The sequence below is a fragment of the Vagococcus bubulae genome, from assembly GCF_003950315.1.
GTDB lineage: Bacteria > Bacillota > Bacilli > Lactobacillales > Vagococcaceae > Vagococcus > Vagococcus bubulae.
The window spans coordinates 115,344-230,686 of record NZ_NGJT01000001.1 but is presented as its reverse complement, the minus strand read 5'-3'; the positions used below and the strand labels follow the sequence as shown (position 1 = coordinate 230,686).

The 115,343-nt window shown below is 33.8% G+C and carries 96 protein-coding genes (2 of these 96 cut by a window edge); 58 read left to right on the top strand and 38 right to left on the bottom strand.

Annotated elements, in window-relative coordinates; all coding sequences use genetic code 11:
* From CBF36_RS01015 to CBF36_RS00910, 22 genes are all read left to right on the top strand, one after another.
* A protein-coding gene (locus tag CBF36_RS01015; protein WP_125955822.1) for an amino acid ABC transporter permease crosses the window boundary here: on the top strand, positions 1–621 show its 3' portion. The gene continues 24 nt to the left of window position 1, outside the view; only the last 621 of its 645 coding nucleotides appear in the window; its start codon lies off the left edge, out of view; the stop codon is at positions 619–621.
* 16 nt (positions 622–637) lie between these two features.
* Positions 638–1,291 carry an amino acid ABC transporter permease gene (locus CBF36_RS01010; protein ID WP_125955821.1) on the top strand — a complete coding sequence of 218 codons (654 nt, stop codon included), beginning with the start codon at positions 638–640 and terminating at the stop codon, positions 1,289–1,291.
* Between the two features lie 106 nt (positions 1,292–1,397).
* The gene (locus CBF36_RS01005; RefSeq protein WP_125955819.1) at positions 1,398–2,297 is read left to right on the top strand and encodes a deoxyribonuclease IV; all 900 of its coding nucleotides are present in this window, start codon (positions 1,398–1,400) and stop codon (positions 2,295–2,297) included.
* A gap of 90 nt (positions 2,298–2,387) precedes the next feature.
* Entirely contained in the window at positions 2,388–2,618 is a 231-nt protein-coding gene (locus tag CBF36_RS01000) for a YneF family protein (protein WP_071456925.1), read from the top strand.
* Between the two features lie 89 nt (positions 2,619–2,707).
* On the top strand, positions 2,708–4,459 hold the full coding sequence (locus CBF36_RS00995) for an ABC transporter ATP-binding protein (RefSeq protein ID WP_125955817.1): 1,752 nt from the start codon (positions 2,708–2,710) through the stop codon (positions 4,457–4,459).
* Entirely contained in the window at positions 4,459–6,240 is a 1,782-nt protein-coding gene (locus CBF36_RS00990) for an ABC transporter ATP-binding protein (protein ID WP_125955815.1), read from the top strand. The genes CBF36_RS00995 and CBF36_RS00990 overlap by 1 nt, the downstream gene beginning before the upstream one ends.
* Before the next feature lie 177 nt (positions 6,241–6,417).
* A complete protein-coding gene (locus CBF36_RS00985) occupies positions 6,418–7,950 on the top strand; it encodes an ABC transporter permease (RefSeq protein ID WP_125955814.1) in 1,533 nt (510 codons plus the stop codon).
* Positions 7,951–7,966: 16 nt separating this feature from the next.
* Complete coding sequence (locus tag CBF36_RS00980) at positions 7,967–8,641, top strand: ABC transporter ATP-binding protein (RefSeq protein ID WP_125955812.1); 675 nt, start codon at positions 7,967–7,969, stop codon at positions 8,639–8,641.
* Complete coding sequence (locus tag CBF36_RS00975; protein ID WP_125955810.1) at positions 8,634–10,073, top strand: PASTA domain-containing protein; 1,440 nt, start codon at positions 8,634–8,636, stop codon at positions 10,071–10,073. Before CBF36_RS00980 ends, CBF36_RS00975 begins: the two co-directional genes overlap by 8 nt.
* A 117-nt stretch (positions 10,074–10,190) precedes the next feature.
* Positions 10,191–12,512: a cation-translocating P-type ATPase gene (locus CBF36_RS00970; RefSeq protein ID WP_125955809.1), complete on the top strand. Its 2,322-nt coding sequence runs from the start codon at positions 10,191–10,193 to the stop codon at positions 12,510–12,512.
* Between the two features lie 124 nt (positions 12,513–12,636).
* Positions 12,637–14,475, top strand: coding sequence for a DNA primase (gene dnaG, locus CBF36_RS00965; RefSeq protein WP_125955807.1), 1,839 nt, complete (start codon positions 12,637–12,639; stop codon positions 14,473–14,475).
* Positions 14,476–14,502: 27 nt separating this feature from the next.
* Positions 14,503–15,621 carry an RNA polymerase sigma factor RpoD gene (rpoD, locus tag CBF36_RS00960; RefSeq protein WP_125955885.1) on the top strand — a complete coding sequence of 373 codons (1,119 nt, stop codon included), beginning with the start codon at positions 14,503–14,505 and terminating at the stop codon, positions 15,619–15,621.
* Between the two features lie 164 nt (positions 15,622–15,785).
* The gene (locus tag CBF36_RS00955) at positions 15,786–16,796 is read left to right on the top strand and encodes a DUF1002 domain-containing protein (protein WP_125955806.1); all 1,011 of its coding nucleotides are present in this window, start codon (positions 15,786–15,788) and stop codon (positions 16,794–16,796) included.
* Between the two features lie 148 nt (positions 16,797–16,944).
* On the top strand, positions 16,945–18,099 hold the full coding sequence (locus tag CBF36_RS00950; protein WP_125955804.1) for an efflux RND transporter periplasmic adaptor subunit: 1,155 nt from the start codon (positions 16,945–16,947) through the stop codon (positions 18,097–18,099).
* Entirely contained in the window at positions 18,099–18,806 is a 708-nt protein-coding gene (locus CBF36_RS00945; RefSeq protein WP_125955802.1) for an ABC transporter ATP-binding protein, read from the top strand. The genes CBF36_RS00950 and CBF36_RS00945 overlap by 1 nt, the downstream gene beginning before the upstream one ends.
* Positions 18,799–20,019 carry an ABC transporter permease gene (locus tag CBF36_RS00940; RefSeq protein ID WP_125955801.1) on the top strand — a complete coding sequence of 407 codons (1,221 nt, stop codon included), beginning with the start codon at positions 18,799–18,801 and terminating at the stop codon, positions 20,017–20,019. The genes CBF36_RS00945 and CBF36_RS00940 overlap by 8 nt, the downstream gene beginning before the upstream one ends.
* A gap of 195 nt (positions 20,020–20,214) precedes the next feature.
* A complete protein-coding gene (locus tag CBF36_RS00935) occupies positions 20,215–21,651 on the top strand; it encodes an NCS2 family permease (protein WP_125955799.1) in 1,437 nt (478 codons plus the stop codon).
* A gap of 205 nt (positions 21,652–21,856) precedes the next feature.
* A complete protein-coding gene (gene cdaA / locus CBF36_RS00930) occupies positions 21,857–22,756 on the top strand; it encodes a diadenylate cyclase CdaA (protein WP_125955797.1) in 900 nt (299 codons plus the stop codon).
* A complete protein-coding gene (locus CBF36_RS00925) occupies positions 22,746–23,729 on the top strand; it encodes a CdaR family protein (protein ID WP_125955796.1) in 984 nt (327 codons plus the stop codon). The genes cdaA and CBF36_RS00925 overlap by 11 nt, the downstream gene beginning before the upstream one ends.
* A gap of 41 nt (positions 23,730–23,770) precedes the next feature.
* The gene (gene glmM / locus CBF36_RS00920) at positions 23,771–25,126 is read left to right on the top strand and encodes a phosphoglucosamine mutase (RefSeq protein ID WP_125955794.1); all 1,356 of its coding nucleotides are present in this window, start codon (positions 23,771–23,773) and stop codon (positions 25,124–25,126) included.
* Between the two features lie 343 nt (positions 25,127–25,469).
* Entirely contained in the window at positions 25,470–27,278 is a 1,809-nt protein-coding gene (glmS, locus tag CBF36_RS00915; RefSeq protein WP_125955792.1) for a glutamine--fructose-6-phosphate transaminase (isomerizing), read from the top strand.
* Positions 27,279–27,425: 147 nt separating this feature from the next.
* Positions 27,426–27,911, top strand: coding sequence for a hypothetical protein (locus CBF36_RS00910; RefSeq protein ID WP_125955791.1), 486 nt, complete (start codon positions 27,426–27,428; stop codon positions 27,909–27,911).
* A gap of 174 nt (positions 27,912–28,085) precedes the next feature.
* On the opposite strand, the gene CBF36_RS00905 is transcribed toward CBF36_RS00910, so the two are convergent.
* Positions 28,086–30,185 (bottom strand): Na+/H+ antiporter, encoded by a 2,100-nt coding sequence (locus tag CBF36_RS00905; RefSeq protein ID WP_125955789.1) that lies wholly within the window; start codon positions 30,183–30,185, stop codon positions 28,086–28,088.
* 184 nt (positions 30,186–30,369) lie between these two features.
* Here CBF36_RS00905 and CBF36_RS00900 point away from each other — a divergent pair, with 184 nt between their 5' ends.
* The gene (locus tag CBF36_RS00900; protein WP_125955788.1) at positions 30,370–31,122 is read left to right on the top strand and encodes an ABC transporter ATP-binding protein; all 753 of its coding nucleotides are present in this window, start codon (positions 30,370–30,372) and stop codon (positions 31,120–31,122) included.
* Positions 31,112–32,986: an FtsX-like permease family protein gene (locus CBF36_RS00895; protein ID WP_125955786.1), complete on the top strand. Its 1,875-nt coding sequence runs from the start codon at positions 31,112–31,114 to the stop codon at positions 32,984–32,986. Before CBF36_RS00900 ends, CBF36_RS00895 begins: the two co-directional genes overlap by 11 nt.
* Before the next feature lie 29 nt (positions 32,987–33,015).
* On the opposite strand, the gene proC is transcribed toward CBF36_RS00895, so the two are convergent.
* Complete coding sequence (gene proC, locus CBF36_RS00890; RefSeq protein WP_125955784.1) at positions 33,016–33,801, bottom strand: pyrroline-5-carboxylate reductase; 786 nt, start codon at positions 33,799–33,801, stop codon at positions 33,016–33,018.
* Positions 33,802–33,933: 132 nt separating this feature from the next.
* Between proC and CBF36_RS00885 the strand changes: the two genes are divergently transcribed.
* The 3 genes from CBF36_RS00885 (at position 33,934) to thrS (ending at position 38,559) form a co-directional block, all read left to right on the top strand.
* Positions 33,934–34,686, top strand: coding sequence for an ABC transporter ATP-binding protein (locus tag CBF36_RS00885; protein ID WP_125955783.1), 753 nt, complete (start codon positions 33,934–33,936; stop codon positions 34,684–34,686).
* Positions 34,679–36,307 carry a hypothetical protein gene (locus CBF36_RS00880; protein WP_125955781.1) on the top strand — a complete coding sequence of 543 codons (1,629 nt, stop codon included), beginning with the start codon at positions 34,679–34,681 and terminating at the stop codon, positions 36,305–36,307. Before CBF36_RS00885 ends, CBF36_RS00880 begins: the two co-directional genes overlap by 8 nt.
* A 317-nt stretch (positions 36,308–36,624) precedes the next feature.
* On the top strand, positions 36,625–38,559 hold the full coding sequence (thrS, locus tag CBF36_RS00875; RefSeq protein WP_125955780.1) for a threonine--tRNA ligase: 1,935 nt from the start codon (positions 36,625–36,627) through the stop codon (positions 38,557–38,559).
* Positions 38,560–38,596: 37 nt separating this feature from the next.
* Here the strand turns inward: thrS and CBF36_RS00870 are convergent, their stop codons facing one another.
* Positions 38,597–39,730, bottom strand: coding sequence for a trans-sulfuration enzyme family protein (locus CBF36_RS00870; protein WP_125955778.1), 1,134 nt, complete (start codon positions 39,728–39,730; stop codon positions 38,597–38,599).
* Positions 39,731–39,953: 223 nt separating this feature from the next.
* On the opposite strand from CBF36_RS00870, the gene CBF36_RS00865 reads away from it, so the two are divergent.
* From CBF36_RS00865 to CBF36_RS00790, 16 genes are all read left to right on the top strand, one after another.
* Complete coding sequence (locus CBF36_RS00865; RefSeq protein WP_125955777.1) at positions 39,954–40,313, top strand: Rid family detoxifying hydrolase; 360 nt, start codon at positions 39,954–39,956, stop codon at positions 40,311–40,313.
* A 74-nt stretch (positions 40,314–40,387) separates the two neighbouring features.
* Entirely contained in the window at positions 40,388–41,806 is a 1,419-nt protein-coding gene (locus CBF36_RS00860) for a cation:dicarboxylate symporter family transporter (RefSeq protein WP_125955775.1), read from the top strand.
* Positions 41,807–41,924: 118 nt separating this feature from the next.
* Positions 41,925–42,830 (top strand): RluA family pseudouridine synthase, encoded by a 906-nt coding sequence (locus tag CBF36_RS00855; protein WP_125955773.1) that lies wholly within the window; start codon positions 41,925–41,927, stop codon positions 42,828–42,830.
* Between the two features lie 198 nt (positions 42,831–43,028).
* Positions 43,029–43,568 carry a bifunctional pyr operon transcriptional regulator/uracil phosphoribosyltransferase PyrR gene (gene pyrR / locus CBF36_RS00850; RefSeq protein WP_125955771.1) on the top strand — a complete coding sequence of 180 codons (540 nt, stop codon included), beginning with the start codon at positions 43,029–43,031 and terminating at the stop codon, positions 43,566–43,568.
* Positions 43,569–43,704: 136 nt separating this feature from the next.
* On the top strand, positions 43,705–44,997 hold the full coding sequence (locus tag CBF36_RS00845; RefSeq protein ID WP_125955769.1) for a solute carrier family 23 protein: 1,293 nt from the start codon (positions 43,705–43,707) through the stop codon (positions 44,995–44,997).
* A gap of 15 nt (positions 44,998–45,012) precedes the next feature.
* Positions 45,013–45,939, top strand: coding sequence for an aspartate carbamoyltransferase catalytic subunit (locus CBF36_RS00840; RefSeq protein WP_125955767.1), 927 nt, complete (start codon positions 45,013–45,015; stop codon positions 45,937–45,939).
* A 10-nt stretch (positions 45,940–45,949) separates the two neighbouring features.
* On the top strand, positions 45,950–47,233 hold the full coding sequence (locus tag CBF36_RS00835) for a dihydroorotase (protein ID WP_125955765.1): 1,284 nt from the start codon (positions 45,950–45,952) through the stop codon (positions 47,231–47,233).
* A 5-nt stretch (positions 47,234–47,238) separates the two neighbouring features.
* On the top strand, positions 47,239–48,321 hold the full coding sequence (locus tag CBF36_RS00830) for a carbamoyl phosphate synthase small subunit (protein WP_125955764.1): 1,083 nt from the start codon (positions 47,239–47,241) through the stop codon (positions 48,319–48,321).
* On the top strand, positions 48,314–51,493 hold the full coding sequence (carB, locus tag CBF36_RS00825; RefSeq protein ID WP_125955762.1) for a carbamoyl-phosphate synthase large subunit: 3,180 nt from the start codon (positions 48,314–48,316) through the stop codon (positions 51,491–51,493). The genes CBF36_RS00830 and carB overlap by 8 nt, the downstream gene beginning before the upstream one ends.
* A 15-nt stretch (positions 51,494–51,508) precedes the next feature.
* Entirely contained in the window at positions 51,509–52,288 is a 780-nt protein-coding gene (locus tag CBF36_RS00820) for a dihydroorotate dehydrogenase electron transfer subunit (RefSeq protein WP_125955760.1), read from the top strand.
* Entirely contained in the window at positions 52,285–53,205 is a 921-nt protein-coding gene (locus CBF36_RS00815; protein WP_125955758.1) for a dihydroorotate dehydrogenase, read from the top strand. Before CBF36_RS00820 ends, CBF36_RS00815 begins: the two co-directional genes overlap by 4 nt.
* Positions 53,202–53,924, top strand: coding sequence for an orotidine-5'-phosphate decarboxylase (pyrF, locus tag CBF36_RS00810; protein WP_125955757.1), 723 nt, complete (start codon positions 53,202–53,204; stop codon positions 53,922–53,924). Before CBF36_RS00815 ends, pyrF begins: the two co-directional genes overlap by 4 nt.
* Positions 53,924–54,544, top strand: a complete 621-nt coding sequence (pyrE, locus tag CBF36_RS00805; protein ID WP_416340686.1) for an orotate phosphoribosyltransferase — start codon at positions 53,924–53,926, stop codon at positions 54,542–54,544. The genes pyrF and pyrE overlap by 1 nt, the downstream gene beginning before the upstream one ends.
* 104 nt (positions 54,545–54,648) lie before the next feature.
* On the top strand, positions 54,649–55,056 hold the full coding sequence (locus CBF36_RS00800; RefSeq protein WP_125955753.1) for a phosphate-starvation-inducible PsiE family protein: 408 nt from the start codon (positions 54,649–54,651) through the stop codon (positions 55,054–55,056).
* Between the two features lie 22 nt (positions 55,057–55,078).
* The gene (locus CBF36_RS00795; protein WP_125955751.1) at positions 55,079–55,705 is read left to right on the top strand and encodes a YfbR-like 5'-deoxynucleotidase; all 627 of its coding nucleotides are present in this window, start codon (positions 55,079–55,081) and stop codon (positions 55,703–55,705) included.
* Positions 55,706–55,815: 110 nt separating this feature from the next.
* Positions 55,816–56,103: a helix-turn-helix domain-containing protein gene (locus tag CBF36_RS00790; RefSeq protein WP_125955750.1), complete on the top strand. Its 288-nt coding sequence runs from the start codon at positions 55,816–55,818 to the stop codon at positions 56,101–56,103.
* 119 nt (positions 56,104–56,222) lie between these two features.
* Here the strand turns inward: CBF36_RS00790 and CBF36_RS00785 are convergent, their stop codons facing one another.
* From CBF36_RS00785 to CBF36_RS00775, 3 genes are all read right to left on the bottom strand, one after another.
* Entirely contained in the window at positions 56,223–57,449 is a 1,227-nt protein-coding gene (locus tag CBF36_RS00785) for a sialidase family protein (protein WP_125955748.1), read from the bottom strand.
* A 3-nt stretch (positions 57,450–57,452) separates the two neighbouring features.
* Positions 57,453–59,153, bottom strand: a complete 1,701-nt coding sequence (locus tag CBF36_RS00780; RefSeq protein WP_125955747.1) for an NFACT RNA binding domain-containing protein — start codon at positions 59,151–59,153, stop codon at positions 57,453–57,455.
* A 73-nt stretch (positions 59,154–59,226) separates the two neighbouring features.
* Complete coding sequence (locus CBF36_RS00775; protein WP_125955745.1) at positions 59,227–60,774, bottom strand: cell division site-positioning protein MapZ family protein; 1,548 nt, start codon at positions 60,772–60,774, stop codon at positions 59,227–59,229.
* 175 nt (positions 60,775–60,949) lie between these two features.
* On the opposite strand from CBF36_RS00775, the gene CBF36_RS00770 reads away from it, so the two are divergent.
* From CBF36_RS00770 to CBF36_RS00745, 6 genes are all read left to right on the top strand, one after another.
* Positions 60,950–61,615 carry a hypothetical protein gene (locus tag CBF36_RS00770; protein ID WP_125955743.1) on the top strand — a complete coding sequence of 222 codons (666 nt, stop codon included), beginning with the start codon at positions 60,950–60,952 and terminating at the stop codon, positions 61,613–61,615.
* A gap of 323 nt (positions 61,616–61,938) precedes the next feature.
* Positions 61,939–62,928: a tryptophan ABC transporter substrate-binding protein gene (trpX, locus tag CBF36_RS00765; protein WP_125955741.1), complete on the top strand. Its 990-nt coding sequence runs from the start codon at positions 61,939–61,941 to the stop codon at positions 62,926–62,928.
* A 19-nt stretch (positions 62,929–62,947) separates the two neighbouring features.
* Positions 62,948–63,931 (top strand): tryptophan ABC transporter substrate-binding protein, encoded by a 984-nt coding sequence (gene trpX, locus CBF36_RS00760; RefSeq protein WP_125955739.1) that lies wholly within the window; start codon positions 62,948–62,950, stop codon positions 63,929–63,931.
* Positions 63,928–64,809 (top strand): ABC transporter permease, encoded by an 882-nt coding sequence (locus tag CBF36_RS00755; protein ID WP_125955737.1) that lies wholly within the window; start codon positions 63,928–63,930, stop codon positions 64,807–64,809. Before trpX (CBF36_RS00760) ends, CBF36_RS00755 begins: the two co-directional genes overlap by 4 nt.
* Entirely contained in the window at positions 64,802–65,551 is a 750-nt protein-coding gene (locus tag CBF36_RS00750; RefSeq protein ID WP_125955736.1) for an ABC transporter ATP-binding protein, read from the top strand. Before CBF36_RS00755 ends, CBF36_RS00750 begins: the two co-directional genes overlap by 8 nt.
* A 115-nt stretch (positions 65,552–65,666) precedes the next feature.
* Complete coding sequence (locus tag CBF36_RS00745) at positions 65,667–66,200, top strand: 3'-5' exonuclease (RefSeq protein ID WP_165865347.1); 534 nt, start codon at positions 65,667–65,669, stop codon at positions 66,198–66,200.
* 21 nt (positions 66,201–66,221) lie between these two features.
* On the opposite strand, the gene CBF36_RS00740 is transcribed toward CBF36_RS00745, so the two are convergent.
* Positions 66,222–66,662, bottom strand: coding sequence for a hypothetical protein (locus CBF36_RS00740; RefSeq protein WP_125955732.1), 441 nt, complete (start codon positions 66,660–66,662; stop codon positions 66,222–66,224).
* A gap of 223 nt (positions 66,663–66,885) precedes the next feature.
* Between CBF36_RS00740 and CBF36_RS00735 the strand changes: the two genes are divergently transcribed.
* Together CBF36_RS00735 and CBF36_RS00730 are read left to right on the top strand one after the other, a co-directional pair.
* On the top strand, positions 66,886–68,400 hold the full coding sequence (locus CBF36_RS00735) for a UDP-N-acetylmuramoyl-L-alanyl-D-glutamate--L-lysine ligase (protein WP_125955731.1): 1,515 nt from the start codon (positions 66,886–66,888) through the stop codon (positions 68,398–68,400).
* Positions 68,401–68,596: 196 nt separating this feature from the next.
* Positions 68,597–70,186, top strand: a complete 1,590-nt coding sequence (locus CBF36_RS00730) for a bifunctional aspartate transaminase/aspartate 4-decarboxylase (protein WP_125955729.1) — start codon at positions 68,597–68,599, stop codon at positions 70,184–70,186.
* A 36-nt stretch (positions 70,187–70,222) separates the two neighbouring features.
* Here CBF36_RS00730 and CBF36_RS00725 read toward each other — a convergent pair whose 3' ends face one another.
* The 12 genes from CBF36_RS00725 to CBF36_RS00670 form a co-directional block, all read right to left on the bottom strand.
* Positions 70,223–71,398: a DUF998 domain-containing protein gene (locus CBF36_RS00725; RefSeq protein ID WP_125955727.1), complete on the bottom strand. Its 1,176-nt coding sequence runs from the start codon at positions 71,396–71,398 to the stop codon at positions 70,223–70,225.
* A gap of 119 nt (positions 71,399–71,517) precedes the next feature.
* The gene (gene xerS / locus CBF36_RS00720; RefSeq protein ID WP_125955725.1) at positions 71,518–72,597 is read right to left on the bottom strand and encodes a tyrosine recombinase XerS; all 1,080 of its coding nucleotides are present in this window, start codon (positions 72,595–72,597) and stop codon (positions 71,518–71,520) included.
* A 655-nt stretch (positions 72,598–73,252) separates the two neighbouring features.
* Positions 73,253–74,035: an ABC transporter ATP-binding protein gene (locus tag CBF36_RS00715; protein ID WP_125955724.1), complete on the bottom strand. Its 783-nt coding sequence runs from the start codon at positions 74,033–74,035 to the stop codon at positions 73,253–73,255.
* A 1-nt stretch (position 74,036) separates the two neighbouring features.
* Entirely contained in the window at positions 74,037–74,864 is an 828-nt protein-coding gene (gene pheA, locus CBF36_RS00710) for a prephenate dehydratase (protein WP_125955722.1), read from the bottom strand.
* Positions 74,865–75,368 (bottom strand): shikimate kinase, encoded by a 504-nt coding sequence (locus tag CBF36_RS00705; RefSeq protein ID WP_125955720.1) that lies wholly within the window; start codon positions 75,366–75,368, stop codon positions 74,865–74,867.
* The gene (aroA, locus tag CBF36_RS00700; protein WP_125955719.1) at positions 75,365–76,651 is read right to left on the bottom strand and encodes a 3-phosphoshikimate 1-carboxyvinyltransferase; all 1,287 of its coding nucleotides are present in this window, start codon (positions 76,649–76,651) and stop codon (positions 75,365–75,367) included. Before aroA ends, CBF36_RS00705 begins: the two co-directional genes overlap by 4 nt.
* Before the next feature lie 15 nt (positions 76,652–76,666).
* Positions 76,667–77,758 (bottom strand): prephenate dehydrogenase, encoded by a 1,092-nt coding sequence (locus CBF36_RS00695; RefSeq protein WP_125955717.1) that lies wholly within the window; start codon positions 77,756–77,758, stop codon positions 76,667–76,669.
* A gap of 17 nt (positions 77,759–77,775) precedes the next feature.
* Positions 77,776–78,942 (bottom strand): chorismate synthase, encoded by a 1,167-nt coding sequence (aroC, locus tag CBF36_RS00690; RefSeq protein WP_125955715.1) that lies wholly within the window; start codon positions 78,940–78,942, stop codon positions 77,776–77,778.
* On the bottom strand, positions 78,942–80,009 hold the full coding sequence (gene aroB, locus CBF36_RS00685; RefSeq protein ID WP_125955713.1) for a 3-dehydroquinate synthase: 1,068 nt from the start codon (positions 80,007–80,009) through the stop codon (positions 78,942–78,944). Before aroB ends, aroC begins: the two co-directional genes overlap by 1 nt.
* 18 nt (positions 80,010–80,027) lie before the next feature.
* The gene (gene aroF, locus CBF36_RS00680) at positions 80,028–81,047 is read right to left on the bottom strand and encodes a 3-deoxy-7-phosphoheptulonate synthase (protein WP_125955884.1); all 1,020 of its coding nucleotides are present in this window, start codon (positions 81,045–81,047) and stop codon (positions 80,028–80,030) included.
* 17 nt (positions 81,048–81,064) lie between these two features.
* Positions 81,065–81,931 carry a shikimate dehydrogenase gene (aroE, locus tag CBF36_RS00675; protein ID WP_125955712.1) on the bottom strand — a complete coding sequence of 289 codons (867 nt, stop codon included), beginning with the start codon at positions 81,929–81,931 and terminating at the stop codon, positions 81,065–81,067.
* A 398-nt stretch (positions 81,932–82,329) separates the two neighbouring features.
* On the bottom strand, positions 82,330–82,854 hold the full coding sequence (locus CBF36_RS00670) for a GNAT family N-acetyltransferase (protein WP_125955710.1): 525 nt from the start codon (positions 82,852–82,854) through the stop codon (positions 82,330–82,332).
* Between the two features lie 262 nt (positions 82,855–83,116).
* Here CBF36_RS00670 and CBF36_RS00665 point away from each other — a divergent pair, with 262 nt between their 5' ends.
* A complete protein-coding gene (locus tag CBF36_RS00665) occupies positions 83,117–83,671 on the top strand; it encodes a tyrosine-type recombinase/integrase (RefSeq protein ID WP_125955709.1) in 555 nt (184 codons plus the stop codon).
* A 154-nt stretch (positions 83,672–83,825) separates the two neighbouring features.
* Here CBF36_RS00665 and CBF36_RS00660 read toward each other — a convergent pair whose 3' ends face one another.
* From CBF36_RS00660 to CBF36_RS00650, 3 genes are all read right to left on the bottom strand, one after another.
* Positions 83,826–84,209: a VOC family protein gene (locus tag CBF36_RS00660; protein WP_125955707.1), complete on the bottom strand. Its 384-nt coding sequence runs from the start codon at positions 84,207–84,209 to the stop codon at positions 83,826–83,828.
* Positions 84,210–84,285: 76 nt separating this feature from the next.
* A complete protein-coding gene (locus CBF36_RS00655; protein ID WP_125955706.1) occupies positions 84,286–85,272 on the bottom strand; it encodes a choloylglycine hydrolase family protein in 987 nt (328 codons plus the stop codon).
* A 222-nt stretch (positions 85,273–85,494) separates the two neighbouring features.
* Positions 85,495–89,937, bottom strand: coding sequence for a 5'-nucleotidase C-terminal domain-containing protein (locus CBF36_RS00650; RefSeq protein ID WP_125955704.1), 4,443 nt, complete (start codon positions 89,935–89,937; stop codon positions 85,495–85,497).
* A gap of 174 nt (positions 89,938–90,111) precedes the next feature.
* On the opposite strand from CBF36_RS00650, the gene CBF36_RS00645 reads away from it, so the two are divergent.
* Complete coding sequence (locus tag CBF36_RS00645; protein WP_125955703.1) at positions 90,112–90,489, top strand: PH domain-containing protein; 378 nt, start codon at positions 90,112–90,114, stop codon at positions 90,487–90,489.
* Between the two features lie 126 nt (positions 90,490–90,615).
* Positions 90,616–92,595 (top strand): elongation factor G, encoded by a 1,980-nt coding sequence (locus CBF36_RS00640; RefSeq protein ID WP_243637946.1) that lies wholly within the window; start codon positions 90,616–90,618, stop codon positions 92,593–92,595.
* 151 nt (positions 92,596–92,746) lie between these two features.
* Here the strand turns inward: CBF36_RS00640 and CBF36_RS00635 are convergent, their stop codons facing one another.
* Both CBF36_RS00635 and CBF36_RS00630 read right to left on the bottom strand, forming a co-directional pair.
* Complete coding sequence (locus CBF36_RS00635) at positions 92,747–93,586, bottom strand: D-alanyl-D-alanine carboxypeptidase family protein (protein WP_165865346.1); 840 nt, start codon at positions 93,584–93,586, stop codon at positions 92,747–92,749.
* A 92-nt stretch (positions 93,587–93,678) separates the two neighbouring features.
* Positions 93,679–94,086, bottom strand: a complete 408-nt coding sequence (locus CBF36_RS00630) for a DUF1129 domain-containing protein (protein ID WP_125955699.1) — start codon at positions 94,084–94,086, stop codon at positions 93,679–93,681.
* Positions 94,087–94,240: 154 nt separating this feature from the next.
* Between CBF36_RS00630 and CBF36_RS00625 the strand changes: the two genes are divergently transcribed.
* Both CBF36_RS00625 and CBF36_RS00620 read left to right on the top strand, forming a co-directional pair.
* Positions 94,241–94,747 carry a hypothetical protein gene (locus CBF36_RS00625; RefSeq protein ID WP_125955698.1) on the top strand — a complete coding sequence of 169 codons (507 nt, stop codon included), beginning with the start codon at positions 94,241–94,243 and terminating at the stop codon, positions 94,745–94,747.
* A gap of 216 nt (positions 94,748–94,963) precedes the next feature.
* A complete protein-coding gene (locus tag CBF36_RS00620) occupies positions 94,964–95,428 on the top strand; it encodes a hypothetical protein (protein WP_125955696.1) in 465 nt (154 codons plus the stop codon).
* Between the two features lie 200 nt (positions 95,429–95,628).
* On the opposite strand, the gene lepA is transcribed toward CBF36_RS00620, so the two are convergent.
* Positions 95,629–97,467 carry a translation elongation factor 4 gene (gene lepA, locus CBF36_RS00615; protein WP_125955694.1) on the bottom strand — a complete coding sequence of 613 codons (1,839 nt, stop codon included), beginning with the start codon at positions 97,465–97,467 and terminating at the stop codon, positions 95,629–95,631.
* Between the two features lie 121 nt (positions 97,468–97,588).
* On the opposite strand from lepA, the gene CBF36_RS00610 reads away from it, so the two are divergent.
* Entirely contained in the window at positions 97,589–98,812 is a 1,224-nt protein-coding gene (locus tag CBF36_RS00610; RefSeq protein WP_125955693.1) for a GNAT family N-acetyltransferase, read from the top strand.
* A gap of 202 nt (positions 98,813–99,014) precedes the next feature.
* Here the strand turns inward: CBF36_RS00610 and CBF36_RS00605 are convergent, their stop codons facing one another.
* From CBF36_RS00605 to CBF36_RS00560, 10 genes are all read right to left on the bottom strand, one after another.
* Positions 99,015–99,680, bottom strand: a complete 666-nt coding sequence (locus CBF36_RS00605) for a leucine-rich repeat domain-containing protein (protein WP_125955691.1) — start codon at positions 99,678–99,680, stop codon at positions 99,015–99,017.
* 295 nt (positions 99,681–99,975) lie between these two features.
* Positions 99,976–100,371: a DUF805 domain-containing protein gene (locus CBF36_RS00600; RefSeq protein ID WP_125955690.1), complete on the bottom strand. Its 396-nt coding sequence runs from the start codon at positions 100,369–100,371 to the stop codon at positions 99,976–99,978.
* A 65-nt stretch (positions 100,372–100,436) separates the two neighbouring features.
* Complete coding sequence (locus CBF36_RS00595; protein ID WP_125955688.1) at positions 100,437–101,903, bottom strand: carboxylesterase/lipase family protein; 1,467 nt, start codon at positions 101,901–101,903, stop codon at positions 100,437–100,439.
* A gap of 235 nt (positions 101,904–102,138) precedes the next feature.
* Positions 102,139–103,008 (bottom strand): L-serine ammonia-lyase, iron-sulfur-dependent, subunit alpha, encoded by an 870-nt coding sequence (gene sdaAA / locus CBF36_RS00590; protein ID WP_125955687.1) that lies wholly within the window; start codon positions 103,006–103,008, stop codon positions 102,139–102,141.
* A gap of 13 nt (positions 103,009–103,021) precedes the next feature.
* Entirely contained in the window at positions 103,022–103,681 is a 660-nt protein-coding gene (sdaAB, locus tag CBF36_RS00585) for an L-serine ammonia-lyase, iron-sulfur-dependent subunit beta (protein ID WP_125955685.1), read from the bottom strand.
* An 18-nt stretch (positions 103,682–103,699) separates the two neighbouring features.
* The gene (locus tag CBF36_RS00580; protein WP_125955684.1) at positions 103,700–105,127 is read right to left on the bottom strand and encodes a M20 family metallopeptidase; all 1,428 of its coding nucleotides are present in this window, start codon (positions 105,125–105,127) and stop codon (positions 103,700–103,702) included.
* The gene (locus CBF36_RS00575) at positions 105,124–106,320 is read right to left on the bottom strand and encodes an MFS transporter (protein ID WP_125955682.1); all 1,197 of its coding nucleotides are present in this window, start codon (positions 106,318–106,320) and stop codon (positions 105,124–105,126) included. Before CBF36_RS00575 ends, CBF36_RS00580 begins: the two co-directional genes overlap by 4 nt.
* Before the next feature lie 145 nt (positions 106,321–106,465).
* Positions 106,466–108,769: a helix-turn-helix transcriptional regulator gene (locus tag CBF36_RS00570; protein ID WP_125955680.1), complete on the bottom strand. Its 2,304-nt coding sequence runs from the start codon at positions 108,767–108,769 to the stop codon at positions 106,466–106,468.
* Positions 108,770–108,862: 93 nt separating this feature from the next.
* On the bottom strand, positions 108,863–109,396 hold the full coding sequence (locus tag CBF36_RS00565) for a PTS sugar transporter subunit IIABC family protein (RefSeq protein ID WP_125955678.1): 534 nt from the start codon (positions 109,394–109,396) through the stop codon (positions 108,863–108,865).
* 33 nt (positions 109,397–109,429) lie between these two features.
* A complete protein-coding gene (locus CBF36_RS00560) occupies positions 109,430–109,759 on the bottom strand; it encodes an aminotransferase class I/II-fold pyridoxal phosphate-dependent enzyme (RefSeq protein ID WP_276330744.1) in 330 nt (109 codons plus the stop codon).
* 207 nt (positions 109,760–109,966) lie between these two features.
* On the opposite strand from CBF36_RS00560, the gene CBF36_RS00555 reads away from it, so the two are divergent.
* Positions 109,967–110,287 carry a DsrE family protein gene (locus CBF36_RS00555; protein WP_125955675.1) on the top strand — a complete coding sequence of 107 codons (321 nt, stop codon included), beginning with the start codon at positions 109,967–109,969 and terminating at the stop codon, positions 110,285–110,287.
* A gap of 189 nt (positions 110,288–110,476) precedes the next feature.
* Here CBF36_RS00555 and CBF36_RS00550 read toward each other — a convergent pair whose 3' ends face one another.
* The 3 genes from CBF36_RS00550 to CBF36_RS00540 all read right to left on the bottom strand — a co-directional run.
* Positions 110,477–111,439 carry a restriction endonuclease gene (locus tag CBF36_RS00550; RefSeq protein WP_125955674.1) on the bottom strand — a complete coding sequence of 321 codons (963 nt, stop codon included), beginning with the start codon at positions 111,437–111,439 and terminating at the stop codon, positions 110,477–110,479.
* Positions 111,440–111,635: 196 nt separating this feature from the next.
* Positions 111,636–114,515, bottom strand: a complete 2,880-nt coding sequence (locus CBF36_RS00545; RefSeq protein ID WP_165865345.1) for a Cna B-type domain-containing protein — start codon at positions 114,513–114,515, stop codon at positions 111,636–111,638.
* Positions 114,516–114,718: 203 nt separating this feature from the next.
* Positions 114,719–115,343: the final stretch of a glycoside hydrolase family 1 protein gene (locus CBF36_RS00540; RefSeq protein ID WP_125955670.1), read on the bottom strand. It continues 794 nt past the right edge of the window; the window shows 625 of its 1,419 coding nt (coding positions 795–1,419); the start codon falls outside the window, past its right edge — the gene reads right to left on this strand; its stop codon occupies positions 114,719–114,721.

Genomic DNA, 115,343 nt, shown 5'->3' with positions numbered 1-115,343 from the left:
CATCAAGATATTCTGGCTGGTTTAAAAGTTACTTTGACAGCTAGTATCATTGCTTTGATATGTAGTTTGATTATTGGAACTATCATGGCAATGCTACAAGTATCGACAAAAAAATGGGTTAAGAAAATTGGAAATATCTACGTTAACTTTTTTCGAAATATTCCTTTATTAATTGTAGTGATGTTCTTTTTTGTCGTGTTACCACTTTATGGTATCAAATTTGATGGGATTACATCAGGTACTATTGGGTTGACATTATATACCTCTGCATTTATTGCTGATACAGTGAGATCAGGAATTGAAGCAGTATCTAAAGGACAAAAAGAAGCGGGGATGTCATCAGGTTTAAATTATTTGCAAATTATGTATTATATCATCTTACCTCAAGCATTTAAAATAGCGTTACCTTCACTTGGTAATCAATTTATCAATTTAGTGAAAAATTCATCTATATTGGCCATGGTGACAGGAGCGGATTTGATGTATACTGGTGATTTAATTGCCAGTACAACATTTAATACATTAGGAACCTATACGTTAATTGGTTTAATCTATTTACTGATGACCATGCCGTTATCTTATTTGATGAGATATATAGAAACACGTATGGCAACAAACTAAGAAAGGAGTTGTTTTGATGAATTTTGCTCAAGCATTAACATTACCTAATTTACGATTTGTTTTTGATGGGTTATTAGTAACGGTTGAAGTGGCTGTTATATCGATTATTTTGAGTTTTATTATTGGCGGGATTCTAGGAGTAGTTCGTTTTTTAAGAATTCCTTTTTTGTCAAAAATTGTTGGTTTAATTATTGATATTATTAGAAACTTACCATTACTTTTAATTATCTTCTTTACTTATTTTGCCCTTCCTCAAATTGGCATCCAATTTAGTATCTTCTGGTCAGCAGTTGTCGCATTAACGATTTTTGAATCGGCTATGCTTTCAGAAATTATTCGTGGAGGGATAGAAGCAGTTCCTAAAGGACAAATGGAAGCAGGACGTTCTACAGGGCTAAACACAATTCAAACGATGTATTATATTGTGTTACCTCAAGGGATTAAATTGATGGTGCCACCTTTAGTGAGTCAGTTTGTTTCTTTGATTCGTGATACATCTTTAGCTGTGGTTATTTCTTTACCTGAGTTGACACATAATTCAAAAATTATTTATGCTCAATACCCAAGTACCGTATTGGTGATGTTTATTATTATGACAGTTTGCTATTTTGCTATTTGTTACTCACTATCAAGTTTTGCTAAACGTTTTGAATTAAACTATCAAAAGTAATCGGACCTTTGTGTTCGGTTATTTTTTTAAGCAATTATCTTGTGAAGCTTAAAATAAAACGCTACAATTTGTATGGTTAAGTTAATAGGAAATGAGGAATTTTTTTATGTTATTAGGATCTCATGTCAGTATGAGTGGAAAAGATATGTTATTAGGTTCGGCAAAACAATCAGTGGAGTATGGTGCGTCAACGTTTATGATTTATACTGGAGCCCCACAAAACACTCGTAGAAAACCCATTGAGGAGTTAAATATTGAGTTGGGTCAAAAATATATGATTGAAAATCAATTAGATGTGAATAAAATTGTGGTTCATGCACCATATATTATCAATCTAGGTAATACAACGAAACCACAAAATTTTGGGTTTGCGGTTGATTTTTTAAGACAAGAAATTGAACGCGTGTCAGCAATCGGGGCAACGCAAATCACGATGCATCCAGGGGCACACGTTGGAGCAGGTGTAGATGCTGGGATTAATCAAATTATTAAAGGGCTAAATGAAGTGTTAACATCTGATCAAGTACCACAAATAGCCTTAGAAACAATGGCTGGGAAAGGAACGGAAATTGGTCGGACTTTTGAAGAAATTGCTCGTATTATTGATGGCGTGACTCATAACGATAAACTATCCGTGACACTTGATACATGTCATATTAATGATGCTGGCTATAATGTTCGAGAAGATTTTGATGGGGTATTAGAAGAATTTGATAAAATCATTGGTTTGGACAGATTAAAAGTAATTCATGTCAATGATTCAAAAAATGATCAAGGCTCACATAAAGACCGTCATGCTAATATTGGGTTTGGGACAATTGGGTTTGATGCACTAAATTATGTGGTTCATCACGACCAATTAAAAGAGTTACCAAAAATTTTAGAAACACCTTTTGTAGGTGAAGATAAAAAAACAGCCAAAGCGCCATACTATCATGAGATTAAAATGTTGAAAAAAGGAGAATTTAATCCTAATTTGTTAATAGATATTGAAAATAATGCCTAAATTTGTTAAAAGAGTCTTTTCATTGACGTTATTTTCTAGTACAATTGATTATTGTGGAGTAGATTAATTGGAGGAAGGAGCGTCGAAAAGATGAATACTGGATTAGCTATTTTATTCATTATTATTGCCCTAATTTTAGGAGCAGTCGGTGGATTCTTTTTAGCAAAGAAAACATTTGAAGATCAATTACAGAAAAATCCTCCCGTTAATGAGGATATGTTGCGTATGATGATGTCACAGATGGGTCAAAAACCGTCAGAGAAGAAAATACGTCAAATGATGCAAAACATGACAGCTCAAAACAACAAGAAGAAAAAATAGGTTGTTTTGTTTTGGAGTGAATAAAAAACATAAAAAAAACGGGTGCTTTTTCGCACCTGTTTTTTTTATGGAAAAAAGGAGTGAATAACTTGAGCGTTTTTAAAAAATTAGCTTGGTTTTTCAAAGAGGAAAAGAAAAACTATATTATTGGAGTAGGTGCCTTAATCTTAGTAGCCATTATTCAATTATTACCACCAAGAGTGATAGGGATTGTTGTGGACTCTATTGCAGATAAAACATTAACAAAGCAGAAACTATTATTTTGGGTTGGGTTATTAGTTGTTGCGGCTATTGTGGTTTATTTATTACGTTATGTATGGCGGACGCATATTTGGGGTGGTGCCGCAAGACTTGAAAAGAGAATGAGAAAACGTTTGTTTCATCATTTTACTCAAATGGATCAAACGTTCTATCAAAGACACCGTACTGGAGATTTGATGGCTCATGCAACAAATGATTTGAATGCTATCCAAAATGTAGCAGGTGGTGGGATTTTAACGTTTGCTGATGCTTTTATCACGGGTGCTATCACTGTTGTTGCAATGATTATATTTATTGATTGGCGATTAACGTTATTAGCGTTACTACCATTTCCTTTACTTGCTATTTTATCAAGTAAACTTGGAGATAAATTACACGAATCATTTAAAGAGTCACAAGACGCTTTTTCAAGATTAAATGATAAAACACAGGAAACAATTACGGGAATTAAAGTTATTAAGACATTTGGACAAGAGCAAGAAGAAATAGAAGATTTTAAAGAAAAAGTAGAGTATTCCATTAAAAAAAGCAATCGTGTCAATTTCTTAGATGCGTTATTTGATCCACTTATTACCTTAATAATTGGATTGAGTTATATCATTTCGATTTCATTAGGTGGTTACTTAGTTAAAACTGGTAGTATTTCAATTGGGCAACTTATCTCATTCTTTAATTACATCGGGATGTTGGTTTGGCCGATGTTCGCAATCGGTCGTTTTTTTAATATTTTACAACGAGGTAATGCCAGTTATGACCGAGTAAATGAGTTGTTAAGTGAAAAATCTGCCATTATAGAAATGAAAACAGGGATTCAAACACCGGCTAAAGGGGATATTCATTACCAAGTAGAATCATTTAGTTATTCAGATGATGAGACTAAAGCGTTAGAAAACATTGATTTTACACTACACGAAGGTGATACTCTAGGCATCGTTGGAAAAACAGGTGCAGGAAAAACCACATTGTTAAAATTATTGATGCGAGAATATGATAATTATAAAGGTGAGATTGTATTTGGTGAAAATAAAATCCAACATTACACATTAGATGCACTACTTCACTCAATTGGCTATGTTCCACAAGATCATTTTCTTTTTTCAATGACCGTAAGAGATAATATTCGATTTGGTCGTCCGAAAGCTTCACAAGAATTAGTGGAGAAAATAGCCAAACAAGCAGCTGTGCATGAGGATATTTTAGGATTTAGTAAAGGTTATGACACAATGGTTGGAGAACGTGGCGTGTCCTTATCAGGAGGACAAAAACAACGAATCTCTATTGCTAGGGCCTTGTTAACTGAACCGGAATTACTTATCTTAGATGATGCGTTGTCTGCTGTTGATGCAAAAACTGAAGAATTGATTTTATCAAGTTTAAAAGAAACAAGACAAAATAAAACAACGATTATTACAACCCATCGCTTAAGTAGTGTGAAACATGCCAAAGAAATTATTGTCATCGATGAAGGAAGAATTATTGAGCGTGGCTCACACAGTGAATTAATCGCATTAAACGGTTGGTATAAAAAGATGTACGATCACCAACAACTCGAACAAAAAATAGAAGGGGGGATAAATTAATGGAAGAACAACAATCAGCTTGGTCGAAATCATTTACAATGAAAGAGCAAAAAAATATTGTGAAACGACTGATTACATTTGCCAAACCTTTTAGAAAATACTTTTATGGCTCTTTGATATTTTCAGTGTTGCTTGCCGTAGTAAATATTATTCTACCTAAAATTTTACAGATTTTTATGGATAAACATTTAACTGATGCGAATGTCCAAACAAAAGTGATTTTATATTTTGCTGGATTATACGGTCTAGGTACGTTGTTTAAAGCAATTGTTTGGTTTGGACAGTGGATTTTATATTACAAAGGATCGCTTCAAACTTATCAGTCCATTCGAGTAAAATTATTTTCAAAACTTCAAACAATGGGGATGAGATACTTTGATCAAACGCCTGCAGGCTCCATTGTCTCAAGAGTAACAAACGACACAGAAACGTTATTTGATTTTTGGTTAGTGTTTTTAATGGTGCTATCAGCATTATTTGGCATCATGGCATCATTTATTGCGATGGCAACGATTAATGTGCAATTGATGTTTGCCTGTTTAATCTTTTTCCCGATATTACTGGTGATTATTTGGTATTATCAAAAATTTAGTTCAAAAATTTATCGCAGTATGCGTGAGAGATTAAGTCAATTAAATACTAAATTAAACGAATCAATTTCTGGGATGCAAATTGTACAATATTTCAGACAAGAGGAACGTTTAGAAGAGGAATTTGAAGAAAATAATAATGAATACTTAAAGACGAAGTATGCCATGATTCGTACCAATTCATTGTTACTTGCACCAATCATTAACTTATTATTTGCCTTGGCAACAGCCATGATTTTAGGTTTTTTTGGATTTAAATCATTTAATTCGTTAGTAGAAGTTGGGATGATTTATGCTTTCATTTCATATGTTCAGCAATTTTTCAATCCTATGACACAAATGATGGACTTTTTAAGTACATTTCAAGATGGATTAGTTGCCGGCAGTCGAATTATTGGGATATTAGACCATGAAGAATTAGTGCCACAACAAAATGACGGAGCTAACGCTACTATAACAAATGCTAAAATTGAATTTAAAAATGTTAGTTTTTCATATGATGGAAAGCATAATGTGTTAAATCATATTAGTTTTGTGGCTAATCCAGGAGAAACAGTTGCTCTAGTGGGGCATACAGGTAGTGGGAAAAGTTCCATTATTAATGTCTTGATGCGTTTTTATGAATTTTATGATGGGGATATTTTGATTGATGACGTCAACATTAAAGATTATCCAATAGAAGAATTACGTGAAAAAATGGGACTAGTACTACAAGATGCGTTCATGTTTTACGGTGATATCTCTAGTAACATTCGTTTACTTAATCAAAGTATTACAGATGAACAGATTATTGATGCTGCGAAATTTGTTCAAGCAGATAAATTTATTGAAACATTACCGAAAAAATACCATGCACCAGTTTTGGAAGGTGGGTCAAGTTTTTCTTCTGGTCAAAGACAGTTGATTTCTTTTGCTCGAACAATTGTAACGGATCCTAAAATATTAGTGCTTGATGAGGCAACAGCTAATATTGATACTGAAACAGAAACACTCATTCAGGAAGGATTGGAAAAAATGCGTAAAGGTCGTACAACGATTGCAATCGCGCATAGATTATCAACGATTAAAGATGCTAATTTAATATTAGTTTTAGAAAAAGGGCACATTGTAGAAAAAGGAACACATGATGAGTTGATACAAGAAGAAGGATTATACTATGATATGTATCGTTTGCAAAATAATCAAATATAATCTGAAGAGAGAAAGCTAGAAAACTGGCTTTCTTTTTTTTAGGCACTTTTATAAGAAACAGTACCATTATTAATTTAGAACAAAATATTTTATATGAATATATGAAAATTTGATGAATTTTATAATAAAGGATGATAAAATGAGTGATAAGACAATTGTAGTAAAGGAAGTGAAAAAATGAATTTTTTCAAAAGAGCTTTACTTAGTATTCAACGAAGAAAGAGTAAATCATTGATCTTATTTTTAGTTATTTTTATTTTAGGTAATTTAATGGCAGGAGCGATTGCTATACAACAAGCAACTCAACATGTCGAAACCGAAATTAAAACGCGACTTGGAGCTAATGCAACCGTATCCTTTAATCAAGAAAAGCTACAAAAATTAAGCGAAGAAGGAACAGATATTGACATAAAAGAACCTGATATCAAAGTATATAAAGAACTTGGTAAACTAGATCAAGTAAAATTTTATGATTATTCTGTTATTGACTACATCACAACTGAAAAATTAAAAAATGTGGTATCAAAAGATGATGACAGCATATTAGACATCAATGGTATCCATTATTTCACTGTTAAAGGGGCTAGTCGTCCTGAATTAATAGACGTTCAGATGAAAAAAATTAGTCTGATTGAAGGAAACACATTTAGCCAAGAGGAAATCGAAAAAGGATTACCTGTAGCAGTAATTTCTGAAAAGGTAGCAACGGAGAATAATTTACACGTAGGAGATAGTTTTGTGATGGATCGAGTCATTGAGCATTATGGAACTGGTAATGTAGATGTTGAAAACATTGAGCGTAAATCCAAAGAGTATTCTGCAACAGTGGTAGGAATTTTTACTGTGAATCAAGTAGAAAAAAAAGAAAATTCTTCCAAAAATTCTAAACAAATAGAACAAGAACAAAATCAACAGATTGATTATTATGATAAATTGAATGTTATCTATTTTCCTAATGATTATATTGAAAAGACACAAAAAGAAATGTTAGAGTTTAATTATGATAATTTTCCTGATAATTTTTCAGATGAAAATAGTGACATACCAGATAAAGAGACCGTATTAAAAGATTTTTCATTTAAAAATATTCAAGCAACATATGTACTAAATAAACCAGAAGAAGTAGAAGATTTTAAGTTGTTAGGTAATCAGATTTTAAAAGATAATAAATTAGATTATTATAAGATAGAAGCAAGTTCAGATCAGTTCGATTCTATTGCGGGTCCTATCAAAGGTATGGCGAACATATCAAAAATTGTGTTGATAGTTTCAGTTATGGCGTCAGTTTTTATCATAACATTAGTCATTATTTTGTTTTTAAGAGATAGGAAGCATGAATTAGGTATTTACCTATCATTAGGAGAAAAAAGAAATCGTGTGGTTGGTCAAATTGTGACAGAAGTTTTATTAGTTGCTATAATAGCTATGACATTATCAGTGTTCTCTGGCAATGTATTAGCCAAAAACTTTTCGGAATCTTTAATGACTACTCAGCAAATTGACAATACTGAGGACGAGATGATGATATTTGGTAGTCCTGTGGTTGATTTTCAAATCACTGAAGATGATGTGATAGATGCTTATGACATTAAATTAACCCCATCTTATATTGTATTGTTTTATTTAATCGGATTGATTGTTGTATTGTTATCAACGATTGTTCCATTAGTCTACATTATGCGGCTAAATCCTAAAAAAATAATGATGTAAAAAAGGGGGGATAGGAGTGTCTATACTAAAAGCAAGTAAACTAGGTTATTATTATCAAGATGGTGATATACGACGTTTTATTTTAAAAAACACGAATATTTCCTTTGAAAGAGGACGATTTTATACCATTGTTGGCCAGTCAGGAAGTGGAAAAACAACACTTTTATCATTGTTAGCAGGGTTAGATACTCCACAAGAAGGCCGAGTGTTTTATGAGAAAAAAAACATTGAAAAAATTGGCTATGATGAGTATCGTAGAGATTATATTAGTATTATATTTCAACATTATAATTTAATCCCTTATCTTACAGCTGTTGAAAATGTCATGGTACCGATGTCGATTACAGATAATGAGATACCAGATAATCAAGAAGAAGTGGCGATTAATTTATTAGATTATATAGGGGTGTCAAAAGAGAAATCTAAACGCCTTGTGACGCAGTTGTCTGGTGGGGAACAGCAACGTGTTGCCATAGCAAGAGCACTTGCAACTAATGTGGATATTATATTAGCTGACGAGCCGACAGGTAATTTAGATGAAGAGATGGAGCAAGAGATTGTAGAAATATTTAAAATGCTAGCTCACAAACATAATAAATGCGTGATTGTTGTGACACACTCACCAGAGATAGCATTGCAATCGGATGAGTCCTACCTTCTGAGAAAAGGGGTTTTAAGAAAGAATGTCTGATTTTTTATCAAATTTTGATAATGACAATTATCAAGATACACTAAATAATAAGCAAAAAAATAAAGAAACATTTGAGTCAGATGAGTTTGATGCGCTAGATGAGGCTTATCGAAACGATGATGTCCCTCAACGTGATACAGATACACCTAGACGAAAGAAAAAACGTAAAAGAAAGCGAAAGACATCACCATCACCAACGGAAAAAAAAGTGACTCCACCAGAAATATTGGAACCATTTGATGAGACAACAGAAATTGATTATGACTATAAAAATCGGCAACAAAAAAGAAAAATGACAATAGCGGTAGGGGCACTCACAACGTGTTTGATTTTTTATTTTATCTATTATCAAGTAACGCGTGTGACAGTTCCTGATTTTAAAGATAAAACCATTGTAGATGTAAAAAAATGGGCGGATGACAATCGAATTAAGACTGAAGCGACACAAGCCTATTCAAATAAAGTCGATGCCAATGGAATTATCACACAATCTGTTGCACCAAAGAAAAAGATAAAAAAAGGATCTAATATGACCTTTAAAGTGAGTGAAGGAGCAAATCCAAAAGAAAAAATTGAGTTGCCAGAATTTGAAAAAATGACTAAAACTGAAGTGGAACAATGGATTGCTGAAAAAAAAGCTGATAATGTCTCAATTATTGATGAATACAATGATAAAATTGAAAAAGGTAAATTCATTAAGTTAGAGTTTACGGATAAAGAAGTCAATAAAGAAAATTATTTGAGACAAGATATTGCCAATGTCTATTTTTCTAAAGGAAAAGAAGTATTCGAAAAAAATATTTCTGTACCAGACTTCAATAAGAAAGCTAAAACAGAGGTAGAAGAGTGGGCTAAGAAAAATGAAATAGACATGGAGTACAAAGAAGTCGATTCAGATAAAGTAGAATCTGGGTTGATTGTATCGCAGTCTGTAGAACCTAAAGCTAAAATTGCAAAGCACGATAAAATGAGTGTGTCTGTATCTGTAGGAAAAGCAGTCACAGTCCCAAATTTTGCTGAGTACTCTACTGAGGATGCTAGTAGTCTATCTGGTGGATTACAAGTTATGACAAAAGAAATGTTTTCTGATACCGTTCCGTATGGTCAATTAATTTCTCAATCAGTTGAACCAGGGAAAAAATTAACAAGTGAAGGTGAAAAAATTGTTAATGTGGTCTATTCTGCTGGAAAACCATATATTAAATCTTATTTTGGGCAACTTGAAGGAGATATTCCTAAGTTGATTTATGATAATTTCAATTCAAAAGGGGCATCTGTCACATATGAGGTTTATTATGTGGACTCAGAAAATGAAAAAGGACAAATTGTTTCGATGAATGTTTATAATCAATACATACCAATGAATAGTCATTTAGTCTTTGGTATTAGCAATGGTGCCTATGCGCCATTACCAACTATTTCTAATAATTAATGAATAAACTCCTAAGCTTTTCTAGTTAGGAGTTTAATTATTTGTTAAAAGACTTTAAACTTGATAAGAATATCTATATAATAATGGAAGAAATAATGAAAAGAGAGAGTAAGTATAATGAAAATGAATGAAAAAGGATTGACTCAAGAGGAAGTTAATCAGCGTATTAGTCAGGGACAAGTTAATGACTATGTTTCTGATACATCAAAAAGTAACAAAGACATTATTTATGATAATGTTTTTACCTTGTTTAATTTATTAAATGTTGTGATTGCTATTTGTTTAGCTTTAGTTGGGGCTTATAGCAATATGTTTTTTATGGCAATTATTATTTTGAATGTGGTCATTGGGGTATCACAAGAAATTCGAGCAAAAAATCTTGTGTCACAATTATCTATTGTGAATGAAGAAAATGTCGAAGTTTTTCGCGACAATCAAAAAGTAGGAATTCCCACAACAGAGTTAGTTTTAGATGATGTGGTTATCTTATCTGCAGGTCAACAAGTTCCTTCTGATATGGAGATTCTGTCAGGAAATGTTGAGGTGAATGAATCGTTATTAACTGGTGAAGCGGATTTAATCAAAAAATCGGCTGCAAGCCAACTTATGTCAGGGAGTTATGTAACAAGTGGTCAATGTGTGGCTAAAGTCGTTCATGTTGGAAAAGATAATTATGCCATCAAAATTGCTGAAGAAGCTAAAATTCATAAACCAGTCACTTCTGAATTAGTTGAATCCATTCGAAAAGTAGCGAAATTTACCAGTTATATTATCATTCCTTTGGGTGTGATTTTGTTTTTAGAAGCGTACTTTTTAAGACAAAGTGATTTGAAATTATCTGTGGTTTCATCTGCTGCTGCACTACTAGGTATGTTGCCAAAAGGGATGGTTTTATTAATTAGCATCGCCTTAGCAACAGGTGTAGTCAAATTAACAAAGAAAAAAGTATTGGTTCAAGACATGCACTCGATTGAAACGCTAGCTCATGTCGATGTACTTTGTTTAGATAAAACAGGAACAATCACACAAGGTAAAATGATTGTGTCAGAAGTAGTTGATGTCAATCAATCATTAACAGAATTGAACACAACAAACATAATGGAAAACTATATCAATGCAACAGATGATAATAATTTGACCATGCAAGCCTTGCGTTCTTATTATCAAACCTCAAGCAATTTAAACGTATTAGATGCTTTACCGTTTTCTTCGGATAGAAAATGGGGAGCAGTATTATTTGAAGGCGTTGGGTGTGTTTATCTTGGCGCGCCAGAACGCTTGGTTTCAGAAGATAATTTACCAAAAGAAGTTTATCAAGCACAAGAACAAGGCAGTCGTGTTCTACTTATAGGTGTTGATCAAACAGCCACTCAGCTAACTGATACAGTAGGAAATGTTGAGGTGTTATCAGTCTTAATTATTGAAGATGCTATTCGAGAAAATGCAGAACAAACATTGGCTTATTTAGATAGTGAAGGGGTTGCGTTAAAAGTTATTTCTGGTGATAATCCTGTCACTGTATCAAATGTAGCAAGACGTGCAGGATTAAATCACTATGAACAGTACATTGATTTGTCAACGATTGAAACGGAAGAAGAAGTAAAAGCTATTGTGGATGACTATACAGTATTTGGCCGTGTGAGTCCGCAACAGAAGAAATGGTTAGTCGAAGCCCTAAGACAAAAAGATCATATTGTCGCAATGACCGGTGATGGCGTCAATGATATTTTAGCTATGAAAGAAGCGGATTGTAGTATTGCCATGGCTGAAGGGGATAATGCGACACGTCAAATGGCTAATTTAGTTTTATTAAATTCTGATTTTACCACCTTGCCAGATGTGTTGTTTGAAGGGCGACGAGTTGTTAACAATGTGACAAAAGTTGCAAGTATTTTCTTTATTAAAACCATTTATTCGTTCTTGTTATCTATACTATGTATGATTTCAGCAGTTGGTTTCCCATTTATTCCGATTCAAATTACGTTACTTGATTTAGCGATTGAAGGTTACCCAACGTTCTTCTTGTCATTTGAATCCGATAAACGCAAGATTACGACAAAATTTTTACCAACTGCCCTACGACGAGCGTTACCAAATGCATTACTTGTAGTGATTAATATGTTAGTGATCTATTTTGTTTCTCCAAAATTAGGCATTACAGGAATCGATCAAACAACATTAATGTATTACATGTTGATTGCTGTTAGTGCTATGGCTGTGATTAAAGCGTGTTTACCGTTTAATCCACTGAGATTGTTTTTAGCTGTCACAACCACTGTGGGAACGTTTGTAGCAGCAATGCTATTTAAGTCGCTATTAGAAATTACTTGGTTAAACGCCACAACATTACCTGTTTTTGTTGTACTTGTTATCTGTTCAATTATAGGTAAGTTAATTTTAGATAAATTGATTACTGGGAAAATGGGTTCTTTTAACTAAGCACAAATTGTTGCAAACCAAATGATTTATGTTATAATTTATTATGAAAAGTTATGTCATGGTCGCGCTGAATTCAGTGCGACTTTTCTGACTTAATTATGTAAAAAGGGGATGACTCATAAGCATGTCACAATTAATCCCTCAAGAATTAATTGATACAGTTAGACAAGAAACAAATATTGTTGAGGTCGTTGAAAACTATGTTCAATTAAAAAAATCTGGTAAAAATTATTTAGGGTTGTGCCCATTTCACAATGAAAAAACCCCATCGTTTACCGTAGCAGAGGATAAACAAATTTTTTATTGTTTTGGATGTGGCAAGGGTGGAAATGTTTTTACCTTTATTCAAGAAGTAGAAGGGTTATCATTTCCCGAGGCAGTTGGAAAACTAGCCGAACCGCTAAATTTATCCTTACCAACGACCACATTTTCTACGGTGCAGCAAACGCCTAAAAATAGTATGCATCAGAAATTAATTGAGATGCACGAACATGCTAAAAGCTTTTTTCACCATATTTTGGTAAATACAGAAGTTGGTAAAGATGCTATGGCTTACTTGGAGAAACGAGGTATCTCTCGAGAATATATTGATGAGTTTGAATTAGGCTTTGCTCCTGACAATCGAGACATTTTATTAAAAGTCATGCAAAAAGAATTTAAAGACGGTCTTTTTGATGAGTCAGGTTTATTCGTCGAAAGAGATGATGGCACGTTTATGGACCGATTTTTTAATCGTGTCATGTTTCCGATAAAAGATTCTAAAGGCAAAACAATTGGTTTTTCAGGTAGGCAAATGCCATCGATTCAATCTGATACGGATAAAAAACAACCCAAATACCTTAATAGTCCTGAAACTGAGATATTTAATAAGCGAGAAGTAATTTATAATTTTCATCTTGCTAGACCTCATATTCGGAAAACAAATGAAGTGTATTTATTTGAAGGGTTTATGGACGTTATCGCGTCATACATGTCTGGTGTAAAAAATGCTGTAGCTACTATGGGAACAAGTTTAACAGAACAACAGATTCACCGATTAGAGCGTGTGTGTGAAGATGTGACGATTTGTTATGATGGTGATTCAGCTGGTATCAATGCGACAAATCGAGCTGTTGAATTATTAACTCAAAATACAGCGTTAGGTGTTCAGGTAGTGAGTTTACCTAACAAACTTGATCCAGACGATTATCGAATGGTATATGGAACGGAATCTTTAGAAAAAGAATTGCTACATCATAAGCAAACAGTATTCCAGTTTAAACGTGTTTATTTGATGCAAGATTTCAATTTGGAGAATGAATCAGACATCTTAACTTATTTGGAGCTTGTGTTAAAAGAATTAGCTATGATACCATCAGTGATTGAAAAAGATTTTGCTTTAACACAATTATCAGAAGAATTTAACCTTTCTAAGGAAACGTTACAACTTCAGTTAAATCAGTTAATTCAAGACAATAAACAGCAAGCTTTTAAACAGGTAATACCTAGAAGACCAGAAGTGGTGATTCCTAAAACACAAGAGCTTAGAAAAATAGATGTGGTTGAAAAAGCAGAAATGTTACTCATATTTCGGATTTTAAAAGAAAAGGCAACATTTCAGAAAATCAATAATCAATCAGATTTTTCGTTTGTTCATGATGCGTATCAGGAGTTATTTCAACATATAACAAGTTTTTATGAATTGTATGGCCGAGTTGAATTGGCAGATTTTATTAATTACTTAAAAGAAGAAAACTTACGTAATTTACTCATCACTATTACCATGCAAAATTTTAGTGAACAAAGTAATGAGCGAGAGATTAATGATTGTTTACAAGTCATAGAAAAAGCGAGTATTCAATCTAAAATAAAGGCTTTAAAAAAGAAGCAACAAGAAGTCAAACAGATAGGTGATTCTATCAAAGAAATGGAAGTAACATTAGAAATTATCCAATTGCAAAAAGAATTGAGTAATTGGGGATAATATAAGGGGGAGTCCATAGTGTCAAAAATGGTAAAAGATGAAGCATACAAAAAAGAAGTAACCAAATTCATCAAGGTAAACAAAGTAAAAGGTTCGGTGTTTTATGATGAATTAACTAACAAATTAGCTACTCCTTATGAATTAGATGCTGATGACATGGATGAATTGATTGAAAAAGTTGAGGACGCAGGAATTAGCGTTGTTGATGAAAAAGGCGAACCAAGTGAACATAGTTTGCGTATTGCTAAGAAAAATCAAGAATCTAAAAAAGCAAAAGAAAAAGAACCAGAAGAAGATTTGATTGCGCCAGCTGGTGTAAAAATTAATGACCCAGTTCGTATGTATTTAAAAGAAATCGGTCGTGTGTCACTTCTTACAGCGGACGAGGAAGTGGCTTTAGCTCTACGTATTAAAGAGGGCGACCCTGAAGCAAAACAAGAATTAGCCGAAGCTAACTTACGTTTAGTTGTTAGTATTGCAAAACGTTACGTTGGCCGTGGTATGCAATTTCTTGATTTAATCCAAGAAGGTAACATGGGATTGATGAAAGCCGTAGAAAAATTTGACCATGAAAAAGGATTTAAGTTTTCTACTTATGCGACTTGGTGGATTCGTCAAGCTATTACACGTGCGATTGCCGACCAAGCAAGAACCATTCGTATTCCGGTTCATATGGTGGAAACAATTAATAAATTAATTCGTATCCAACGTCAATTATTACAAGATTTAGGACGCGAACCGACACCAGAAGAAATTGGGGCAGAGATGGACTTACCACCTGAAAAAGTACGTGAAATCTTAAAAATTGCTCAAGAGCCAGTGTCACTTGAAACACCAATTGGGGAAGAAGATGACTCTCACTTAGGCGATTTCATTGAAGACCAAGAAGCCACTAGTCCTGCAGAGCACGCAGCTTATGAATTATTAAAAGAACAATTGGAAAGTGTATTAGATACATTAACAGATAGAGAAGAAAACGTTTTGCGTCTACGTTTTGGTTTAGATGATGGCCGTACTCGTACTTTAGAAGAAGTAGGGAAAGTATTTGGTGTGACGCGTGAAAGAATTCGTCAGATTGAAGCGAAAGCGTTAAGAAAATTACGCCATCCATCACGTTCTAAACAATTAAAAGACTTTTTAGAATAAAATCAATCAGGCACTAGTTAACCGCTAGTGCTTTTATTTTGAATTTCTTTCTTAAAAAGAATGTTAAATAATCCTTAAAAAAGTTATTTCATTCTAAAGTTGGATGGAATTTTAATTAATTTATGATACATTTGTAATGAATTAAAAAACGAAAAGGTGATTTTATGAATAAATTAAAAAAAATAGTATTAGGTTTATCTTTATTTTCAGCAGTAGGACTTTCAACATCTGTTTTAGCAGCAGAAAAAGCTAAAGATGAAGGATGGGATATTCCTAATATAGCCTTAGGTAATGGGTTAACAGATTCAGAAAAGCAACAAACACGTGACATTTTAACTAAAGATTTAAATAAAGTATCTACGTTGAGTGGTACAAACACAACGAATATTAATGAATATGTAGTGGATGGCAATGATTTAGTAAAATATGTGACAGATGTTCCTGAATTTACTAGTTCATCAAAAGCCTATTCAAGTGCATTGATTGCTCGTACAAAAAGTGGTTCAGGTGTTACTGTGGATATTGTGACACCGGATAAAATTACAGCAAGGACCGAAGCGATGTATCGCTCAGCAGCTATTACAAGTGGGGTATATGATGCGTATATTCGTATTGCAAGTGTGCGACCAATGGATGGTAGTGGTGCTCTAGCAGGTATTTATAAAATTTATGACGAAGTAGATCCTGCGACAGACCAGACAGCACAAAAAGAGCGTGATGAAAAACGTGAAGTTGCACAAGATCAAATGCAAGTGGTATCTGCTATCGATCAACAAAATCAAGATAATAAAGATTATTCATCAGAAAATTTGTTAGTCATGTTAGCAGATATTCAAATGGAATTACAAAAAATCAATAAGAAACTAAGTGAGATGTCTGATGAGCAAAAGAAACAAGAAGTAACTAATGTTGTGGATGAACAAATAGAAAAAAATGGGTTACAAGACGCTATTACACCTGAATTAAAAACACAAGTAGTTAATAATATGGTGAACTTTACCAATACAAGTGCTATTACAGATACTGAATTAACTAGTCAATTATCTGGTTTTAAAAAAGACTTAGTAAAAAATGGAAAAGAATTCAAAGATAATTTGCTATCTGATGAAAACGTAGCAAAAGCAAAAGGATTTTGGCAAAAAGTAAAAGACTTTTTCTCTAATCTTTTTAAATAGCAACATTAAGACTATTTAGCGTGAAAACGTTAGATAGTCTTTTTTTATGGTGATATTAATTATTTTTTCTGCAATAGGACCACCGACTGATTTATACTGTTTATTTTTTATGTATACTATGGTTATTAACTAAAAAGGAGTTAGTCGAATGTCAAAAAAGAAAAAGGTTGTTATTGGGAGTGTTATTGGATTAGTTATTATTGGAGTTATAGGATTTAAAGTATTTTCTTCTAAAGGCACACCTGTAGAAACAGCTAATGAACCAAACGTTGAGTTCTTTACGGTTGAAAATGTCGAACAGGTTTTTATCAATGGGGTTGTGACGCCAGTTATGTCAAAAGAATTTACGAAGGATACAACACTTGGGAAACTAGGTGATTTAAATGTAAAAAATGGAGATAATGTGACAAAAGATACAGTACTTTATCAGTATTTAGATGAAACAACAGATTCTCAAATTAGAGAACTTAAATTTCAAATTGAATCCACACAAGCAGAGCGTGATAAAGCAGCTAGACAAATGCAATTAGAATTAAATGAATTAAATAATACACCAACAAGTGACTCTGGTGAAGCACAACAAGCACCAGTATCAAAAGAAAGTGTTGAATTAAAATATGATTTAAGTAGTTATGACATTAAAATGAATCAACTGCAAACTCAAATTAATGAATTAAGTGAAAAGCAAGTGAATAAAGTAGTGGCACCATTTGATGGTCAAGTGATTATTCCTCAAGATCAAAATCGCGATAGTGCGATTTTAACGTTATCATCAACAGATTTTTACGTTGAGGGTAGTGTGAACGAAAAAGATTTAGAAAAAGTAAAAGAAAAACAACAAGCAGACGTCAGAACAGTTGCGGATAATAAGTTATACAAAGGTGAAGTGACCTATGTATCAAATATTCCAAATACACAGCAAGCTTCAGAAGGTGGTGCTGCTACAAATAGTAATTCACTGTCAAATTATACAGTGAAATTAAGCTTGAAAGATGCAAAAGAAATTCGTAAAGGATTCCATGTTCAAGCATCCATAAAGTTAAATGATAAAAAAATTGAAATTCCAAAAGAAGCCATTAAAGTTGATGATAAAACAAAAGAAGTTTATGTTTTAGTTGATGATTTTGGGACAATTGCCAAACGAGTTGTTGAAACAACAGACCAAGGCGCATCAAAAGACAAGGTTATCATCAATAGTGGTTTAGAAGGGTTAGATCGTGTGATTGTTTCTTCTGATACGCCACTAACAGTAGGTGAACCAACTCCTGGAGGTGACGTTTCCGCTGAAGGAGGGGATAAATAATGACTCATCAAGAGCAAGTGTTAGTTGAGTTAAATGATATCAATAAATATTATCCTGTTGGGAAATCTCAACTTCACGTATTAAAAGATTTAAATTTAACCATCAATCAAGGTGAATTTATTATGATTATGGGAAAGTCTGGTAGTGGAAAAACAACTTTAATGAATATTATTGGGTTTTTAGATCAACTATCAGATGGGGAGTATATCTTTGATGGCAAAGATGCCTCAAAATTAACTGAAAATCAAAAATCAACTCTTAGAAATGAATACATTGGATTTATTTTTCAACAATTCTTTTTAATCCAGTCATTAAATGTGGTGCAAAATGTTGAATTGCCTATGGTTTATGGAGGGAAAATAAAAGAAAAAAAACGTCGGAAAATCGCTTCAGAGTATTTACAGATGGTTGGATTAGAGGGAAAAGAATTTTCTAAAACAACAGAATTATCTGGAGGACAACAACAGCGTGTGGCAATTGCTAGAGCATTGGTGAATAATCCATTGCTTATTATGGCAGACGAGCCAACAGGAGCGCTAGATAGTGAAACAAGTAAAGATATTATGACGATTTTATCTAATTTAAATAAAGAAGGAAAAACAATTGTCATGGTAACCCATGATCCCGACATGAGAAAATATGCCACACGTGTGGTTTATATGAAAGACGGATTATTCCTTTCTGAGGAGGAATTTATCAATGGTTAAAAATCTATTTTTAAGCACATTTTTAAGTTTACGTGCACATAAATTACGTGTCTTTCTAACGATGGTCGGTATTATCATTGGGATTACAGCAGTTGTGACAGTATCTGCGATTGGTGAAGGCATGAAACAAAGTAGTTTAAAAGTACTTGATTCTACTGATGCTAATGTCATTCGTTTGATTTATAAAGTGGACTATAGTGATGAAAACGTTAGCTTTCAAGATGAAGAGCCATTTGCATTTAATCGTCTAGATTTAAAGTTACTACGTAGTTTAGACAGTGTTGAAACCATTGCAGCTGATTATGGGTATGGTTATGGTGCAACGGAATCTGTTTCAAGTCAATTAAGTTATTTTGATACTGGTGGAGGCACTGAGATTATTGCCACTAGTAAAACGGATATCCCAGTAGGTTTTGGGAGTGGGTTTACAAAAGATCAATTAGAATCAAATAGCATCGTGATTACTTATGATACCATGCAATCCAGTTTAGGAATTAGAAAGCCTCAGGATATCATTGGTCGAGCAATTGATGTCGATGGCATTAAGTTTGTTGTCATTGGTGTGAAAGATAAAATTGAAGATGGCGCAATGATTATGGATGATTCGGTATTTTATAGTGAAGTTCCTAAAAAAGCCTTTAATGAATTATCAAAAAATAAACCCATCAACGCGATTAAATTAAAGATGAAAGAATCTGGAGACAGACAAGCAGTGATCGATCAAGCAAACACTTTATTAAAAGAGCAACACCCTGATTTAGTTGGAGCATTTGAGGAAGATCGCTCTAACGAGCAAGCTCGTCAGCAAATTGAAGCCATGCTTCAAGCGGTAGTGACAGGATTATTATTTATTACAGCTATTTCACTTTTAGTTGGTGGGATTGGCGTGATGAATATTATGTATGTTTCTGTTTCTGAACGTAAGAGAGAAATTGGGATTAGACGAGCAATTGGGGCGAAGCCAATCACTATTTTATTACAATTTTTATTAGAAGCCGCTTTTATTACACTAATTGGTGGCGTCATTGGTATCTTCTTTGGTTGGGGATTGGCGACACTTATTTCAACTTTTGCAGATGGTATTACAGCGATTGTTAGTCCAGGAATGGCAATTCTATCGGCTTCCATATCAGCCGCAATTGGGTTAATCTTTGGGGTTATCCCAGCGATTAATGCTGCGAAATTAGATCCTATTAAAGCTATCTATCAATAAATAACGCACTTAATTTGTGATAAGCCAGCAAATTAAGTGTTTTTTTGTATTATTTTACATAAAACACGAACAATGATAAGAAAAAAACTTTTTAATATCAATAAATGGTTGCTATTTTTAAAATTCCACTTTATAATCAAGTTTGTTAAAGGCATTAACGAACAAATTATATTATGGAAGGTGTAATGTTAGGAAATGGAAAAGTTTTTTAAATTAAAAGAAAATAATACAACTGTTTCAACAGAAATTATGGCAGGAGTCACAACATTTTTCGCAATGAGTTATATCTTATTTGTGAATCCAACTATCTTGTCATTATCAGGAATGCCATTTCAAGCAGTTTTTTTAGCAACTATTATCGCATCCGTAATTGGAACGCTGATTATGGGATTGTTTGCAAATGTACCATATGCTCAGGCTCCAGGGATGGGATTAAATGCTTTTTTCACTTTTACAGTTGTGATGGGATTAGGTTATTCATGGGAACAAGGGTTAGCAATGGTTTTCTTATGTGGTATTATCAATATTATTATTACAATTACAAAATTAAGAAAATTAATTATTCAATCAATTCCTGAAAGTTTACAACATGCGATTGGTGGAGGAATCGGGATTTTTATCGCTTATGTAGGGATTAAGAATGCAGGATTTTTACAGTTTACTTCTGATGAAAGTGCGATTGTATCGTCTGTTGTAGATGGTGATAAAGCAACAAATGTTGTTTCAAATGGCGGAATTGTTCCAGCTTTAGCAAACTTTAATAATCCAGCCATTGTTTTGGCTTTAATCGGCTTAATTATTACAACGATTCTTGTAATAAAAAATGTTAAAGGTGCTATCTTAATCGGAATTGTGACAACAACGATTATCTCTATTCCAATGGGTGTAGTTGATTTAAGTGCGATTAATTTTCAACAAAATTCATTAGGAAATTCGATTAAAGAATTAGGAACAACATTTGGTGCAGCGTTTGGACCAAACGGAATGCCATCGTTGTTTTCAGATGCTTCTAAAATTCCGCAAGTGTTATTGACCGTTTTAGCGTTTAGTTTATCTGATATATTTGATACTATTGGAACATTTATTGGGACAGGTCGTCGTACAGGAATTTTTTCTAAGGAAGAAGAAGATTCTGTTATGACAAGTCGAGGTATTCATTCAAAAATGGATAAGGCATTGTTTGCTGACGCTATTGCTACAACAGCAGGTGCTGTAGTCGGAACAAGTAATGTCACGACTTATGTTGAGAGTGCAGCAGGAATTGGAGCTGGTGGTAGAACTGGTTTAACATCAGTCGTTGTTGCTGCGATGTTCTTATTGAGTAGCTTTTTATCTCCAGTGGTAGGTGCTGTACCAACACAGGCTACTGCACCAGCGTTAATTTTAGTTGGTGTTATGATGATGGCGTCATTTAAGGAAATTGAGTGGACTAACTTGGAAGACGCTATACCAGCATTTTTCACTTCAATTTTTATGGGGTTAGCTTATAGTATTTCGTATGGTATTGCAGCAGGTTTCATCTTTTTCGTGTTAATAAAAGTAGTAAAAGGAAAAGTAAAAGAAATTTCGCCAGTTTTATGGATAGTGACTGGACTATTTATTATTAACTTTATTGTTTTAGCAACACTATAGAAAGTCTAAACGTATCTGATTAGTTATCATCAGATGCGTTTTTTTATGTTCAAAAAAATTTTAGTAATTCGTTAAAAAAATACTTTCAAGGTTTTCAGATTATAAACCTATGTTATAATAAGAAAAGTATTATAAACCAAGTGTTTAGGGGGTATCGTTAGACAACAAGAAGTAGAATTTTAAAAAATGAAAGGGGAGGAGCAAGATGATATTAACTGGAGCGAGCTTGTTCAGACCTGATATTTGGCAAAACTTACTCAATAAGTATTTTACTTTGAGTGTGTTGGTTCATATAGTAGATATATTAGTTGTTTGGTATGTCGTTTACAAATTGTTAATGTTGTTAAATGATACAAAAGCCATTCAAGTATTTAAAGGGATTGCAGTTATCATCATTGTTAGAATTGTCAGTGATTTTTTAGGACTCAATACAGTGTCTTGGCTAATGAATCAAGTGATTACATACGGGGTGGTTGCGGCAATTGTCATTTTTCAACCAGAAGTTAGAAGAGGTTTGGAACATCTTGGTCGAGGGGCAGCATTAACTCATTCAAGTAGACAAAAAAATATGCAACAGTCCTTTATCACAGCGTTAGATGAATCTTTGCAGTATATGTCGAAACGTAAAATTGGTGCACTCATTACGATACAACGAAATGATAACTTAATTGATATTATTGAAAGTGGTATACCACTTGATGCAGATATTTCCAGTCAGTTACTTATTAATATTTTTATTCCAAATACGCCACTTCATGATGGGGCAGTTATTATTAAGGATAATAAAATAGCGTCAGCTTCAAGTTACTTGCCATTGTCTGAAAGTAATAAAATTCCTAAAGAGTTTGGGACAAGACATCGGGCGGCGATTGGTGTAAGTGAAACATCAGATGCGTTGACTTTAGTTGTGTCTGAAGAAACAGGAGAAGTGAGTATCACACATAATAAAACGTTTTTACCTGGACTTCAACGTGAAGCATATTTAGAAGTCTTGAAACAAGAGTTATCTGACTCCGTTGAAGATGACAGTCAATCAGGCATCGCATTGTTTATTGATGATATAAAAAAAGGCTTTAAAAAAGGAGGCAAAAAGGATGAAAAATGATAGTAAATCGCCTTGGTTTATTCGGATTTTATCTCTCTTTTTTGCTATTCTATTATATTATAATGCGAATTCATTTGTTATTTCGAATAAACCAGTCACAAACACGATGTCAGAATTACAAGCAACAGCTGAAAATGTACCCGTTAATGTGACGTATAATCAAGATAAATATTTTATCTCTGGCTATCAGGAAACAGTATCGGTTGATTTATCAAGTAATAATAAAATATTACTTGACAAGGAATCTAATGCTGAAACACGTAGTTTTTCAGTTGTGATGGATTTAACCAAATACAGTGTCGGGACACATGAAGTACCATTAGAAATTGTTGGGTTACCTAATTCAGTAAAAGGGACTATTAAGCCAGGAAAATTGTCAGTAACGATAGAAAATAAAGACAGTGATACCTTTAAAGTAGAACCTGCTATCGATAATAAAATTTATCAAGAAGGTTACTCAACAAAAGAAGCAACAGTTGATCCAATGACAGTAAAAGTAAGTGGATCTGAAGTATCAGTTAAAGAAGTGGACCGTGTGATTGCAGGGATAAGTGAGAAATCTAATGTTACAAGTAATTTCTCTGAAAGAGTTAAACCATATGCTGTTAATAAATCTGGAGAACCTCTTAATGTAAAAATTGAACCTGAGACTGTCAGTGTGAATGTAAAAGTAAACGTTCCAAGTAAACGAGTGAAAGTCACACCTGTTCAATCTGGTACAATATCTAAAGGTATCAAAGATTTTACTTTTACCATTAAAGATGACATGGTCGATATCGAAGGACCAAAAGAAGTATTAGATGAAATAAATGGTATCGATTTGAAAATTGATACAAGTAATATTCGAGAAACCGTGACTAGCTCATATGTTGTTGTTGTGCCAAATGGAGTAAAAGTGATTCCAGAAACTGTTTCTGTGACAGTTAAACCGAATGAAGTCAAAACATCAACAAGTGACAGTTCAAGTAAATAAACTAAAAGAAAAAATTGTAGAATGAGTTAGGAGATAAAAAAATGGGTAAATATTTTGGAACAGATGGTGTTAGAGGGGTAGCTAATAAAGAGTTAACACCAGAATTAGCATTTAAAATTGGGCGTTGTGGTGGACATGTTTTATGTCAACATAGTCATTTAACAGAAGGAAAACCACAAGTATTAGTGGGAAGAGATACTCGTATTTCTGGTCAATTATTAGAGCAAGCATTAATTTCAGGTCTATTATCAGTTGGGATTGAAGTCTTACAATTAGGGGTGATTTCAACTCCAGGAGTAGCCTACCTAACAAGAACACAAAAAGCTGCTGCAGGTGTCATGATTTCAGCTTCACATAATCCTGCTGAAGATAACGGCATCAAATTCTTTGGGCCAGATGGATTTAAATTATCAGATGAAGAAGAAGAAGAGATTGAAGTATTACTAGATACAGAAACAGATTTATTACCTCGTCCATCAGCTTTGGGACTAGGGACATTAAATGTTTACCGTGAGGGTGCTCAAAAATATATTGAATTTTTGAAGAAAACAGTGTCTGAACCTTTGACAGGGTTAACTGTTTGTCTAGATGGAGCAAACGGTGCGACAAGTCCATTGATTAATCAATTATTTGCAGATTTAGATACTGATTTTTATACAATGGGTGTGAGACCAGATGGATTAAATATCAACGATGGTGTCGGATCGACTCATCCAGAAGAGTTAGCTAAATTTGTTGTAGAAAAAGAAGCCGATTTAGGATTAGCGTTTGATGGAGATGGTGACCGTGTGATTGCAGTTGATGAAAATGGTCAAATTGTTGATGGAGATAAAATTTTATATATTTGCGGAAAATATCTTGCAGCAAACGATGAATTAAATAAAAATACGATTGTTGCAACTGTTATGAGTAACTTAGGTTTCCATAAAGCTGTCGAAGAAGCTGGCTTAACAGCTGTAACGACTCAAGTAGGGGATCGTTATGTTGTAGAGGAAATGAGAAAATCAGGTTATAATCTTGGTGGCGAACAGTCTGGGCATATTGTCTTTTTACAACACAACACAACAGGTGATGGATTGCTATCAGGGATTCAATTAATGCAAGTTATGAAAGCATCTGGTAAAAAATTATCTGAATTAGTAGCGGATATTGAAGAATATCCCCAAAAATTGGTTAATATTAAAGTATCAGATAAATATGGTGCAATGGATGTTCCAGCGATTAAAGCGGTGATTGAAGAAGTTGAAGGTGAAATGAATGGTGATGGTCGTATATTAGTTCGACCTTCAGGGACAGAACCTTTATTACGTGTTATGGCAGAAGCACCTACAGAAGAAAAAGTAAATTACTATGTAGAAAAAATTGCAGATGTAGTGATTCAAGAAATAGGAATTTAAGGTATTTATCAAAAAAGATGTTATCCTTCATGATAGCATCTTTTTTTTGTCTATACCAATATTCTTATATATGAAAAATAGAGTTATTTTAATGTTGACTGAAACCTTAATAAAGGTTATTATATTCTTGTTTCTATTTTATATTACTAATTAAAGTATCTATACCAATTTAGCGCCAGACCTTTTTAAGGTGACGAGGAATGAGTTTATCGAAAATTCGGCGGGTGGCTCATAGGGAATTGCACTCTTAGGATAAAGACAAAAAAATAAGGAAACTTATTTGACAAAACTTTATTCATGCAAAAAATAGAAACAACTATTTTAAAGAAAGTTGGAAAAATTAATGTGCGGAATAGTTGGAGTAATCGGAAATAACCGAGCAAAGGATATCTTATTAACAGGATTAGAAAAATTAGAATATAGAGGGTATGACTCTGCTGGGATTATGGTAGCTGATGAAAATGAAGCTTACCTAGTCAAAACACCAGGTCGTGTGAGTGAGTTGAAAGCTCTAGCGAATAGTGTACCAGAAGGACATTTAGGGATAGGTCATACTCGTTGGGCAACACATGGTGTACCAAATACTGAAAATGCGCATCCACATCAATCAACAAGTGGAAAATTTTGCTTGGTACATAATGGTGTGATTGAAAACTATCTGGATTTGAAAAATGATTATTTATCTGAGATTGCCTTAAAAGGTGATACAGATAGTGAAATAGTAGTAGAGTTAGTAGATTATTTTTATCGTAAAGGTAAGTCTTCTTTTGAAGCATTTGAAGCTGCTTTAGATAAAGTGGAAGGATCATATGCTATTGCTTTGATGGATGTTGAAGATAGCCAAACACTTTATTTAGCCAAAAATAAAAGTCCGTTACTAATTGGTATTGGAAAAGAGTGCCATTATGTTGGTAGTGATGCGATGGCAATGATTAATGAAACAAATGAATTTGTTGAAATTAAAGATGGTGAACGTATTATTCTAACGTCTGATAACATGACAATTTTCGATAAAGAATCAAATGAATTATCACGTGATTCATTTGTGGCTGATATTGATGCGACAGATACTGAAAAAGGATTATATCCTCATTACATGTTAAAAGAAATTGATGAGCAACCAAGCGTTATGAGAACATTGATTTCTGAATATCTAACAGAAGATGGACTGTCAACAATTGATAAAAAAATTGTCTCTCACATGGCATCAAGTGATCGTATTTATATTGTGGGTTGTGGAACAAGTTGGCATGCTGGTTTAGTGGGTAAAAAGATTATTGAAGAATTGACTAATATTCCAGTTGAGGTGCATTTAGCCAGTGAAATGGGATATGACATGCCATTACTATCAGAAAAACCGTTCTTTATTTTCTTAACTCAAAGTGGAGAAACTGCTGATAGCCGTCAAGTATTGGTTAAAGTGAATGAATTAAACCTTCCGTCATTGACAATAACAAATGTAAAAGGTTCAACTTTATCTCGTGAAGCAACGTATACCTTGTTATTACATGCTGGACCTGAAATTGCAGTAGCATCAACTAAAGCTTATACATCTCAAATTGCCGTGATGACTTATCTAGCTCAAGCGATTGGGTTAGAAAAAGGAATAGAGTTAGCTAAGTCTATCGATTTAGCACATGAAATGGCAATCATCGCCTCAGTGATGGACTCGATGATTAGTGAAAAAGAGTTAATTTCTGGCCTTAGCGAGTCATTCTTAGGGACAACACGCAATGCTTTCTTCATTGGCCGTGGCTTGGATTACGCTGTATCAATGGAAGCAGCTCTTAAATTAAAAGAAATTTCTTATATCCAAGCAGAAGGATTTGCTGCTGGTGAGTTAAAACATGGAACAATTGCTTTGATTGAAGAAGGTACACCAGTGATTGCGATTATTACAGATAAACATACCGCTAGTCATACTCGTGGAAATGCTAAGGAAGTAGAAAGTCGTGGAGCAAATGTATTGACTATCTCACTTGAAGATGTGGCACATGATGGTGATGAATTAGTATTATTACCAGTACATAATTTATTAACACCATTAGTAAGTGTGGTACCTTTACAGTTATTAGCATATTATGCAAGTTTACAAAGAGGATTAGATGTTGATAAACCTCGTAACTTAGCAAAAAGTGTGACAGTAGAATAAAATATTAAACCAACTTTCTTAATTGAAGGTTGGTTTTTTTCTGAGAAAGACGAAAGATTTAAAGTTAAACATGAACTCATTGATAAGTTTACTTTGTCACTGTTTTTAATTATAGTATAATAATTTAAAATAAAAGGAGTGAGTATGATGAAAAAGAGAACTACAATGATTGGATTTGTAATGATGATGTGTTTTATGATTGTATTAGCAGGCTGTTCGACTAGTAAGAATGAGGTTAAATCTGCTCAAATTATGTCAGTAGTTAATAGCAAGGAAAATTTGCAAGAAAATGCTTTATATCATTTTGACAATGGAAAACTAGATGTCTACTTGACATTTTCGCCATTTGAAAACCCAAATACAGATCCCTCTGATTCGGATTATGATAAAAAGCTAGATGAAACCATAAAAAATCTAAATAAAGAGTTTCCAAATGAAGACATTAAAAAAGATAATTTTGACAATAAAGTTGAAAAATCGTTTAAAAACGTCACTGTTTCAATAGATAGTGAGAAGAAAAAAGTAACAATTAGTGGAAAAGGTATTACGAAAGAATTTACTATTTCAGATTCAAATGAGAAACGATTAGTCGATAATTTGGGTAATGAATATGAATTAACTTATAGTAAGTAATATTAAAAGAAAGAGAATTAGCCAATGGGAAGATTAACAAAATCAAGTATTGATAAAGTTTTCCTTGAAGACTGTGGGGGAATGAATAAACTTTCTTCCAACTATTAAATTTAAATGTTATCTAACATATATAATAAAAATCATCCTAAGAGTATTTTCTCTCAGGATGATTTTTTAATCCTCAATATTAGTTTGTAGGAAAGAAGTTTCACTATAGTTAATCCCTTGTCGCAATTGGTTTGCCATTGTATTAGAAATTCTTCCTTGTTCAAGAAGGGTTTGAATCATTCCTCGTTCTTCATCAAGTGCTCTTAAAAAATAATCTTGATATATTTCTTGGTAGGATACCTCTTGTACGAGGCGATAATGCTGAATTCGATGAATTTTACTTGTATATTCCATCATTAATTGATTCAAGATATTGTATTTGACAGTAAAATATTTATCTAACCTATCTAAATCATCTTGGCATTCTTTTAACATGTCTAACGTTGCTTCAGAACTTTTAACTTCTAATAAAGTAATTTTTTTTATGTTATCTAATTGGAATTTTTCGGGTTGACGTTTTAAAAAAGTTTGGTAAACAATTCTCTTGGTTTTTTTCTGAGCCTTGTAAAGAGATTGTTGTACCATGATTTTAAAATTACTTGAATGTGCCCGACGTTTGTATTCCAACATTTTGACATAGTTTCGTTCGATCTTTTTAGGTAACTCTAATTTAGGTAACAGTTCTAGAACTTTTTTTGTTTCAAAATCTGCTGCTTTGCATCTATAATCTGATTCTAACTCATAGTAAACAGCATTAGAGGTATAATCATCATCTAAATATAAGAACCGTAGTTGTTTATCAAAATCTTGCAAAATGTCATTAATAATTAACTGATTTTCATCACTTAATTCTTGTTGTAAGGACTGAATCGCTCGTTTTGTCATTAGTTTTCTGGCTTCAATTTCAGGTAATTGGGACGAATCATTTTCATCATCAATCGCTTCTTTCGTGCTCTCATCACCAGTTAGAACCAATCGTTTTTTCTGTTTAGTAAAAATTGGTAATGTAATTACTGCAACAAGTAAACTTGTCAAAATGACACCACTAGCTAAAAAGATAATGAGGTATCTTTCTTGGAAAACAGCTCCATCCGGTAAAAAGAATGGGATAGATAAAACCATCGCCATGGTAACCGCACCTCTAACCCCTGTCAATCCAGTCAAGACAGCAACTGAGAATTTTGGTTTCCGTTGTGTATCACCTTTTGATTTAAAAAAATCATACCACATATAAGTATAGCTCCAAAGTGTTCTAATCAGCATTAGAATGAGCCAAGTGATGATTACATAAAGAATCAATAAAGCATTATTTATCGTTGGATCAATGATGGCACCACGCATCGCATAAGGGAGTGTTGTTCCCAATACAACAAAGACAATACCATTTAATAAGTAAATAATAATATCCCATAGTCTGTTGGTTACAATTTTTATTTCTGAAAAGCGTCCTCTAAACAATGGTTCTTGTTGAATCGCCATAACACCTGCTACCACAACAGCAATAACACCAGATGCATGAACTATTTCTGCCATGATAAAAATGACAAAGGGGGTCATTACTTGAAGAGATGAATGTAAAATAACATCTTGTATCCCTTGTCTTAATAAACTTCGTTGAATAAGGTAGATTAATCGACTGACTAAGTAGCCAATTAAAATTCCGATTAAGGTCATGTAAATAAAATCGCCTGTTGCTTGTTTTAATGAGAAAAAGCCAGTTAAAAAGGCAGCAAGTGCATACTTAAAGGCAATTAATCCACTTGCATCATTGATTAAACTCTCCCCACTAATTAAGGTTAAAATTCGTTTAGGTAACTTCACTTGTTCGGCTATTCCTTGAACAGCTACAGGGTCTGTTGGAGATAAAACAGCAGCTAAGGCAAAAGCTAATGATAAACTAACTTGTGGAATAAATAAGTTAATCAATAGTCCGCCAGCAATAGTGGTAAGAAAAACAAGTAAAATCGCATTGGCGAAGATTGGCGTTCGTAATTCCCATAACTCTTTTTTAGGGAAATGCTTGGCATCACTGTATAACAGTGGTGCAACAAACAGTAGCATAAACCAATCTGTTTGTAATTCTATATCTAAATGTAAAAATAACGCAGCGATAACTCCAACACCAATTTCAATTAACGCAGTTGGAATAGCTACGAGATAGTGACTGATAATATTAGACAGAATAACGAGTATGATAAGTAAAATCGTGGCTTCTAATACAGCCATAGGGTCACCTCCGTTTTTGTATGTAATAAGTATAGCAAAAAAATGTATAAATAATAGTCTTTTTTAATAAAATAGTGTAAAAAAAGATGTTTGTTAACAAACTTACGGTATTGTTCGTTTAAATATACACGGTAACATGTTACTCTATAATTAGTGGATTTTCGGAACGAAAGTGGGTAAAAGTATGTTAGAAATAAATAACGTAACAAAAACATTTGGTGTAGGAGACTCATTATTTCAAGCGTTAAAAGGAGTCACACTTAGTGTGAAAGAAGGCGAATTTATTGGGATTATGGGGCCTTCTGGAAGTGGAAAGTCAACCCTTTTAAATTTAATTGGGACGATAGATCAGCCTTCATCAGGAACCGTAACGATCGATGGTGAACGACCATCAAAATTAGATCAAGAAGATTTAGCAAAGTTTAGGCGAAATCAATTAGGTTTTGTCTTTCAAGGATTTAATCTGATGCCAACGTTAACTGTGGCAGAAAATATTATATTACCACTCACGCTAGATGGCGAAAAAGTGAGTGTTATGACTAAAAAACTAAATGATATTTCTGAGATTCTTGGTATTGAATCTTTATTAAATAAACGAATTAGTAATATCTCTGGAGGTCAAGCACAACGTGTGGCTATCGCCCGTTCAATGATTCATGAACCCAAATTATTATTGGCAGATGAACCAACAGGTAACTTGGATACAAAATCATCAAAGGATGTAATGAGATTATTATCAGAATTAAACATTAATTTGAATTCGACTATTTTGATGGTGACGCATGATGCTTTTGCAGCAAGTTATTGTCGCCGTATTGTATTTATTAAAGATGGTGAATTGACTGATGAAATCATGCGGCATGGCTCTCAAAGTGAGTTTTATGATGACATTCTTTTTAGTTTAAAGCAGTTGGAAGGTGAAGCAGATGACTTTTAAAGAATTTATCTATAAAAATACTATTCGAAATAAACCGTTATATATGGCTTATTTCTTAAGTACCTTAACAACAGTAATGACGTTTTTTGCTTTTTCAACATTTTCTAATCATCCATCTCTTAGTGGGGAGTCTATGAACCAATTTGTCACAGTTGGTATGAATGTTTCATCAGGTATTATTTACGTGTTTTCTTTTTTTTATGTGCTTTATTCGATGGATATTTTTTTACAATCGCGCAAGAGGGAATTTGGATTGTTGTTAATTCAAGGGATGTCTCCTAAACAATTACGGAAGATGATTTTTCAAGAGAACACAATCGTTGGATTCTTTGCTACAGTGATTGGTATTTTAGCTGGTTTATTGCTTTCACAAGCTTTATTATTTTTGAGTAAAAAAATAATGACTGTTCAGTTGGCATTTTACTTTCCACTTAAATCAATTATCATAACCTTTGTGGCATTTACCATCCTTTTCTTTTTTATCTCTTTATTTATTCAGTTTAAGATTCCTAAGATGGACGTCCAAGAATTGCTTAAAAGTGAAGATTTAGGAAAAGGGGAAGTCAAATCATCTAAGATAAAATCGATTTTTGCGTTATTATTTATTGGAGTTGGGTATGCGATTGCTTTATACGTTCAAGGCATGCAGGTTTTTGTGGCGATGATACCCGTTGTGTTGATGGTAATTATCGGTACTTACTTTTTGTTTAATCAATTAAGTATTCTTGTTGTCACACAACTACAAAAAAACAAACAACGTTTTTGGAAAAAAACGAATATGTTAGTCTATTCAGATTTAGGTTTTCGGATGAAAGACAATGCGCGGTCGTTTTTCTTGGTAGCCATTATCACAACGGTTGTGTTTGCTGCTATAGGTTCTTTAGCAGGTTTAAAAGAAATGACAGTAGCTTCTGTCAATGCGATGACTTATGATTTCTATTTATCGGATAATGAAGGTAATCAAGAATGTCTAGTAAAAAATTTAGATACCGTTCAACAAGAGATGGATAATCAAGACTTAAATATGACAGAGCTTCGTATGAAAGTCGTTTATGTGCCGGCATCTGATCATCAGAATGGATATAGAATTATTAGCACACATGGCTACAATAATATTGCAAAGTATACTAAAAATAAAAAAATATCTGATACGAATCAAACGTATCGTTTAAACGTTATTAGTAATATATTATCTGGTTCACCGCAAAAAAGTTACTTAAAAGAGTTACCATTGCCTGATGGTAAAACAACACCTGTGATAAATTTTGATGTAGAAAAGGTAGTTATTCCTGGCTTTCAAAATGTTTATGTGGTACCTAAAGATGTTTATAGTCAGTTTGCAAAAGAATATGGTGTTCAACAAGAAATTGGTTGGATTGGTGATAAAAAAACGCAGGACCAACAATATCATGTGGCAACCTATTTAACAGAAATTGAGGGGCTTCAGAGTAAACCATTACTTATAGAGTCGATTACAGAAACATATACACCTGTATTATTTGTCGGGTTTTTTATTGGGGCTATTTTCTTTGTATCAGCAGGGAGTTTTTTGTATTTTAGATTATACAGTGATATGGCAGTAGACATTGATAAATTTAAAATAGTTTACAAATTGGGACTTAGTCGTAAAGAGATGAAAAAAACAGTCTATCGACAGGTCGGTATTTTATTCTTTACACCAATTATTGTCTCGTCAGTTCATGGATTAATTGCGTTAAAAGCAATGTATGCTCTGTTCGACCAAAAACTTCGCGTCATGGCAATTATGGTCATTGGTCTTTTTTTAGTGATACAAATGATTTACTACTTAATTGCTAGCCATTTTTATTTTAGAAAATTATATCAAGAAGTTACTGCAGAATAGAAAAAACAGCCATATTGAGTGGCTGTTTTTTATTTATAACTTTGCATGATGGTATCAATACCAGAGATGGTGGCATATCTAAAGCCTTCTTTTTCAAGGGCTGCAATACCTTTAATAGTCGTACCTCCAGGAGAGGTTACACCATCTTTTAACTCACCAGGATGCTTTTTCGTTTCTAACATTAAATTAGCAGAGCCACTTACCATTTTAGCAGCGACAGTATAAGCTAGCTCTCTATCCATACCATGTAAAACAGCAGCATCTCCTAAAGCTTCCATAAATACATCAACAAAAGCAGGCCCACAACCAGCTAGAGTACCGAATATATCAATCTTATCTTCAGAAATTTCTTCTACGATACCTAAAAGGCTTAAACAATCATAGATTGCGATTTTATCAAGATTACTTATTGATTGTGAATAAACAATACCAGTAATACCTTGATTAATTTGTACAGGTGTATTTGGAATGGCTTGAGCAATAGGGTAGGTATCACCTAATACTTCTTGCATGTTTGAAACAGGAACCCCAGCAGATACTGAAATAATTGGAATATTTTGAGTTAAGTATTTTTTTAAGTCATTTATAACGGGAAGAATAAGGGGTGTTTTAACAGCTAAAAAAATCATCTCGACTTCATTAAATTTATTTAAGTCATCCGTCATAAGAAAAGGAATATCTTGTTGTAACAGTTTCGCTGTCTTTCCTTTTCCTCCTTTTACAAGGATATCTTCTGGAGAGATATTATTTGAGCGAACCCATCCTTTAATCATGGCGCCACCCATATGACCAGCACCAAAGATGCCTATTTTCATTTATCATCCCATCTTTCTTTTAAATAGTTAACGAATTTAGTATAGAACGTAAAATTATTTGTGACAACTAATTTTATACTATATCACTTTATGATATACTGAAAAGACACTTAAACAAAAGGAGTGGGTTGAATGGAGTTAATTATTAAAGATGTTGTGAAAACATTTGATGATAAAGTGATTTTAGATGAAGCGAGTTTTCAATTTGAAAAAGGTAAAATATACGGTTTATTAGGTAGAAATGGCGCGGGAAAAACCACGCTTTTTAATTGTATTTCAAAAGATTTATCAATTGACTCAGGGACGATTCAGTTGGAAGAGGACATGGAAGCATATGATTTTTCTGATCTTGATGTCGGGCTAGTTCATGCTACCCCAACTTTACCAGATTTTATGACAGGCTATGAATTCATCAAGTTTTTTATTGATATGAATAAAGAAAAAATGCCCAACGTCCGTACACCAGATGAGTATTTAGCAAAAGTTGGGATAAAAAAAGAGGATCGCCATCGGTTACTTAAAGACTACTCGCATGGGATGAAAAATAAAGTTCAGATGATTGCGACTATGATGGTGCAACCACCTGTTTTATTATTAGATGAGCCTTTAACGAGTTTTGATGTGGTCGCAGCACATGAAATGAAAGAATTGATTTTATCAATTAAAAAAGACTCCGTTGTGATTTTTTCCACTCATATTTTACAGTTAGCACAAGATTTATGTGATGAGATTGTGGTGCTTCATAAAGGCAAATTAACAGGGTTTGATCCAAATAAAATTCATACCAATAGTTTTGAAGCAGATATTGTTGCCATGTTATCTGATGAGGAGGGTAAACCTCAAGATGCGGTGGTTGAAGTGATAGGTGAGTCAGATGATGAGTAATGTTAGATCAACCCTCACAGAATATGTGTCATTGCAGTTATTTAAAGGGACTACCTTTATTAATGGTTTGTTTTATTTTATTGGTAGAATTCCTTTTATTGGTAAAATTATTCCTGTTAGAATGGTTTATGCAGATTATCCCTTAAAGAAAGTATTCACTTATATTAAGTTTGCTATTTCAACAGCAATTAAAGTCATAATAGGTATCATTCCTTTCTTTGTCAGTTCATTTTTAGCTAATGTTGTATTTAAAGAGAGTCAGTTATCAAGTTTTGATATTTGGTTAGTTGTCTTTGCATTTTATTTGCCAATATTTGGCTCATTATTTAGTGTTCCTGATAAAAAAGATGTGTTGTTTATAACTAATTTTAGAATTAATAAATCTTCTCATTTGAAAAGAATGACTCTGTTGGAACTATGCTTTGATTTAATCATCGTCACCATTGTGTTGATTGTTATGAGTCTGTTTAATAGCTTACCGATTATTTTAACCACATTATTAGGGAGTAGTGCTTATGTGTTTTTTAGTATGATTTGGCTAAGAATAGATTTACCACTGACACTACAAAAACATCCATGGATAAAAAAAGTTGCGATATTAGTAGTGATGCTGGCGTTAGTCATTGGATTTTGTTTCACCATGTTATCTTCTTTTATGCGTTTTTTATTTTCTAATCCATTGGTAATAATAGGACTTATTATTTTTAATTGTCTAGCGAGTTGGTTAGTGGCCAAGAATTATTTATCTTATCCTCGTTTTTCATTAGTAGCCGATAAAAAAGTTAGCTCATCAATGTATGCTTTTGAAGCTGATGATAAAGAATTGAAAAATAAAACCACAAACTTTACTGAAGGCGTTGGCTTAACAAAAAAAATGAGCATTGATGAACAGGCGAACTTCGATGACTTGTCAGGAAATGCTTACTTAAATGCATTATTTTTTAGTCGATTTAAAAAAGGACTAGGTAAGGGATTGCTAATTAAAGTAATCAGTATTAGTGTATTAGGCTTAGCTTTAGTAGTAGCCAGTCAGTTTTTTCCATTAATGTCTGGTGTCGGTGAGTTAGAAAAATTTATGTATCGCCTTGTTCCATCACTCTTTTTTGTTTTATATTTAACGTCAGTTGGTAAAAGCGTGGTCCAAAGTTTGTTTATGAATTGTGATATCTCCATGTTGAGTTTTCCTTTTTATCGAACAAAAGAAGCAATAATTAGTGGATTTCTCGCTAGGTTTAAAAAAATCCTGTTTTACAATAGTATCGTGAACGGTGTTTTATTAGTTTGGTTAATCCTATTTAATTTACTAGTTGTGGGGCTTAATTCCATCCATTTGATTGGGCTTGCCCTTTTAGTCATCATAAGTTTGACGTTACTTTTTTCGTTTCATGAATTATTTGTTTATTATTTACTACAACCTTTTACAAGTGATTTTCAAGTAATCAATCCTATTTATAAAGTAGTGAATGGTGTATTTTATTTGTTTGCTTATATGAATTTACAACTAAAAACAACAGGTCTTTATTATGCTTTAGGGTTATCTATTGTGTCATTATTATATGTTGGAATAGGATTTTTCGTGATATTAAAAGTGGCACCCAAAACGTTTAAGTTAAAAAAATAATGGAATTTACTTGTTTTATATTTCTAAAGGTGTTATAAATATAACTGTAGATAAATAAAACATAATTGTTGAGAAAGACACCGATATATGAGGGCTATCTGACAGGGAGGAAAACATAATTGAGAGTTTTCTAGATAAGTGCGTGTATTGACCACTTTCGAAAGTCAAGTTGAAACTTGACCGGTCGTACCGTTAACACGCTCGAGGAGACATAATTTATGTCTTAAATATTAGGTGGAACCACGTTGATTCGTCCTAGTAGGTCTAATGACTTACTAGGGCTTTTTTTATGTTTAAAATTAAAAGGAGACGATAGTATGATTAAGATTACTTTTCCAGATGGAGCAGTAAAAGAATTTGAAAATGGCAGTTCAACATTAGATATTGCAAAAAGCATTAGCAATTCTCTAGCAAAAAAAGCATTAGCAGGTAAATTAAATGGTGAGTTGATTGATTTAGAACGACCAATCGAAGTTGATGGCTCAATTGAAATCGTAACACCAGACCATGAAGATGCATTAGGTATTTTACGCCACTCAACTGCTCATTTGATGGCAAATGCGATGAAACGCTTGTATCCAAACATCCACTTTGGTGTAGGTCCAGCGATTGAAAATGGTTTTTACTATGATACTGATAATGGAGAAGAGGTTATCTCTGAAGAAAATCTAGAAGCGATTGAAAAAGAGATGATGGCGATTGTTAAAGAAAATAATCCAATCGTTCGTAAAGAAATTTCTCGTGCGGATGCTTTAGAGTTATTTAAAGAAGACCCATATAAAGTGGAATTAATTACTGACTTACCAGAAGACGAAGTGATTACAGTTTATGAGCAAGGTGACTTTGTTGACTTATGTCGTGGGGTGCATGTCCCATCAACTGGACGCATCCAAATCTTTAAATTATTATCAGTTGCTGGTGCATACTGGAGAGGAAACTCTGATAACCACATGATGCAACGTGTTTACGGAACTGCATTCTTCGATAAAAAAGCATTAAAAGAATACATCAAAATGCGTGAAGAAGCGAAAGAACGTGACCATAGAAAACTTGGTAAAGAATTAGATTTATTTATGTTAAGTCCTGAAGTTGGTTCTGGTTTACCATTCTGGTTACCAAAAGGTGCGACAATCCGCCGTACAATTGAACGCTATATCACTGATAAAGAAATTAGCTTAGGATACCAACATGTTTACACACCAATTATGGCAAACGTTGAATTTTATAAAACTTCTGGTCACTGGGATCATTACCATGAAGACATGTTCCCACCAATGGACATGGGAGACGGCGAAATGTTAGTATTACGTCCAATGAACTGCCCACATCATATGATGGTTTATAAAAACGATGTTCATAGTTACCGTGAATTACCAATCCGTATTGCTGAACTTGGTATGATGCACCGTTACGAAAAATCAGGTGCGTTGTCAGGATTGCAACGTGTGCGTGAAATGACATTAAATGATGGTCATACATTTGTTCGTCCAGATCAAATCAAAGATGAATTCAAACGCACATTAGAATTAATGGTTGCCGTATATGAAGATTTCAACATCACTGATTATCGTTTCCGTTTAAGTTACAGAGACCCAGAAAACACTGAAAAATACTTTGATGACGATGAAATGTGGGAAAAAGCTCAAACAATGCTGAAAGAAGCCATTGATGAATTAGGCTTAGAATACTTTGAAGCAGAAGGTGAAGCAGCATTCTATGGACCTAAACTTGACGTGCAAGTAAAAACTGCCTTAGGAATGGAAGAAACATTGTCAACTATCCAGTTAGACTTCTTATTGCCTGAACGCTTTGACTTAACTTATGTTGGACAAGATGGCGAAAATACTCATCGTCCAGTTGTTATCCATCGTGGTATCGTGTCTACAATGGAACGTTTTGTGGCTTACTTAACTGAAGTATATAAAGGAGCTTTCCCAACATGGTTAGCACCAGTTCAAGGAACAATCATTCCAGTTAACTTAGACTTACATAGTGATTATGCTTTTGAAATCAAAGAGCAATTAAACAGTTTAGGCTTACGTTTTGAAGTGGACGATCGTAATGAAAAAATGGGTTATAAAATTCGTGAATCTCAAACTCAAAAAATTCCATATCAAATCGTTGTGGGAGATAAAGAGTTAGATAACGGTGAAGTCAATGTCCGTAAATACGGAAGCAAAGAAACTGAAACAATGAAATTACCATTATTTGTTGAATCAGTAGTTGCAGAAGTGAAAAATTACAGTAAATAATAGGAAAGACCAAGTCGATATTGACTTGGTCTTTTTACTAGTTTAGTGCATTTTCTAAATCACTAATTAAATCATCACTGTCTTCAATCCCACATGATAAGCGAATTAATGTAGAAGTAACGCCCATTTTAATACGTTCTTCTTCTGGCATACAAGCGTGAGACATGGTCCAAGGATAAGATAAAATCGACTCAACCCCACCTAAACTAACAGCGACAATAGGAATTTGACATTTATTGAAAAAATCAGCGACTTTGTCTTGACAACTTAACTCAAAACTTAGAACAGCTCCGCCAGTTTCTGCTTGTTGTTTATGAATGGCAGCATTTGGATGAGTAGAGAGTCCTGGATAGTACACCGCTTTAATTTCTTTGTGTTTAGATAAATAATCAGCTATTTTAGACGCGTTTTTAACAGATTGTTCCATACGAAGTCCCATCGTTTTAACGCCTCTTAGAAGTAGCCACGCATCTTCAACCCCTAAAATACTGCCTAACGCTTTTTGATGTTTTTTAAGGGTCAGGTAAAGTTCGTCATTATTTGTCGCAATAAGGCCAGCTAAAATGTCACTATGCCCATTAATAAATTTTGTGGCACTATGAATGACGATATCAACACCTAAATCAAGTGGGTGCTGATGGATTGGTGTCATAAAGGTATTGTCACAGGCAGTTAAAATGTGATGTTTTTTTGCTAAATTACAGACAGCTTTTAAGTCTGTAATCGTTAATAAGGGATTCGATGGTGTTTCTAAATAAAATAATTTTGTATTTGGTTGAATGGCATTTTCCCATGCAGAAACATCTGATTCATCAATAAAGGTGTGTTCAATGCCGAAACGTGTTAAAAACTCTGTGACAATTTGAAACGTTCCGCCATAAATGTTTTTTCCAAGAATAAGATGATCTCCTTGAGATAACATAAATAAAACAGCATTAATGGCTGCCATACCAGAAGAAAAAGCTAAACCATATGACGCATTTTCAAGTGAGGTGATGCATTCTTCAACAGCAGTAACTGTGGGATTGCCAAAACGTGTATAGTTATAACCTGTATGATGGAATACGTCCTCTTGATGGAACGTTGATGTTTGATATTTAGGAATAGAAGCAGCCCCTGTTTGTTTATCAATTACTGAGTAGCCATGTAATAATGTGGTGTTTGTCTTCATAAAAATTTCCTCCAGTTTGAATCAGTTAATCATAATCTTTTAATAACTTGAACGTAACACTTAATGTATGCGCTGTCAATTGAGTTTGGGAGAAATATTCGTATTAAAAAACGTTCATATGAATAAAATTTCAAATAAATTGTCATTTTCAAGAGCTTATTTTTTTAATCGAAAGGTATTTTGTGTATAATGACTACTATAAATTATGAATGGAGGATGTTTTATGTCAAAATTACCAAAGCCAATTGGGCCTTACTCAGTGTATCGTGAAGCAGGGAATTTAGTTTTTGTATCGGGTCAAATTCCAATTGATGTTGAAACAGGGGAGATTGTTTCAGATACAATAGAAGGACAAGCAACACAAGTAATGGAAAATATTCAGCTGATTTTAGAAGAAATTGGAGTAGATTTTAATGCCATCGTAAAAACAACTTGTTTTTTACAAGATTTAGAGCACTTTAATACATTCAATAAAATCTATGGAAGCTATTTTAAAGAAAAAACACCTGCAAGATCTGCTTTTCAAGTGGCTAAATTACCAAAAGGTGCATTATTAGAAGTAGAGTTCATTGTAAGTAAATAGTTTTTTTATAGATTGAAACAAATAATAAAAAATGATTCTATCGGTGTAGACTGATAAAAAAGGAGATGATATTCATGATAGATGTTCCATTTTTCTCACAATTTCTTAAAGTGAGTAATTTTTACACGTTGATTGCTATTGTATTGTTAGGTGCGGCAATCATGTGCTTAAAGATGCTTAAAGATAAAAAAGTAAGTTTTTCTAAACGCATGATTATCGCCTTGGTGATTGGTCTAGTATTGGGTATTGGTATTGATGTTGTCAGTAGCAAAAACGGTATTTATATTGACCATGCTAGAGGAGAAATATCTGCGTGGTTTGGACTTATTGGGACAGGATTTTTAAAGCTAGTTCAGTTACTTGCAATACCTGTCGTATTTCTATCCATTATTAAAGTCGTAGTTGATGTACAAGGTGACCGTATTAGAAGTTTAACAGGTCGCACATTTATTACGTTACTAAGCACAACAGCGATTTCTGCTATTGTTGGTATTTTAGTTGTTAAGTTATTTAATTTAAATGCTACTAGTTTTGCAGGAGATTTAACGGAACAAAAGACAGAATTTATAAATAATATTGCGTCACAAAGTTTCCCAGAATTCTTTTTAAACTTGATTCCTAATAATATTATGAGCGTGATGGGAAACAATGGTAGTATTGTATCGGTTGTTATTATTGCAGCGATGTTTGCTAGCGCAATTCGCTTTTTAAAAGTAAAAAAACCAACTGAAGTAGCACCATTTGTGACTTTTTTAGATTCATTACGTGTAACAGTGAATTCTGTTTTAACAAATGTTATTAAGTTAATGCCATATGGTGTAGTAGCCCTTGTAAGTAATACTATTATTTCAAATGGTATCCAATCTGTTGTGAGTATGCTAGGTTTTATTGCAGCATTGTACACAGGTGTTATTATTATGCTACTAGTATATGTTGTCATTTTAAGTTTTATGGGTGTAAATCCAGTCATATTCTATAAGAAAGCTTTTAATACACTATTATTTGCCTTTTCTTCTCGTTCAAGTGTTGGGACACTTCCCTATACTTTACAAACATTAGAAAAAGACATGGGTGTGTCTGGAGAAACTTCTAACTTTGTTGCCACATTGGGGACAACAATTGGTATGAATGGATGTGCCGGAGTATTTCCTGCCATGCTTGGAACACTAGTTGCTGCAGCAGCTGGAGCTACTATGGACTTTTCATTCTTTGTATTGGTCGTTGTTGTAGTAACAGTTGGTTCAATCGGTATTGCCGGTGTACCAGGAACAGCGACCGTTGCAGCGACCGTTACATTAAACGGATTAGGATATGGCTCAGCTATATCAAGTATTGGTGCAGTCTTTGGAATTGATCCAATTGTTGATATGGGACGAACTATGTTAAATGTATGTGGTAGTATGGTATCTGCTATTGTAGTCGATAAATGGGAAGGAACGTTTGATAAAGAACAATTCAACTCACCATCACGTCATACGCAAATGAATGAATAAATTGAAAGAGGCGATAATCGTCTCTTTTTTTGATTTATCGAAATTCATCATTGTAGTAGTGAATAGCAACAAGTTTTATGATAAACTAAGTGAGCAAGTTGAATGAAGGAGATAATAGATGACACAATTACATTATGTAGTAGAAGATAAAAAAGGAAGAATTGATAAAGTACTAGCAGAGATTTTTTCAGATTATTCACGTTCTCAAATCCAAAGTTGGTTAAAAGAAGAGGCTGTGAGTGTTAACGGAGAGATTGTCAAAGCAAATTATAAAGTGAAAGAAAATGATCGTGTTGATATTGCGGTACCAGAAGCGAAAGAATTAACCTTAGAACCACAAGATATTCCATTAGAAATCGTTTATGAAGATGACGATGTGATTGTGGTAAATAAACCTCAAGGAATGGTTGTTCATCCTTCAATGGGACACCCTGATGGAACACTTGTTAATGCGTTATTATTTCATGCAGGATCACTTTCAAGTATTAATGACGTGATTCGTCCGGGAATTGTTCACCGAATTGACAAGGATACATCTGGACTATTGATGGTGGCGAAAAATGATGCAGCACATATTGCGCTTCAGGATGAGTTAAAAGAACGTAAAACACTAAGAAAATATGTGGCGTTAGTTCATGGGGTAATTCCACATGAAAAAGGAAAAATCGAAGCGCCAATAGGTAGAAGTAAAGATAACCGTCAAAAACAAGCAATTATAGCAGATGGTAAAGAAGCAGTGACTCATTTCACTGTCTTAGAACGTTTTTTAGATTATACATTAATTGAGTGTATTCTTGAAACAGGTAGAACACATCAAATTCGTGTACATATGGATTATATTGGGTACCCAATTGTTGGCGATCCGTTATATGGTCCTAAGAAAACAATTAAAGGTAACGGACAATTTTTACATGCCAAAACTCTTGCTTTTACTCATCCGACAACAGGTGAGTTAATGACCTTTGATTCTGAGTTACCAGAAATATTTAAAAAAACATTGAAGGAAATCGAAAATAATGATTGATATTTACTGATTCGTGGGTTATACTCAGTACAACAAAACAGAACAGTCCTTTAAGAGTAGTCCAGAGAGGCTAAGAAGGCTCGTGAATATTTGTAGACTTGGGATACGTGTATCCTTATATCACTATGACTAAACACAAACCTCTTAACTCTCATGGTTAAGAGGTTTTTTTGTGGGAAAATTTAGGAGGGAATTTTAATGACTGAAAAGGTAGTAGTGGATGATATGACGATGAAACGAGCATTGACACGTATTACATATGAAATCATTGAGCGACATAAAGGTATTGACGATATTGTGTTGATTGGTATTAAAACGCGTGGTATTTATTTAGCTAATCGTATTGCAGAACGTTTAAAACAATTAGAAGGAAAAGATATTCCAGTAGGTGAATTAGATATTACTCTTTATAGAGATGATAATCATGTAAATGAACATGATACACCTGAAGTTCACGCTTCAAATATTCCCTTTTCAATAGAAGATAAAGAAGTCATTTTAGTAGATGACGTGATTTTTACAGGTAGAACCATCCGTGCGGCACTAGATGCTATTATGGATATTGGTCGACCAGAAAAAATTTCACTAGCTGTGTTAGTTGATAGAGGACATAGAGAATTACCAATTCGTGCTGATTATGTTGGCAAAAATATTCCAACATCTAAAAAAGAACAAATTATTGTATCAGTTGAAGAATATGATGGTAAAGATGAAATTAAAATTCGACAAATTAATTAAATAAGCTTTTTAATCGAGTACAGAGAGACTAGGAAAAGCAGAGACGGTTGGTGAAAAAAGTCAAGCACCAATACGTTTTCGTGCGCCTCGTTTCAAAAGTGAAACGAGGATTTTTTATTATAAAGGAGACTGTCAAATGAAAGAAAACTATAGAAACCCAGATGTTGTATTGGATATACATGATAAGCCGAAAGGAATTAAGTGGTTAGGATTAAGTTTACAACATTTATTTACCATGTTTGGTGCTACAGTGTTAGTTCCGATTTTAGTCGGAATTAATCCAGGAATAGCCCTTTTTAGTTCGGGTCTTGGAACGATTGTGTATCTCATTGTGACAAAAGGAAAAATACCGGCATACTTAGGAAGTAGTTTTGCTTTTATTGCAGCCATGCAAATGTTAATGAAAGAGGATGGCTATCCGGCTGTTGCTCTTGGTGCCATTACAACAGGGATTGTTTACTTGATTGTCTCAGCAATCGTCAAGCGAGCAGGATCAGCTTGGTTAGATAAATTACTTCCGGCAATTGTGGTTGGACCAGTCGTGATGGTAATCGGACTTGGGTTAGCAGGAAATGCAGCCAGTCAAGCGATGTATGCTGTCGGAGCAAATGGTGAACAAATTTACAGTGTGAAATACATTGCTGTTGCACTGATTACTATGTCATTAACCATATTTTTTAATATGTATCTAAAAGGGTTCATGGGACTTATTCCAATCTTACTAGGTATTGTATGTGGCTACTTTATCGCTTTAGCGGTAGGCATTGTCGATGTTGAACCAATCAGACAAGCAGCTTGGTTTGCTTTACCAGATTTTCAAGCACCGTTTGTCACATACACACCGAAGTTTTACTTAACAGCGATTGTCACGATGGCACCTATCGCATTTGTGACGATGACAGAGCATATTGGACATTTGATGGTATTAAATAAATTAACAAAAAGAGATTTCTTTAAAGAACCAGGATTAGATAAGACGTTAAAAGGTGATGGATTGGCACAAATCGTAGCAGGTTTAGTTGGTGGCCCTCCTGTTACAAGTTATGGTGAAAACATCGGCGTACTTGCGATTACTCGCGTACATAGTGTGTTTGTTATCGGTGGAGCAGCGGCTTTGGCTATGGGATTAAGTTTTGTCGGAAAATTAACAGCCATTATTCAAAGTATCCCTAACCCAGTTATTGCAGGGATTAGTTTTATCCTATTCGGAGTCATTGCATCAAGCGGATTGAAAATCCTGATTGATAATAAAATAGATTTTAACTTAAAACGAAACCTACTAATTGCCTCAGTTATCTTAGTAGTGGGAATCGGTGGATTAACATTCCAAGTTGGAGCGGTTGCTGTATCTGGTATGGCTCTTGCCACATTATTTGGAATCATTTTGAACTTAATTTTACCTGAAAAAGCAAAAAGCGAATTAGAATAAAAAGGAGAGGCTCAAATGATTATTACATCAGAACGAATTAGTTTAAAACATTTATTAACTGCTGAGTCATTAAGTGATCAAGAAGTGATGGGATTAATTAAGCGAGCACAGCAGTTCAAACGAGGAGATAAACCTCAATTGACAAATGACCAATATTTTGTTGCAAATCTTTTCTTTGAAAATAGCACAAGAACACATAAAAGTTTTGAAGTAGCAGAGAAAAAGATGGGGATTGATGTAATTGAGTTTGATGCTAAAACAAGTTCTGTTTCAAAAGGAGAATCATTATATGACACCGTCTTGACCATGTCAGCGATTGGGGTACATGCCTGTGTGATTCGTCACTGGGAAGAAGATTATTATAATGAATTGATTCAAAGTAAAACCATTACAGCATCCATCATTAATGGTGGAGATGGTAGTGGCAATCATCCAACACAGTGTTTACTTGATTTATTGACTATATATGAAGAGTTCGGACATTTTGACAATTTAAATATTGCGATATGTGGCGATTTAACGCATTCACGGGTGGCAAATTCAAATATGAAAATGTTAAAACGACTTGGAGCAAATCTGTTTTTCTGTGGACCAGAAGAATGGTACAACAAAAAATATGAAGCATATGGAACTTACATGCCGATAGATGATGTTTTAGATAAAGTAGATGTGATGATGATGTTACGCGTTCAACACGAACGTCATGAAAGTGGTGAAAGTTTCTCAAAAAAAGACTACCATCAACAACATGGGTTAACTAATGAACGGGCGAAACAAATGAAAGAAAAAGCCATCATCATGCATCCAGCACCAGTTAATCGTGATGTTGAATTGGCAGATGAGTTGGTTGAAAGTTATCAATCACGAATTACCCAACAAATGACAAATGGTGTGTTTATGAGAATGGCAATTTTAGAAGCGATTTTACAAGGAAAATCTTAGGAGGATGAACATGAAAACATTAATTAAAAATGGACAAATGGTTACAAATAGAAATCAGTTAATCCCAGTAGATATTTGGATTGAAGAAGGGAAAATCAAAGGGATTGGTCAGTTTACTGAAACAGCAGAAAGTTTTGAACAAGTTGTTGACGCGAAAAACGGATTGATAACACCAGGATTAGTTGATGTTCATGTGCATTTTAGAGAACCAGGATTTGAATACAAAGAAACGATTGAAACAGGAAGTCGTTCAGCTGCAAAAGGTGGGTTCACCACTGTATGTGCTATGCCAAACGTTAATCCTGTACCTGATACACCAGAAAAATTAACAGATATGTATCAACGTATTGAAAAAGATAGTGTAGTAAATATCTTACAATATGCGCCGATTACGAAGAAATTAAATAGTGAAGAATTAGTTGATTTTGTCGGTCTAAAAGAAGCTGGCGCATTTGCTTTCACAAATGATGGCGTAGGTGTTCAAACAGCCGGTGTGATGTATGAAGCGATGAAAGAAGCAGCAGCACTTGATATGGCGATTGTGGCCCACACTGAAGACGAGAGTTTATTATTTGGTGGCGTGATGCACTTAGGTGAAAAATCAAAAGAGTTAGGATTACCAGGAATTATGAGTGCAACAGAATCATCACAGATTGCAAGAGATGTGTTATTAGCAAAAGAAACTGGTGTTCACTATCATGTCTGTCATGTTTCAACGAAAGAAAGTGTTGAAGTCATTAGACAAGCGAAAAAACATGGTATTCATGTGACGTGTGAAGTGTGTCCGCATCATTTAATTATGACAGATGGTGATATCACGCACGACCACGGCTACTTTAAGATGAACCCACCATTAAGAGCATCTGACGATCAACAAGCTTTGATTGACGGATTACTTGATGGAACGATTGATTGTATCGCAACAGATCATGCCCCACATGGACATGAAGAAAAAAATCAAAGCATGATTGACTCGCCATTTGGGATTGTGGGAAGTGAAACAGCTTTTGCATTAATGTATACACACTTTGTTAAAACAAATCGTTTCACATTAGAGCAAGTGGTGTACTGGATGACAGAAGCCCCATCTAAACTATTTAACTTAGAAACAGGCTCATTAAATATTGGAGCAGATGCAGATATTGCCATTTTTGACTTAGAAAAGGAAGTCACAATTCCTGAAGAATTTGTATCAAAATCACATAATACGCCATTTAGTGGAGAAAAAGTTATAGGGGATACATTGTATACCTTTGTAAAAGGAAAAATGGTTTGGAATAAAGAGGAGGCGTAAGTAAAATGAAGCGATTGTTAATCTTAGAAGATGGAACATGTTATGAAGGAGAAGGATTTGGTGCACCAAGTTCAGCAACAGGTGAATTAGTATTTACAACAGGGATGAGTGGTTATCAAGAGATGATGACAGACCCTAGTTTTAAAGGGCAAATTTTATTATTTACTTACCCAACAATAGGGAATTATGGGATTAACCGAGATGACTTTGAGTCAATGTCTCCAGCTTGTTCTGCCATTGTAGTAAGAGACGTTGCAAGAGTGGCATCAAATTGGCGTTCTCAAGCGACATTAGATGAATTTCTGAAACGAAAAGGCGTTCCAGGAATTAGTGGAATTGACACACGCGCTTTAACGAAAAAAATTCGTGAAAAAGGTGCGATGAAAGCAAGCATCATCGATGTTGTATCTGACTTAAATCATGCTTACGACCAGTTAAGAGCAACTGTCTTACCATCTACGCAAGTTCAATCTGTCTCAACAACTAAGCCATATAGTATCCCTGGTACAGGTGCAAATGTTGTCATAATCGATTTTGGAATGAAACAAAGTATTCTGCGTGAATTAATTAAGCGAGATTGTCATATTACGGTTGTTCCTTATGATACAACAGCTGATGAGATTTTATCTTATCAACCAGATGGTATCATGTTATCAAACGGTCCTGGTAATCCAAAAGATTTACCATTAGCATTAAAAACGATTTTAAAACTTCAAGGTGTTGTCCCAATCTTTGGTATCTGTTTAGGTCATCAACTACTAAGTTTAGCAAATGGTGCTGATACGTATAAAATGCGGTTTGGTCACCGAGGAGGCAATCATGCGGTTCGCGAAATTGCGTCTGACTCTGTTTACTTTACCTCACAAAATCATGGTTATGCCGTCTCACTTGATAGTTTAGACACAACAGAATTAATGTTAACCCATGTTGATATTAATGATGGATCTGTAGAGGGAGTAAAACACAAAAATCACCCGGCATTTTCGGTCCAATTCCATCCGGATGCAGCACCTGGACCACATGACGCGGTTTCAATTTTTGATGAGTTTATTGAATTAATGGAAAATTGGGGGAATCAACATGCCTAAAAGAGATGATATAAAAAAAATACTAGTGATTGGTTCAGGACCAATCGTTATCGGACAAGCTGCCGAATTTGACTATGCGGGAACACAAGCGTGTCTTGCATTAAAAGAAGAAGGCTATGAAGTTGTTTTAATCAACTCCAACCCAGCGACCATTATGACAGATAAAGATATTGCAGATAAAGTTTATATTGAACCCATTACGTTAGAATTTGTCACAAAAATTTTACGAAAAGAACGTCCAGATGCAATATTACCAACGCTTGGTGGGCAAACAGGATTGAATATGGCCATCTTGTTAAATGATAAAGGAATCTTAGATGAATTAGGGATTGAATTATTAGGAACAAAAATCAGTGCCATCGATCAGGCAGAAGACAGAGATTTATTTAAACAATTAATGGAAGAGTTAAATGAGCCAATTCCTGAGAGTGTGATAGTTCATACGGTAGAAGAAGCAGTCGAATTTGGTAAAAAAATCGGTTATCCCTTAATTGTTCGTCCAGCTTTCACACTAGGTGGAACAGGTGGCGGTATGTGTGACGATGAAGAATCACTCATCGCCATCACAAAAAATGGTATTAGTCTGTCCCCCGTAAATCAATGTTTAATTGAAAAAAGTATCGCAGGATATAAAGAAATCGAGTTTGAAGTGATGCGAGATAAAAATAATCAAGCTATCGTTGTCTGTCACATGGAAAACTTTGACCCAGTTGGGATACATACTGGAGACTCAATCGTGTTTGCCCCTTGCCAAACATTATCAGATGTTGAAGTTCAGTTACTAAGAGATGCCTCACTTAAAATTATTAAGGCATTAGAAATTGAAGGTGGCTGTAATGTTCAGTTAGCTTTAAATCCAGATAGTTATGAATACTATGTGATTGAGGTAAATCCTCGTGTAAGTCGTTCATCCGCTTTAGCAAGTAAAGCAACAGGTTTTCCAATTGCCAAAATAGCAGCGAAAATTGCGGTTGGCTTAACATTGGATGAAATGAAAAATCCAGTCACACAAACAACTTATGCGATGTTTGAACCAGCTCTTGATTATGTGGTATCAAAAATTCCACGTTGGGCATTTGATAAATTTGAACATGGTGATAGAATACTAAGCACTCAAATGAAAGCTACTGGTGAAGTCATGGCGTTAGGTCGCACAATTGAAGAATCATTACTTAAAGCGGTACGTTCATTAGAGATTGGGTTACATCACATTGACTCAGAAGAATCAAAAGACTTATCAGATGACGAGTTAATCAAACAAATGGTTGAAGCCAAAGACGATCGATTATTTAGAGTAGCAGAAGGTATTAGACGAGGTATGACAATCCAAGATATTGCTCAGTTTACCAAAATTGATATCTTCTTCTTAGATAAAATCAAACGCATTATTGAGATTGAAGAAGCATTGGTTAAAAATCCACAAGATATTGACGTTTTAAAAGAAGCCAAACGATATGGCGTGGCAGATAAAGTGATTGCTAAATTATGGAACATCTCAGATGATGAAGTTTTACAATTAAGAAAATCACATAATATTTTACCAGTTTATAAAATGGTAGACACGTGTGCGGGAGAGTTTGCTTCAGAAACACCATACTTCTATAGTACTTATGAAGAAGAAAACGAAAGCGACAAAACTGAAAAAGAATCAGTAATTGTATTGGGTTCAGGACCAATCCGTATCGGTCAAGGCGTAGAGTTTGACTACGCAACAGTTCATTCAGTCAAAGCGATACAAGAAGAAGGATATGAAGCGATTATTATTAATAGTAATCCAGAGACCGTTTCAACAGACTTCTCCATTTCAGATAAATTATACTTTGAACCTCTAACTTTGGAAGATGTTTTAAATGTTGTCGAGTTAGAACAACCTAAAGGAGTGATCGTTCAATTTGGTGGTCAAACGGCGATTAACCTTGCTGAGGGATTGACTAAACATGGTATTCCAATTATTGGAACAACTTTAGAAGATTTAGACAGAGCAGAAAATCGTGATAAGTTTGAACAAGCTTTACAAGAACTGGGTATTCCTCAGCCAGAAGGATCAACGGCAACGAATGAAGCAGATGCGATAAAAATTGCTGAAAGAATTGGTTACCCGGTTTTAGTAAGACCAAGTTATGTTTTAGGTGGACGTGCAATGGAGATTGTGTGGAGTACCAAAGATTTAAAACGTTATATGGTTGAAGCAGTAAAAGCCTCACCGGAGCATCCAATTCTAATTGACCGATATGTTGTCGGAACAGAATGTGAAGTCGATGCGATTTGTGACGGGGAAGATGTCTTAATTCCTGGTATTATGGAACATATAGAGCGTGCTGGAGTCCATTCAGGAGATTCAATGGCAGTGTATCCTCCACAAACGATTAGTCAAACAGTGATTGATAAAATTGTCGACTACACGCAAAAATTAGCAAAAGGGTTGAACTGTAAAGGAATTATGAATATCCAGTTTATCGCTCAAGGAGAAGACGTGTTTGTTATTGAAGTAAACCCTCGTGCCAGTCGAACTGTGCCATTCTTAAGTAAAGTGACTGATATTCCAATGGCAAAACTTGCAACTCAATTAATTTTAGGACATACATTAAAAGAATTTGGTTATGAACCAGGATTATATAAAGAGAGTCCGATGGTTCACGTTAAAGCCCCAGTGTTCTCATTTGCCAAATTACATGAAGTTGACACCCAATTAGGACCAGAAATGAAATCTACTGGTGAAGTCATGGGAACGGATCGTACGATGGAAAAAGCTCTTTATAAAGCATTTGAAGCAAGTGGCATGCACTTACCAGATTATGGAAATGTTCTATTTACCATATCAGATGATTTTAAAGAAGAAGCATTAAGTTTGGCTAAACGTTTTTCAGATATAGGCTATGGTATTATCGCAACAGAAGGAACAAGTAAGTATTTAACAGATCAAGGACTAATTGTTGAAACAGTCGCTAAAATTGCTGAAACTAATCAATTTAATGTCATTGATAGCATTCGTTCAAATAGAGTAAACCTAGTGATTAATACCACAGGAAATAACGTAAAAGAAACATCAGATGGGTTTAGAATCAGACGTTCAGCAGTCGAAAATGGTGTGCCTCTTATGACATCACTTGATACAGCAGAAGCGATTCTTAGAGTATTGGAAGCAAGAAGTTTTACCGCATTATCACTATAATAAAGGAGACTGGATATGAAACAAGAGATGATGGAGATTGTCAATCAAGTTGAATTAGCACCACGTATATTTGAAATGACGTTAAAGGGAGAGTTAACTCAAGAGATGGTAACGCCAGGTCAATTTATTCATATTCGTGTTCCAAGAGAGGACTTACTTCTTAGACGACCAATCAGTTTAGCAGAAATTAATCATGACAACCAGACTTGTAAAATTATTTACCGTGTTGAAGGTGATGGGACAAGAGCATTTAGTCACTGTCAATTAGGAGAAAAACTCGATTGTTTAGGACCTTTAGGAAACGGTTTTGACATAAGTATGATTGAAGAAGAAGATGTGGTTTATGTAATAGGTGGAGGAATCGGTGTTCCTCCTCTTTATGAGTTAGGACGTCGATTAAAAGAAAAAGGAGCAAATATTTATTTCTTAAATGGGTTTGCTTCAAAAGACGTCATGTATTATGAAAAAGAATTTAGTGAGTTAGGCTCATTATTCATTGCAACAGATGATGGCTCATATGGGACACATGGTCATGTTGGGATGTTGATAGATGACGTAAGCCAAAAAACAACTAAACCAAAAGCCATTTATGCATGTGGTGCTCCAGGACTACTAAGAGCTGTTGAATCGACGTTTAGTGACCATCCTCATGTTTACCTTTCAATGGAAGAGAGAATGGCTTGTGGTGTGGGAGCATGTTATGCGTGTGTTTGCCAATCTAAAAAAGACCCTACCGTAAATAAAAAAGTCTGTGATGAAGGCCCAATATTTAAAGCAGGAGAAGTGATAATATGAGTCGATTAAGTGTGAGTATCCCAGGATTAGAATTAAAAAATCCGATTATGCCAGCTAGTGGGTGTTTTGGATTTGGTGATGAGTATGCTAAATACTTTGATTTAAGTAAACTAGGTGCCATTATGGTTAAAGCCACTACTGCCGAAATGCGTTATGGTAATCCCACACCACGCGTCGCTGAAACGCCAAGTGGGATGTTAAATGCTATCGGATTACAAAATCCGGGATTAGAAACAGTTATGGCAAAACAATTACCTTCTCTTGAAAAATATGATGTTCCAATCATTGCCAATGTTGCGGGTTCTACCGTTGATGACTACAAACGAGTATGCGAAAGAATTGGTGACGCACCAAACGTTAAAGCGATTGAATTAAATATATCTTGTCCTAATGTCAAAGAAGGCGGGATTGCTTTTGGCACGAGTGCTGATGTGGCAGCGGAGTTAACAGCAGCAGCTAAATCAGTGGCAAATGTACCAGTCTATATCAAACTTTCTCCTAATGTAACAAGTATTGTGCCAATTGCTAAAGCTGTGGAAGAAGCAGGAGCAGATGGTATTACGATGATTAATACACTACTTGGAATGAGAATTGATTTAAAAACTAGAAAACCAGTTTTAGCTAACGGTACAGGCGGTTTATCAGGACCAGGGATTAAACCAGTCGCTATTCGAATGATTCATGAAGTGTCACACGCAGTAGAAATTCCGATAATCGGAATGGGCGGCGTGTCTACTGTTGATGATGTCATTGAAATGTATTTAGCAGGAGCAAGTGCTGTCGCAGTAGGAACAATGAATTTTACGGATCCATATATTTGCCCTAAATTAATTGATGAATTACCTAGTAGAATGGATGAATTAGGAATTGAATCAATTGAACAACTAATCAAAGAAGTGAAAGAAGGTAGAAAATGAGAGAAGAAAGACCAGTTATTGCACTCGATTTACCAAGTAAAAAAGCAATTGAAGCATTTTTAGCCCATTTTCCTTCTGATGAATCACTTTATGTTAAAGTAGGAATGGAAATTTTTTATCAAGAAGGGCCAAGTATTGTATCATGGTTGATTAGTGAAGGACATGATGTGTTTCTTGATTTAAAACTTCATGATATTCCCAATACAGTCTATTCTGCCATGAAGGGTATTGCCAAATTGGGAGTGTCGTTAACCAATGTTCATGCAGCTGGTGGTAAAGAGATGATGGAGATGGCCTACAAAGGATTACAAGAGGGAACACCTAAAGGTCAGTCTGTTCCTAAATTGATTGCTGTCACCCAATTAACGTCAACAAGTGATGAACAAGTCAAACAAGAACAACTCATTTCAGTTGGATTAAATGAAAGTGTTAGACACTATGCTGTACTGACTCAAGCATCAGGACTTGACGGAGTAGTTTGCTCCGCTCATGAAGCCAAAGACATTAAACAACATACAAGCGATGATTTTGTTTGTCTTACACCTGGTATTCGTTTAGCAAGTAATGATGTGGGTGATCAAAAACGTGTCATGACACCAAGTAAAGCAAGAGAAAACGGCTCAACTTTTATTGTTGTTGGAAGACCAATTACGAAAGCAGAAAATCCTTATACAGCTTATTTAAACATAAAAAACGAATGGAACGGAGAGAATCACTAATGAAACAAATTGCAAAAGAGTTATTATCTATTAAAGCAGTATCTTTAAGTCCAAATGAGCCATTTACATGGGCAAGTGGGATTAAAAGTCCAATTTATTGTGATAATCGTTTAACGATGAGTTATCCTGATGTTCGAAAACAAGTAGCAAAAGGATTAGCTAATTTAATTAAAGAAAACTTTCCTACAGTAGAAGTGATTGCAGGAACAGCTACTGCAGGTATCCCACATGCAGCATGGGTAGCAGAAGAACTTGGTTTACCAATGGTTTATATCCGTGGAAAATCAAAAGACCATGGAAAGAAAAATCAAATTGAAGGACGTATTGATAACGGAGCAAAAATGGTTATCATTGAAGATTTGATTTCAACTGGAGGAAGTGTGATTGATGCAGCCCAAGCTGCTAAACGTGAAGGTGCAGATGTTCTTGGTGTTGCAGCAATCTTTACTTATCAATTACCAAGTGGTTTTGAAAACTTTAAAGAGGCAGATATTCCTTTTTATACATTAACTAATTACGATGAATTGATTGAAGTGGCAATCGAAAATGACTACATTTCACAAGATGATCGTTTATTATTACAAGAGTGGAAAAAAGATCCTTCAGCTTGGTTAAACTAGAAAATGACCTACGATACTTTCGTGGGTTTTTTTGTAACGTTTTATAGTTGCATTATTAGACACTTTATTATTTAATATAGATACTATTTATTTTAGGAGGATTTATGGAAGAAAAATTAAAATACTTGTTAAGTGTGGTTATGAATATCTTTCTATCCATTTTAGCTATCTTAATTATTATTTATATGGGGTTTGATTTAGTCAGTATTTTTAAATTGATTTTTACGCAAGGGGATGTTGGAGCAATTGACTCCATTGCAGATTATATTTTAGGCTTTTTTATGTTATTTGAATTTATTATTATGACATTAAAGTATATTGATGATGCACACAATGTACCAATTAAATACTTGGTATTGATTAGTATTACGGCTATTTTACGTCAACTTTTAGTGGTCCATAATAATGGAGGACAAACCTTATTGTTAACAATTGCTATACTAACATTAACGTTAACACTCTATTTATTAGAGTTAATTAAAGCGAAAGAAAAAATTAGAAAAAACAAATAATAAGAAAAGGATGGTGCTTTTTATGGGATTAAATGATTTTATTTTGGGATTAAACAATTTAGAAACAATCGTACGTGCACCAGGTTTTTTTAAATTCACACCACATACCGTTGCAGCACATTCCTATCGTGTGACATCAATTGCTCAAGTGTTAGGGGATATTGAGGAGCATAATGGGGTAGAGATTAATTGGAAGAGTTTATACGAAAAATCACTAAACCATGACTATACAGAGCGGTTTATTGGAGATATTAAAACACCAGTTAAATATGCCAATAAAGAATTAAGAGGGATGTTACAAACAGTTGAGGAAAAAATGACGGATGAATTCATTTCACAAGAAATACCAGAAGAATTTCAAGACATTTATCGCAGACGCTTATTTGAAGGAAAAGATGATACGGTAGAAGGTGAAATTTTATCAATTGCTGATAAAGTGGACTTATTATATGAATCGTTTGAAGAAATCGTTAAAAATAATCCAGAGAGTGTTTATAAAGAAATGTTCCTAGAAGCGATTCAAACCATACAGGAATACAAGCATCGTCCGTCTGTTATCTATTTCTTCGAAGAGATTTTTCCAGAGTTATTAGATAAGTCATTTTATGGAAAAGAAGACTTTGTAAAGCAAGTTAATCAATATTTATAAGCCAAAACGCTATTTATCATTAGGATATTTAGCGTTTTTTTATTATAATGAAGTCAACATCAAACTATTATCGCAAACAAGATATAAAATAAATAGGAGGTTTTCCCGCCATGACAACCAACACTTTTGTTTACCCGCACCCTATCAATATATTCATTATTAAGCACTTAAATTATACTGTTCAAGAATTTTGTGAGCAATTTCAGTACCCACAGTCTACTGTTGCTACTTGGGTAAGTAGAGAACGACGCATTGAATCTCTACCAGTATCTTTTATCTATTCGTTGTCTTTAGCTACTAGTAAATCGATGGATTGGGTATATGGTGAATTGTTAATCTTGCAAGAAGAGTATAATGAACATAAGGAACAGTTTAAACGCACGAAAAAGCACATATAAAAAAGAGGATGACCAAAATTTTTTAAATAAAAATCACTCAATTAACAAAATAGAAAAAAATCCATGAAATCCGTTAATTACAACGTTGATTTCATGGATTTTTTTCTATTTTAAGACTTTTAGTTAGTCTCTTTTTTATTATCTAATTTTATTTTTCCTTCATAATCAGAAAGGTTTAATCCTTTTAGGTGGTTGATATCTGTTCCAGTTGAAATCCCCACACCTCTTGTATCGTCATAGCCAATGCCACTGTAGAAAATAGTATAGTTATTTCCTTCCTTTAGCATCGCACTTCGATATAATCCTTTCCCATCAAATCCCACACGTTTTCCTGAAGGGAAGATGATTGGTTTTAATGTATCCCATTTTTTATTATCTGATGATTTAGAGTAGTATAGGTTCATAACATGTCGATCAGATAATTTATATTCACCACTTGATTTAAATCCAACTACAATCATTTCATACCCTAAATCGGTTTTTTGGACATCTAAATGCCAATGATGCATATTTTCTTCTTCATAGGGAACCTTTACTTCGACAGGGTCACTCCATTTTTTTCCGTCTAGACTATCTCTAGTCCAAATTTTGTATCCATGAGCAACGTACCACACTTTATATCCATTTTCATCTTTGATAAAGACTGGTGATATCCAATCTTCACCTGGTTTTGTTCCATCAAAAACAATTTCTTTTGGTGTCCAAGTTTTGCCGTCTGTTGAGGTTCGTTTGTAGATAATCGATTTCTTATTGATATCATCAACATATCGCCAAAAGACTTCTAGACGATTAGCTTCTTTGTTATAAAGGATATGTGTATCCGAGTCATATTGCATTGGTGTGTTATTGTCATTAAATTTTTCGCTTTTTGGTTCATCTAAAGGATTGGCTTCGTTTGGAATCCAAGAAACTAAATCATTTGATTTAAACACATGAGGGTTTTCGTATATTGCTTTTCCTTTTGGATAGGGAGTGACAGCCATCCAGTATTTGTAGCCATCGAGTGGTGTGTCAAGGGCCACAACAGAAGGGTGTGTGGCTTCAATACTTCCGTATACAGAAGGTAAGGTTAATCTCTCAGTTGCGTTAGCTTCTGTTTTAATTTTTCGACCATTGTAAGTGACAACATTACTGTGGTCGATGGTTCTTTTTTTTATTTGTATATATTGCTTTGCTGGGCTGTAGACTAGCACACCACCACTAATGACTAAAACAAGCATGAAGACATTTAATTTTTTATTGTTTAATTCTTTTTTGAAGAGGTAGCGGTAAATGAAATAAGATAAAGCAAATACAGCTAAGCTGATTCCTACAACACCTATCAAAACGGTTCTGAAACGTAACATGAACTAAGACTCCTTTATTTTTTTAATCTCATTAATTTCTGGTGTGACGAATAATGTCTTTTGATTTTCATAAATGACAAATCCTGGTTTGGCGCCATTTGGTTTTTTAACATGTTTCACTGCAACATAATCCACAGGAACAGAAGCCGAAAGACGGTATTTAGAATAATAGGCTGCAAGTAACGCTGCTTCTAATAACGTTTGCTCACTTGGTTCACTGTTTTTAATAATCACATGAGAACCTGGAATATCTTTAGTATGCAACCAAATATCATTTTTATTGGCAGTCTTGAGTGTTAGTTGGTCATTTTGAATATTATTTTTTCCGACAAAAATGGTATCCCCATCACTTGAAATAAATTGAAGTGGTTTTGATGGTTTGTTCTTTTGTTTTTTCTTATCTTTGGTTTTATTTTTTATGTATTTTTCAGCAATTAATTCATCTCTGATGAGTTGCACATCGCTAGGAGAAGCAATGTCTAATTGTGCTAAAACAGATTCTAAATAAAGCAATTCGTATTTGGTAATAGTTAACTGCTCTTTTACTACAGCAACCCCATTTTTCAGTTTTTGATATCGTTGGAAATATTTTTGAGCATTTTGATTTGGTGTTAAGGCTTCATTTAAACTAATGGTAATGGGGTTATCATTGTCATAGTAATTTGGCAAATCAACAGATGTTGCACCACGTTTAACCTCATGTAAGAAGGTGGTGAGTAATTCACCCTTAATACGATAAATTTCGGCATTGTCAGCATCGACTAATTGTTTTTCTAAAATAGTGGTTTTCTTTTTCAGTTTGTTAATATCATTGGTTACTTTTTTTATCAGCTCACCAGCTTGTTGCTTCACGCGATCTTTTTCAGCTTTTCCTTCATAAAAAGCATCTAACATATCGCTTAAAGTATCAAAACTTGATAAAACATCATCATAAGTTTGATAGGGGATAGGTGCAAAACGTTCTTTCTGATTCATTAAACCGATTGTGGGATTTAATCTATTAGTCATTTCATTAAAGAATTCTGTCCAAGTAGTAACTTTATCAGTATCACTGTTAATTAAGCGATAAACTAATTCATTGGCAGTGTCTTTAGAAAAGCCTTCAAATTGTTGTTGGATGGCTTGTGGTGTGATTTCTGCCATGCTATTTAGCTCTTTAAATAATTCTTCCTTATTCACTGTCCAAGGATTTTGTGTATTTTTTAGTGGAGGAGTGACATAATCAGCCCCTGGTAAAAGCAAACGATAACTATTTTGACTCATTCCAACATGCTTGATCGTATCGATAATCTTTTGTGTGTCTTTATTTAATAAAATAATATTACTGTGTCTGCCCATCAATTCAACAATCAAGACAATACTTTCTAAATCTCCTAAATCATTGCGACTTTCAAAAGAAAACGAAATAATTCGATCATTGTTTGTTTGTTTAATGTCTTGTAAAATACTTCCTTCTAAATACTTTCTTAGTGTCATACAAAAATTAGGTGGGGTAGCAGGGTTTTTGTATTTAATATTTGTTAGTTGAATGCGTGCATAATTTGGGTTTGCTGATAAGAGTAGTGTGTGATTTTTTGAGTTGTTTCTAAAAACCAACATCAATTCGTTATCGTACGGTTGATGGACTTTTGACAATCGTCCATTTGTTAATGTGTTTGATAATTCGTTTACCATTAAATGAGTAAAAATACCGTCAAATGACATGGTAAAACCTCCTTTTTAAAAATAAATAAAATAAGGAGAAACAACAGTTAATATGTTATTTCTCCTTTCATGTTTAGTTTGGTCCGTTTCCTTTAAACCAACCAGTTTTATCATTAATTGTCACAACGTATATTGGAAATTCTTCAGGTTTACTATTTGGGAATAATTTTGAATTCGTTGTAGCATATAAATCATAGAATCCAACACCATTTTCAATAAACTTAGGAACAAGTGTGTAACCACCTTCGACGACATAGCCACGTTTAATGACTTCAGCGATCACTTTTTCTTGTACACCAGGATTCCATGCCCAAGCAGGATCTGATAAGTTAATTGTTGCATCTTGTCTTGTTCCCCAACGACCACCATTTGTTGATGGGGTGAAAGAACTTCCACTTTGAGTGTTGTTATTGTCAGATGCTTGTGCTTGTTGATTATTTTTTTCCGCTTCAGCTTTGGCGGTTTCTGCCTGTTTTGCTTCTTCTTCTTTACGTTTTTCTTCAGCTTGTTTTTCTTGAGTATTAATGACGTTACTTATCTCATCTAGTATTTTTTGATAGTCAGCTTTTAAACTAGGGTCTTTAATGTCAGCTAATTGTTTCACGGCATCATTATAGACTTGTTTACTTGGTTCACTGACAACTTTATCATCTCGATACAGTTTTTCAAGCGTTGATTTGAATGTTTTGATGGCAGATTTTTGATCTGTCGCATCTTTAATGGCTTCATTGTATAATTTGTCAAATCCATTTTCTTCAGGATCAATGGCTTCAAGTGTTAATTTTGTGTCATCTTTGACATAAGCATCAGACAATAGTTGATTTCCTTCAATAACAGGTGTTTTAAATGCTTCGTTAATCGCTGTTAAACGAGTAAATGTTTTAATGGCTTGTTGTAAGCGTTCGTTTAATTTGTCATATTGCTCAGTGCCTTTGATATCTTTTACTTTGTCTTCAGCAGTTGTTATATCTGATTGGGTAATGTCTTTTTTCAAAAAGATATCTCCTTGATTTTTCATAAATAAATCGTCAACTGCATTTTCGGCACTAGTTGTTAGTTTTAACGTTGTTTCTAACTCGTTTTGTTTTTTCTGAGAGTTATAGACATAGCCACCACCAAAAACAATGAGTAAAATGATGATTCCAACTAAAATTTTTGTTTTGTTATTTTTATTAGGAGGAGTTTGTCTAGTATCAGAAACAGGTGGCTCGTCAATAGGTGGTTCAATATCTTCTATTTCTTGTTCTTTAATTTCTTCTACTAGTTCTTCTTCAGCTTCTGGAAGTACTGGTGTCTCCATAATAGGTTCATAGGGTTCTTCCTCAACATCTTCTTCAACTAAATCTGCCTCTTCAATAACAGGGATTTGTTTTGTTTCTTCTTCATCAAAAGACTCATACTCATCATCATGAGCTTGACTAGATAGTGTTCGATGTTTAAATGTTGGGATTGCTTGTTCCCCAGAAGTACTGGTTGTATCTTGATGTGTCTCTTCTGTTGTATCATTAGCTATATTATTTTGTTTATCAATTGGGACAAACAAATCACAGTTAGGACAATAGGTTTCTCCTGCTTTAAATATATGACCACAATTTGGACATTTTTTTACTTCATTGGTCAAAAGAAATCGCTCCTTATTATTTTGAATAATTATATTAACCTATATATTATAAACCATTCGATACAAAATTAGTAGTCAAAAAGAAGAATCAATTCGGATTCTTTTATGTATCGACTATTCTCAAAGAAACATTTTTACGTTATAATGTTCGTAGAATAAATAAGGTGGGGAGTAAATGACGGAATTCAAACGGCGAGTAAATCAACTTTTTCGTTCCCTAAAAAAAGTCAATTGGCTAGATATGATTAAGTCAAATAAACATTTTGTTGTCATTATTAGTTTAATAACGCTTCTTTTTTTAGTCATGTCAGCCTTTGTCGCGACAGTTAGACCAACTATAAGAGAAAAACAACTTCATGCTATTTCAGAGTTACAATCTGATAATAAACAAGTCATCCCAACAAAAGAGACAGACATGCAAACTGTTTTATCAGACAAAGACTCTCATATTATAGCTGTGATTGATTCAAAGGGAAATCCAAGTTTTTCAAAAGTCGAAAAATTATTAACACAAAAAACACCATTAGAAACAATCGATTGGAAAATTAATTATATTCAACCAATTTATAACTTTACAGATATGGCAAAAGAGTATAACTTAACAGCTAAAAACAACTTTATCGTTATGGAAGACGGTAAAGAAAAAGGGAGATACTCGTTTGATAAGTTACCCGGCGGTCTTGATACATTAGATGAGAAATTAGTGGAGATTATTCAACCTAAAATTGCTCGAAAAGAACCTAAACGTATTAAGGTCGCTAAAAAAGTTGAGGATAGTTTAACTGAGTCAACAACAGATAGTAGTACTCGTAAAAAAACGAAAGAAATTATTTTTGAATAAATGATTGACAGGTGTTCGTTTTAGCGGTATTATGATAACAACTTTAAAACGAAATGAGGAAATTGCCATGAAAAAACAAGTAAACAATCAAACCATTCTTTTAAATAATGTATCATGGCAAACTTGGCGTAGATAGTTGTATTTGTACGAGTGTATGGATACAACTTTTAGAGACTTTCTAAAGATGTATCTATGCTAAGGAATAATCAGACATATCCTACCGCATAGAAATCATATCTATGCGGTTTTTTTGTGGGAAAAGCAAAGACAATAAACCGTTGCATTCGGGTTTATTGTCTTTTTTATTTTGAGGAGGAAAAAATATGAAAAATCAACGATTAAAATATTCAGTCTATCTTTTGGTATTCGTTTTAGTAGGGTCATTTGTAATGGGAATGAAAAAACAAGAGACAAAAACAGTGAAACAAATTCCTAAAGTCGGTGTTTTGCAATTTGTTAGTCATCCATCTCTTGATTTGATTTATAAAGGGTTTGTTGAAGAACTTGAAAGACAAGGTTATAAAGATAAAGAAAGTATTAATATAGATTTTCAAAATGGTCAAGCGGATCAAAGTAAACTCTCAAGTATGAGTCAACAATTAATTGGTAAAAAACCAGATGTGTTAGTAGGAATTGCAACCCCAGCTGCCCAAGCATTAGCCAATCAAACAAAAGATATCCCGATTATTTTAGGGGCAATTAGTGATCCAAAAGCGGCAGGATTGGTGGATGATAATGATAAACCTGGAGGCAATATTACAGGAGTCAGTGATCAATCACCAGTTGAAGCGCAACTCGCACTAATCAAACAATTAATGCCTGATATTAAGACAATCGGTGTGATTTACTCATCAGCAGAAGATAATTCTTTATCACAGGTGAATCGTTTTAAAGATATAGCAGAAAAAGAAGGAATAGAAGTTAAAACTTATGCCGTTCCTTCTACTAATGAAATCTCTCAAATGACTCACGTTATGACAGGTGAGGTAGATGCTATTTATACCCCAACAGATAATACGATTGCTAATGGGTTCCAAACAATCGTTTCCATCGCAGATGAAGCAAATATTCCGATTTTCCCATCTGTTGATACAATGGTAGAAGAAGGCGGAGTCGCTACAATAGGAATTAATCAATATGACTTAGGTGTTCAAACAGCTAAAATGGTAGTTGATACTTTAACAGGAAAAATGATACCAAGTGATACCCCTATTTATACCTTTGATACAGGTGACTTAGTCATTAACGAAGAAAAAGCAGCAAAATTAGGGATAACCATTCCAAAAGAATTAAAAGAGAAACTAAAAAAATAATGTGTTAGGGGGAAAATGAATGAAAAAGAATATCAAATATATTGTTATTGGGATGTGTGTTGCGTTAGTTGGGGCATTTTTCTATTATAACAAGGAAAAATCAACGGCTACTGATAAATCTATTCCAACAATTGGCGTCTTGCAATTTGTTAGTCATCCATCTCTTGATTTAATCTATCAGGGATTTGTTGATGAATTAGAAAATCAAGGGTATAAGGACAAGGAAACAATTCATTTAAACTATCAAAATGCACAAGCGGATCAAAGTAAGCTCTCAAGCATGAGTCAACAACTAATTAGTCAAAAGCCGGACATAGTGGTAGGAATTGCCACTCCAGCTGCTCAATCATTAGCTAATCAAACAAAAGATATTCCTATCATGCTAGGAGCAATTAGTGATCCTGTTGGGGCAGGACTTGTTGAATCAAGAGAACACCCTGGTGGAAATATTACAGGAGTAAGTCACCAAGCTCCAGTTGAAGAACAAATTGAGTTAATTCAAAACATAATGCCCGGAATCAAAACACTTGGAATTATTTATTCATCAGCAGAAGATAATTCAATTTATCAAATAGAAAATTTTAAAAAAGCTGCTGGAAATAAATTTGATATTAAAACGTACGCTGTTCCATCAACAAATGACATTGCTCAAATGTCTCAAGTCATGGTGAGTGAGGTCGATGCAGTCTATGTTCCAACTGACAACATTATTGCTAGCGGGTATCAAACCTTAGTCGATACAGCAGATAAAGCCAATATTCCAATCTTTCCATCAGTTGATTCGATGGTAGCAGATGGTGGATTAGCAACTGTTGGGATTGATCAATACCAACTAGGTGTTAAGACTGCTCAAATGACAATTGACGTTTTAGAAGGACGGTCACAACCTGCTACAACACCTGTTTACACATATAAAGAAGGAACACTTATTATTAACGAAGAAAAAGCACAGAAATTAGGGATAACCATTCCACAAGAGTTAAAAGAGGAGGCTAAAAAATGATTGTTTCAACGATAGGACAAGGAATATTATGGTCAGTACTAGGCTTAGGTATTTACTTAACATACAGAATATTAGATTTTCCAGATTTAACAACAGAAGGGAGTTTCCCTTTAGGAGGTGCTGTATGTGTCACGGCTATTACAAATGGTGTGTCGCCTGTTATAGCAACTTTATTAGGAGTTGTAGCTGGTATGTTAGCTGGTCTAACGACAGGATTACTCTACACTAAGGGAAAGATACCAGTCATTCTTTCAGGAATACTGGTGATGAGTGCACTCAATTCAGTGATGCTGTTTGTGATGAAATCACCTAACTTGTCACTGCTTAATAAACCAAAAATCTTTTCATTACTAAACTTTGCACATTTACCAGCTAATTTTGATGTTGTGTTGATTGGATTGCTAGTTGTAATGATAGTTATATTTTGTTTATTGTCATTTTTAAATACTGATTTAGGACAAGCTTACATTGCAACTGGTGATAATGAAGTTATGGCAAAATCACTAGGTATTCATACAGATAAAATGAAGATTTTAGGCCTTGTTGTATCAAATGGCTTAATTGGATTATCAGGGGCTTTAATTGCACAAAGTGATGGGTATGCTGATATCAATAAAGGGATTGGTGTTATTGTCATTGGTTTAGCGTCTATCATCTTAGGAGAGCTATTATTTGGAGAATTAACTATGTTAGAACGATTCATTGCCATTGTAGTGGGAAGTATTATCTACCAATTATTGATACTAGCTGTGATTAAATTAAGTTTTGATACAACTTATTTGAAATTCTATTCTTCTGTTATTCTAGGTATTTGTTTAATCATTCCAGAGTTAAGTAAGAAGTTTAGTGAGAAAAAAGGAGGAAGCCTCAATGAGTAATGCCTTAGATATTATCAATGGTGTTAAAACTATTTCAAGTGGACGTCATATTATGGATCATCTAAACCTCTCAATACCTCATGGCGAATTTGTGACTATTTTGGGAGGAAATGGTGCAGGTAAATCAACCTTGTTTAATGTCATCTCTGGTCAATTATTTTTAACCAGTGGTAAAGTAGAACTAAATGGTGAAGATGTGACGAACCAAAGTGAAGAAAATAGAGCTAAGTATATTGCACGCGTTTTTCAAGATCCTAAATTAGGTACTGCCCCAAGAATGACTGTTTCAGAGAACTTATTATTGGCTCAACTTAGAGGGAAAAAAAGAGGACTCAAAAAACGCCAATTAGCACAGCAAAAAGAATTTTTCTTTGAACAATGTCAAAAAATAGGAAATGGATTAGAAAATCATTTAGACACACCAACTGGTAATCTCTCAGGTGGCCAAAGACAAGCACTTAGTTTATTAATGGCAACGATTCAAAAACCTGATTTATTATTATTGGATGAACATACAGCTGCTCTTGATCCTAAAACAAGTCGGCAATTGATGGACTTAACGGAAAAGACCATTTCAGAAAATAATCTAACATGCCTAATGATTACACACCGTATGGAAGATGCATTAAAATATGGCAATCGTTTAATCGTGTTAGATTCAGGACAAGTTCAAAAAGACATGGATGAAACACAAAAAAATCAACTAGAATTAGCTGATTTACTGACGTTTTTCAATTTATAACCAAACCAAACCTCCCGGAAACATGAATTGGGAGGTTTTATTTAATCTAACTTTTTTTATTTTAAAAAGGATGGTGTATAATAAAACAAACGAATGGTTAAAAGGAGTTTTGATGATGAATTTTATTGCGTTTGACTTTGAAACAGCCAACTATCAAAAACACAGTGCTTGCTCCATTGCATTAGTTATGGTAAAAAATGATGAAATTGTGGGGAGTTATTATTCTCTTATCCAACCTGAGACAGATTTTCATTGGAAGAATATACAAATACATGGGATAAGGCCAGAAGATGTCGTTAATGCTCCCAAGTTTCCAGAAGTTTGGCAAGTAATTAAACCCTATTTCAAAGAAAATCGCTTAATCGTGGCACATAATGCTAGTTTTGATTGCAATATATTAAAAGGATGTTTAGAGTATTATGGTTTAGAGCAACCACATTATTTGTCATTATGTACAGTTCGAACAAGTAAACAATTATTTCCAGAATTTGAAAACCATAAATTAAATACTGTCAGTGAAAAGCTAGGCATCTCTTTAGACAATCACCATAACGCGTTAGACGACAGTCTGGCTTGTGCCAATATCCTTTTATACCAAGCCAATCATTTTGGTGTGGACCCATTAAAAAAGCTAGTTAAGGTCATTTAAGAGACTAACTAGCTTTTCTTTTTATTTATTTTTAGGGACTAACTTAATGATCATATCCGTATTATCAACGCTATCAGTTGGGGTTAAGATAATATCTTTACCATCATGAGACATTGTATAAATCCCTTTTATGTCTAACTGAGTATTTTTAAAAGTGATCTTGTCTCCATCAATTGTGTATCGTGATTCTGTTTCGGTATTATTTGATAATTGTTTAGCAAATTTTTTGGCAATATCATCTCCAACATAATCTTTGTCTTTTTTGTTAAATGATTTACTATCAATTTTAGATATTAGTTTATCATGATCAAATCTCACAGATAGAGGTGGAAATTGTTCTTCCGATTCTCTAATTAGTGTCCAATCATGCTTGGTAAGTTCTTGCTGGTAACTAGAACTAGTACAGGCAGTTAATGAAAACGTGGCGATAACAAAGAGTAATAATGATTTGACATATTTCATAATAATTCCCCCAGAGTATAATAAAAAAACAAATGATATATATTCATACTATAGCATATAATCGCATTAAACTGTTAACAGTTCATACTTTTGTGAGATAGAATCGTTATTATAAAACAAAGTCTACCTTTTTAAGTATGTTGTGTATAAAATCTATCCGGTACGATTATGCTAAGAGTATGTTATAATGTCAATAAATTATAATTAGTAAGGCGTGGTTTTTTTGACGATTTCATTGCATCAAGTAGAAACTTTATTAAAAGAAAATGATTTATTAAAAGAATTTATATATAACAATGAGTGGCATTATAATCTTCCTACCGAGGATAACATACTCACACATCTATCTTATGATTCAAGAGATGTATCAAGTGAGACGCTATTTTTTTGTAAAGGAGCTAGTTTTAAAGCAGAGTATTTAATGAATGCTATGTCAGAAGGCCTAGCTGTTTATGTGTCAGAGATGCCTTTTGAGGTGAAGGATGGCTTAGGTATCATTGTGACAGACATCAGAAAAGCAATGGCTTTGATTAGCATGGCTTTTTATGATTACCCGCAAACGAAACTAAAAGTAGTGGCTTTTACAGGAACAAAAGGAAAAACAACTTCAGCATACTTCTTAAAATATATTTTAGATGAATTTAACCAAAATAAAACAGCGATGTTTTCAACAATGAATTCAACACTAGATGGAAAGACTTACTTTAAGTCCCATTTAACGACACCAGAGTCAATGGATTTATATCGCATGATGGCAGAAGCGGTTGATAATAAGATGACACATTTAGTGATGGAAGTTTCATCACAAGCGTATAAGTTAAATCGTGTCTACAAACTAATGTTTGATGTCGGGATTTTCCTTAATATTTCGCCAGATCATATTAGTCCGATAGAGCATCCAACATTTGATGACTATTATTATTGTAAGAGACAATTAATTCAACATTCAAACCATTTTATTGTCAATAAGGAAACAAAAGATGTGGCATTAATTCTAGAAGAAGCACATGCTAGAAATATTCCAACTCTCACTTATAGTGCACATGATGAATCGGCAACTTATTACTGGGAAAAAGGAAAAAATGCCTCAAGTTTTAGTGTAAAAGCACATGATGATGTGCTTGATTTGTGTGATACTTACCAATTAAGTTTAATGGGTGACTTTAATAAGGATAATGCTTTAGCTAGTTTGATGGCTGCTAGATTACTAGGAGTAGATATTAAGAGTTGTCAAAAAGGGTTAGAAAAAGCGATTGTTCCTGGTCGAATGGAAAAACTCATTCAAAAAAATGGCTCTACTGTGTATATTGATTATGCCCATAATAAAGTAAGTTTAACGAGTTTATTAGCATTTGCTAAAAATGAGCACCAAGATGGAAAAATTATTACCGTGATTGGTAGTACGGGAGATAAAGCAACCTCTCGAAGAAAAGATTTTGGTGATGTATTAAATGATTACACTGATGTTGTGTTTCTCACATCTGATGATCCTGGACATGAGGATCCTGTGATGATTATCAATGAAATTAGTCAATATATTACAAATAAAGAAGTGATTCAACATATTGTGGTTGATAGAGAAGAAGCGATTAAACAAGCGTTAGATTTAGCCACAAGTCATGATACCGTTATATTAGCAGGTAAGGGAAGAGATTTGTATCAAAAAATAAAGGGAAGAGATGTTCCTTATTCAGGTGATTATGTGATTGCTGAAACTCATATCTCAAATCAACCATAATAATATTATGTAAACCAAAAGACTTAGGAAACTATCTAAGTCTTTTTTTTATAACTTATGATAATTTTATGAAGCATATGATATTTTATTGAATGTTTTCTTTTATAAATGAAATTATCCAATTGAAATGTTATACTATAACACATTATTGTATAATAAAAACATTTGTTTTGAAGATAGTGGAGGATGACAACGTATGAACATTTCAGAAGAAGAAAAAATTGAAACCCTTGGTGCTTTTGAGATTAGTGAAAAGATGGTAGAACTAGCTAAAATTAATGCAAAAGGGAATCCATATTTAAATGCCGGACGTGGAAACCCAAATTGGATTAACAAGAAAGCACGTTTAGCTTTTTCTCGCTTATTAGAGTTTGGGATCAAAGAGTCTGAGCGTACAATTTCGGATGGTGACTTAGTAGGTTATACTGAAGAAACAGGCATATCTGCACGATTTATTGATTTTTTATCACCTAAAACAAATGATACAGATCAGTTTTTAATCTATTGTTTAGATTATCTAAAAAACACATTGCTTTTGAATTTAGACAGTGTTGTCAAAGAATTTGTCGATGGTGTATTGGGAAATTTATACCCCTCACCAAATCGTGTGTTAAAAAATACAGAAATTATTTTAAATCAATATTTACAAAGTGTGTTATATAATGGGGTGGATTTAGCAAATGACACCACTCTTTTCCCAACTGAAGGGGGAAGTGCTGCCATTGTCTATACGTTTAATTCTTTAAAAGAAAACAAGTTAATCAAACCTGGCGATAAAATTGCAATCAATACTCCAATTTTTACACCATACTTGCAAATCCCTGTATTAAATGACTATGAACTTGTTGAGGTTGATTTGAGTTCTAAAGAAGAGAATAATTGGGAAATCGATCCAACAACTATTGAAAAATTAAATGATCCAGAATTAAAGGCATTTTTCTTAGTTAACCCAAGTAATCCAGGATCAAAAGCGCTAGACGATAAAGCTTTAAATGAAATAAAAAAAGTGGTCTTAAATAATCCTGATTTGATGATTATCACAGATGATGTATATGGAACATTTGTCAATGATTTTCAAACAGTTTATTCTGTTGTGCCTTTTAATACACTACTTGTCTATTCGTATTCAAAATTATTTGGCGCAACAGGTTGGCGATTAGGGGTTATTGGTCTACATAAAGAAAATGTCTTTGATAAATTGATTAAAGAATTACCGAGTGAACAGCAAGAACAATTAAATAAACGGTACAATTTAGTTGTATTAGATACAGAAGAAATGAGTTTTATCGATCGCATGGTAGCAGACAGTCGCTCGATTGGATTGTATCATATTGCTGGTCTATCAACTCCGTCGCAAATCATGGAAGCCTTATTTAGTTTGACCCATTTAGTTGTATCAGATCAGACAGATGATTATATCGAAGCGTCAAAAAAATTGGTGAATGACCGTTACGAAAAATTACATACGGCCCTGGACTATGCTAAAGACGAGAGTGCTAAAAACGCTAAGTATTATTCGATGATTAATATCTATCATTTAGCAGAAGAGAAATATGGACCGGATTTTAGGAAATATTTAGAAACTCATTATGAACAAATTGATTTTCTAATTAATCTTGCTCAAAAAAATGGGATTGTTTTAATGGATGGCGTTGGATTTGGAGCAAACCCTGGTGATTTACGTGTATCAGAGGCCAACTTGCCAACGAAAGACTATCAAAAAATTGGGCAACAAATGTTAGAATTATTAAATGATTACTATCAGACATTTAAAAAAGAACAATAAAAAATGATGTGAGGGAGTGTTCCTTCACATCATTTTTTAGTTATCAACTTCTTCAAGTTTCACTAAAATAATATCATCTTCATAAGCGCACAGTCGGTTAATTTGCTGTAATAACAATAATATCCAACTAAAGGCTAAACCAAAGGCTATAATTTCAAAAACGGTTAGCGAAAAATAACCAATTGTTTCAAATAAAAAATTTGCGACTAACAAAATGACGGCGATACCATATGAAACAATTAAAAACTCTTTTGTCACTTTAGGTAATAGCCATTTAATCCCTATGATAAGGATGATAATAATAAAAACCATAAGATTGGCTGCACGGTTATGTAATTCATGCCATACCCCTTCATTATTAGGAAAAAAGCCAACGCCCCCTAACGAAATGGAAAGAATGGTCATTAAAACTTGTAAAATAGTTATTCCTTTTCCTTTGTACCCATGATTTTTTAAATTAACGAATAAGTAGTCAACTAAAGCAATCATTAATAAAGAAGCTAAAATCAGGGTTAAATTAAATGGCCAACTCCTTACAGCTTCGTTCGTTCCAAGATAACTAAAATTATGTTGCCACCATTTACTTTGACTGTTTGTTAACATAGCGAAAAAGACGCCACCAATAATCACTGCAATTAATAAGGACACAATCATCGATGAAGTAAATATGTTAGCAGAATAAATCATAAAATAGTTAATAATACAGGCAAAAACGAAAAAGACAGCTGTTGCAGTAAAGACGTCAAAGCTAGCCCCAACAAATAGTTTACTAATCATCCAAAAAAAAGAGGACAATAGGAGAGCTAACGTGACGGTAAACGAGAAAATAATAGTAGGGACATTTCGCCAATAGATATCTAATGTCGATTTATTTTTAGGATTCCGTTTTCCTTTAATAAAAAAGTAGGAAAAAGAACACATGCCACTGATTAAACCCAAATAAATCAAGTGACTCGCAATAGAAAAATTACCGGTTAAAGGAATTTGTCCAAGTGATTTTTGATAAATAGAGTAGCAAAATATCAGTGTAATCACAATAGATGGGTAGATGAAGTACCTAAGCGAGATTGCTTCATTATTTTTGTCAATCGTTGGTTTTTCAAGAATTAGCCGATTATCTTCTTTCCTAATCTGTATTATTTTTTCGTCATCTAACTTATTTTCATTAATAAATGAGGCAGGTATGTCAACTCGATATTTTTTTTGAGACATAATGGAACTCCTTTGTATCTTTTCGATTTATAAAAATAAGTATAACAAAAATATGTCATAATTTTGAGATTATTTGATTAAAATTTATATATAAAAAGCCATTCACATAATGAATAGCTTTAGTTTGTCCATAAATCATTAATCGCTTCCCTTTTTTCTTCATCAACTAAATGAGTGTATAGAGCTGTGGCACTTGTTCCTGTTTGTCCTAGTTGATGGGAGACAGTTAGTAGACTATTTGTTTTTTTATAGAGTTGTGTTCCGACTGTATGGCGTAGTTTATGTGGGGTAATTCGTGTTTTAAAGGCACTGCTATATTTAGCGACTAATTTTTCAACAGTTGATTGATCAATTTGATGTGCTTGTCCACGGTAAAGTGAAAGAAATAAACTTTTTTGATTGTGTTTTGGGTGATAAAGAGTATGACGTTCTTTAGCATAGTCACGAATATATTCCATAAAAACAGAAGAAATCATCGTAGTATCTTTAAATCCACCTTTACGAATCACAGTGGCTTCCATATTCGCAATATCAAGATCTGAAACATTCATATTAACTAATTCTGATAAACGAATACCTGTTCCTAAAAATAGGGCAATAATGGCTAAATCACGTGTTTTATTTCGTTTAAACGCAAATTTAGCTTGGTGACTGGTTAACAAGTCTTCATACGAAGTATCAATAAACTCAATAAAGGCAAGAGATTCATCGCCAATTAATATTTTCTTTTCTATTGCTCTTGAGCGATCTTGAAGCGTTCGTCCAGTTTTAACATTGTCAACTTTTAACATAATATTTTGCTGCAAGTAAGGTTGCCCATTTTTATCTTCTGTTTGAGTCGCTAAAAAATGAAATAGGGACTTTAACGCAGTAATCGAACGTTGGATGCTAACATGACTTCTTAATCTTCCGTCTGAACTTGTTCCCATTCGTGGAGAGGAAAGAAGATAACCTTTATATAATTCGACATCGTCATACTTTAAAGCGTTCATTTCAGCAAGTGTGATATGAGAAATATCTGAAGAAAGAAGGGATTCATGTTGCAGCCATTCAAAAAAACGGCGGAATTCCTTAGAGTATTCATATAGTGTGGTAACAGAATAGGGAACGATGCTTTTTTTTTGTACATACTCATGAACAAAAAAGGGAAGAGTTTTTAATTCTAACTCTAGTCGATTAATATTTTTTTCTTGAGACATAGCATAACCTCCGAACATATGTTTGTATATATAATATCCTTTATTTTGATAGAAGTCAATAAAATTAACAGATGTTGTTATTTAAAAAAAAGAAGTAGAGTATGTTTCCTGAAAGCTAATACTTTCAAGAAAGGTAAAAAAGTAAGTGTTATCAGTTAGGAAGATTGATATTATTTATCTAATTAGTAATCATTGATTGGTATTAAAAAAATACTTTAGATCATTTATTGATTGTTGACTCGTTTTGTTACATTTTAATTATTATCATTTGTGTTATTTAATAACTGAAAAGTAATCATTTAAGTCATTGTTTATAGATTAATACAATGTGAAATTATGTATCTGTTGACATTAGAATCGCTTAAATATAGATAGACATAATGAATCACAGAGACTGAAATGATTGCAGCGAATGATTTATTGGGCTAAGTCACTTAAAGTAATAGGAATGATTAGCTAAATGAGTCATAAGAACATATTTGATTAGTTAGATGGTATGTTTAAGGTATCTTTTAACTTCTAAATCTACTTCGTTTAATATATATTATGTAAACCAATAACAAAAAATATTAATGAAACACGTCTTTGTACCTTCTATTCTCTTTAACTTGAGAATAACAAAAACTCTAAACTTATCTTGTAACAATAGATAAGTTTAGAGTTTTTTAGGGATAATAGTGATTCGGTTATCAGCTAGTTGAATGATATCTACATCATTATCATAAAATTGACTGAGTAAATCTTCATTGAAAATATCTTTAGTTAAACCTTTAGCAAATATTTGTCCGTTTTTTAGTAGCAAGACATGATTAAAACATGTCGGTATTTCTTCTATATAATGTGTAACAAAGATTAGTCCTTTTGTTTGTTGTTCATTTGCAATGGTATTAATTTTATCTAACATTGCTTCACGAGCGAATAAATCTAAACCATTACAAGGTTCATCAAAAATGAGTAATTCAGGTTTTGCCATTAAGGCTCTAGCAATGATGACTATTTGTTGCTGTCCTTGTGATAAAACGCCATAAGGTTTGTCTATTAATTCTTTGCCACCACATAATGACAACATATCAATCGCCAGTTTTTTATCAGATTCTGTTACATCTTCCCAAATACCAATACTTGCAAATTTCCCACTTAAAACAACTCTTTCTGCAACTTCATGCTCTTTGATCCGTTTTCTAAGATCAGAGCTAACCCATCCAATTCTTTTCTTTAAATCTGGTATAGATGTTTTTCCAAATGGTTGATTTAATACGGTTAAATCCCCACTTGAAGGCCATTCATATCCTGTGATTAGTTTTAAAAGCGTTGTTTTACCTGAACCATTTAATCCTAATATGGCCCAATTTTCATTATCATTCATTTGCCAGTTGATATCAGATAAAATGGGTTTTTGTTCACGTATAAACTTAACATTTTTACAATTGATTAACATGCTATCTCTCCTTTATGACAATAGGATAGTAACCTAAATGTTGTATGGTTGCTCCTAATAAAGAAATTTCTTCTAACGCATAATTGATTAAGTCTTTATTATTTGTAACAGGAACATCTAAAATAAAATAATACTCACCAAGCTCTGTTTTTAGTGGTCTAGATTCAATTTTACTCAAATCAATACTACGCCAAGCAAAAGCGGATAAAACTTTGTGGAGAATACCTGGTGCATTATTAGGTAAGGTAATAAAAAGCGTTAATTTTTCAATTGGTAACGAATCTTTTAACGGTTTTTTTCCTAGTAACCAAAAACGCGTTTGATTAAACCGATTATCTTGTATGTTGCGTGATAAAATATGTAACCCATACTCTTCTGCTGCTTCTTTAGAGGCAATGGCAGCAATAGATTCAGTTGGATGATTCGCCACATATTGTGCGGCAAAAGTCGTTGAGGCTACTTGCTCAATTAAACAATCAGGATAGTATGTTTCTAAAAAAGTTTGAGATTGGGCAATTGCTTGAGGATGAGATAATATTTTTTCGGGAATAACGGTCACATTTTTTACCAGTAGCTGTTGTTCAATTGGTAAGATAATCTCTTGGTACACCTGTATGTCTTTTTGATTAAATAAGCCATCTACACTGGTATGTACAGACCCTTCTAAAGAGTTTTCAATCGGTACAATCGCATAATCTATGTGGTCTTTTTTTAAGGCATTTAAACAGTTTGGAATACTTGTAAATGGTGTTAAAACAGCTGAGTCAAAACAATATGACGCTGCTTGATAGGTAAATGAGTTTTTTGGTCCTAAATAACCAACATGCATTTAATCACCTTCTATTTCTATAATCATATCGGCAATTTCTTCGGGTGTTTTATCTGTTGTATCAATAATATAATCAGCTATTTCTTCATATAATGGCACGCGTGGTAAATAGATATCTTTGATTTCCTCAATCGCTTTATCATGGACTAGCGGACGGTCATTGTCATTATCTTGATTAATCCGACTTAATAATTCATCTAGATTAGTTTGTAGGTACACAACTAAAGGCATCTCTTTTAAAATCTTTTGGTTTTCTCTTTCTAAAATAATTCCCCCACCAGGAGACACAATTCCTGGAAAGTCCATATGTTCTTTTAACACTTGTGTTTCCAATTTTCTAAACGCCTCTACGCCATATTTATCAAAGTATTCAGCTATGGGCATATTGATTGTTTCGACAATCTTCTGATCAAGGTCAACTTGTTCTCTCTTTGTTTTGTGAGCTAATATTTTTCCTACAGTTGTTTTACCAGCACCCATAAAACCTAATAGTACAACAGTCATTTATTCTCCCCCTCTGTCAATCGTGTCACATCTTCAAAAAAAGCAGGGTAAGAAACAGAAACGGCGTCTGATTTTTCCATATCAACGACTTCATCTGTCAACAGTGCAGCGATTTGTAACATCATCCCAATGCGATGATCACCTCGACTCGAAACAATCCCACCATGTAAGTTGGTTGGGCCGTTAATAATTAACCCATCCTCAGTTGGTGTAATATCTGCCCCTAAAGCAGTTAGTTCTTCAGCAGTCGCATCGATACGATTAGTCTCTTTTACTTTTAATTCTTCAGCGTTTTTAATCACGGTTGTCCCAGTTGCTTGAGTAGCTAATAAGGCAATAATCGGAATTTCATCTATCAATCGTGGGATAATGTCACCATCAATTGTAGTGGAAGTAAGATTACTTGTTTTTACAGTAATCGTTGCTGATTGATTGGCTTCATCTATCTCACTAATGACTACATCAGCTTTCATTTTTTCTAAAACATCTAATATACCTGTACGTGTTGGATTAATCCCAACATTTTTTAAAACAATCTCACTGTCAGGTACGATAGCGCCAGCGACTAAGAAAAAGGCAGCTGATGAGATATCTCCAGGTACTGTAACATCTTGTCCAACTAGTGATTGAGGGCCAGATACTCGAATTTCTTTACCATTTGTGTCGATTGTTCCACCAAATTGACGAATCATCTCTTCAGTATGATTTCTAGTTGGTTCTTTTTCGATAATGATTGTCTCACCTTGTGCTTGAAGAGCGGCAAATAAAATAGCCGATTTAACCTGTGCACTTGCAACAGGCATATGATAAGTAATGGGTGTCAGACGATCGTTTGCAGCAATGTGAATTGGTGGGTATTCAGAGTTTTCATGACCTGTAAGATGAGCATTCATTTGATTTAATGGAAGCATCACGCGATTCATAGGGCGTTTATTTAGGTACTCATCTCCATACAATACTGTTTCAAATGGTTGCTTAGCTAAAATCCCCATAATTAATCGAATGGTTGTACCAGAATTTCCTAAATCTAGTGCTTCAGATGGTTGTGATAAACCATCAACCCCCACACCAGTGACAGAAATAGTATCACCATCATCTGTGATTGGGACACCTAATTGTTTAAAGGCTTCTAATGTACTATAACAATCTTCCCCTCTTAAAAAGTTTTTAATGGTGGTTTTTCCATGAGAAATCGCACCGAACATAATACTTCGATGAGAGATTGATTTGTCAGCGGGAACATGAATCGTTCCTTTTAATGGGTGAGCAGAAATTAATTTCATTGGCTATACGTCCTCCTACTGTGTTCGACAAGTATAATCTGTCTGTGTCTCAATACATTCTTTCGCTTTTAATAAATCGTGATCGTTTTTAAAGCTAACTTGCAAGACACCGATTATATCTTCTCTTGTTTCTAAAATCTTTAAATTGATGATAGATAGTCGCTCTTCTCCTAATAAGCCTGTTACTTCCGCAATAATCCCCGGTTTATCTGGGACATCAACAAATAAATCATAAAAGGCAGGAATCGTTCCTTTTTGGTGAATAGGAAGTTGATCTCTTGTTTCTTTTGCTCGTTCAAAAAAACGATAGATTTCTTGCGCATTTTTTTGCTGTAACCACGTTTTAACTTGTGTCATTTGAGCTTGCCACTCATCTAGTTCCTCAATCAGCGTTGCACGATTACTCATTAAAATATCCGTCCACATTTTAGGGTCTGATGAGGCAATACGGGTAATATCGCGAAATCCTCCCGCAGCTAACTGTTTAGCTCTAGGATGGGCTTGATTAAAGGTATCTGCCTGATTGACCAATCCTGACGCGATAATGTGAGGCAAGTGAGATAACATGGCAGTAATCTCATCATGTTCACTAGAAGTCAATTCAACATACTTAGCTCTAGTGCCAATAAATAGTTCTTTTAGCTCGTTAACACGAGGAATGGCTAAGTCATTTGTAAAGATAAAATAAGCATTTTCAAATAAGTTGTCATCAGCCGCGGTCACACCTGATTTATGCGAGCCTGCCATTGGATGCGATCCAATAAAATCAAAAGGCATCTCTTTAGCAGTGGACATGATTTCTTGTTTTGTGCTTCCTGTATCAGTTACTAACACCGTTTCTTTTAGAGTCAGTGTAGACAACTGGTTTAAATAATGTATGGATACAGATACTGGTGTGGAGAGAATAATGACATCGGAATCACATACACCTGTGTCAAAATCTTCTGGAATATCATCGACAATTCCTGTTTTTTTTGCGATGAGCTTGGTACTATCAAGAGCATCCCATCCTAAAATGAAGGTATTAGGATGGGCATTTTTAATACACTTTGCTAAGGAAGCCCCAATTAAACCAAGGCCTATTATCATGATCTTTTTTTGTGTCATAAAACGCCTCCTAGAAGCTAAAAGTTTTTCGTATACTCTCTATATTCTTTAACGGATGCAACCAATTCTTCAAATGAATCACTTTCAAATTTTTCTAGTATCTCATTTGCGACCACTGTTGCGACCACATTTTCTGCCACCACACTAGCAGCTGGGACAGCCGTACTATCAGAACGTTCGATACTCGCTTTGTAAGGTTCTTTTGTGTCAATGTCAACACTTTGAAGTGGTTTGTATAAAGTTGGGATAGGTTTCATGACGCCACGCACAACAATGGGTTCGCCGTTTGTCATGCCTCCTTCAAATCCTCCTAAATTATTTGTCCGACGCGTGTATCCTTTTTGGTCATCCCAAATAATTTCATCCATGACTTGAGAGCCAGGTAAAACACCCGCTTCAAACCCAACACCAAACTCTGCTCCTTTAAAGGCATTAATACTAACGACTGCTTGAGCAATTTTTGCGTCAAGTTTTCTATCCCATTGGACATAGCTACCTAAACCAGCTGGAACGCCACCAACCAACACTTCAACAACACCACCAATCGTGTCGCCTTTTTTCTTTGTTTCATCGATTAAATCACGGATTTCTTGTTCGACAGAAGCATCCACCACTCGAACATCGGATTTATCGGAAATGTCGCGAATTTCTGATACAGTTAGACCGTCTGGAATCGTTGCTTTAATGCCACCTAGCATGGTGACGTGACCGGCTACTTCGATATCTAATTCCGATAAGATTTTTTTTGCAATTGCCCCAATCGCTACACGCATGGTTGTTTCACGAGCAGAAGAGCGTTCTAATACATTGCGCAAATCATCAAAATGATATTTCATTCCACCGACTAAATCTGCATGTCCAGGTCTAGGTCTAGCAACACGGCGAATAGACTTTTGTTTTTCAGGGACATCTTCAATCCCCATTACTTTGGTCCAATTTTTCCAGTCTTTATTTTCGACTACTAGCGTAATAGGAGATCCGAGAGTTTTTCCGTGACGTAAGCCAGATGTAATCCGGACTCTATCAGTCTCGATAATCATCCGACCACCACGACCATAACCAGTTTGTCGTCTAATTAATTCCTTGTTAATATCATCTGCAGTTAAGGGTAATCCTGCAGGTAATCCTTCGATAATGGCCGTTAATTCAGGACCATGAGATTCACCAGCTGTAATATATCTCACTAAACTTCCTCCTCGATAATGTAGTCTTTTATTGTTTCTATAGGAATATCGACAATTTTAGCTTGTCCGATTTCTTTTAATAAAATAATTTTGATGGTATTACCACGAGCTTTTTTATCGTGTGTGATGGCTTCATAGATAGTTTGTTTATCTAGAGTAATGACTGTTGGAAGATTGAATTTTTCAAGCATAGCAACCAAGTCAGTTGTAATCCCTTTAGGCGTTTGATTAAATTTTTCTGCTTGAGTGGATATCATTACCATACCCAAACTAACACCCTCACCATGACTAATGACACCATATCCAGATGTTTTTTCAATTGCATGGCCAATCGTATGACCAAAATTAAGTGTCAAGCGACTACCATGGTCGAATACATCTTCTTCAACAACACGACGTTTGACATTTAATGAGGCATCAATGACTTCTTCTGCATGATTGAGTAAATCTTCTTCATTTTTTAATGTGCCTAAGAAACGCCAAAGATTTTTATCGGCAATCGCGGCTGATTTGATGATTTCGGCAATCCCTTCTCTAACACGTCTCATTTCTAGTGTGTTTAACACGTTAGGATCAATCAAGACGCCGTCAGGTTGAGCAAACGTCCCAACTAAATTTTTTGCTTTTTTTGTGTTAACTGCCGTTTTTCCACCAATACTTGAATCAACTTGTGCTAGTAAGGTCGTTGGAATTTGTAAGAAATGAATCCCTCTCATATACGTTGAGGCAACAAATCCTGCTAAGTCACCAATCACACCACCACCTAAAGCAATCACACCATCACTTCGTGTAAAGCCATTATCAGCTAAAGCATCATATAGTTGAGTCGCTTGTTCTAATGATTTGCTTTCTTCACCAGGTGGAACAACTAGCAAGGTGATGTCAAATCCATTGTCTATCAGACTATCAATCACATCATCGCTATATAATTCTGCAACCGTTTCATCTGTAATAATAGCGATTCGTTGCGGTCTCCAAAGATTCGCTACCCAATGACCACAAGACTTAAGTAAGCCTCGTTTTACGTCAATTTTATAATGGTGGTTTGGTAAATTTACTTCAATCATGCAAAAGACTCCTTTAGTTTATAATGATTTAATATCTTCCATTGCTTTAACTAGGATGTTGACTTCATCCATCATTTTTAAGTAAGTTTTTTCATTTAATGACTGTTGACCATCTGACCAAGCGTTTGCTGGATCTGGGTGAATTTCAACGATCATACCATCAGCCCCTGCAGCGACACTTGCTCTTGCCATTGGCGTCACTAAGTCCCATACTCCTGTCCCATGACTTGGGTCAGCAATAACAGGGAAATGACTTAATTTTTTAATAATAGGAATGGCACTTAGATCAAACGTGTTTCGTGTTGCTGTTTCGTATGTACGAATACCACGTTCAATAAAGATAACATCACTCTTACCAGAAATCGCAATGTATTCAGCAGCGTTTAACCATTCATCAATTGTTCCGGCAATACCTCGTTTTAATCCGATTGGTTTACCAGTTTGTCCTACTGCACTAAGTAACTTGTAGTTTTGCATGTTTCTAGCACCTATTTGTAGGATATCACTGTACTCAGCTACCATATCAATATGAGCTTCATCCATTACCTCAGTGATGACTTTCATATCAAACTCATCAGCCGCTTGTCTAATGTATTTTAGACCTTCTTCTTCTAAACCTTGGAAAGCGTAAGGAGATGTACGAGGTTTAAAAGCTCCACCACGTAAGACGCTTGCTCCACCAGCTTTTGCCATGCGAGCAGTTTCACGGATTTGGTCTAATCCCTCAATAGAACATGGCCCTGCCATTGTAACAAAACTACCGTCACCGATTTTTAACCCATCAACATCTACTACAGTATTATCTGGATGGAACTCACGAGAGCTTAGTTTATATGTGTTGGTAATACGAACAGTTTTATCTACCCCTTCGTAGCTTTTGAACGCAACATCTTGAATATTTCGAGTATCGCCTTTAATTCCTAAGACCACTTGTTCTTCACCAGTATTAACTTGTACTTCTAAATCACTTTCTTCAATTCTTTTTACCACTTTATCAATTTGCTCACTTGTTGCTCCTAATTTCATAATAACGATCATCATTTTTTCCCTCTTTCTTAAATAGTATCAATAATATCTTTTACTTTTTTTACTGGCATATCTTCATTTGTCCAAAGATTAAATGCCTTAGCTCCTTGATATAATAACATATCAAGACCATTAATGGTTTGACAGCCTTTTGATTGTGCTTGTTTTAGTAATAGTGTTTTTCTTGGATTATAAATGACATCATAGACAACTAAATCTTTTCTAAAGATAGCATCATCTGTGATGAGACTCTCATCGGTTGTCATACCTACACTCGTTGAGTTAACTAAGAGATGTGACTGACTGATAGCTTGTTTTAAAGCAGGTAAATCAAATAAATTCGTAATAGTGATCTTACATGTTACTTTATCAGATAGTTCCTCAATCTTTTTTTGCATATCATCAAAACGTTCGCCAGGACGACTAAATAAATGAATCTTTTTAAATCCATCTAATGCAGCTTGAACCACAATAGCAGTAGCTGCGCCACCTGCTCCTAAAAGGGTCATGGTTTGATTTTTAATCGGAACTTGATTGACACGCAAACTTTCCATAAAACCAAATCCATCTGTATTATGTCCAATTAACTTACCCTCTTTATGAACAATTGTATTAATAGCTCCTATCAAAGTTGCTTCTTTAGACAATTCATCCATAAGCGGGAGAGCATTAACTTTATGCGGCATTGATAAATTAACTCCCATCATATTTAATGTACGAATAGAGTTGATTGCAGCGTCAAGTTGGTCTGGTTTAATATCAAATGCTAGATAAACAGCATTGATACCAAGTTCTTCAAACGATGTGGTATGCAACGTTGGAGATAAACTGTGTTTTGCAGGACTAGCGAAAAATCCTGCTAATCTAGTGTGGCCATTCACTTCGATACACGACATGTTTGTTAATTCCTCCTAATAAAAAAGATGTTCACGTAGACTTAAAAATTTCTACAGTGAACATCTTTATACTTAATATACAGTATATATAAAACACCACTATAGATTTTCTTAAGATCTATGTGGGTTTTGAAATCAATCTAAATTTCCTTAGCCATCATAGATACAAACTTGGGTTGTTTGTATCCATACGTTGATGAACACAAACCTATCTAAAATAGCTAAAGTAGTAATTATTCAGTTGTGGGCTTTTTATTATATGAGTTGTTTTCATGATATTTCCACTCCAAACTGATGTAAGATTGAATTAAGTATAGTGGTTAAATGAGAGATTGTCAATAAAATAATTAAAATTTCATTTGATTTATGCTATCTTTTTTAAAAACACACTATTAGGTTTACATAATATAATTATTGTTATCTAAATAAATGAGATAGTGATCTACTTTGGATTGGTTTACTAACATAGTGTGTTGGTAGATACCTTGGTTGTTTTCAATCACCTTTTTAGATGCAATGTTAGTTTCTTTACAAGTTAACAGTACTTTTTTTAATCCTAACGTATGTGCCTTTTTTAGCGTTTCTTTAAGTAATAATGTTCCATAACCTTTTCCTTGATAAGTAGGTGAAATACTATAACTAATGTGTCCCCCTTCTTTTTGTAGATAAGGTGTTAAATGATGTTTGACATCAGAGATACCGACCATTTCATCTAAGTGGTTAATGAGTGCATAATGTGTTGTTTGAACCGATTGTTTGTAATCTTTTGTTTTTAAAATCGTGACATCTCGCAACCATTTTTCGATATTTTTTGATCGCTGCAATTGATTGGCGCCGTGTATGATATCGTGTGTTTGATTAAATGACTCTTTAAATTGTTTGATGGTTGGAATATCTATTTCTTCTATTAATACTAGTTTCATTATTTTTCCTCAATTTCTAAATCATGATTTTAAGCGCTTGTTTGGGTAATTACCTATCAGAAAAAATTTAAAGTGCTTAGAATCGTCCTAAAATAAATAGCGAAAATCATCTTTTTCGAATTTGAGTTCACTATATTATGTAAAATCGTGAACTTAAGAGTTGATTTATCAAGTGTTTAAAATTCTATATTATTAAGTTCATTATTGTGTTATTATATAATAAAAATAGTGAACTGTAAATTTTAGAGAAAAGAGTGGTAAAATGTCGTATAATGTTCAACCATTACGCAGTCAAACAGAGATAGATGATTTTTTATTTTGGCTTAGAAGAACAAACCATCCAGAACGTGATACCTTTCTATTTATTTTTGGGATTAACAACGGATTGAGAATGTCAGATATCGTGAAACTAAAAGTAAGAGATATCAAATATGAAAAACGTCCTATCATTGTGGAAAGAAAAACTGGGAAACGAAAAGTATTGTATCTTGATAATTTACAAGATGTCATTGCAGAATATATTGAAGGAAAAGACGATGATGAATGGTTATTCCCTAGCCGTCAGCAAGGTGGACACTTGAAAGTAAACACGGTGTATAAACAATATCAAAAAATCGCGGATAATTTAGGTAGAAAAGATATTGGCACTCACTCTCTTAGGAAAACATTTGGTTATCATTATTACCGAAAAACAAGAGATATTGCGACATTAATGGAAATATTTAATCATAGTTCTGAAAAAGTGACCAAACGATATATCGGGATAACAACGGATGAAATTGGCAATACGTTAGCAGATTTCAGATTAGGAATATAAAAAAGAGGCTGACCCAAAAGTAATTTTTTAAATAAAAATCATTTGACTAACAAAATAGAAATCCCATGAAATAAACGTTCTAATTAACGGATATCATGGGATTTTTTCTATTTTAGGATTTTTTCTATTTTAGGACTTTTTAGTCAGCCTCTTTTTAACCTGTAATTTCAATTTGATTGTTTTCTGGATCTAAAATGACACTTTCATAATAGCCGTCCCCTGTTATTCTAGGACCACTCAACACTTTATATCCATCTTCTTTTAATTGTGACGTCAAGATGTCTACTTTTTCTTTTGAATTTGTTTTAAAAGCTAAGTGAGTCAATCCTGTTCGGTATAATTGTTTTTCTTCGTCCACTTTATCTGGACGAGTCATTATTTCTAATCGTGCGCCTGTTTCAAATGAGAGAAAGTAAGTCTCTAATCCTGTCTTTGGGTTATGGTATTTTTGGTTTGCTGTGGCATTAAAATAAACTTCATAAAACGCTCTCATTTTTTCTAAATCATTAACGTACATGGCAGCGTGTTCTAAATGCATGTTTCCTCCTCCTCTTTTTCTTGTTTAGTTAGATTATATCATAAAAAGAGCGTTATTTTTAAACGCTCTTTCGTCTTTAGTTCAATTTTGTTACAGAAAAATCTTGTGATACTGAAAATACAGTAGCCTCATCTTTTGAGCACAAATCTTCCGTTAGTTCTACTGAAAATACTTCCTGTGTATAGTATGGATTAAAGTAGTAAGTGGCACTATTCAAGTTAAATACAGCACGATATTGCGTATAATCATTGTGACCATCGTCTTTAATGTTTACTCCCTTAGGAATGGTGACAGTGTTTAAAATGTGAAAGATGCTGTTTAGAGTTTGTGATTCATTTTTTCCTTTTTCTGCGTATGTTTTCATATAAGTTGCACGCACAAATCGCTCTGGTGATGTTAACCCACCTGGTAAACCATATGTTCCTGATCCTTGTCCAAAAGGTTTGATGGTATAGTCTTCAAATTCTTTTGATTGATAATTTGTTGGTTTGATAAATAAATAATTATTTAAATTCGTTAAATGCCATTCAAGTGTTGGGCTATTTGTCATGACTCCAACTGGATTATCTTTGATGGTTAACGTTTCATTATTTGTTTCTACTACAACGCATTTTCCAGTTCTATCTGACACGATAAAATGCAGTGGTGTCATAACGGATAACAAGGGATTGCTTACCCCAATCATCGCTACCTGTTTTATTACCTCTTTTAATTCATCAATGCTTGCAACATGTCCAAGTACCCATGTTAAAAATTCGTCTTGGGTTAAATTAATTTTCCCTTCAACCGGATTTGTTTGATAAGATGCTTCATTAAGGTAATACAGCTCTGCAATAGCAAGTCCTTTTTCATTCACCCCATCAGCAAACATGTAATCACGACCTATTTTTTGCCCTGTTCCAACAAAAGCATAGGTTGTTTTTAAAGTGCCTTCAAAATGAAAGGTTGAGGCATAATGTCTTGGTATGGCAATTGGTAAGCCGTTTAATTCAAACCCAAAATCCATGGTACGAGCAAAAAAGGTTAATTTATCTTCTGATTGTAATGTAATACTTGTGCACATTCTGTATTCCTCCTAGTCTATTTGACTCTTTCATCATATCAAAATTTTCTAACAAACCATGGTCATTCTATGATAATTTTATTGTCCAAAAGACACTTTTGTATGACGATATCATTTTAAATAGATACAATAATTAAACAAGTTGGTTTTATCCTATTATGGTTTGTACTTAAAGTCAAAAACAAACCCTCCAAAATAGCTGGAGAGTTTGTTTAAAATAACTTATGCCACTTTTTTTGTTTTCTTAATGTAGATAATTGTTGAAGTCCCTAAAACTAAGCTTAATCCAATGATAGAATAGACTTGTTTCTTTTCACCAGTTTTTGGTAAGTTTTTTGTTGATGTTGGTTTAGATTGACTTCCAATATATGGTGTTTTACTGTTACTTGATGAGTTACCTGATTGATTATTCACTGAATCACTGATTTCTTGTGGTTCTTTAGATATTGTGTCTTCAGTAGACTCCTGTGTGGTGTTATCATTAATCACATGTTTTTCAAGTGTAGCTAATTGTTCAGTCACTTGTTTTGTCATATCATCCACTTGTTTTTGAGTAATCTTTGTTGATGATGCTTCTTTTTTCGCTTGCTCTAATAGATTAGTTGCATCTTTTATAAGGTTAGAAAATGTGTGCCATGCTTGTTTTTCGTAGCGAGCTTCTTCTTTTTTGTTTGCTTTAACAAGGACATCTTCTAAGTTGCTTAAATCTAATTTTACAATCGGATCTGTTTGACCATCATTTTCAGCTTTTTTCACTGCCTCTTGTAAGTTTTTAGTGTATTGGTCAATAATCGCTTGAGCTTGACCATTATCATCTCTTGCACTACCTAGTTGTGAATTTAAGGCAGTTGCTTCAGCTAATACTTTTTTTGCAGTTTTAAGCATTTCTTTTAAGTTTTTATCATTTAATTTTTCAGCTGTTTGAATGTCTTTTTCAAGCGTTGAAACAGAGACACGTCCTACTAAATCTTTTTCAATTAAATCATTGATAGTGAGTGTGTTGATGTTTGGCGTGCGATTATTTGGTGTACTCTCAATTGTAAGAATGCCATTTTTTACTGCGTCAATCATCACTGGACGTAAGAAATGAGTTAAGCCATCAGCTCCCACTAGTTCCCAATTTGTGACGATTTCGTCTTTTGGATGAATGACTTTCTTATCTTTAATATAGCTTGCAATTAAGCCTCTTAATGTATCTGGATCAGTATCAAAGTAAGGAGCTTTTGTCACCCATCCATTTTTTTGTAAGTTACCATAGCGATAATTATTAATAGCTAATTTGTATTCTTTATTATCATCAATTGGTTTTCCTTTAATTGTTGGGTTGATAATTCGTTGCCCAACAGGTTTTGACACGTCAATTTGATAGTCTACTCCAGCGAACATGTCATAATTATACACACGAATTTTACTATCAAGATTGCCACTTCCACCAAAACTAACAGTTAAATCTCCGTCTTTATATTGGTTATAGTATTTCGCACTATCTTCCATAAATTCTTTTAAGTGTTTCCCTGTAATTTCGACACCAACTAAAGTATTGGCATATTTATAAATGTCAAAAATATTTGAATACGTGATAGAACCTTTATTTAATTGACTATCTGCTTTAAAGAGTGATGCTGCTGCCACATCTGCTTTTGTGGCTTTTAATTGCACGTTGTTGATGAGTGAAATCAAAGCAGTTGGAGCCATCTGAGCTTCTGGAATACCAGGCACTTGTTGTTCAGGTAAGAAATTATCAGATGCTTGACCAATTTCTTCTTTAATGTACTTGATTGTTGCGTCATGAGCTTCTTTTGTTGCTTCTTTTACAGCGTTATCCGCTTCAACTTTTGCTAAGTTGACGTCTTCAACAGTTGACGTTTTGATTTCCCATTTGTTTGTTTTATCATTGTATGCCATATCTAACTCGATACGGCTCATCTCTGATCCTGTATCTTTGGAGCCTGCGACTGGTTTTTCTACCCCATTGGCATCTTTAATTTTTGTTGCGATTGTTTTATGGTCATGACCTACGATAAAGGCATCAATTTCTGTAACATTTTTGACCACGTTAATTGCCGCACTTTCAGCACGTGAATTATCTAATCCGGCATGAATTGACGCAATAATCACGTCTGGTTTTTCTTTTTCTTCAATTATTTTGACTTGTTTTTTCGCTTCTTCTTCTAACCCTTTAAATGTTAATTTTTCTACTCTTGGACCATCCCATAATGGAACATCTGGAACAGTCATTCCTAAAATAGCGACTTTTAAGCCATTTTTTTCGACCACTGTGTAGGGCTCTACTAAATGTTTACCATCTTTTTTAATATAAGTATTCGCAGAAAGAAGTGGGAATGTTGCTTCTTTGACTAATTTTTTGATAACATCTTGTCCAAAGTTAAATTCATGATTTCCTAAGGTCATAGAATCATAGCCAATGACGTTCATCGCTTTAATGATTGGGTGTTCTAATTTTAGTAAATCTGGATTTACATTGTACAAGTCATCCGTTAAAATCGTTCCTTGGATGATGTCCCCATTATCAACTAAGATGACATTTTCTTTTCCCTTTTCTTCTCTCACACTGTTAGCATAAGTCGCTACTTTGGCTAGCCCATTGCCAGCTTCTTTGTTATCTTCATATGAGTAGTTCCAGATATTGCCATGAACATCTGTCGTCCCTAAAATAGTCAGATTTTTTTCTTTTTCATTTGATGCGGCAGCTTGTTTTTTACGTCCTTCGACTTTTGCTGAAACAGTTTTTTGTGATTTAATGTAATTCACAAAAATGTTTGTATCAGGGTCAAGCTCCCCAATCAGCGTCCCTTTTGTAAAGGCAGCAAAGCCATCTCCCCCACCAAATAAGAAGTCGTTAATCACGACTTTATAAGTTTTATCGGCTTTAAGAGGCGTTTTATCTCCTTTTTCAGAAATAACTGTCACATCTTTTATTTTTCTGGTGTCATTAGTTGTGCCATCAGCATTTTTTGATACCTCACCTGTAAAGGTATAAGACATCCCTGATACTTGTAAGAAATAATGTTGGATAAATTGTTGATTTAACGCTTCGATTAAATCAGCACCTTTGATAGATACCACTTGCATGACATTTCCAAAAGGTTGTACAGCCTGAGCTGCTCCCCACGTAATGTCTCCGTTATCAGTTACCTGTAAATCTGCTCTAATCCCGCCATTATTGGTTATTGCAAAATCAATTGGTGTATTGTCATCTTTAAAAGTTTCTCGTGCTATCTGTAATTGACCATCTGTGATTAGGTTACCTAGTGCTGATTCTTGTTCGTTAGCATTATTAACGTCCCGCGAAATGAGTTTTCCATCACTGGTTTTTCCGATGACTTCATTGACCAATGTTGAAATTCTCTCATCTGCGTCCGTTACGATGGCTTGAACTTCGGCATTTGGTTTTAAAGTTGAAGCTGGTGTTGATTTATCCGTTAAGACAGGTGATACGACGCCTTTAGGGGTGTCAACAAAATCTTGTGTTTCCACATCAATATCACCCATGACGTTAGAAAAAGCTTTACCTTGAGAAGTCCCTTGAATCACACGAACATTTTGATACACTCCATTAGCATAAGTGTGACTATGTCCGGCAAAAAAGGCATCCACACTATTTTCTGGATCTAGTTGATTCATTTTAGCAATGATTTCAGTTGTTTCCCCACCAAGTGAGGCATCCACACCAGAAGCTCCAGTGTGTCCGATAACAACAATCGCATTGACCCCTTTACTTCTCAATTCTTTTGCATTATCTACGATAGCTTGAGCTGGGTCAATAAAGGTGTAGTCTTTGACATGCTGTGCTAATACTAGATTAGGAATTTCATCTGTTACCACCCCAATAAATCCAACTTTAACATCACCAAATGTTTCAATGGTATATGGAGCGTAACCAAATGGACTTTTTTGTGTAGCTTTATCTAACACATTTGCGGATAAAATTTTCATGTTAGATTTTTCGCGAGGGTAGTTATTGATAATTTCAGTGTCTTGCACACTACCTTTAATCGGAGCATTTCCTTCTATAATACGGTTAAACTCAGGTAACCCCTCATCGAATTCGTGATTTCCTAAAATCCCTAGTTTGATGTTTAACCGATTCATGATTTTTATGGTCGGCTCATCTTGTAATAAAGCTGAATTAGATGGACTAGCCCCCACTAAATCTCCTGCTTGAACGCGAAGAGAGGCTCCTTCTTGATTGGCTTGTTTAAATTGTTGTTCTGCATTGTCTAATTCAGCAGATAAATAGGCAGCTTTTCCTACATTAGATAGTTTTGAATCAAGGTATGCTGACCCTGTTGTATTGATTGCACCATGAAAATCATTAATCCCTAAAATTTGAATAGGAACCGTTTTTTTCTTCTTTGTTGTGTCTTTTTCTTCTTTTTTAGCAGAAGGTTCAATCGACTCATCTGTTTTTTTAAGAGTCTGATTGTCTGTCGCAATCTTTTCCCCTTCTGTTATGTTTTGACTGTCTGTTTTACTCTCTTGTGAACTAGTTGTTGTCTCGGTTTTTTCAACCACCTCACTAACACTTGTTGAGTCAACCGCCACATCTTGTGCTGCGGCAACAGTCGCCACGCCCCCTACGAGGTAACTACTCACCAATGTAAGTGTTACTAATTTATTTACCAACGTTTGAACCTTTTTCAAACTAGACTCCTCCTTTTATAACTCTATTGTTATGTATTACAACAATACCACGTAAGCGCTTTCTTTTCAATTTGTTCTTTTAAAAAAACTAAAAATATATTTTTTGTATAGTATTTCGTTTTTTTGCCATTACTGTTAAAAAAATGGTATGATTAAAAAAAGGAGTGTGATGTTATGGGATTATTTGATGGGTTAATGGGAAATGCAAGTGAAATGAGCCATAAGGAAGTACGAAAAGAATTGGATCATATCCTTGTTCCACATGAAGACATTAATCTAGCTTATAAATTAGTCAGAGATTTAATTGTGTTTACTGAATTGCGTTTAATCATTGTTGATAAACAAGGGGTAACTGGAAAGAAAATAGAATATAAATCGATTCCTTATAAAAGTATTTCCAGATTTAGCGTTGAAACATCAGGTCATTTTGATTTAGATGCAGAACTAAAAATATGGATTTCCAGTGGACTTGAACCAGCTGAATCTTTACAATTTAGAAAAGATGGCAGTATCACTGAAATTCAACAAGCTTTGGCACTAGCAGTATTATAAAAAATAAAATGTATGAGATGAACAAATTGTTGATTTTATACGTTTTATTTTTTTATGAAGCACCTCTTCTTCCATGGTATAATTGGTTTTATTAGTTTTTCGCATGAGTCACTAGGAGGAATGAGTGTGTTGCAAAAAAATAAAGTCATTGGTGTTTTTTCTCATGTAGATGGCGGGAAAACAACTCTAATGGAAGCTATTTTATATAAAAAAGACGTGATAAAAGAAATCGGTAATGTCAATAAAGGGACAACATTTCTTGATAATGAGCCAATAGAAAGACGGCGTGGCATTACATTTTCAAGTAAACCAGTTCGTTTTAATGTTAATCAACAACCTTACACATTTATTGATACACCTGGACATATGGATTTGACTTTTGAAATGGAACGGATTTTACAAGTTGTTGATATTGCTATTGTCATTGTAAGTGCGATGGACGGTGTGACAGGTTACACTGAAACCATTGTTGATTTATGTCAAGAGTATGGTATTCCTATCCTGATGTTTGTTAATAAAATAGATGTCGATACAGTTGATTTAGTATCTTTAAAAGAAGAATTAAGTCGCTTTTCAGAAAAAATTATCCCTTTTGATACCCATTCATTAGAGGATAATAGTGAATTTCTCGAAGAATGGGCCCTACTAGATGATGACTGGCTCACCATTATGGTCGATAATCGAGAAATCGTGATGGAGGATAAATTACATTTTCTAAGCACAGCAATTATGAGTAAAACAATCATTCCTTGTGTATTTGGCTCTGCTTTAACACTGATAGGGGTAAATGAGTTGTTAGAGTTACTGGATATGTTAGAATTAACCAAAAATGAAAATAATACCCCCGCTGCACAAGTTTATAAAATAACTCATGATAGAAAAGGAATAAGACATGCCCATGCTAAAATTATTTCAGGGACTTTTCATTCAAAAGATACAATCAAGATAAGAAAATCAGAAGACACGTTGAAAATTAATGAGTTATTCTTTCCCCAAGGAAATCACTTTATAAAAGTAGATGATGCCAAAGAAGGCGATATTGTGACCATGACTGGACTAACAAGTGTATCGCCTGGAGAATTTTTAACTAGTTCACTTGTTGAGTCAAAAGATATTCCATTAGATATTTCATTCAAACGTGATCCGATATTTGAAGTACAAGTTGTCCCAAGTGATGTTGTACGCTTTGACGATATGGTGACAAGTTTTCATTTATTAGCAAATGAAGACCCTATGTTAAAGTTACGGTATAAAAAAGAAGTGAATGAATTGTATATTAGCATTGTTGGGGTGATTCAAATGGAGTATTTAAAAGAGATATTCCTTGAAAGATTTTCTTTTAGTATTGATTTCTTACCTCCGAGTGTTTTATACAAAGAAACGATTACTCAATCTGTTATTGGCGTTGGTCATTATGAACCATTAAGACATTATGCAGAGGTCGCTTTACTGTTAGAACCTGGGGAGTCAGGTCAAGGTATTGTAATTAAAAATAAATGCCTTAGAGAAAACTTGGAAATTAATTTTCAACAGCGTGTGTTACAGCATATTAAAGAAAAAACACATCTTAGTGTTTTAACAGGCTCTCCTTTAACGGATGTGACGATAACCTTATTAGATGGACTAGCACATTACCCAGAAACAAAAGGTGGCGATTTTAGAGAAGCAACTTATCGTGCGATACGCCATGGGTTAATGAAAATAAAGGAAACAAGCCAGCTTCTTGAACCGTGGTACTCACTCAAAATATCAGTTCCTTCTGAGTTAGTTGGTAAAGTAAGTGCGGATGTAGTTAAAATGGGAGGAACTGTATACCCTACTATGACTGCCACTAAAGAGATGACAACCATCGAAGCCAGTGTCCCTGTTGCATCGTTTATTGACTATCCTTTGTCGTTTGCTTCATTTACTAAAAATAAAGGAAGATTGAAAATGACTTTAAAGGGATATTATCCTTGTCAAAATCAAGAAGAATTGATTGAAACCCTCTCTTATCATCCAGAAAGTGATCGAGAAAATACCGCTAATTCTATCTTTTTTAAAAAAGGAAAAGGCTACGATGTCCACTGGTCCGAAGTCGATGAGTTGAAACATCTCTCTATATAAATAAAAACATGTCAAGCGTGTTATAAACGTTTGGCATGTTTTGTATGTTAGATGACACGAATGGCGTGAAAGGTGTGTCTCTCTATTTAAACAAGCTAAAGAAACAAATAAAATAACTCAGCCATATGATGTATATGTTCCCTAACCTTTTTTATAATGATTGATAAATCATTTTAGCATCAGTCATGTTGAATTGTTCGGTATCGTGATTTCCTTTCGCTCCAACAGATACAAGGATATATTCTTGACCGTCAATGACAGCTAAACTGGCTAAACATAGTCCAGCATCTTCTGTATAACCTGTTTTACCACCTAATAATTCACCATTTCTTAAAGATATTTCGCCAAATTTTTCAAAAACGGTACTGTAAAATACAAATTGATCATCCTGAAAAAACTTTGAAGTAAAGATTGCTCTAAAATCACCGTTCTTTAATGCATAGTTGGTCAATAAAGCCAAGTCTGCTACTGTTGTATACTGTTCCTTATCATCTAACCCATAAGAGTTGGTAAAGTGAGTGCGATTCATCCCAAGTTCTTTTGCTTTTTGGTTCATTTCTTCAACGAACGTCTCTTCACTACCAGAAACGTGTTTTGCTAAAGAAACAGCCGCATCAGCTCCTGATGGCAACATTAATCCATATAAAAGTTCCCTGACAGTTACTTGATCTCCTGGTTGAAAACCTGCCATAGAAGCACCTGAATTTTGTAATTGTATCACTTTATCAGTATCTACCGTTGCTATATTATAGATGTTATCAGTTTTTTCTAATGTAATAATTGCTGTCATTATTTTTGCTAATGAAGCAGGTTTTATCTTTTTATTTTTTTGTTTGGATGCAATGGTTTTACCTGTTGTATCAATTAAAATCGCTGCTTGACTATGTATAGGTTTTAAACCAACTTCAAATGTCCCATTTCGGTAAAAATGATACCCAAATACGGAAAAGCTAAATATCGCTAAAACTACTAACCCTTTTCTTAATCTCACCCCAGATAGTCTCCTTTTCTCATTTATAAGACTATCTTACCTTTTAATTAAGTTATTTTATATAGGACGAAAGAATGAGATTGAACGTTTTTTTACCGTTTTTTATAGTAATCAAATAATTCATTTATTAATAGTATTAATGCCCATGCTAAGATAGCTAAGCTAAAAAGAAACAAAAGAAAATATGGATCAATTAAGAAATTTAGTAATTCCACTTGCATGAGTCCATTATAAGTTGCAGCAAAAGTCACTCCACCAAGTGCAAAATATGTTAGTGATTGATAAAAAGGAAAGGTTGTTTTTTGTGACAAATAACCAAATAATCCCTTTACTCCTACAATCACCCTTCCCATCATTAAGCCCATTCCTAATAAATATAGCCATAGATACCAGTTCGGCTGATTATCGACAGGTTTGACATGTAATGATTTTTCGAAAAAGCTAAATGAAAGAATGGTTCCAATAATAATTAGACTAAGCGCTGTGATGAATTTTTTCATTTGTTCACCTCTTTTATGATTTGCCTAATGATACCATTATAAAATTTCTCCGTAAATTATTTTATTAAGGGACATATTTGACTAAATAATAAAATAACAAACAATAAAAATCATGGTATAATCAACTTCTATAATGACGTTATTGGAGGATAAAATGAGGGATAAACGAGATATTATAATTGTTATTTTAATTGTGGTAATATTTGCAGGTGGTGGGTATTTTTTAGGGACAAAAAATAAAGAAAAAAGCTCAACTACTTCTACTTTAAAAACTGAAGTATCATCTACGATAAAAGAAATAGAGAGTACAACACAAATAAGTACACTGGAGTCAACGAGAGAATCACAAAGTACTGAAGCATCATTGAGTCAAAAAGATATAGCACTTGATAAAATGATATCGCTACAAGGTAAATGGTCAATTCCTTCAACGGATAGCTTTCTAACTATTCATGAAGATGGCTCTTGGTCATCAACAACAGTTGGAATGAATGAACCAAGGCAACTAGATATACAAATTGACTCTTACAATGCCATAAGTGATACTTTGTATGTTTCAATTAGTGGTGAAGCTGCTCAGATACATATCATCACAAATGAAAAAATGATAATTGATTATAATGATGGAACAGCCCCACTAGAATATGTGCTCGTTAATTAAAAAATCACCCTCTCTTTTCGTTTTAACCAAAAAAAGAGGGTGATTTTTTATAAGTTAAATTCAAATAATGTTTCGATTGGAACATCTAAGACTCTTGAAATTTTAACAGCGAGTTCTAAAGAGGGATTATACTTTGCTTGTTTGATTCTTTCTTGAAATATGCTAACATCAATAGAGCAAATTTGATATACTTTTTCTAAAAGGATGTGATTTAAATTGTGGTCCGGTTACATAATTCCATTTTTAACAATACTTTTTTCATATTTTCTGGGTTTATTTTCTAATAAAGCAACAAAAAAAGATGTGGTTGACTTAAAACGATATGAAACTTTCTATGTGCCTTTTATGAGTAAAACTATGCATTTAAGTTATTCTAAACAGAAACATAGTAAACTCCCTCTACATATTCGACGAGAATTCACCAACTTAATTATGGAAAATATTCAATATCTAGGGAAAGATTCTAGCAAAATCATTCCAGAATATTATTATTTAAGTGCTGAGATAATTACACTTGAACTTGATAAAAGATTACCTGACATAGAATCTGACCTTGAAAGAGTTTATCAAAATCTTGAAATAGCAATCCTACAAGAAGCAGAATCGTTATCAAAATCTTTAAAATATCCTAATCTGGCCAGAGTTATTTTAAATGACATAGAATCAAAAATTAAGAACTAAAGTTTTTACTAGTTCTTTTTTATTTTCCCTATACCATTAATTAACTATTATTTATACATATTCTCATATAATCAAGAAAATAAACAATTAATAAATTAGAAACTATAAAAAATTCCAACAACCTGCTAACATTTTATATTGAAAGTCAGTAAGTTGTTGGAAAATATTATTATACAGTTGATACCTAATCTAATAAGCTACTATTTCTTCTTCGGCTCGTCATCATCCATCTTAAGAACGGCCATGAAGGCTTCTTGTGGTACTTCGACTGATCCGATTTGTTTCATCCGTTTCTTACCTTCTTTTTGTTTTTCCAGTAATTTACGTTTACGAGACACATCCCCACCATAACATTTCGCCAAAACGTTTTTACGTAAGGCTTTAATATCAGTACGAGACACAATTTTCGCTCCAATCGCAGCTTGAATCGGCACTTCAAACTGTTGTCTTGGAATTAATTTACGTAGTTTTTCAACAATGGCTTTACCACGTTCATACGCAAATTCTTTATGCACGATAAAGCTCAAGGCATCGACTTTTTCAGCATTTAGTAAAATGTCCATCTTAACTAAGTTACTTGTTCGATAACCAATCAATTCATAATCAAGTGAGGCATAGCCTTTTGTTCCTGATTTTAATTTATCAAAGAAGTCAAAGACAATCTCAGATAATGGAATATTGTAGACGATATTAACACGATAATCATCTAAATAATCCATCGTCACAAATTCACCACGTTTACGTTGAGAGATTTCCATGACAGCTCCAACATAATCATTTGGTACCATGATTTGCGCTTTCACATATGGTTCTTCGACACTGTCAATCACACCAGGCTCTGGGAATTCTGCTGGATTGTCAACGACAACTTGTGAGCCGTCTGTCATATTGACATGATAAATAACTGACGGAGCTGTTGTAATCAAATCTAAATTAAATTCACGTTCTAATCGTTCTTGAATAACGTCCATATGCAGCAATCCTAAGAACCCACAACGGAAACCAAATCCGAGTGCTTGTGATGTTTCTGGCTCAAAATCAAGAGCAGAATCATTTAATTGCAGGCGCTCAAGAGCTTCACGTAAATCATTGTATTTTGATGTATCAATTGGATATAGCCCGCAATACACCATTGGGTTCATCTTACGGTAACCATCTAGAGGCTCGCTTGCAGGATTTTCTGCTAATGTAATGGTATCCCCTACTTGTGTATCTTGAATATTTTTGATACTTGCCGTTAAGTAACCCACATCTCCTACCATTAAGAAATCTCTTGGGACAGCTTTTGGAGAGAAAATCCCCACTTCACTTACTTCGTATTGAACACCGTTATTCATTAACTGAATGGTATCCCCTGGTTTTACCACACCATCAAAGACACGAATATTTAACACAACCCCACGATAAGAGTCATAGACAGAGTCAAAAATCAGTGCTTTTAGTGGTGCATTCAAATCACCATCTGGAGCAGGAACATATTCGACGATTTGTTCTAGGATATCTTCAATCCCAATCCCAGCTTTTGCACTGGCTAGTACTGCTTCACTCGCATCAATTCCGATAACATCTTCGATTTCTTTTCTAACACGCTCTGGATCTGCGGCTGGTAAATCTATTTTATTAATAACTGGTAATATTTCTAAGTCATTGTCAACAGCTAAATACACGTTGGCTAACGTTTGAGCCTCAATCCCTTGAGCTGCATCCACCACAAGTACAGCACCTTCACAAGCTGCTAAACTACGTGACACTTCATAGGTAAAATCGACGTGTCCGGGTGTATCTATTAGGTGAAAAATATATTCTTTTCCATCTTTCGCATTATAAGTTAACTCAACGGCATTTAATTTGATTGTAATACCGCGTTCTCTTTCCAAGTCCATTGAATCAAGCAACTGCTCTTGCATTTCACGATCAGACACCGTTTCAGTCTGTTGTAAAATACGGTCAGCAAGCGTTGATTTCCCATGGTCAATATGTGCTATGATGGAGAAATTCCGAATAGATTCTTGTCTCTTTTTCATTTCATCAAAATTCATCGTTATCTCCTACTTTCTATTAATCAGCATTTTCAATTATACCAATCTTTTGAGTGTTTTTAAAGTATTTTCAAAATATGTTTGATATAATAAAAATTATTAACTAATAGGAGAAAGATAAATGGAATCAAAAGATGCACACGAGAATTTAACCTTAAAAAAAGTCGAATTAAAATATTTGAAACAATTTAATGAATTACTTCGTTATGTCTTTCAAGTCACAGACTCTGACATTGAGGAGAGTGGTTATGAAGATGAATCTGAAATCATTCGAGCAAAACGTCCTGTGCTACGCGAGGCAGATGTTTATGGTTGGTTTACTCAAGATGATGAGTTAATTTCTCAACTAGCCATATATCCTTGTGAAGTCAATATCCATGATACAGTTTATGAAATGGCAGGATTAACAGGTGTTGGGACATACCCTGAGTATAGCAACATGGGACTGATGGGCGATTTAATTAAATTAGGTTTAGATAAAATGCGTGACAATAATCAATGGATTTCCTACCTTTATCCTTACAATATCCCCTACTATCGTCGTAAGGGGTGGGAAATTATGTCTGATAAAATATCATTTGAAATCAAAGATACGCAATTACCTAAAACAGTTGATGTTCCTGGTTATGTTGAACGTGAAGACATTGACCATGAAGATGTTTACACAGTCTATGAAGCATTCGCTGAACAAAATCATGGCGCAATGATTCGTTCTGATTTAAACTGGGAAGAATATTGGCGTTGGGAAAATGAGGAAGAACGTACGGCGGCTATTTATTATAGTGCTGACGGTCAGCCATGTGGGGTTTGTTTTTATTGGATAGCTGAGGAAGTTTTTCATATTAAAGAGATGTTTTATTTAAACCAAGAAGCTAGAAAAGGTCTTTGGAATTTTGTTTCTGCCCATTTTTCAATGATTGATCGTGTTGTTGGAGCTACCTATAAAAATGAGCCCATTGCCTTTTTATTTGAAGACAGTGAAATCAAAGAATCCATTGAGCCTTATTTTATGGCACGAATTGTGGATGTCGAGCAGTTTATCAAACAGTATCCATTCATCACTACTGGTAAACCATTCCATTTTGTTGTTACTGATCCCATTGCTGAATGGAATAATAATACGTTTAGTTTAATGTGGGATGAAGATAATCATTTAACAGTGACCAATGAAGCCATTGGAAACCCTGTTTATATCGATATTCAAACACTTACAGCTCTTCTAATGAGTTATAAACGTCCGTCATATCTTTATCGTATTGAACGATTAAAAACTGATAAAGAAACACTTAGAACCCTTGAGAGAATCATTCCTGACCAAGAGGCTTACTTTAGTGATTATTTCTGATAAATGGTAGTAGGTCATAAGACAGCACAGCCTCCTAATGAGACAACAATAAAACACGTATGCGATTACTTTTTTCCGATAATCAAAGGGAGAAAGGTAGTCGTATTTTTTTAAATCTTTTTTTACAACAATTAATGAAATTAAAACCCTGTTTGTTTTATAGTTGTCACTAAAAAAGGCGTTATGACTGCAAAGAGTAGTACTAGTAACTGCCTATATATTTAGATATGTCCATTAACGAGCCATCACTGGACGCAGGTAGAAGGGTTACTAATTGAATAGTATCATACTGATTAAAATCTAAGCGAACAGTATTATCTGTAAAATTAAGAAGCATTGATTTAGACTTTATTAAAGATAAAAATGATGTGTCTTTTATATTTGTTTCTCTCAAATTTAGATACTCTAGACAGAATAATTTATCAAATATTGATTTATCTTTTGAAATGTAGATAGCCTCATCTGAAAAACTGCTAAAGGATACATCTAATTTTTTTAGTTTAGTTAAATATCTTATAGGATGATACAGAGAACCTTTCATATCAAGTCCCATAGTGCTCGATATTTTCAAATATTCAATATTTTTTAAATTAACTAACCAATTTAAATCTCTAATTTCCACATTTCTAATATCAATATACTTCAAGTTGGTATATATTTTTAATATATCAATATTTAACACTTCTTCTTGATTTCCATATATTGTCATTCCTTCTAAATTAAGTGGTATCTCTAAACTATTTATCACTTTTTCTAAGTCTATAAATTCATTCATACTATTAAAAGTAATGATATAAAGAATATTATTATCTATATAAACGCCCTCTTTAAATTCATCATTTTCATACGGGGCTTCATATCCTATCATCAATGTATTCACTTCCTCAGTTAATTTTAAAAAAAGATTAATATTTAATTTAAATAAACAAGCTAAAAAACTTAACACCTTTAATGTTCATCTATTACTAATTATACTAAATTATCATGTAATTCTTTATCCTTTAAAAGTACTTCTGGAGAATCATTATCTAAATAGGTAATGCTTTTTTAAAAAGAATTAAATTTCTTCTTTGACTATTCGATAAAAAAGCCCCTCCGTTTAAATTCATTTTACGTAAATTCTTCGGAGAGGCTTTTATATTTATCTGTTCCACATGTCTTTTTTATATATCAGACTGATTAATTGGCCATCTAGTTGGTTGTTTGCTCGGTAAAATCAATGTGATAAAAATAATGATATTACCAATAACTGGTAAAAGATAAAATAAAATCCACCAGTTACTGTGATCTCTATCATGCAGTCTTCTGGCCCTAACAGTAAAATTAGCTAACCAAATTAAAAAAGTTATCACAACAAAAATAATGGTTACCGAATTCCATTCTCTAATGACTTTTGACCCATCTGACATAAAATCAATGTACTTGTATGTTCCTGTTAGACTAGTGTAGAGAGCCAAAACAAAATAATTAATCACTTGTGGCCACCAATATTGAGCTCGCGTGGATGAAGCGTTCATTACCGTGATGTTATTCCAATATTCTTTATAAGCATTTATCATATCATCGCCTCCTGTCACTCATTGTAAAACAACTTGATTATTAATTAAACTTAATAGTCTTATTTTCAAGTATGTTCATGAAAAAAAGATGTATCATATCTGTAAATGTGTTTGACTGATTTATCAGGATCATCTTCTAATTTCAAGTTTTCATCAACAATTAACACATAAGGATGCTCAATAGAGTAACTCTTCCAAAAATTATCTGCCCTATTTGGATTTCCGGTTCGAGCAAAGTTACCCATGCTACAACGTATTTTTTTCCCTAATTGTTTTGCTTTATGTATTTTTCCAACATAAAAGTATAACCCCATATTAAATTGAATCGGTACATCTATTATGTGACAAGCTTTTACGTTTAGTAACTGAAATAGACCGGCGTAAAAATCAAACCGATAAACATAAACATCATTAACCTGTGAATAATTATCTGCTAACCAATATTTAGGAACAGTATACATAACATCTGTTAGGAGCTGACTATTAGCATTAAAACTTGGGAAATTAGAGTAGTGTGATGTTAGTTGTTTTTGTTTTTCTTTATCTAAATAAGGAAAAATACGTTCTCCAGACTCTTGAGAAATTTCCTTTGAAAATCTAGTGAACAGTCTTGCTTCATTCTTTGTACTACCAATCATCATGGGCTTTGATTTAGAATATCCTGGTTTATAAATCTCTTCTAACAGAAATTCGCCATCAATAACAGGACAAAATGTGGTAATCCCTAATACCTTATCTCTTACAATTGTTTGCAACTTATCATTAACAGAAATTAATTTTTCAGGAGATAATGTCAATAAGTCTTCTATGTTGTCTTCAGAAATGCCAAGTAAGTCTAGATATTTTTTAGATAAGCACTCTGCTTCATCTTTATGGTAAACCGATTCAATACAAGGACTTTGAATAATCATTTTATGATATAGATGTGTGGCTGAAGGGATTTTATTTAAACAGCCAATCAATGCACCTCCTGCTGATTGACCAAATAACGTAACGTTGTTTGCATCGCCTCCAAATTCAGCGATATTGGATTGAATCCATTCAAGTGCACAGATAACATCCTTGATACCAATATTACTATCAAATTTATCACTAAACGATGAAAAGTCTAAAAATCCAAAAACATTAAGTCTGTAATTTAGCGTGATGATAATACATCCCGTCTCTTTACATAATTCTTGACCATCATAGGTTAAACCAATACCAGAGCCTTTTTTTCCGATACCACCAGTTTCAAAGCTCCCTCCATATATCCAAACCATGACAGGTAAAGGTTCTGTTATGTTAGATGGTTTCCAAATATTTAGAAATAGGCAGTCCTCACTTGTTTCAAGATGTCCCTTTTGAATTGGATTTATCGGATAATCATCAACAACGATAGGAGTTTTTGAACAGACAGTTACTTTTTTGGGTGCTTTAAATCGTAACTTACCAATCGGTGCTTCTGCATAACGAATACCTAAATAGCTTTCGACTTCTTGGTTGCCAACACCTTGAAATACTTTATTTTTACTGTATACTTTTCTAGTCATAACAGCCTCTCCCTTTAAACGACAACTGATGCCTTCGTTTCAAATAAAAAAGAATAGTCTCATTATTATTTTATTTTGAGTATACCATAAATTATTTTTTTAGTTGTCTAGTTTATTTTTACAATCATGTCCATATGGTAGATGGTACAAAATCATGATATAAAACCAAATAAATTTACTCCTTTTTATTAAACTATTATGTTAAAAATAAATAAATCGCACCAAAAGATGCGATTTATTTCCCATTATATAACTGATGCATAATTTTCTTCCCTGTTTTAGTGGCTGCTAAACCACCTTCTGCTGTTTCTTTAAACGCTGACGGCATTTGCATACCAACTTGATGCATGGCATCAATCACTTCATCAACCGGAATAACACTTTTTACGCCAGCTAATGCCATATCGGCCGAGATGAATGCTTGGGATGCACCTAATGCATTTCTCTTGATACAAGGAATTTCTACTAGACCAGCAACAGGATCACAAATTAACCCTAACATATTGACGATAGTAATCGCTACAGCATGAGCAGATTGTTCAGGTGTTCCGCCACAAAGTTCTACTAACGCTCCGCTAGCCATGGCACTTGCTGAGCCTACTTCAGCTTGACAACCACCAGCAGCTCCACTAATCGAAGCATTATTTGCAATGACTAAACCAATAGCTCCTGCTGCAAATAAAAAGTTAATTTGTTGCTCATATGTCAAGTTCCTCTCATCTGCTACAGCCGAGAGGACTCCTGCTGCTACTCCAGCACTTCCAGCAGTTGGTGTAGCACAAATCAAGCCCATTTCAGCATTCACTTCATTAACAGCCATCGCATTTTGAACGGCTCGTAAAATGGTCTCGCCACTCAACACGTTTCCCTTGTTAATATACTCATTCATTCTAGGTGCATCGCCACCAGTTAAACCAGTTACTGATGTAACGCCATTTACACCTTTTTTTATTGATGCCTGCATGACAGATAAGTTCTTTTCCATTTGCTCGATAATAGTTTCTCTCGAGCGTTGCGATACTGTCATTTCTGTTTGAATCATGGCTTCAGCAAGTGACCCATGACTATGTGCTAAAGCAACTAATTCTTCAATGGTTTCAAACATAGTTCTTCCCTTTCTAGTTGAAAAAATCAACTGCATCTATATAGTCAATTTTTCTTAACGAATCTAATAACCCCTCCACGCGATTATCGACTTCAATAATCATCATGGCTTTTTCTCCTTTGGCTTCACGCGTTAAGGTCATAGTGCTGATATTAATACTACGTTCTGATAATAATCGTGTCACATTCGCCACAACGCCAGGTTTATCTTGGTGAAATGTAATATAAGTTGGTGTTGAAAAATCTAAATTAATTTTAAATCCATTTAATTCAGAAATTTGAATAGCGCCACCACCAATAGAAATCCCCGTACAAGTCATGGTTCTATCTTTGGTTTTTAATACCATTTTGGCTTGATTAGGGTGATCTGCTTTCTCCACTTTTGGAATGAATGCTACCTCCATCCCCTTTTCATGTGCAATTTTAAGTGATTGTGATAACCTGTCGTCATCTGGTTCCATTCCAAGCAAACCACCAACCAGAGCAATATCAGTCCCATGTCCTCGGTATGTTTTTGCAAAGGATTCATATAAATAAATATCAACAGAGTCTGGTTGTTCACCTAAAATACGACGAATAACCTTTCCAATACGTGCTGCACCTGCCGTATGTGAGCTACTTGGCCCAATCATGACCGGCCCAATGATATCGAAAACACTATTGTACTGTCCCATTAAACTACCTCCATCAACTTATCTTGGTAAGACATCAACAGGGATTGCTGATTGATATTGTTTACCATGTAATGTTTCTTTGTGTTCTTGCTTAGCTTTTTCAATCAATTCAGGATGTGTCAATAAATCTAAAGCTGTTGTCGCAATGACCTTTCCAGCTGACAATAACCCTTTATGCGCCACATCTGATTTTCCATTAGCTGTCCATTGCCAACTATGTGCAGGTGTTCCTTGAGGTTCACAGCCAATGAAGACTTGTGCTGTTGGACAAACCCAACTAACATCGCCAACATCTGTTGACCCAGCTGTCGCATCAGAGAAAACTAAAGGTTGAACTTGTTCAGAAATTGGCAATGAGCCTAATCGTTTAGCTTCTTCATCAGAAATAGTAGTATCATTGGATTTTGCTCGCTCTACTAAAAACTCTTTGGTTGTGTTAGGTAAAGAATCATAGTAGCGTTGTGCGTACTCTTGGTCAGCTGTTGTTAAGCCCATATCGCCATAAGATAATAAGTTGGCATGCATCACTTCAGAAATAGCATGATTTGGCAGATAGTTATAACAAGCTGAATCAAAATCAATTTCCAGTTCAGTTTCTGTCATGTGAGCTGCCCCTTCAGCAATCCGATTCACTCGTTTGTATATTTCGTCAACTTGCTCAATTTTTGGTGCTCGGATGAAATAATACAGACTAGCAGATGGTTGAACAACATTCGCAGATTCTCCTCCAACATCAGTAAAGGCATAATGTACTCTTGCCTCATCTATCATATGCTCTCTTAAAAATTGTACTCCTACATTCATAATTTCTGCGGCATCTAATGCACTACGACCAAGTTCTGGTGCAGCTGCAGCGTGGGCAGAGACTCCTTTAAAACGATAATACACTTGATAAACAGCTAAACTACTAATCGTCCAAGAACCATTGATATCCCAAGGGTGCCAAGCTAATGACACGTCGACATCATCAAATAGTCCCTCTCTTGCCATAAACGCCTTACCGTAACCACTCTCTTCAGCAGGACAGCCAAATAGTTTAATCGTTCCAGCTATGTTATTTTCTTCCATGTAATCTTTAATACCCACAGCACCAGCTAGAGCACCCATACCTAAAAGATTATGACCACAAGCATGCCCATTCGCTCCTTTGACAAGTGCTTCTTGACTAGAAGCATCAGCTACCTGACTTAATCCACTTAAGGCATCATACTCAGCTAAAATCCCAATAACGGGTTTGCCTTCACCGTAAGTCGCAACAAAACAATCGTCCATATTAGCTAGTCCTTTTTCAACGGAGAACCCTTCTTTTTCTAAAATCGTATAAAACGGTTGAACTGATTTGTTTAAAGCAAAGCGTGTTTCAGGTGTTTCCCAAATTTGATCTGCTGCGTCAAAATATTGTGTTTGTTTTTCTTCAATTAATTCAACTAATCTTTCTTTTGTCATCGTTCATTCTCTCCTTTTCTAATTCCTATAAAGACAACAATTCCTGATAAGACACTGGCAATCGCCATAAAAATAAATGATAGTGTAAATGATCCATTTCCAACTTTAATTAATTGACCTAAAATCATTGGCGCTAAAAATCCACCTAATGTTCCACCAGTATTGATAATACCAATAGAAGAACCGATTGTTTCAGGGTCTAGTATTTTATGTGGGTAGGTAAATACTGCAGTAAAAGCACTGGTAGAGATCATGCTAACTAAAATAATACAAATCATCGATAACACTAAACTGTTAGAAAAAACAAAACCTAAAACTAACCCTGCGGATAATAAAGTGGCACTTAAAATAAAGATTTTTTCTTTTCCTAAAAACCACTTAGACAATAAGACACCTGCAAACATTGTAGCGATTGTTTGGAAAATCGCATTAATAGCTAATAAATAACCAATTTGCGTAATATCTAAAGCAAATTTTTGTTTTAGTACAGTTGGTAACCAAGAGATGTTTCCATATAATAAAAAGTTTAGTAGTAACATTGAAATAAATAATACAATAACATTTCGATTGGAGATGACTTGTGAAAATGGAATTCTTTTCACTGCTGTTTGTTTAGAACTTTTTACATCTTTTGGTACAAAGATATAGACAAGAACTAAAGAAATTAAAAATAATGAACCTAATACCATGTAACCATATCGCCAATTGTTATTAATCAAGTTAGCACCTAGAGTGAACGCCAAAATGCCTCCAATCCCAGATGTTGATAAAATAACTGATTGAATCATTGTTCGTTTGTCTTGCTCAAAATTACTTGCTACAGCTTTACTAACACTTGGTGGGTATCCCCCATGTCCGATTCCTGCAAAAAAACGTATCGTAACAAAAAGTAATAAACTGCTGACAGATCCAAACGCAAATGAAAATAGTGAAATAACGCCTAATGACAGCATTAATACTTTTTTTGCCCCAATTTTATCTGCTAAAATCCCTCCTGGTATCTGCATTAAAGAATAACCTAAGAAGAAAAATGACATGATTAACCCTGTTTGACCTGCGTCTAAACCAAACTGTGTTGATATTGGAATGATGGCTGTTGAGATCATATTTTTGTCCATGTAAACCATTGAATAGCCAGCCATCAATGCAAAGACAATGCCAAAAGTATTTTTTTTCGGTGTCGTTGACTCCATTTTTTAACCCCCTATTTATTATCTGTATTAATTATAAAAATTAAACAGGATAATAAATAGGGGGTTATTTACGATAAAACGATTTCTTTATACGTTTTTTTAATACTCTTCTATTCAAAAGAGTAAAAAGAACGGTATCTTTTTATTATTCAGATAAGTAAGACAAGACAATCAATCGGCATGCATTGAATGTAAGGGTTTCTTTTACGTTAAACTCATTTGATAAATGTTGAACAGATACCTCAAGGCTTAGTAATAACTTCTTTTTTAAATAATTTAACCCCTCCTCATCTAGTTCTGTTAACCCTCCAATTTTTAACCATTGATTATAAATTCCTCCATTATCTTTATCTAATGAATAGGTTTTTTTCAAATACTTTCCTTTATTAATTTGTCCAATCACTAAATCAAAACTTTTGGTTTGATTTTGTATATAATCAGCATCAATTGACATTTGAGGGTCAATGTAAGATGGATTTAATAATAAAATCATGAGTGTATCCTGTTGTTTAAATATATAAACAAAGTCATCATGATACACTTCATCTCCTTTTAGTTTACTTAATAGCTCAATCGATAAATAAGCAGGTCTTTTTAAAGATAAATCGAGGAATAAGGATAAATTATTTTTTAGTGTGGAGGATAAAGTCGCATCATTTAATGCTTCTGAGTTGAGCCAAACACCCACTCCTTGTAAAGAAGTAGATAATTGTAGCATGTCTTTTACAAACAAAGCTGAACGAAAAAATGTTCCGGCAAATATTTTCCCATGTCCTACTAAAGTATCCCAATCGACCAATAAAATATCACCTGTTAAAGAATACCTTTCAAGAAGCAATTTGATTAATACCACATTTTTATCTTGATAATCTTCCATAGAAATCTTAGTATGTTCATCCCATAAACTCACATTATTAGGTTTTGACTTGTAGCTATAAAACCGAATCGTTAAAACATTTTCAGCGATTTTTTTTAAATAATAATCAATTGATTCAATGTCAGATAATTCGTAAACATTTCCTAAAAATATCCCTATGATTGGATGAGGTAATTCTTTATTGATATAGCTGTAAAATCGACTAAATAGTTTAAACTGATTAGCCATATCTTCATGAGAAAAATGCCACTCAAAATATATGTTAGAACAATTTTCTACCCCGTTATGTTTAATTAATTGATGGATAAATTGACATTGTTTGTCAAACCACTCTTCCATAGATAGCGTATTTGAAGCATCATATTTTAGACTGACCATTGGGCTTTTATGGTGTTTAAAAATGTATTCAAATAATTGATTGTTTCCTTGATAATGAGAAAACATCATAAAATCAGTTGCTTTTGCGTCATCAGATAAAAAATTCTGAAATCGTATTAAGTCTACTGGTAACTCCTCTATTACCTGGTTTAAGTCTTCTTTTACAATGGCTTTATTCCAATTTGTTGACTGCCCTAAATTAATAATCATTTTAGGCAAGTTTATGGGAGTCTTCTTTTGGGATAAGTTTATCTGACTGTGAATTTTGGTGTTTACTGTATCGTTTATCACTTCTGCCTGCATTAGTTTTCTTGCTAAAATAGCCATAATGGATTGCCTATCTAGTAATGTGTATTGATTTTGATGCTTAATTTGATGGACATTCGTTAAGTGATTTTGCGCACGATATTTTTTTGGCGTAACACCAAAATAGTCTTTAAACATTTTATGAAAAGATTTACTACTTGAAAACCCATTATTGACCGCAATTTTTAAAATAGACTCATCTGACTGACATAATTCTTTTGCGGCATGATTTAAGCGAATTTGTTTCAAATACTCTCTAAATGTCTCCCCAGTTTGTTCTTTAAATTTTTTAGATAAGTAATTATATGATAGAAAAGATTCTTTCGCTAAGTCTTCTAATAAAATTGGCTGAGCATAACGTTGATTGATTGTTTTTAATATGCTTGATATGACATCATCCTGTTCATGAACAACTTGCGGAGTAACAGGTTGGAAGGCTTCATCCATGTAAGAGATTAAATCAAATAATTTATTATAAATTAAAAAAACAGAATCATTTATCGGTGTAAAAAAAGCACTGAACAGACTTAAAACCAGTGAGCGTAGTTGAGTGAAACGCTCATCCTGTTGAATAAAATGGTGTTGTTTCATTGAAAGACACTCATAATAAGGTTGCCACCGAATTTGAAACAAGTCACTCAGTTGTGACGTATCTATTTCGATGGAACCTAATATGGTGTCCTGAGAATTAAAATGAACCCAAACTTGATCATACGTATTTAAAATGAAAATATCCTTCTCAAGCATGGTGTATTCAGCTTCTTGATGATTAACCAAACACGTTCCTTCAACGATAAAAAAAAGTCGGATGAGATTACTTTTTTTGGCAACATAATCATTCCCTTTTAAAAGATTTAGATTAAAAGGATAAGAATTTTTATCAGACATGGTTAACCCCTCCTATAACGGCTTATTTTTTTATCATACCTTAAATAGGAGGGTTTATAAATACAAGATGTTATTTTTCGTGATAAAAAAGGATTAATTAATGGTTAAGTTAACCTCTAGTAAGGGTTGGCTATTATCTACAAGCCCACTTGACACCACATCAATATTAGCAAAATCGGTATAATTGGTTATCACTACTGGCGTTATTAAGTTATATCCTGCTAACAATCCTCCAGCTACCGGACCAGAAACATCAAACAACTGAATTAACCCTTTAGATAACCATCCACCTGTAAAAATCCTAATGGTTCTATGATAATTAACATAAGAGGAACAGTGATAATTAAATCTAACATATATTGAAAAATTGATTTCAATATAACTCATTAAAAGCACACTCAAAATGATTGGAATAACTGATGAACTATAAGTCATGTAAGGTAAATCCATGCCTAAAAATTTCAAAGGAGCCAGATTATCTGTCACGCCTGAAATCAGTCCAAGAGCAAATAAAATACTAGCTAAACATAGTGCAATAAATTCATTAACTTTAAATTTTCTGGCACTTGATACTGCTAGTAGAAAAGGTAAAAAGTAAAACGCCGAATTACCAAACCAATCAAACACGACATATAGACCACTTGTTGAAGGTACGATATCTCATAAGACTTCTTTAATTATATTAGATAAACAGTTTATCCCTTTTCTAATCTCGCTCTCAGTCGAATTAGTAAAATTTAGTCTCATGGTATTTTTTCCTTTACCATCAATATAAAATTCACTTCCAGGGACAAAAATAACCCCATTTTTTTTGGCTTTATCTAAAATATCAAATGCATCCAAATATTCTGGTAAAGTGACCCAGATAAACATTCCTCCATCTGGTTTCGTATAACTAACTTCTACTGGCATATATTCTTCTAAACTATCCACCATAATCTTTAATCTAGTTTGGTATGAATGTTTTATCCGACTAATATGTTTATTAATATTTTGATTTTTAAGATATGATATTAAAGAAGATCAAGAATTAATTAATCAGTTAAAAATAACAAAAGAAAAAAACGACTGTTTTATTTCTAACATGTTGTACTTTACAAGCTTTTATTTGATTGTTATTATTCAACATAATTTCGTATAGTTCAAAAATAGTATCATTTTAGTACTGACGAAAAAATTAAAGAAATGGGTTATATTATGAAATTAGCAATTATTTTAGAAACGAAAGAACACGAAAAAGCTTGGAATGCATTTAGACTTGGAGTAGCATCATTAAACTCAAACCATGAAGTAAAATTCTTTTTAATGGGGGAATCTGTAGAAGTTGAGAGTATCATTGATGCAACTTATGATGTTGTATCAGAAATGAAAAAATTTGAAGATGCTGGTGGCGAGTTACTTGCATGTGGAACGTGTTTAAAATCTCGTCAACTTGAAGATGCAACGTCATGTCCTATCTCAACAATATATGATTGCGTTGCTATGATTGAATGGGCAGATAAAATTGTGACGTTTTAACTATGACAGAATAAAAAAATCTTTCGATTCTCTTATAGCGGTTGGTAATCACTATTTAGTATATCGAAAGTTTTTTAATAGTATTGTTTATCCTTCCACGCCGTTATATGCGTGTTTTTTGTAGTAATTCATGTTCAGCTAACTTATTTCATTGATAGTTTTATTTATATTCTTGAAGTAATTTAATCATTATTCTTCTTCAAAATAGTCATTGTCAATTCGATAAAGTTTATATTCTCTGATTGGTTCTACACCAATTTCATATTGAATCATCAAATCGGTTAATTCTATACCATTGATTAAGACTATTCCTTGATTTTTTGCAAAATCAATGGCACCTTTCGAATAATCTGAAGTAGTAATAAACACTCCTCTGTCCGCATGAACATCTGCTAAAGCCCCATAAAAAGACTGGATAGCTGCTCGTCCAACTTTGTTGTCTTCTGCATATCTCTTTGCTTGTATATAAACAGTGCTAGTACCTAGGGGATCTTGATTAATCACACCATCTATTCCACCATCATTTGTTGGTTTAGTCACGTAAGCATTTCCATTTGTACCGCTATACCCCATACCGACTAAAAGTTTTACAACAAGCGTTTCAAAAAAGATAGGGTCACTTGCTCTAACTTTCTCTAAAAGTTCAGTAGCTACCATATTTTTCATAGAAGTAACTATGTTTTCAACTTCCATTAAATCTTGTTCTTCAGTATTCCCTTCTTGTAAATAAGATGATTCTATGCCAGATTTTTCATTTCTAATTTTTAGTTCTTTTAAATAGTTTAAATACGGTTCTTGTTGTTTTAATATCGTATAATCTAAATTCTCACCATATTTATCCAGTAATCCTATGCCAAAATCTGTGACTTTATAGACTCCTCGCTTAGTTCTTTCTACAGCTTTAGCTTTAAATAGATCACTTAAAACGTAATTCAATCTATCCATTAGTATGCCTTCAGCATCAGGATGATTCGGATATTTTATATTTACTATGTCATCAGGAATTGCTAAAAGTTTTATCACACGTTTTCTAAACTCATTCTTATGAATCTCTCTTCCATCTTTCAATATTTCAAGTGCATATGGTAGCAATGCCTCACATCTTGGAACATTGTTAGATGTGGAATCTAATTTTCTATAATCTGTATTCATACTTATCACTCCGTATCCATTTTTATCATTATAGTATATGTTTACTTTGATTTATAGGTCTAATAGGTAAAAGAAAAAACGTCACACGAAATCTGACGTTTGTTTCTTTATGACTGATTAAATTACAACGTATCAAAAACACCAATCTATGACGAGATTTCCACTCATCATAAATTGATGTTTATAAAAATGAATTTTAGTGTTTTCTTCTAATATAAAAAGCACCCATTGACATTAATAATATGCCTGTTCCATAGAAAATTGGACTCATTGAACGGGCTTCACCTGTACTTGGTAAATTTGGATTATTATTATTATTTGGTGTTGTACCACTTCCATTTGTTCCAGGTTCTTTTGATACGTTGTGAGAGTTTGTCAAAGTGATGTGTCCTTTACCATCATCTGAGACAGTAGCAGTATAGCCTTTTGGTACATTTATTTCTTTCACTGTATACTCAACAGCTTTACCATTTTTCTTTTCGGCTAATTCTTTCCAAGTGTATTGCCATTTATTTCCTTCATTAAGTGTCACAGGTTTACCGAGTTCTTTTCCATCGGCATACAGTTGAACGCTAATGTCTTGCGGACGAATACCATCTTGGTTGTTTAAGTCACTCCAATGTTTTGATACAGTGATACTTGTTTTTCCTGGTGTGTAACTATTTGTGATGTCATTGTCTTTGATTGAGACGGTGTAGTCAGGCACACTGTCCTCATTAACAGTATAAACAATTGGTTCACCATTTTCATATTTATCTAAGTCGCTAAACGTATACGCCCAATTATCTTTTTCAGTCACTGTTTTAGAGTCAACTTTAACGCCATTTGCCAATAAGTTTACCTTGATTGATTCTGGACGTTTACCGTCTTGGTTGTTTGCATCATTCCATGTTTTTTTGCCAGAAATTTCTGTTTTTTCTGGTTCATGAGAGTTCGTGATTAAAATATTTCCATTTTCATTATTGGTAATGGTTGAGTTATAGCCTTTTGGTACGTTTATTTCTTTTACTGTGTACTCAATGGTCTTACCATCTTTCTTTTCATCTAACTCTTTCCATGTATGTTGCCATTTGTTCTCTTCGTTTAGTGTCACAGGTTTACCTGATTCTTTGCCATCAGCATAGAGTTGAACACTAATATCTTGTGGACGAATACCATCTTGGTTATTTGAGTCATTCCAATGTTTTGATACGGTGACACTTGTTTTTCCTGGTATGTAGCTATTGATTATGTCATTGCCCTTAATTGAGACGGTGTAATCAGGAACACTGTCCTCATTAACAGTATAAACAATTGGTTCGCCATTTTCATATTTATCTAAGTCGCTAAATGTATAGGCCCAATTATCCTTTTCAGTCACTGTTTTCGAGTCAACTTTGACGCCATTTGCCAATAAGTTTACTTTGATTGATTTTGGGCGTTTGCCGTCTTGATTATTGGCATCATTCCATGTTTTCTTGCCGGAAATTTCTGTTTTTTCTGGCTCATGAGAGTTTGTGATGACAATGTTTCCATTCTCATCATTATTAATGGTTGAGTTATAGCCTTTTGGTACATTTATTTCTTTTGCTGTATAGACTATTTCTTTTCCATTTTCATATTTTGGTAATCCTTTAAATTGAAACTTCCAATTGTTTTGTTCTGAAACTTCTTGTTTCATAACGGATTTGCCATTAGCAAATAATTCAATGGTCACAGCATTAGGTCGAACACCATCTTGATTATTTGAATCATTCCAAACTTTTTCGCCTTCAATGACGACTTCTTCTACTTTATGTTTATTTTTTAATAATAAGGCTTTCCCTTCATCAGTCGCTTGGATAGTTAATTCATAATCTTTAGAATCAAATTCCTCCCTAACAGTGTAGTAGACAGGCTGTCCCTCATCATTTTTTACTGGTAAGTTTCCCCAAATGTACTCCCAGTCATTGGATTCATCTAAGTATTTAAGTTCTTCAAATTTTGATTCATTACCTGTTGTGATGCTTTCATTTTTACTAAATTGATAAGGTTTATCGCTTTGATAAAGTTGGACAGCTAATTTTTGTGGTCTTAAACCATCTTGATTATCTTGGTCTTCCCAGTGTTTCAAAACAGAAAATGAGGTTTCTGTTCCATCGAAGTCAATACTTGCACGAGTAACCAATCTTTTTTCAATCGGTTGTAAGGTTCCTATTGGTTGCACAATTGGTTTGGCATAATAGACAACATAGTAAGGTTCTTTACTTCGCACGATCGTGTCAATATTACAATATAGTTCTGTATCAGGTGATTTATCTTCATCTATTATTTTTTTAGGAATTGTAAGAGAAATAGTTCGTGTGGCAAAATTTGATTCTGTCTTAACATCCTTTGTAATATCTGTGGTTTTCCCATTTTTTAGTAGATGAACATCTATATTTGTATCATTATCATCTATTTGAATTAGTTTTTCTGTTTCAGCATCAATATTATCTTGAAATGTCATTTTATAGTAATAGTTATTTTCATCTTCACCATTTGGAATAATATCTTTTACATTAATCTCAATATTATCAATTTTTTCGATGGTTTGTTGATAGCTATCCCCATCAGTTGTTTTATCTTTTGCTTCTTCATATAGTTGTTGAATTAAAGGGTTTGATTCAATAATAATATCTTTAAAGTTTGCTCCGGTTAATTTCCATATCGCAATTTGTGTAGCAGTATACCGAGTTAAATTATTCGCACTTTGATAGTCTGGCACATTTTTTACAGGGACATTTTTATCAATATTTGTAAAATAGTTTTGCATTAACCACAAAACAGGCCCTGATAATTTTTTACTAGTATCAAGTGTATAATCAACATTATTTGGGTAATATTTGCCTTCGTCTAAACAGAAGTAGATATTTTGATCATCATCTGTTAACGTATATAATCTTGATGGCATTAAGTTGATATTGTTTAAATGCACATCCGGATTATCCTTTAAGTTAATATCAAGTCTTACATTTTTCTTAGGCTCATCAGGTAATTTACTTGCCTCCACTTGTGTCTTAGGTACTGTAAAAAGAATTCCCACTAATAACAATAAAAAAATCGTTATTTTCTTCATAATCATCCCTCTTTTATTTATATATTTGATTATATTGTAATCCAAAAACCAATAATTAAACAATATAATTATCATTAATATTAAAAAAGTTTCATTTTTTGTTATTTAGTTAGCAATAAAGACAATTAAATTCCTTTATCATAACAAAAAATCTCTCTTCATGATAAGAATAAACTTATCATAAAGAGAGATTTTGAATCTTTTTAGTCTATTTTATTATTAATTAAAGATTTCCCATTAGTCGCAATCACTTGTTTATACCAATCAAAACTTTTCTTTTTATAGCGTTGCATGGAACCAGATCCATCATCATTTCTATCGACATAAATAAAACCATATCGCTTTCGAATCTCAGCTGTTGTGAAACTGACTAGATCAATGCATCCCCATGATGTATATCCCATCACTTCAACGCCATCTTCAATCGCTTCACTCACTTGTACAAGGTGGTCATTCATGTAATTAATTCTATAATCATCTATAACCGTTTTAGTTCCATCATCTAATGTCACCAATTCATCGACTGCACCTAATCCATTTTCAACAATAAAAACGGGTTTTTGGTATCGATCATATAATTCATTCAAATAAATTCTTAATCCCAACGAATCGATTTGCCAACCCCATTCACTTGACTCAAGATAAGGGTTAGGAACACCACCAATAATATTTCCTTTTCCTGATTCTATCGTGGGATCAGAAGAAGCACAAGCACTCATATAATAACTAAACGAAACAAAATCTACTGTATGTTTTAAATCTTCTTTATCTTGCTCCGTAATGTTTAACTGAATGTTATTTTCTTTAAAAAATCGCTTGGTATAACTT

Coding starts and splice junctions, on each gene's coding strand:
- glmM (WP_125955794.1), top strand. CDS start 23,771: ATGGGTAAATATTTTGGAACAGATGGTGTTAGAGGGGTAGCTAATAAA.
- CBF36_RS00670 (WP_125955710.1), bottom strand. CDS start 82,854: ATGAAACTAGTATTAATAGAAGAAATAGATATTCCAACCATCAAACAA.
- aroA (WP_125955719.1), bottom strand. CDS start 76,651: ATGAAATTAATTTCTGCTCACCCATTAAAAGGAACGATTCATGTTCCC.
- pyrF (WP_125955757.1), top strand. CDS start 53,202: ATGAGAGAAGAAAGACCAGTTATTGCACTCGATTTACCAAGTAAAAAA.
- CBF36_RS00605 (WP_125955691.1), bottom strand. CDS start 99,680: ATGATAGGATATGAAGCCCCGTATGAAAATGATGAATTTAAAGAGGGC.
- CBF36_RS00800 (WP_125955753.1), top strand. CDS start 54,649: ATGGAAGAAAAATTAAAATACTTGTTAAGTGTGGTTATGAATATCTTT.
- CBF36_RS00955 (WP_125955806.1), top strand. CDS start 15,786: ATGAATAAATTAAAAAAAATAGTATTAGGTTTATCTTTATTTTCAGCA.
- pyrR (WP_125955771.1), top strand. CDS start 43,029: ATGACTGAAAAGGTAGTAGTGGATGATATGACGATGAAACGAGCATTG.
- CBF36_RS00740 (WP_125955732.1), bottom strand. CDS start 66,662: ATGAAATATGTCAAATCATTATTACTCTTTGTTATCGCCACGTTTTCA.
- CBF36_RS00755 (WP_125955737.1), top strand. CDS start 63,928: ATGATTGTTTCAACGATAGGACAAGGAATATTATGGTCAGTACTAGGC.
- CBF36_RS00655 (WP_125955706.1), bottom strand. CDS start 85,272: ATGTGCACAAGTATTACATTACAATCAGAAGATAAATTAACCTTTTTT.
- CBF36_RS00820 (WP_125955760.1), top strand. CDS start 51,509: ATGAAACAAGAGATGATGGAGATTGTCAATCAAGTTGAATTAGCACCA.
- CBF36_RS00830 (WP_125955764.1), top strand. CDS start 47,239: ATGAAGCGATTGTTAATCTTAGAAGATGGAACATGTTATGAAGGAGAA.
- CBF36_RS00625 (WP_125955698.1), top strand. CDS start 94,241: ATGAGGGATAAACGAGATATTATAATTGTTATTTTAATTGTGGTAATA.
- CBF36_RS00910 (WP_125955791.1), top strand. CDS start 27,426: ATGAAAAAGAGAACTACAATGATTGGATTTGTAATGATGATGTGTTTT.
- CBF36_RS00630 (WP_125955699.1), bottom strand. CDS start 94,086: ATGAAAAAATTCATCACAGCGCTTAGTCTAATTATTATTGGAACCATT.
- CBF36_RS00970 (WP_125955809.1), top strand. CDS start 10,191: ATGAAAATGAATGAAAAAGGATTGACTCAAGAGGAAGTTAATCAGCGT.
- CBF36_RS00990 (WP_125955815.1), top strand. CDS start 4,459: ATGGAAGAACAACAATCAGCTTGGTCGAAATCATTTACAATGAAAGAG.
- rpoD (WP_125955885.1), top strand. CDS start 14,503: ATGGTAAAAGATGAAGCATACAAAAAAGAAGTAACCAAATTCATCAAG.
- pyrE (WP_416340686.1), top strand. CDS start 53,924: ATGAAACAAATTGCAAAAGAGTTATTATCTATTAAAGCAGTATCTTTA.
- CBF36_RS00645 (WP_125955703.1), top strand. CDS start 90,112: ATGGGATTATTTGATGGGTTAATGGGAAATGCAAGTGAAATGAGCCAT.
- CBF36_RS00770 (WP_125955743.1), top strand. CDS start 60,950: ATGACGGAATTCAAACGGCGAGTAAATCAACTTTTTCGTTCCCTAAAA.
- CBF36_RS00595 (WP_125955688.1), bottom strand. CDS start 101,903: ATGACTAGAAAAGTATACAGTAAAAATAAAGTATTTCAAGGTGTTGGC.
- aroB (WP_125955713.1), bottom strand. CDS start 80,009: ATGATTGAAGTAAATTTACCAAACCACCATTATAAAATTGACGTAAAA.
- CBF36_RS00555 (WP_125955675.1), top strand. CDS start 109,967: ATGAAATTAGCAATTATTTTAGAAACGAAAGAACACGAAAAAGCTTGG.
- CBF36_RS00730 (WP_125955729.1), top strand. CDS start 68,597: ATGAACATTTCAGAAGAAGAAAAAATTGAAACCCTTGGTGCTTTTGAG.
- CBF36_RS00950 (WP_125955804.1), top strand. CDS start 16,945: ATGTCAAAAAAGAAAAAGGTTGTTATTGGGAGTGTTATTGGATTAGTT.
- CBF36_RS00660 (WP_125955707.1), bottom strand. CDS start 84,209: ATGCATTTAGAACACGCTGCCATGTACGTTAATGATTTAGAAAAAATG.
- lepA (WP_125955694.1), bottom strand. CDS start 97,467: ATGAATTTTGATGAAATGAAAAAGAGACAAGAATCTATTCGGAATTTC.
- CBF36_RS00780 (WP_125955747.1), bottom strand. CDS start 59,153: ATGTCATTTGACGGTATTTTTACTCATTTAATGGTAAACGAATTATCA.
- pheA (WP_125955722.1), bottom strand. CDS start 74,864: ATGCATGTTGGTTATTTAGGACCAAAAAACTCATTTACCTATCAAGCA.
- CBF36_RS00900 (WP_125955788.1), top strand. CDS start 30,370: ATGTTAGAAATAAATAACGTAACAAAAACATTTGGTGTAGGAGACTCA.
- sdaAA (WP_125955687.1), bottom strand. CDS start 103,008: ATGTTTGAAACCATTGAAGAATTAGTTGCTTTAGCACATAGTCATGGG.
- CBF36_RS00785 (WP_125955748.1), bottom strand. CDS start 57,449: ATGTTACGTTTCAGAACCGTTTTGATAGGTGTTGTAGGAATCAGCTTA.
- CBF36_RS00860 (WP_125955775.1), top strand. CDS start 40,388: ATGATAGATGTTCCATTTTTCTCACAATTTCTTAAAGTGAGTAATTTT.
- CBF36_RS00575 (WP_125955682.1), bottom strand. CDS start 106,320: ATGGAGTCAACGACACCGAAAAAAAATACTTTTGGCATTGTCTTTGCA.
- CBF36_RS00665 (WP_125955709.1), top strand. CDS start 83,117: ATGTCGTATAATGTTCAACCATTACGCAGTCAAACAGAGATAGATGAT.
- CBF36_RS00545 (WP_165865345.1), bottom strand. CDS start 114,515: ATGAAGAAAATAACGATTTTTTTATTGTTATTAGTGGGAATTCTTTTT.
- trpX (WP_125955739.1), top strand. CDS start 62,948: ATGAAAAAGAATATCAAATATATTGTTATTGGGATGTGTGTTGCGTTA.
- CBF36_RS01010 (WP_125955821.1), top strand. CDS start 638: ATGAATTTTGCTCAAGCATTAACATTACCTAATTTACGATTTGTTTTT.
- CBF36_RS00725 (WP_125955727.1), bottom strand. CDS start 71,398: ATGTCTCAAAAAAAATATCGAGTTGACATACCTGCCTCATTTATTAAT.
- CBF36_RS01005 (WP_125955819.1), top strand. CDS start 1,398: ATGTTATTAGGATCTCATGTCAGTATGAGTGGAAAAGATATGTTATTA.
- CBF36_RS00870 (WP_125955778.1), bottom strand. CDS start 39,730: ATGAAGACAAACACCACATTATTACATGGCTACTCAGTAATTGATAAA.
- CBF36_RS00790 (WP_125955750.1), top strand. CDS start 55,816: ATGACAACCAACACTTTTGTTTACCCGCACCCTATCAATATATTCATT.
- CBF36_RS00840 (WP_125955767.1), top strand. CDS start 45,013: ATGATTATTACATCAGAACGAATTAGTTTAAAACATTTATTAACTGCT.
- thrS (WP_125955780.1), top strand. CDS start 36,625: ATGATTAAGATTACTTTTCCAGATGGAGCAGTAAAAGAATTTGAAAAT.
- CBF36_RS00835 (WP_125955765.1), top strand. CDS start 45,950: ATGAAAACATTAATTAAAAATGGACAAATGGTTACAAATAGAAATCAG.
- CBF36_RS00550 (WP_125955674.1), bottom strand. CDS start 111,439: ATGAATACAGATTATAGAAAATTAGATTCCACATCTAACAATGTTCCA.
- CBF36_RS00845 (WP_125955769.1), top strand. CDS start 43,705: ATGAAAGAAAACTATAGAAACCCAGATGTTGTATTGGATATACATGAT.
- cdaA (WP_125955797.1), top strand. CDS start 21,857: ATGATATTAACTGGAGCGAGCTTGTTCAGACCTGATATTTGGCAAAAC.
- aroE (WP_125955712.1), bottom strand. CDS start 81,931: ATGTCGTGTATCGAAGTGAATGGCCACACTAGATTAGCAGGATTTTTC.
- aroF (WP_125955884.1), bottom strand. CDS start 81,047: ATGATCGTTATTATGAAATTAGGAGCAACAAGTGAGCAAATTGATAAA.
- CBF36_RS00880 (WP_125955781.1), top strand. CDS start 34,679: ATGAGTAATGTTAGATCAACCCTCACAGAATATGTGTCATTGCAGTTA.
- CBF36_RS00885 (WP_125955783.1), top strand. CDS start 33,934: ATGGAGTTAATTATTAAAGATGTTGTGAAAACATTTGATGATAAAGTG.
- CBF36_RS00695 (WP_125955717.1), bottom strand. CDS start 77,758: ATGACACAAAAAAAGATCATGATAATAGGCCTTGGTTTAATTGGGGCT.
- CBF36_RS00940 (WP_125955801.1), top strand. CDS start 18,799: ATGGTTAAAAATCTATTTTTAAGCACATTTTTAAGTTTACGTGCACAT.
- CBF36_RS00580 (WP_125955684.1), bottom strand. CDS start 105,127: ATGACAAAAGAAAGATTAGTTGAATTAATTGAAGAAAAACAAACACAA.
- carB (WP_125955762.1), top strand. CDS start 48,314: ATGCCTAAAAGAGATGATATAAAAAAAATACTAGTGATTGGTTCAGGA.
- dnaG (WP_125955807.1), top strand. CDS start 12,637: ATGTCACAATTAATCCCTCAAGAATTAATTGATACAGTTAGACAAGAA.
- glmS (WP_125955792.1), top strand. CDS start 25,470: ATGTGCGGAATAGTTGGAGTAATCGGAAATAACCGAGCAAAGGATATC.
- proC (WP_125955784.1), bottom strand. CDS start 33,801: ATGAAAATAGGCATCTTTGGTGCTGGTCATATGGGTGGCGCCATGATT.
- sdaAB (WP_125955685.1), bottom strand. CDS start 103,681: ATGGGACAGTACAATAGTGTTTTCGATATCATTGGGCCGGTCATGATT.
- CBF36_RS00945 (WP_125955802.1), top strand. CDS start 18,099: ATGACTCATCAAGAGCAAGTGTTAGTTGAGTTAAATGATATCAATAAA.
- CBF36_RS00600 (WP_125955690.1), bottom strand. CDS start 100,371: ATGATAAATGCTTATAAAGAATATTGGAATAACATCACGGTAATGAAC.
- CBF36_RS01000 (WP_071456925.1), top strand. CDS start 2,388: ATGAATACTGGATTAGCTATTTTATTCATTATTATTGCCCTAATTTTA.
- CBF36_RS00905 (WP_125955789.1), bottom strand. CDS start 30,185: ATGGCTGTATTAGAAGCCACGATTTTACTTATCATACTCGTTATTCTG.
- CBF36_RS00975 (WP_125955810.1), top strand. CDS start 8,634: ATGTCTGATTTTTTATCAAATTTTGATAATGACAATTATCAAGATACA.
- CBF36_RS00895 (WP_125955786.1), top strand. CDS start 31,112: ATGACTTTTAAAGAATTTATCTATAAAAATACTATTCGAAATAAACCG.
- CBF36_RS00815 (WP_125955758.1), top strand. CDS start 52,285: ATGAGTCGATTAAGTGTGAGTATCCCAGGATTAGAATTAAAAAATCCG.
- CBF36_RS00750 (WP_125955736.1), top strand. CDS start 64,802: ATGAGTAATGCCTTAGATATTATCAATGGTGTTAAAACTATTTCAAGT.
- CBF36_RS00925 (WP_125955796.1), top strand. CDS start 22,746: ATGAAAAATGATAGTAAATCGCCTTGGTTTATTCGGATTTTATCTCTC.
- CBF36_RS00570 (WP_125955680.1), bottom strand. CDS start 108,769: ATGTCTGATAAAAATTCTTATCCTTTTAATCTAAATCTTTTAAAAGGG.
- xerS (WP_125955725.1), bottom strand. CDS start 72,597: ATGTCTCAAGAAAAAAATATTAATCGACTAGAGTTAGAATTAAAAACT.
- CBF36_RS00705 (WP_125955720.1), bottom strand. CDS start 75,368: ATGACTGTTGTACTATTAGGTTTTATGGGTGCTGGTAAAACAACTGTA.
- CBF36_RS00715 (WP_125955724.1), bottom strand. CDS start 74,035: ATGTTAATCAATTGTAAAAATGTTAAGTTTATACGTGAACAAAAACCC.
- trpX (WP_125955741.1), top strand. CDS start 61,939: ATGAAAAATCAACGATTAAAATATTCAGTCTATCTTTTGGTATTCGTT.
- CBF36_RS00745 (WP_165865347.1), top strand. CDS start 65,667: ATGAATTTTATTGCGTTTGACTTTGAAACAGCCAACTATCAAAAACAC.
- CBF36_RS00865 (WP_125955777.1), top strand. CDS start 39,954: ATGTCAAAATTACCAAAGCCAATTGGGCCTTACTCAGTGTATCGTGAA.
- CBF36_RS00610 (WP_125955693.1), top strand. CDS start 97,589: ATGGAATCAAAAGATGCACACGAGAATTTAACCTTAAAAAAAGTCGAA.
- CBF36_RS00795 (WP_125955751.1), top strand. CDS start 55,079: ATGGGATTAAATGATTTTATTTTGGGATTAAACAATTTAGAAACAATC.
- CBF36_RS00855 (WP_125955773.1), top strand. CDS start 41,925: ATGACACAATTACATTATGTAGTAGAAGATAAAAAAGGAAGAATTGAT.
- CBF36_RS00935 (WP_125955799.1), top strand. CDS start 20,215: ATGGAAAAGTTTTTTAAATTAAAAGAAAATAATACAACTGTTTCAACA.
- CBF36_RS00985 (WP_125955814.1), top strand. CDS start 6,418: ATGAATTTTTTCAAAAGAGCTTTACTTAGTATTCAACGAAGAAAGAGT.